The 110470-nt window shown below is 45.5% G+C and carries 124 protein-coding genes, 1 tRNA gene and 1 pseudogene (2 of these 126 running past the window's edge); 91 read left to right on the forward strand and 35 right to left on the reverse strand.

What is annotated here, in order from left to right:
* Together ftsZ and lpxC are read left to right on the forward strand one after the other, a co-directional pair.
* A protein-coding gene (gene ftsZ / locus ACZ5XY_RS08045; protein WP_464740604.1) for a cell division protein FtsZ crosses the window boundary here: on the forward strand, positions 1–118 show its 3' end. It extends 1079 nt beyond the left edge of the window; 118 of the gene's 1197 nt are visible here — the last part of the coding sequence; the start codon falls outside the window, past its left edge; its stop codon occupies positions 116–118.
* A 212-nt stretch (positions 119–330) separates the two neighbouring features.
* Positions 331–1248, forward strand: coding sequence for a UDP-3-O-acyl-N-acetylglucosamine deacetylase (lpxC, locus tag ACZ5XY_RS08050; RefSeq protein WP_464740606.1), 918 nt, complete (start codon positions 331–333; stop codon positions 1246–1248).
* Between the two features lie 276 nt (positions 1249–1524).
* Here the strand turns inward: lpxC and ACZ5XY_RS08055 are convergent, their stop codons facing one another.
* The gene (locus ACZ5XY_RS08055) at positions 1525–2049 is read right to left on the reverse strand and encodes a DciA family protein (RefSeq protein ID WP_464740608.1); all 525 of its coding nucleotides are present in this window, start codon (positions 2047–2049) and stop codon (positions 1525–1527) included.
* A 246-nt stretch (positions 2050–2295) separates the two neighbouring features.
* Here ACZ5XY_RS08055 and ACZ5XY_RS08060 point away from each other — a divergent pair, with 246 nt between their 5' ends.
* Positions 2296–3009 carry a CHAP domain-containing protein gene (locus ACZ5XY_RS08060; RefSeq protein ID WP_464740610.1) on the forward strand — a complete coding sequence of 238 codons (714 nt, stop codon included), beginning with the start codon at positions 2296–2298 and terminating at the stop codon, positions 3007–3009.
* A gap of 124 nt (positions 3010–3133) precedes the next feature.
* Here the strand turns inward: ACZ5XY_RS08060 and ACZ5XY_RS08065 are convergent, their stop codons facing one another.
* Positions 3134–3811 (reverse strand): DOMON domain-containing protein, encoded by a 678-nt coding sequence (locus ACZ5XY_RS08065; protein ID WP_464740612.1) that lies wholly within the window; start codon positions 3809–3811, stop codon positions 3134–3136.
* A 97-nt stretch (positions 3812–3908) separates the two neighbouring features.
* Positions 3909–4217 carry a YhbY family RNA-binding protein gene (locus ACZ5XY_RS08070; RefSeq protein ID WP_464740614.1) on the reverse strand — a complete coding sequence of 103 codons (309 nt, stop codon included), beginning with the start codon at positions 4215–4217 and terminating at the stop codon, positions 3909–3911.
* 172 nt (positions 4218–4389) lie between these two features.
* On the opposite strand from ACZ5XY_RS08070, the gene rlmE reads away from it, so the two are divergent.
* The 7 genes from rlmE (at position 4390) to ACZ5XY_RS08105 (ending at position 11668) form a co-directional block, all read left to right on the forward strand.
* Entirely contained in the window at positions 4390–5022 is a 633-nt protein-coding gene (gene rlmE, locus ACZ5XY_RS08075) for a 23S rRNA (uridine(2552)-2'-O)-methyltransferase RlmE (RefSeq protein ID WP_464740616.1), read from the forward strand.
* 396 nt (positions 5023–5418) lie between these two features.
* Positions 5419–7314: an ATP-dependent zinc metalloprotease FtsH gene (gene ftsH / locus ACZ5XY_RS08080; protein ID WP_464740618.1), complete on the forward strand. Its 1896-nt coding sequence runs from the start codon at positions 5419–5421 to the stop codon at positions 7312–7314.
* Between the two features lie 119 nt (positions 7315–7433).
* Complete coding sequence (gene folP / locus ACZ5XY_RS08085; protein WP_464740620.1) at positions 7434–8333, forward strand: dihydropteroate synthase; 900 nt, start codon at positions 7434–7436, stop codon at positions 8331–8333.
* 45 nt (positions 8334–8378) lie between these two features.
* Positions 8379–8657, forward strand: coding sequence for an FAD assembly factor SdhE (locus ACZ5XY_RS08090; RefSeq protein ID WP_464740622.1), 279 nt, complete (start codon positions 8379–8381; stop codon positions 8655–8657).
* The gene (locus ACZ5XY_RS08095; RefSeq protein WP_464740624.1) at positions 8658–9107 is read left to right on the forward strand and encodes a protein YgfX; all 450 of its coding nucleotides are present in this window, start codon (positions 8658–8660) and stop codon (positions 9105–9107) included.
* 142 nt (positions 9108–9249) lie between these two features.
* Positions 9250–9972 carry a YidB family protein gene (locus ACZ5XY_RS08100; protein ID WP_464740626.1) on the forward strand — a complete coding sequence of 241 codons (723 nt, stop codon included), beginning with the start codon at positions 9250–9252 and terminating at the stop codon, positions 9970–9972.
* A gap of 238 nt (positions 9973–10210) precedes the next feature.
* A complete protein-coding gene (locus ACZ5XY_RS08105; protein ID WP_464740628.1) occupies positions 10211–11668 on the forward strand; it encodes an anion permease in 1458 nt (485 codons plus the stop codon).
* 100 nt (positions 11669–11768) lie between these two features.
* Here ACZ5XY_RS08105 and ACZ5XY_RS08110 read toward each other — a convergent pair whose 3' ends face one another.
* The 3 genes and pseudogenes from ACZ5XY_RS08110 to trmB form a co-directional block, all read right to left on the reverse strand.
* Positions 11769–12839 carry a regulatory protein RecX gene (locus tag ACZ5XY_RS08110; RefSeq protein ID WP_464740630.1) on the reverse strand — a complete coding sequence of 357 codons (1071 nt, stop codon included), beginning with the start codon at positions 12837–12839 and terminating at the stop codon, positions 11769–11771.
* A gap of 21 nt (positions 12840–12860) precedes the next feature.
* Complete coding sequence (gene recA, locus ACZ5XY_RS08115; protein ID WP_464740632.1) at positions 12861–13925, reverse strand: recombinase RecA; 1065 nt, start codon at positions 13923–13925, stop codon at positions 12861–12863.
* A 737-nt stretch (positions 13926–14662) separates the two neighbouring features.
* A pseudogene (gene trmB / locus ACZ5XY_RS08120) lies at positions 14663–15361 on the reverse strand (tRNA (guanosine(46)-N7)-methyltransferase TrmB); the annotation flags it as partial.
* A 226-nt stretch (positions 15362–15587) separates the two neighbouring features.
* On the opposite strand from trmB, the gene ACZ5XY_RS08125 reads away from it, so the two are divergent.
* Positions 15588–16517 carry a DUF2628 domain-containing protein gene (locus ACZ5XY_RS08125; RefSeq protein ID WP_464740634.1) on the forward strand — a complete coding sequence of 310 codons (930 nt, stop codon included), beginning with the start codon at positions 15588–15590 and terminating at the stop codon, positions 16515–16517.
* A gap of 15 nt (positions 16518–16532) precedes the next feature.
* Here the strand turns inward: ACZ5XY_RS08125 and ACZ5XY_RS08130 are convergent, their stop codons facing one another.
* Positions 16533–18374 carry a monovalent cation:proton antiporter-2 (CPA2) family protein gene (locus tag ACZ5XY_RS08130; RefSeq protein ID WP_464740636.1) on the reverse strand — a complete coding sequence of 614 codons (1842 nt, stop codon included), beginning with the start codon at positions 18372–18374 and terminating at the stop codon, positions 16533–16535.
* A 97-nt stretch (positions 18375–18471) separates the two neighbouring features.
* Positions 18472–19176 carry a hypothetical protein gene (locus ACZ5XY_RS08135; RefSeq protein ID WP_464740638.1) on the reverse strand — a complete coding sequence of 235 codons (705 nt, stop codon included), beginning with the start codon at positions 19174–19176 and terminating at the stop codon, positions 18472–18474.
* Between the two features lie 187 nt (positions 19177–19363).
* Between ACZ5XY_RS08135 and ACZ5XY_RS08140 the strand changes: the two genes are divergently transcribed.
* Positions 19364–19645, forward strand: coding sequence for a hypothetical protein (locus ACZ5XY_RS08140; RefSeq protein ID WP_464740640.1), 282 nt, complete (start codon positions 19364–19366; stop codon positions 19643–19645).
* Positions 19646–19670: 25 nt separating this feature from the next.
* Here the strand turns inward: ACZ5XY_RS08140 and ACZ5XY_RS08145 are convergent, their stop codons facing one another.
* The 4 genes from ACZ5XY_RS08145 to ACZ5XY_RS08160 all read right to left on the reverse strand — a co-directional run bounded on the left by ACZ5XY_RS08145 (position 19671) and on the right by ACZ5XY_RS08160 (position 25954).
* Positions 19671–20771: a cation diffusion facilitator family transporter gene (locus tag ACZ5XY_RS08145; protein ID WP_464743827.1), complete on the reverse strand. Its 1101-nt coding sequence runs from the start codon at positions 20769–20771 to the stop codon at positions 19671–19673.
* 69 nt (positions 20772–20840) lie between these two features.
* Positions 20841–23108, reverse strand: coding sequence for a primosomal protein N' (locus ACZ5XY_RS08150; protein WP_464740642.1), 2268 nt, complete (start codon positions 23106–23108; stop codon positions 20841–20843).
* A 176-nt stretch (positions 23109–23284) separates the two neighbouring features.
* Positions 23285–23665: a Rid family detoxifying hydrolase gene (locus tag ACZ5XY_RS08155; RefSeq protein WP_464740644.1), complete on the reverse strand. Its 381-nt coding sequence runs from the start codon at positions 23663–23665 to the stop codon at positions 23285–23287.
* A gap of 60 nt (positions 23666–23725) precedes the next feature.
* Positions 23726–25954 (reverse strand): RelA/SpoT family protein, encoded by a 2229-nt coding sequence (locus ACZ5XY_RS08160; RefSeq protein ID WP_464740646.1) that lies wholly within the window; start codon positions 25952–25954, stop codon positions 23726–23728.
* A gap of 135 nt (positions 25955–26089) precedes the next feature.
* On the opposite strand from ACZ5XY_RS08160, the gene ACZ5XY_RS08165 reads away from it, so the two are divergent.
* Complete coding sequence (locus ACZ5XY_RS08165; protein ID WP_464740648.1) at positions 26090–26296, forward strand: hypothetical protein; 207 nt, start codon at positions 26090–26092, stop codon at positions 26294–26296.
* Here the strand turns inward: ACZ5XY_RS08165 and rpoZ are convergent.
* A complete protein-coding gene (rpoZ, locus tag ACZ5XY_RS08170) occupies positions 26293–26553 on the reverse strand; it encodes a DNA-directed RNA polymerase subunit omega (RefSeq protein ID WP_464740650.1) in 261 nt (86 codons plus the stop codon). The genes ACZ5XY_RS08165 and rpoZ overlap by 4 nt on opposite strands.
* A gap of 98 nt (positions 26554–26651) precedes the next feature.
* A complete protein-coding gene (gmk, locus tag ACZ5XY_RS08175) occupies positions 26652–27302 on the reverse strand; it encodes a guanylate kinase (protein ID WP_464740652.1) in 651 nt (216 codons plus the stop codon).
* Positions 27303–27512: 210 nt separating this feature from the next.
* On the opposite strand from gmk, the gene ispH reads away from it, so the two are divergent.
* The 9 genes from ispH to ACZ5XY_RS08220 all read left to right on the forward strand — a co-directional run bounded on the left by ispH (position 27513) and on the right by ACZ5XY_RS08220 (position 36230).
* A complete protein-coding gene (gene ispH, locus ACZ5XY_RS08180) occupies positions 27513–28475 on the forward strand; it encodes a 4-hydroxy-3-methylbut-2-enyl diphosphate reductase (RefSeq protein ID WP_464740654.1) in 963 nt (320 codons plus the stop codon).
* A 73-nt stretch (positions 28476–28548) separates the two neighbouring features.
* Positions 28549–29361, forward strand: coding sequence for a thioesterase family protein (locus ACZ5XY_RS08185; RefSeq protein WP_464740656.1), 813 nt, complete (start codon positions 28549–28551; stop codon positions 29359–29361).
* Between the two features lie 169 nt (positions 29362–29530).
* Positions 29531–31573, forward strand: coding sequence for a molecular chaperone HtpG (gene htpG / locus ACZ5XY_RS08190; RefSeq protein ID WP_464740658.1), 2043 nt, complete (start codon positions 29531–29533; stop codon positions 31571–31573).
* 228 nt (positions 31574–31801) lie between these two features.
* Positions 31802–33295: a C13 family peptidase gene (locus ACZ5XY_RS08195; protein ID WP_464740660.1), complete on the forward strand. Its 1494-nt coding sequence runs from the start codon at positions 31802–31804 to the stop codon at positions 33293–33295.
* A 93-nt stretch (positions 33296–33388) separates the two neighbouring features.
* On the forward strand, positions 33389–34282 hold the full coding sequence (gene fghA, locus ACZ5XY_RS08200; RefSeq protein WP_464740662.1) for an S-formylglutathione hydrolase: 894 nt from the start codon (positions 33389–33391) through the stop codon (positions 34280–34282).
* A gap of 85 nt (positions 34283–34367) precedes the next feature.
* Positions 34368–35078, forward strand: coding sequence for a ribulose-phosphate 3-epimerase (gene rpe, locus ACZ5XY_RS08205; RefSeq protein WP_464740664.1), 711 nt, complete (start codon positions 34368–34370; stop codon positions 35076–35078).
* Positions 35079–35133: 55 nt separating this feature from the next.
* Entirely contained in the window at positions 35134–35469 is a 336-nt protein-coding gene (locus ACZ5XY_RS08210; RefSeq protein WP_464740666.1) for a hypothetical protein, read from the forward strand.
* A gap of 23 nt (positions 35470–35492) precedes the next feature.
* Positions 35493–35801 (forward strand): hypothetical protein, encoded by a 309-nt coding sequence (locus tag ACZ5XY_RS08215; RefSeq protein ID WP_464740668.1) that lies wholly within the window; start codon positions 35493–35495, stop codon positions 35799–35801.
* A gap of 120 nt (positions 35802–35921) precedes the next feature.
* Positions 35922–36230: a hypothetical protein gene (locus ACZ5XY_RS08220; RefSeq protein ID WP_464740670.1), complete on the forward strand. Its 309-nt coding sequence runs from the start codon at positions 35922–35924 to the stop codon at positions 36228–36230.
* An 88-nt stretch (positions 36231–36318) separates the two neighbouring features.
* Here the strand turns inward: ACZ5XY_RS08220 and rpmG are convergent, their stop codons facing one another.
* Positions 36319–36474 carry a 50S ribosomal protein L33 gene (gene rpmG / locus ACZ5XY_RS08225; RefSeq protein ID WP_068037488.1) on the reverse strand — a complete coding sequence of 52 codons (156 nt, stop codon included), beginning with the start codon at positions 36472–36474 and terminating at the stop codon, positions 36319–36321.
* Between the two features lie 39 nt (positions 36475–36513).
* Positions 36514–36750 carry a 50S ribosomal protein L28 gene (gene rpmB, locus ACZ5XY_RS08230; RefSeq protein ID WP_201533190.1) on the reverse strand — a complete coding sequence of 79 codons (237 nt, stop codon included), beginning with the start codon at positions 36748–36750 and terminating at the stop codon, positions 36514–36516.
* A gap of 453 nt (positions 36751–37203) precedes the next feature.
* Here rpmB and ACZ5XY_RS08235 point away from each other — a divergent pair, with 453 nt between their 5' ends.
* Positions 37204–39402 carry an Ig-like domain-containing protein gene (locus tag ACZ5XY_RS08235; RefSeq protein WP_464740672.1) on the forward strand — a complete coding sequence of 733 codons (2199 nt, stop codon included), beginning with the start codon at positions 37204–37206 and terminating at the stop codon, positions 39400–39402.
* A gap of 82 nt (positions 39403–39484) precedes the next feature.
* Here ACZ5XY_RS08235 and ACZ5XY_RS08240 read toward each other — a convergent pair whose 3' ends face one another.
* Positions 39485–40276 carry a cytochrome C assembly family protein gene (locus tag ACZ5XY_RS08240; RefSeq protein WP_464743829.1) on the reverse strand — a complete coding sequence of 264 codons (792 nt, stop codon included), beginning with the start codon at positions 40274–40276 and terminating at the stop codon, positions 39485–39487.
* A 280-nt stretch (positions 40277–40556) separates the two neighbouring features.
* Between ACZ5XY_RS08240 and ffh the strand changes: the two genes are divergently transcribed.
* The gene (ffh, locus tag ACZ5XY_RS08245; RefSeq protein ID WP_464740674.1) at positions 40557–42119 is read left to right on the forward strand and encodes a signal recognition particle protein; all 1563 of its coding nucleotides are present in this window, start codon (positions 40557–40559) and stop codon (positions 42117–42119) included.
* Between the two features lie 70 nt (positions 42120–42189).
* On the opposite strand, the gene ACZ5XY_RS08250 is transcribed toward ffh, so the two are convergent.
* The gene (locus tag ACZ5XY_RS08250; RefSeq protein WP_464740676.1) at positions 42190–42999 is read right to left on the reverse strand and encodes an oxygen-binding di-iron domain-containing protein; all 810 of its coding nucleotides are present in this window, start codon (positions 42997–42999) and stop codon (positions 42190–42192) included.
* A gap of 265 nt (positions 43000–43264) precedes the next feature.
* Here ACZ5XY_RS08250 and tsaB point away from each other — a divergent pair, with 265 nt between their 5' ends.
* The 7 genes from tsaB (at position 43265) to ACZ5XY_RS08285 (ending at position 48155) form a co-directional block, all read left to right on the forward strand.
* The gene (gene tsaB, locus ACZ5XY_RS08255; protein ID WP_464740678.1) at positions 43265–44005 is read left to right on the forward strand and encodes a tRNA (adenosine(37)-N6)-threonylcarbamoyltransferase complex dimerization subunit type 1 TsaB; all 741 of its coding nucleotides are present in this window, start codon (positions 43265–43267) and stop codon (positions 44003–44005) included.
* 107 nt (positions 44006–44112) lie between these two features.
* Positions 44113–44955, forward strand: coding sequence for an undecaprenyl-diphosphate phosphatase (locus tag ACZ5XY_RS08260; protein ID WP_464740680.1), 843 nt, complete (start codon positions 44113–44115; stop codon positions 44953–44955).
* Positions 44956–44959: 4 nt separating this feature from the next.
* Positions 44960–45835 (forward strand): class I SAM-dependent methyltransferase, encoded by an 876-nt coding sequence (locus ACZ5XY_RS08265; RefSeq protein WP_464740682.1) that lies wholly within the window; start codon positions 44960–44962, stop codon positions 45833–45835.
* 30 nt (positions 45836–45865) lie between these two features.
* The gene (locus ACZ5XY_RS08270; RefSeq protein WP_464740684.1) at positions 45866–46129 is read left to right on the forward strand and encodes a hypothetical protein; all 264 of its coding nucleotides are present in this window, start codon (positions 45866–45868) and stop codon (positions 46127–46129) included.
* Positions 46130–46136: 7 nt separating this feature from the next.
* Entirely contained in the window at positions 46137–47060 is a 924-nt protein-coding gene (gene ubiA / locus ACZ5XY_RS08275) for a 4-hydroxybenzoate octaprenyltransferase (protein WP_464740686.1), read from the forward strand.
* A 96-nt stretch (positions 47061–47156) separates the two neighbouring features.
* On the forward strand, positions 47157–47681 hold the full coding sequence (locus ACZ5XY_RS08280) for a GTP-binding protein (RefSeq protein WP_464740688.1): 525 nt from the start codon (positions 47157–47159) through the stop codon (positions 47679–47681).
* A 36-nt stretch (positions 47682–47717) separates the two neighbouring features.
* The gene (locus tag ACZ5XY_RS08285) at positions 47718–48155 is read left to right on the forward strand and encodes a roadblock/LC7 domain-containing protein (RefSeq protein WP_464740690.1); all 438 of its coding nucleotides are present in this window, start codon (positions 47718–47720) and stop codon (positions 48153–48155) included.
* Positions 48156–48176: 21 nt separating this feature from the next.
* Here ACZ5XY_RS08285 and ACZ5XY_RS08290 read toward each other — a convergent pair whose 3' ends face one another.
* Positions 48177–49790 (reverse strand): cryptochrome/photolyase family protein, encoded by a 1614-nt coding sequence (locus ACZ5XY_RS08290; protein WP_464740692.1) that lies wholly within the window; start codon positions 49788–49790, stop codon positions 48177–48179.
* 217 nt (positions 49791–50007) lie between these two features.
* Between ACZ5XY_RS08290 and ACZ5XY_RS08295 the strand changes: the two genes are divergently transcribed.
* From ACZ5XY_RS08295 to ACZ5XY_RS08320, 6 genes are all read left to right on the forward strand, one after another.
* Positions 50008–50658 (forward strand): phosphoribosylanthranilate isomerase, encoded by a 651-nt coding sequence (locus ACZ5XY_RS08295; protein WP_464740694.1) that lies wholly within the window; start codon positions 50008–50010, stop codon positions 50656–50658.
* 107 nt (positions 50659–50765) lie between these two features.
* Positions 50766–52034, forward strand: a complete 1269-nt coding sequence (gene trpB, locus ACZ5XY_RS08300) for a tryptophan synthase subunit beta (RefSeq protein WP_464740696.1) — start codon at positions 50766–50768, stop codon at positions 52032–52034.
* A gap of 118 nt (positions 52035–52152) precedes the next feature.
* Complete coding sequence (trpA, locus tag ACZ5XY_RS08305; protein WP_464740698.1) at positions 52153–52977, forward strand: tryptophan synthase subunit alpha; 825 nt, start codon at positions 52153–52155, stop codon at positions 52975–52977.
* A 194-nt stretch (positions 52978–53171) separates the two neighbouring features.
* Complete coding sequence (gene accD / locus ACZ5XY_RS08310; RefSeq protein WP_464740700.1) at positions 53172–54080, forward strand: acetyl-CoA carboxylase, carboxyltransferase subunit beta; 909 nt, start codon at positions 53172–53174, stop codon at positions 54078–54080.
* 176 nt (positions 54081–54256) lie between these two features.
* The gene (folC, locus tag ACZ5XY_RS08315) at positions 54257–55603 is read left to right on the forward strand and encodes a bifunctional tetrahydrofolate synthase/dihydrofolate synthase (RefSeq protein WP_464740702.1); all 1347 of its coding nucleotides are present in this window, start codon (positions 54257–54259) and stop codon (positions 55601–55603) included.
* Between the two features lie 160 nt (positions 55604–55763).
* Complete coding sequence (locus ACZ5XY_RS08320) at positions 55764–56810, forward strand: LysM peptidoglycan-binding domain-containing protein (protein WP_464740704.1); 1047 nt, start codon at positions 55764–55766, stop codon at positions 56808–56810.
* Between the two features lie 5 nt (positions 56811–56815).
* Here the strand turns inward: ACZ5XY_RS08320 and ACZ5XY_RS08325 are convergent, their stop codons facing one another.
* From ACZ5XY_RS08325 to gatC, 6 genes are all read right to left on the reverse strand, one after another.
* Positions 56816–57775, reverse strand: a complete 960-nt coding sequence (locus ACZ5XY_RS08325; RefSeq protein WP_464740706.1) for a DUF1853 family protein — start codon at positions 57773–57775, stop codon at positions 56816–56818.
* A gap of 232 nt (positions 57776–58007) precedes the next feature.
* Positions 58008–59066 carry a GTP pyrophosphokinase gene (locus ACZ5XY_RS08330; RefSeq protein ID WP_464740708.1) on the reverse strand — a complete coding sequence of 353 codons (1059 nt, stop codon included), beginning with the start codon at positions 59064–59066 and terminating at the stop codon, positions 58008–58010.
* 267 nt (positions 59067–59333) lie between these two features.
* Positions 59334–59410, reverse strand: a tRNA-Pro gene (locus tag ACZ5XY_RS08335).
* 82 nt (positions 59411–59492) lie between these two features.
* Entirely contained in the window at positions 59493–60989 is a 1497-nt protein-coding gene (gene gatB, locus ACZ5XY_RS08340; protein WP_464740710.1) for an Asp-tRNA(Asn)/Glu-tRNA(Gln) amidotransferase subunit GatB, read from the reverse strand.
* On the reverse strand, positions 60989–62485 hold the full coding sequence (gene gatA / locus ACZ5XY_RS08345) for an Asp-tRNA(Asn)/Glu-tRNA(Gln) amidotransferase subunit GatA (protein ID WP_464740712.1): 1497 nt from the start codon (positions 62483–62485) through the stop codon (positions 60989–60991). Before gatA ends, gatB begins: the two co-directional genes overlap by 1 nt.
* Positions 62486–62548: 63 nt before the next feature.
* Positions 62549–62872: an Asp-tRNA(Asn)/Glu-tRNA(Gln) amidotransferase subunit GatC gene (gene gatC / locus ACZ5XY_RS08350; protein ID WP_464740714.1), complete on the reverse strand. Its 324-nt coding sequence runs from the start codon at positions 62870–62872 to the stop codon at positions 62549–62551.
* A gap of 164 nt (positions 62873–63036) precedes the next feature.
* Between gatC and ACZ5XY_RS08355 the strand changes: the two genes are divergently transcribed.
* The 30 genes from ACZ5XY_RS08355 (at position 63037) to rplQ (ending at position 79806) form a co-directional block, all read left to right on the forward strand.
* On the forward strand, positions 63037–63672 hold the full coding sequence (locus ACZ5XY_RS08355; protein ID WP_464740716.1) for a Maf family protein: 636 nt from the start codon (positions 63037–63039) through the stop codon (positions 63670–63672).
* 122 nt (positions 63673–63794) lie between these two features.
* A complete protein-coding gene (locus ACZ5XY_RS08360) occupies positions 63795–65432 on the forward strand; it encodes an Rne/Rng family ribonuclease (protein ID WP_464740718.1) in 1638 nt (545 codons plus the stop codon).
* Positions 65433–65802: 370 nt separating this feature from the next.
* Positions 65803–66114, forward strand: coding sequence for a 30S ribosomal protein S10 (rpsJ, locus tag ACZ5XY_RS08365; protein WP_169393475.1), 312 nt, complete (start codon positions 65803–65805; stop codon positions 66112–66114).
* A gap of 42 nt (positions 66115–66156) precedes the next feature.
* On the forward strand, positions 66157–66795 hold the full coding sequence (gene rplC / locus ACZ5XY_RS08370) for a 50S ribosomal protein L3 (RefSeq protein WP_464740720.1): 639 nt from the start codon (positions 66157–66159) through the stop codon (positions 66793–66795).
* Between the two features lie 15 nt (positions 66796–66810).
* A complete protein-coding gene (rplD, locus tag ACZ5XY_RS08375; protein ID WP_464740722.1) occupies positions 66811–67413 on the forward strand; it encodes a 50S ribosomal protein L4 in 603 nt (200 codons plus the stop codon).
* Positions 67410–67754 (forward strand): 50S ribosomal protein L23, encoded by a 345-nt coding sequence (gene rplW / locus ACZ5XY_RS08380; protein WP_464740724.1) that lies wholly within the window; start codon positions 67410–67412, stop codon positions 67752–67754. The genes rplD and rplW overlap by 4 nt, the downstream gene beginning before the upstream one ends.
* An 11-nt stretch (positions 67755–67765) precedes the next feature.
* Positions 67766–68593, forward strand: a complete 828-nt coding sequence (gene rplB / locus ACZ5XY_RS08385) for a 50S ribosomal protein L2 (protein ID WP_464740726.1) — start codon at positions 67766–67768, stop codon at positions 68591–68593.
* Between the two features lie 12 nt (positions 68594–68605).
* Complete coding sequence (gene rpsS / locus ACZ5XY_RS08390) at positions 68606–68881, forward strand: 30S ribosomal protein S19 (RefSeq protein ID WP_464740728.1); 276 nt, start codon at positions 68606–68608, stop codon at positions 68879–68881.
* Positions 68882–68891: 10 nt separating this feature from the next.
* Complete coding sequence (gene rplV / locus ACZ5XY_RS08395) at positions 68892–69221, forward strand: 50S ribosomal protein L22 (RefSeq protein WP_201533134.1); 330 nt, start codon at positions 68892–68894, stop codon at positions 69219–69221.
* A 3-nt stretch (positions 69222–69224) separates the two neighbouring features.
* Positions 69225–69950: a 30S ribosomal protein S3 gene (gene rpsC, locus ACZ5XY_RS08400; protein ID WP_201533126.1), complete on the forward strand. Its 726-nt coding sequence runs from the start codon at positions 69225–69227 to the stop codon at positions 69948–69950.
* 3 nt (positions 69951–69953) lie between these two features.
* On the forward strand, positions 69954–70367 hold the full coding sequence (gene rplP, locus ACZ5XY_RS08405) for a 50S ribosomal protein L16 (RefSeq protein ID WP_201533124.1): 414 nt from the start codon (positions 69954–69956) through the stop codon (positions 70365–70367).
* Positions 70367–70564 carry a 50S ribosomal protein L29 gene (gene rpmC, locus ACZ5XY_RS08410; RefSeq protein ID WP_201533121.1) on the forward strand — a complete coding sequence of 66 codons (198 nt, stop codon included), beginning with the start codon at positions 70367–70369 and terminating at the stop codon, positions 70562–70564. The genes rplP and rpmC overlap by 1 nt, the downstream gene beginning before the upstream one ends.
* Entirely contained in the window at positions 70561–70836 is a 276-nt protein-coding gene (gene rpsQ / locus ACZ5XY_RS08415) for a 30S ribosomal protein S17 (protein WP_464740730.1), read from the forward strand. Before rpmC ends, rpsQ begins: the two co-directional genes overlap by 4 nt.
* A 131-nt stretch (positions 70837–70967) precedes the next feature.
* On the forward strand, positions 70968–71336 hold the full coding sequence (gene rplN, locus ACZ5XY_RS08420) for a 50S ribosomal protein L14 (RefSeq protein ID WP_169393464.1): 369 nt from the start codon (positions 70968–70970) through the stop codon (positions 71334–71336).
* 8 nt (positions 71337–71344) lie between these two features.
* Positions 71345–71662, forward strand: a complete 318-nt coding sequence (gene rplX / locus ACZ5XY_RS08425; RefSeq protein ID WP_464740732.1) for a 50S ribosomal protein L24 — start codon at positions 71345–71347, stop codon at positions 71660–71662.
* A 21-nt stretch (positions 71663–71683) separates the two neighbouring features.
* Positions 71684–72220, forward strand: coding sequence for a 50S ribosomal protein L5 (gene rplE, locus ACZ5XY_RS08430; protein ID WP_201533115.1), 537 nt, complete (start codon positions 71684–71686; stop codon positions 72218–72220).
* 12 nt (positions 72221–72232) lie between these two features.
* Entirely contained in the window at positions 72233–72538 is a 306-nt protein-coding gene (rpsN, locus tag ACZ5XY_RS08435; protein ID WP_201533113.1) for a 30S ribosomal protein S14, read from the forward strand.
* A gap of 10 nt (positions 72539–72548) precedes the next feature.
* A complete protein-coding gene (gene rpsH, locus ACZ5XY_RS08440; protein WP_201533104.1) occupies positions 72549–72947 on the forward strand; it encodes a 30S ribosomal protein S8 in 399 nt (132 codons plus the stop codon).
* 219 nt (positions 72948–73166) lie between these two features.
* Positions 73167–73700 (forward strand): 50S ribosomal protein L6, encoded by a 534-nt coding sequence (gene rplF / locus ACZ5XY_RS08445; protein WP_464740735.1) that lies wholly within the window; start codon positions 73167–73169, stop codon positions 73698–73700.
* A gap of 11 nt (positions 73701–73711) precedes the next feature.
* The gene (rplR, locus tag ACZ5XY_RS08450) at positions 73712–74062 is read left to right on the forward strand and encodes a 50S ribosomal protein L18 (protein ID WP_464740737.1); all 351 of its coding nucleotides are present in this window, start codon (positions 73712–73714) and stop codon (positions 74060–74062) included.
* A 2-nt stretch (positions 74063–74064) separates the two neighbouring features.
* Complete coding sequence (rpsE, locus tag ACZ5XY_RS08455; RefSeq protein WP_464740739.1) at positions 74065–74580, forward strand: 30S ribosomal protein S5; 516 nt, start codon at positions 74065–74067, stop codon at positions 74578–74580.
* Positions 74581–74600: 20 nt separating this feature from the next.
* Positions 74601–74780, forward strand: a complete 180-nt coding sequence (gene rpmD / locus ACZ5XY_RS08460) for a 50S ribosomal protein L30 (RefSeq protein ID WP_201533096.1) — start codon at positions 74601–74603, stop codon at positions 74778–74780.
* Positions 74780–75220 carry a 50S ribosomal protein L15 gene (gene rplO, locus ACZ5XY_RS08465; RefSeq protein WP_464740741.1) on the forward strand — a complete coding sequence of 147 codons (441 nt, stop codon included), beginning with the start codon at positions 74780–74782 and terminating at the stop codon, positions 75218–75220. The genes rpmD and rplO overlap by 1 nt, the downstream gene beginning before the upstream one ends.
* 18 nt (positions 75221–75238) lie before the next feature.
* Entirely contained in the window at positions 75239–76570 is a 1332-nt protein-coding gene (secY, locus tag ACZ5XY_RS08470; RefSeq protein ID WP_464743831.1) for a preprotein translocase subunit SecY, read from the forward strand.
* A gap of 34 nt (positions 76571–76604) precedes the next feature.
* Entirely contained in the window at positions 76605–76721 is a 117-nt protein-coding gene (rpmJ, locus tag ACZ5XY_RS08475; RefSeq protein WP_025644371.1) for a 50S ribosomal protein L36, read from the forward strand.
* A gap of 161 nt (positions 76722–76882) precedes the next feature.
* The gene (gene rpsM / locus ACZ5XY_RS08480; RefSeq protein WP_464740743.1) at positions 76883–77239 is read left to right on the forward strand and encodes a 30S ribosomal protein S13; all 357 of its coding nucleotides are present in this window, start codon (positions 76883–76885) and stop codon (positions 77237–77239) included.
* A 20-nt stretch (positions 77240–77259) separates the two neighbouring features.
* Positions 77260–77649, forward strand: coding sequence for a 30S ribosomal protein S11 (gene rpsK, locus ACZ5XY_RS08485; protein ID WP_169393452.1), 390 nt, complete (start codon positions 77260–77262; stop codon positions 77647–77649).
* Positions 77650–77696: 47 nt separating this feature from the next.
* The gene (rpsD, locus tag ACZ5XY_RS08490; protein ID WP_464740746.1) at positions 77697–78338 is read left to right on the forward strand and encodes a 30S ribosomal protein S4; all 642 of its coding nucleotides are present in this window, start codon (positions 77697–77699) and stop codon (positions 78336–78338) included.
* 81 nt (positions 78339–78419) lie between these two features.
* Entirely contained in the window at positions 78420–79427 is a 1008-nt protein-coding gene (locus ACZ5XY_RS08495; protein WP_464740748.1) for a DNA-directed RNA polymerase subunit alpha, read from the forward strand.
* A gap of 19 nt (positions 79428–79446) precedes the next feature.
* Entirely contained in the window at positions 79447–79806 is a 360-nt protein-coding gene (gene rplQ / locus ACZ5XY_RS08500) for a 50S ribosomal protein L17 (protein ID WP_169393449.1), read from the forward strand.
* A gap of 88 nt (positions 79807–79894) precedes the next feature.
* Here the strand turns inward: rplQ and ACZ5XY_RS08505 are convergent, their stop codons facing one another.
* Positions 79895–80515, reverse strand: a complete 621-nt coding sequence (locus tag ACZ5XY_RS08505) for an L-threonylcarbamoyladenylate synthase (RefSeq protein ID WP_464740750.1) — start codon at positions 80513–80515, stop codon at positions 79895–79897.
* A 96-nt stretch (positions 80516–80611) separates the two neighbouring features.
* The gene (locus ACZ5XY_RS08510; protein ID WP_464740752.1) at positions 80612–81265 is read right to left on the reverse strand and encodes an elongation factor P hydroxylase; all 654 of its coding nucleotides are present in this window, start codon (positions 81263–81265) and stop codon (positions 80612–80614) included.
* A gap of 134 nt (positions 81266–81399) precedes the next feature.
* Between ACZ5XY_RS08510 and ACZ5XY_RS08515 the strand changes: the two genes are divergently transcribed.
* The 6 genes from ACZ5XY_RS08515 (at position 81400) to lysM (ending at position 85740) form a co-directional block, all read left to right on the forward strand.
* A complete protein-coding gene (locus ACZ5XY_RS08515; protein WP_464740754.1) occupies positions 81400–82020 on the forward strand; it encodes a YceD family protein in 621 nt (206 codons plus the stop codon).
* Between the two features lie 256 nt (positions 82021–82276).
* Positions 82277–82459, forward strand: coding sequence for a 50S ribosomal protein L32 (rpmF, locus tag ACZ5XY_RS08520; protein WP_201533070.1), 183 nt, complete (start codon positions 82277–82279; stop codon positions 82457–82459).
* 320 nt (positions 82460–82779) lie between these two features.
* Positions 82780–83748: an ACP S-malonyltransferase gene (gene fabD / locus ACZ5XY_RS08525; RefSeq protein ID WP_464740756.1), complete on the forward strand. Its 969-nt coding sequence runs from the start codon at positions 82780–82782 to the stop codon at positions 83746–83748.
* A complete protein-coding gene (gene fabG / locus ACZ5XY_RS08530) occupies positions 83745–84473 on the forward strand; it encodes a 3-oxoacyl-ACP reductase FabG (protein WP_464740758.1) in 729 nt (242 codons plus the stop codon). The genes fabD and fabG overlap by 4 nt, the downstream gene beginning before the upstream one ends.
* 211 nt (positions 84474–84684) lie before the next feature.
* The gene (gene acpP / locus ACZ5XY_RS08535; protein WP_169393443.1) at positions 84685–84921 is read left to right on the forward strand and encodes an acyl carrier protein; all 237 of its coding nucleotides are present in this window, start codon (positions 84685–84687) and stop codon (positions 84919–84921) included.
* 309 nt (positions 84922–85230) lie between these two features.
* Positions 85231–85740 (forward strand): peptidoglycan-binding protein LysM, encoded by a 510-nt coding sequence (gene lysM / locus ACZ5XY_RS08540; protein ID WP_464740760.1) that lies wholly within the window; start codon positions 85231–85233, stop codon positions 85738–85740.
* A 78-nt stretch (positions 85741–85818) separates the two neighbouring features.
* Here the strand turns inward: lysM and queG are convergent, their stop codons facing one another.
* On the reverse strand, positions 85819–86979 hold the full coding sequence (gene queG / locus ACZ5XY_RS08545; protein WP_464740762.1) for a tRNA epoxyqueuosine(34) reductase QueG: 1161 nt from the start codon (positions 86977–86979) through the stop codon (positions 85819–85821).
* A gap of 146 nt (positions 86980–87125) precedes the next feature.
* On the opposite strand from queG, the gene ACZ5XY_RS08550 reads away from it, so the two are divergent.
* On the forward strand, positions 87126–88817 hold the full coding sequence (locus tag ACZ5XY_RS08550; RefSeq protein WP_464740764.1) for an NAD(P)H-hydrate dehydratase: 1692 nt from the start codon (positions 87126–87128) through the stop codon (positions 88815–88817).
* Here the strand turns inward: ACZ5XY_RS08550 and ACZ5XY_RS08555 are convergent.
* The gene (locus ACZ5XY_RS08555; protein ID WP_464740766.1) at positions 88814–89302 is read right to left on the reverse strand and encodes a DUF4124 domain-containing protein; all 489 of its coding nucleotides are present in this window, start codon (positions 89300–89302) and stop codon (positions 88814–88816) included. The genes ACZ5XY_RS08550 and ACZ5XY_RS08555 overlap by 4 nt on opposite strands.
* A gap of 747 nt (positions 89303–90049) precedes the next feature.
* Here ACZ5XY_RS08555 and ACZ5XY_RS08560 point away from each other — a divergent pair.
* The 7 genes from ACZ5XY_RS08560 (at position 90050) to ACZ5XY_RS08590 (ending at position 96677) form a co-directional block, all read left to right on the forward strand.
* Positions 90050–91762 (forward strand): acetolactate synthase 3 large subunit, encoded by a 1713-nt coding sequence (locus ACZ5XY_RS08560; RefSeq protein ID WP_464743833.1) that lies wholly within the window; start codon positions 90050–90052, stop codon positions 91760–91762.
* Positions 91762–92256 carry an acetolactate synthase small subunit gene (ilvN, locus tag ACZ5XY_RS08565; RefSeq protein WP_464740768.1) on the forward strand — a complete coding sequence of 165 codons (495 nt, stop codon included), beginning with the start codon at positions 91762–91764 and terminating at the stop codon, positions 92254–92256. Before ACZ5XY_RS08560 ends, ilvN begins: the two co-directional genes overlap by 1 nt.
* Before the next feature lie 115 nt (positions 92257–92371).
* Positions 92372–93388 carry a ketol-acid reductoisomerase gene (gene ilvC, locus ACZ5XY_RS08570; protein WP_464740770.1) on the forward strand — a complete coding sequence of 339 codons (1017 nt, stop codon included), beginning with the start codon at positions 92372–92374 and terminating at the stop codon, positions 93386–93388.
* A gap of 156 nt (positions 93389–93544) precedes the next feature.
* Entirely contained in the window at positions 93545–93961 is a 417-nt protein-coding gene (locus ACZ5XY_RS08575; protein WP_464740772.1) for a hypothetical protein, read from the forward strand.
* Positions 93962–94264: 303 nt separating this feature from the next.
* Positions 94265–94477 carry a cold-shock protein gene (locus tag ACZ5XY_RS08580; protein ID WP_169393434.1) on the forward strand — a complete coding sequence of 71 codons (213 nt, stop codon included), beginning with the start codon at positions 94265–94267 and terminating at the stop codon, positions 94475–94477.
* Positions 94478–94923: 446 nt separating this feature from the next.
* The gene (locus ACZ5XY_RS08585) at positions 94924–95673 is read left to right on the forward strand and encodes an electron transfer flavoprotein subunit beta/FixA family protein (RefSeq protein WP_464740774.1); all 750 of its coding nucleotides are present in this window, start codon (positions 94924–94926) and stop codon (positions 95671–95673) included.
* A 68-nt stretch (positions 95674–95741) separates the two neighbouring features.
* Positions 95742–96677 carry an electron transfer flavoprotein subunit alpha/FixB family protein gene (locus ACZ5XY_RS08590; RefSeq protein ID WP_464740776.1) on the forward strand — a complete coding sequence of 312 codons (936 nt, stop codon included), beginning with the start codon at positions 95742–95744 and terminating at the stop codon, positions 96675–96677.
* Positions 96678–96747: 70 nt separating this feature from the next.
* Here the strand turns inward: ACZ5XY_RS08590 and ACZ5XY_RS08595 are convergent, their stop codons facing one another.
* Positions 96748–97548: a TrmH family RNA methyltransferase gene (locus ACZ5XY_RS08595; protein WP_464740778.1), complete on the reverse strand. Its 801-nt coding sequence runs from the start codon at positions 97546–97548 to the stop codon at positions 96748–96750.
* Positions 97548–98549 (reverse strand): class 1 fructose-bisphosphatase, encoded by a 1002-nt coding sequence (locus ACZ5XY_RS08600; RefSeq protein WP_464740780.1) that lies wholly within the window; start codon positions 98547–98549, stop codon positions 97548–97550. Before ACZ5XY_RS08600 ends, ACZ5XY_RS08595 begins: the two co-directional genes overlap by 1 nt.
* A gap of 359 nt (positions 98550–98908) precedes the next feature.
* Here ACZ5XY_RS08600 and ACZ5XY_RS08605 point away from each other — a divergent pair, with 359 nt between their 5' ends.
* The 3 genes from ACZ5XY_RS08605 to ACZ5XY_RS08615 are packed head-to-tail and all read left to right on the forward strand — an operon-like array spanning position 98909 to position 101761.
* Positions 98909–99997, forward strand: a complete 1089-nt coding sequence (locus ACZ5XY_RS08605) for an aspartate carbamoyltransferase catalytic subunit (RefSeq protein WP_464740782.1) — start codon at positions 98909–98911, stop codon at positions 99995–99997.
* 50 nt (positions 99998–100047) lie between these two features.
* Positions 100048–101280, forward strand: coding sequence for a dihydroorotase (locus tag ACZ5XY_RS08610; RefSeq protein ID WP_464740784.1), 1233 nt, complete (start codon positions 100048–100050; stop codon positions 101278–101280).
* Positions 101273–101761 carry a DUF2127 domain-containing protein gene (locus ACZ5XY_RS08615; protein ID WP_464740786.1) on the forward strand — a complete coding sequence of 163 codons (489 nt, stop codon included), beginning with the start codon at positions 101273–101275 and terminating at the stop codon, positions 101759–101761. The genes ACZ5XY_RS08610 and ACZ5XY_RS08615 overlap by 8 nt, the downstream gene beginning before the upstream one ends.
* 36 nt (positions 101762–101797) lie before the next feature.
* On the opposite strand, the gene ACZ5XY_RS08620 is transcribed toward ACZ5XY_RS08615, so the two are convergent.
* Entirely contained in the window at positions 101798–103405 is a 1608-nt protein-coding gene (locus ACZ5XY_RS08620) for a YihY family inner membrane protein (RefSeq protein WP_464740788.1), read from the reverse strand.
* 313 nt (positions 103406–103718) lie between these two features.
* On the opposite strand from ACZ5XY_RS08620, the gene wrbA reads away from it, so the two are divergent.
* Together wrbA and ACZ5XY_RS08630 are read left to right on the forward strand one after the other, a co-directional pair.
* Entirely contained in the window at positions 103719–104348 is a 630-nt protein-coding gene (wrbA, locus tag ACZ5XY_RS08625) for an NAD(P)H:quinone oxidoreductase (protein ID WP_464740790.1), read from the forward strand.
* A 37-nt stretch (positions 104349–104385) separates the two neighbouring features.
* The gene (locus tag ACZ5XY_RS08630; protein WP_464740792.1) at positions 104386–104844 is read left to right on the forward strand and encodes a hypothetical protein; all 459 of its coding nucleotides are present in this window, start codon (positions 104386–104388) and stop codon (positions 104842–104844) included.
* 63 nt (positions 104845–104907) lie between these two features.
* On the opposite strand, the gene ACZ5XY_RS08635 is transcribed toward ACZ5XY_RS08630, so the two are convergent.
* The gene (locus tag ACZ5XY_RS08635; RefSeq protein WP_464743835.1) at positions 104908–105552 is read right to left on the reverse strand and encodes a DUF3108 domain-containing protein; all 645 of its coding nucleotides are present in this window, start codon (positions 105550–105552) and stop codon (positions 104908–104910) included.
* 484 nt (positions 105553–106036) lie between these two features.
* Here ACZ5XY_RS08635 and ACZ5XY_RS08640 point away from each other — a divergent pair, with 484 nt between their 5' ends.
* Positions 106037–106327: a co-chaperone GroES gene (locus ACZ5XY_RS08640; RefSeq protein ID WP_464740794.1), complete on the forward strand. Its 291-nt coding sequence runs from the start codon at positions 106037–106039 to the stop codon at positions 106325–106327.
* 134 nt (positions 106328–106461) lie between these two features.
* Positions 106462–108108 carry a chaperonin GroEL gene (groL, locus tag ACZ5XY_RS08645; RefSeq protein ID WP_464740796.1) on the forward strand — a complete coding sequence of 549 codons (1647 nt, stop codon included), beginning with the start codon at positions 106462–106464 and terminating at the stop codon, positions 108106–108108.
* Positions 108109–108199: 91 nt separating this feature from the next.
* Here the strand turns inward: groL and yaaA are convergent, their stop codons facing one another.
* Entirely contained in the window at positions 108200–108988 is a 789-nt protein-coding gene (yaaA, locus tag ACZ5XY_RS08650; protein ID WP_464740798.1) for a peroxide stress protein YaaA, read from the reverse strand.
* Positions 108989–109137: 149 nt separating this feature from the next.
* Here yaaA and ACZ5XY_RS08655 point away from each other — a divergent pair, with 149 nt between their 5' ends.
* The 3 genes from ACZ5XY_RS08655 to ACZ5XY_RS08665 all read left to right on the forward strand — a co-directional run bounded on the left by ACZ5XY_RS08655 (position 109138) and on the right by ACZ5XY_RS08665 (position 110393).
* Positions 109138–109671: an acyl-CoA thioesterase gene (locus ACZ5XY_RS08655; RefSeq protein ID WP_464740800.1), complete on the forward strand. Its 534-nt coding sequence runs from the start codon at positions 109138–109140 to the stop codon at positions 109669–109671.
* Between the two features lie 62 nt (positions 109672–109733).
* Positions 109734–109940, forward strand: a complete 207-nt coding sequence (gene iscX, locus ACZ5XY_RS08660) for a Fe-S cluster assembly protein IscX (RefSeq protein ID WP_464740802.1) — start codon at positions 109734–109736, stop codon at positions 109938–109940.
* Between the two features lie 42 nt (positions 109941–109982).
* On the forward strand, positions 109983–110393 hold the full coding sequence (locus ACZ5XY_RS08665) for a hypothetical protein (RefSeq protein WP_464740804.1): 411 nt from the start codon (positions 109983–109985) through the stop codon (positions 110391–110393).
* 68 nt (positions 110394–110461) lie between these two features.
* Here the strand turns inward: ACZ5XY_RS08665 and dapE are convergent, their stop codons facing one another.
* Positions 110462–110470, reverse strand: the final stretch of a protein-coding gene (gene dapE, locus ACZ5XY_RS08670) for a succinyl-diaminopimelate desuccinylase (protein WP_464740806.1). Its footprint extends 1191 nt past the window's final position; 9 of the gene's 1200 nt are visible here — the last part of the coding sequence; its start codon lies beyond the right edge, outside the window — the gene reads right to left on this strand; it ends in the stop codon at positions 110462–110464.

Genomic DNA, 110470 nt, shown 5'->3' on the forward strand with positions numbered 1-110470 from the left:
ACATGCGCAAACGCGGTTATATCAAGAAAGTCAAGGTCAGGCTGAGCCGCAATCTGAGCAGCCGCAAGCGCGAACGAATAGCATTCAAGATTATTTACGGCGTCAGCAAAACCGCTAGTCGCAACGATTTTTTTTTCTTAAAAACCAATGCTCAGCGTTGGTTTTTTTTATTTTAAAATGAGACCTTTCAAAAAAATTATAGCATCTGCAACGCCTAATTTAATTGGACTTATGAGTATTATCAACAAATTATCAAAACTTGGCTATAGCCGTGATGCCAAAATTAATGGTACACTACGGCAATTGTAACAAGATATGTGAGAAGTAACCATGAATCAACGAACAATACATTCAGTAATTCATATTACTGGAATTGGTCTGCATAGTGGTCACCCCGTCGATTTAGAGTTTCATCCGCAGCCTATCAATACCGGCGTCATCTTTGAGCGCTCAGACATTATTGCTTCAGAGCCCATTCCTGCCAACGCTTTTTTAGTTCAAGATACCATGATGTCCTCAAATTTGGTATTTGGCGGCACACGTGTCGGTACGGTTGAGCATTTATTAAGCGCGGTTGCAGGGCTTGGCATCGATAATTTACTGGTTCGCGTTTCTGCTGCTGAAATTCCAATTATGGACGGCAGTGCGGCACCCTTTGTTGGCTTGCTGTTGCAAGCAGGAATTTGCGAGCAAGAAGCACCGAAGAAATTTTTGCGAATGCGCCGCTCAGTTCGGGTCAAGGTTGATGATAAATGGGCAGAGCTGCGACCGTTTGAGGGCTTTGAATTAAATTTTGAGATTGATTTTGACCACCCAGCGATCGATAAAGATTTTCAGCATGCCCAATTGTGTTTTTCTACCCAAAACTTTATCGAAGAGCTGAGCGCTGCTCGAACGTTTGGCTTCTTAAAAGACATTGAGGCGCTACGGAAAAATAACTTGGCCCTTGGTGGTAGCATGGAAAATGCCATCGTTATTGATGATTCTGAAGTGCTAAATGTTGAAGGTCTTAGATTTGCCGATGAGTTTGTGCGTCATAAAATACTGGATGCGTTAGGTGATTTATATTTGATTGGCTATCCTATTTTAGGTCGTTTTAATGCCTATAAATCTGGTCATGCGTTAAATAATTTGCTCATTCGCGAGGTGTTATCAGACCCTGATAACTTCGAAATTGTAACATTTGATGACAATGTAAGCTGTCCTGTGGAATATTTACCTTTATCAGCAATAACCATTGAGGGCTGATAACAAGCTTATACAGGAATTATCGCAACATTTACGCAATATTACATAGTCACATTTTAAATTAAAAGTCAATCGCCTATAAGATTAAATTATATCATTTTCTTAACTTCCCAAGACTAGATAAACTCTTTGATTGGGGAGGTCAAAAAAGGTTTGAAAATGAAATCTGAAATTAAGATTTCATTTTCAAACCTTTTTTTGTGAGATAAAAAATTGCCTTACCAACATTTTTCTTAAGCTTTTAATACTTATTTTACATAAAATTACATTGTAAATTTAGCTTTTTTCGGTCTCAATCAGCCTAAAAAGTGCGTTTTGTAAATTTTTATCTGTGATGACATGCCTAGCTGCCTGTGCTATAGTCCGCTTTGTGTTTTGGCTAAGGGCATGATTTTCATTGGCTTTAACGGACTTTTTTAAGTCTGCCGGCACTACAGATTGTTCATAAAACGACGGTTTTTTGGAATCAAATTCGACTACCACAACACGCAATGCTTTAAGTTGGCGGAATGTAAGTGATTCGCGATTTAGCAGCTGAAGGTAAGCGTTTTGTAAATATCGGATATGATTCGCCGCCGTCGTTGAGCTCACACTGAGCGTTAGTTGCTCAGCAGTTAGTCCCACGACTTGGCAGGAATTAAGAATCTCATCAGGCAGCGTATCTGCCAATAGCTTTTTTAATTCAGCAGTCGCTTGTGTCAATATTTCGAGCGTATCAGCAAGGTTTTTTGGCAAGATACTGCCAGCAAAGGCTTGATGATCGATCAAATTAGCAAGTTGATTGGGCTGTTTTTTTGACATGAGAATGCTCCAAAGGCAATCAGTGTTAATGAAGCAAGAACAATTCATCCAAAGCTGCACAAGCTGGGTAGCAAGGGATTTTTCAAGTGGTTAGTTGTTAATGGCAGGTCGCCAAAAACCACCGAAACTAAGAACATGCACTGTTGTAATCAGGATTTTATCACGCTAGGTGAACTATCCTCTAAATTAATTGATGCTTTGTTATGGATGACAAGCAATCTTGTATTAACCAAAGGCAGTAAATTTATGAAACACGCTTTATTAATTTTGACCGTATTAGGAATGGGCATTGCACAAACGAGTGGTGCAGCAGTGAGCTCAAGCGGAACAAATTATATTACTAATGCTTCATTAAAAAACTACAGCTCATCTAACAACATCTACAGCACGAGAAGTGGCGCTCACATTTCTGTTTCAAGCAATGATGAAATCAGCCGAACCATCAAGCAGCTTAGCAACCAAGCTCAGCAAAAGCAGCAAGAACTTGCTTCACTGACCTCAAAAATCTACTATGAAAATCAAAAGAAATTTGCAGGATCAGCGCCTGATAGATTTTCAGCGCCTGCCCAAGCTGCGGCTCACGCCTCACGCGTAGCACTATCAAGAAGCTCTGGTCGCTGTGCGCGCTATGTTCGAACGGCACTGCAAGCGGCAGGGTATGATTTCACGCCAAACCCATCAGCGTATCAATACGCGACTCGTGGTACGCTTGCAAACGCCGGCTTTACTAAAATTAGTAACGATATGCCACCACAAGTGGGCGACGTGGTTGTTTACGACCGCAGCTCAAAACACCCTCACGGTCATATCCAGATTTATGATGGTTCAAACTGGATTTCAGATTTCCGTCAAAGCAGCATCAGCCCATACAGCGGCGCTTACTCTTACACCACTTGGCGCGACTCACAATACGTTGACGATGCTTCAAACCGTGGTATCTACCTTGCTATGGCAGAATAAGATTCTTTAACTGATTGACTTAACAAGCTTCATAAATTTAGCGATTAGTTTTTTAATGCCCAAAAAGCTCAGTGATGTGACCGACATTACTGAGCTTTTTATTTGCTTAAATTAAGCAAGAAGTTTAGGGTTTGGGGTTAAAATCTTGCCAAAATTTTGAATCATGAAAGTCAGGTGGTAAGGCATGATGGGGCGCAAAGTAAAGCTGATGCTTGCCAAAGGCTAAAATAACGCAAGGTTGCAGCTTAATCAGTCCAAAATGGGGCAAGGCAACATCAAAATTTGGCGTCTGCGATAAATCTATCGCAAACTTGCGCCGCAATAAGGCTGCTGGCGGGTTTAAGTCATCACTATTTTGCCAAAAGACTGAGGCGCGGTTGTCATTGGTCATTTGGTTGCTTGAAAACTTATCATTTAAAAGCAGGGGTTTTGGTGGCAATTGATTTGGCGTTCGATAATCTAAAAACTGATAAATAGCAAACTCACCGCTGGGCGCAGCATTGATTTCAACATATCCTGACTGCTTTGAAAATTGAAGAAAGCACTCAAGACAGGTTTTTTCCCATAAAAAATCGCTAAAGACCGCGTTTTCTTTTCGCCAATCTTCCCAATCGATGAGCGCTAATAAAGGCTTTGGCAAGCTGATTTGGTAATCAAGCCATAAATAAGGCCTCATCCGCGCTTCAATATGCGCCATAACCTCAATAGCAATGTCAGTTAATAGCGAAGCCTTGACGTTTAAAGCCGCCGCATCGTCAGCAATCGTTTCTTGTAAAAGCGATAATTTAAATCGTTGTTGCATAATTCATCGATCATTAATTGATATGTTGGTTCTAAAGAACGCGGCAGAAAAAAACCGCAGTCAGGTGCTGCGGCTTATGTTCGCGGCTATCTTGCCATTACTGGTAGCGAACGAGGTTGGAGAGCTTCGGATTGGCATTTGGGTTTTGTCGTAGTAATAGTGCCATGCGACCAATAGTATGAATGACATAAGCATTGGCAGCCGCAGCAAGCTCGCTGCTCACCACGTCGCGGTCGTGTTTGCTGCCGGCAGGGAGTTTTACTTTGATCAGCTCATGGTCAGTTAAAGCGCGGTCGACTTCATTGATAATCGCAGGCGTCACGCCATTATTACCAATCATCACGATCGGCTTTAATTGGTGACCGATGCCTTTTAGGTGGCGGATCGTCTCGTTGTCAAGTTGCATAGCAGTCTCTGTCATCATTAAAAAAGTTAAAGACGATTATAAATAATCTGCGATCAACTTGCTTGAAAATCGCATCAATTTACACGATATTATCGTTTGAAAGTGTTAAAGTATAAAGATAAAGACTTTATCAGCGTCAAAGCCGACGTCATAAGCAATTAAGGAAGGTATTTTGGCCACCCGAATTGAAAATAAAAAACTGTCAAAAAGTAGCCGAGCTTGGATGAAAGAGCATTTGGATGATTATTATGTTCAGCAAGCGCAAAAAGAGGGTTATCGGGCGCGAGCGGCTTATAAGCTGCTTGAAATTAATGAAAAAACCAAGCTGATCCAAAAAGGCATGACTGTAGTTGATTTGGGCGCAGCGCCGGGCAGTTGGTCACAGGTGGCAGGACGCTTGGTTGGCGACAAAGGCGTGCTGATTGCCTCGGACATTTTGCCGATGGATGCCCTTGAAAATGTGACTTTTATTCAAGGTGATTTTCGCGAAGCAGAGGTTTTTGAAGCGATCATGAAAGAGGTGGGCGATCACAAGGTGGATGTGGTGCTGTCTGACATGGCACCAAATACTTCAGGAAATAGCGGCGTTGATCAGCCGCGAATGATGTATCTTTGCGAACTTGCCATTGATTTTGCCAACAATACCTTGTCAAAAGGCGGCGCGCTGATTATGAAAGTGTTTCAAGGCGAGGGCGAGCAAGAGCTTCGGGGTATGCTACAACAGCAGTTTAGTAAAGTTCGTACCATTAAACCGGCGGCTTCCAGACCGCGATCAAAAGAAGTATTTTGGGTGGCAATTAAGTAGATTTTAATTAAATTATCTATTATTTCAATAGGTTAAAGATATATTTTGCTTTATAATATTGAGTATCTTATCTTCAAATTGAGTCAGCTCTTAGGCTGATAAATGACAAGATGATGACTACAATTGTTAACCCAATAATTTTAGTAATGTCTTGAATTTTCGTGGTTACTGCCATATATCATGGTATATTAACTTTATATTAGTCTGTTTGTGGTCAGTCTTTTTGATTGAACAAAGTCGTCTATCAATAAAGCAATTATTTTATTTGTGACGTTAAAAAGCGATTAACAATTTGCCGATTGAGAGTTGTTGTTTTTAATTTAGGCGAATCAACGTTGTTAAAAAGGCGTCATGTGTTGAAAGAACACACCAATTAAGTAAGGGATGGGAAAACTTGTGAGCGACATGGTAAAAAATACCTTATTGTGGCTGGTGGTGATCGGCGTTTTGGTGGCGGTATTTAGCAGCTTTGATCAATCCTCTCAGCCAGATACCTTAAACTACTCGGAATTTGTGACCGCCGTGTCTGAAAACCAAGTGGCCAGTGTCAAAATTGACGGCGAACAAATCACCGGCGAGAAGAAAAATGGCTCAACCTTTGAGACCATTAGACCTGCGGTAGCCGATGAGCAATTGATGCCAATCTTGCGCGAAAACAAGGTTGACGTTCAAGGCACTGCGCCTAAGCGTCAAGGCGTGTTAATGCAGCTGTTGATTGCAAGTTTTCCAATCCTGCTTATTATCGGTCTGTTTTTGTTTTTTATGCGCAATATGCAAGGCGGCGCGGGCGGCAAGGGCAGCGGTCCTATGAGCTTTGGCAAATCAAAAGCCAAAATGCTCACCGAAGATCAAATCCGCGTGAACTTTGATGACGTGGCAGGCTGTGAAGAAGCCAAGCAAGAAGTTGTTGAAGTCGTTGACTTTTTAAGAGACCCTGACAAATTCACCAAGCTTGGGGCGATGATTCCACGTGGTATTTTGATGGTAGGACCTCCAGGAACGGGTAAAACGCTACTTGCCAAAGCCATTGCCGGTGAAGCTAAAGTGCCATTTTTCTCAATCTCTGGTTCTGACTTTGTCGAGATGTTCGTTGGGGTTGGCGCATCAAGGGTTCGTGATATGTTTGAACAAGCCAAGAAAAATGCGCCTTGTATCATCTTTATTGATGAGATTGACGCGGTCGGTCGTCATCGCGGTTCAGGAATGGGCGGCGGTAACGATGAACGTGAGCAAACCTTAAACCAATTATTGGTTGAAATGGACGGTTTTGAAGGTAATGAAGGCGTGATTGTCATTGCCGCAACCAACCGCGCTGATGTTTTGGATAAAGCGCTACTGCGTCCCGGTCGCTTTGACCGTCAAGTTCAAGTGGGCTTACCTGACATCAAAGGTCGTGAGCAAATCTTAAAAGTGCATTTGAAAAAATTGCCGAATACCATTGCGGTTGACGCCAATGCGCTCGCTCGCGGAACACCGGGGTTTAGTGGGGCTCAGCTTGCCAACCTTGTGAATGAAGCGGCGCTATTTGCCGCGCGCCGCAACAAGCGCAGTGTGGATATGCACGACTTTGAAGATGCTAAAGACAAGCTTTATATGGGTCCTGAGCGCAAATCAATGGTACTTCGTGAAGAAGAACGCCGAGCAACGGCTTATCATGAATCCGGTCACGCACTGGTTGCTGAATTGCTTCCGGGAACAGATCCGGTTCATAAAGTGACCATTATGCCGCGCGGCTTTGCCCTTGGCGTCACTTGGCAGCTTCCTGAGCATGACCAAACCAGCATGTATAAGTCAAAAATGCTTAACGACATTGCGATTTTGTTTGGTGGTCGGATTGCCGAAGAGGTCTTTATCAATCAGCAATCAACCGGCGCGTCTAACGACTTTGAACGGGCAACCAAAATGGCGCGAGCCATGGTCACCAAATACGGCATGTCCGATGCGCTTGGGGTGATGGTTTATGAAGATGATGACAGCTCGCAAGGCTACTTTGGTGGCGGCAGCCGCGTGATCTCAGAAGCGACTCAGCAAAAAGTCGATGATGAAGTCCGCCGGATGTTAGAGGAGCAGTACGATATTGCTCGCGAGCTTATCGAAGCAAATAAAGATAAAATTCATGCGATGGTTGATGCTTTAATGAAATGGGAAACCATTGACCGCGACCAATTGCAAGATATTTTAGCGGGTGAAGAGCCAAGACCACCAAAAGTCTATCAAGGTCCTGAGGTGAACTTGGCAAAAGATGACGTGAAGCCATCAAATTCAACTCCGCCACCGCTTCCTGCGATGTGATTAGCAGTTAAATGATATAAAAAGCCCTTTTTTAATAAAGGGCTTTTTTATTGTCTAGCAATAACTGCTATGATGAGCAAAGTTAAATTGGCGCTTTTATGCTAAGTCTAAGGGGGCTTATGTCACTGTTTCAACCGTTGCCAAGTTTTAAGTTGACTGTTAGTAATAAAGTACTTGATTTGTCGCGACCGCGAATTATGGGAATATTAAACGTGACGCCGGATTCATTTTCCGATGGCGGCAAATTTAATCAGATTGATAGTGCCCTTAGGCACTGCGAGCAGATGCTGGCTGATGGCGCATCGATTATTGATATTGGCGGTGAATCTACCAGACCCAATGCCAAAGCGGTTGCCACAAAAGAAGAGCTGGCGCGGGTTGTTCCGGTGGTTCAAGCGATTCGTCGGCAGTTTGGTAATGATATTTGGCTGTCGATTGATACCAGTAATCCGGAAGTTATAGAGGCAGCGTCAGCGGCGGGCGCGGATATTTGGAATGATGTTCGCGCGCTTACCCGCAAGGGCGCTCGCGAAATGGCAGCCAAGCTTGACATTCCGGTGATGCTCATGCACATGCGCGGCGAGCCGACCACGATGAATGATTTTGCGGATTACGATGACGTGGTCAGTGACGTTGTCCATGAGTTATCTATTCAGGTTACAGCAGCGCTGCAAGCTGGTATCCGCGCGGAAAATATCATTATTGACCCAGGATTTGGTTTTGCCAAGGATTATCAGCATCACTGCGAGCTGCTGACTCATTTAGAGCAGTTTAAAATATTTCAAAGACCGCTGATGTTTGGGATTTCTCGAAAGCGCTTTTTAGCAGAAGTTTTAACCAACAGTGGCGTGCCGGCTTGGCAAGGCTTGGCGGCTTTTGAGCGCGATTGGGTCGGGTCAGCGGCAGGGCTGATTGCCATTCAACAAGGCGCAAGCATCATTCGAACGCACAATGTGGCGATGATGGCGCAAGCGGCTACTCTTTGGCAGCAGTTAAGTGATAGCCGGCGCAGCGATTAGTATTATTATTGCCATTGCCATTAACCGAGTAAAAAAGGATAAGACATGACTACAAATCAAACAATCGAGCCGACCCTTGAGCAGCGCCGAATCATTTATCAAGCTCGGCGCGGTCTCAAAGAGCTTGATTTTTACCTTGACCCTTATGTCAAAGAGCTGTATTTAGCAGCAGATACCGAGGAGCAAGCAACATTTGCCAAACTTTTAAGCCATGAAGACCCTGATTTGCTTGATTATTTTACCAATCAAGCACGCCCCGATGACGATGCGGTTTGGCAGTTGGTTGAGCAAATCAAGTCATGGCGCCATGCTAAAGCGTTATAAATGACAGCTTTAATAAATCCCATGCGCCTTGATGCGCCAATAATACCAAGTAGCCGACTGCGACTGCTTTTTTATAGCGGTTTGCTTGGCCTATTTTTACTACTAGCGTGGTCGGTAAATCTTGCCATTTGGCAGTTGGGATTGGTTTTATTATCTCTGATTTTAATTGGCGGCTTTATTTTTTTATCAAAACCTACGCTGTTGCATTTAAGTCAGCCGCCACTGCATTTAAATCTGCATTATGATTGGCAGTTTTTAATGGCGACCGCTCGTGGTAATCAGCTTTGGCAAGGTAATTTGCTTCGGGCTCAATCGTACTCTTGGGCAGTCATTGTCGAGGTTCAAGTGATGGAGCCGTATCAAAAGTCGCTGACCGTTACCATTTTTCGTGACCAAGTGTCAGCAGAGGACTGGCGCAAATTAAGTATTTTAGGTCAGATTGCCGCGTAAGCTATACAGGACATAACAAAATAGCGCTCCCGATGGGCAATTTAACTTGCTATATTATTGTGAATGACGTTTGAACAAGCGTCAAATTCTAAATTAAATAGTTGAATAATTAAAAACGATAATATTAAAAAAGGGAGCCGTTATGAGTTTGTTAGGGAATCTTGTCACCCAAATCGCGCGCAGTGCCATCGACCCCGACGATGCCCACCGAAATCCCATCAATCAAAAAATTACGCCGCGCCGAACCGGTGGTCTTGGCGATATTTTGGGCAGTGTGTTGACCGGTCGCAATCAGCCGCGCGACTATAACCCGCAGCGCTATGAGCGCCACGCTGACAACCATTTTGGGCTTGATGATATTTTAGGTGGGATGATTAACCCAAGCAACCAATCGCGACATGGCATCAACCAAGGCGCAGGCGGCTTGGGCGATATTTTGGGCAGTATTTTGGGGTCGCAAAGACAACAAAGCGGCTTTGGCGGTAAAGGGATGCTGATTGCGGCGCTGCTTCCGGTGGTGCTGCATTGGATTCAACGAAATGGCGGTCTTGGCGGCGCGCTCAATAAAATCAGCCAACTTGGCTACGACCACCAAGCGCGATCGTGGCTGAGCAATCATGAACTTAACGACAACCTTGACCCAAGCGAGGTCAGTCGCTTGTTTGATGAGCAAGATATTCAAAATGTCGCCGCAAAAACTGGCGCCAACGATTTGGAAGTCCGTCAAGGTTTGGCAGAATTGCTCCCTGAGGTGATGAACCAATTAACGCCGCATGGCAATTTGGACAATGAAACTGATGCCAATCAAGAAATTGACCAAATCATTCAGCAGTTATCAAACCGCTTAGGAACGCTCAAATCTTAATCAATAACTTTAATTAAAGACTGTTTCAAATAAAAAGGGCTTTTTTAAGCTCTTTTTTTTGGTCTTTTATTTTATGCCAAAATAAAGTTGACTTTTATTAATTTTATATTGATTAATTTGTTAAAAAAAGTGAAAGCTAAGCAATTAAAGATGAGAATCATTATATGATAGCGGCATCAAGTAAAATTTTTAACAATGATAATAAAATAACAATAATAATGACTTAAGGAGTTGCGCCATGCCGTTTAAGCCCATTCCTGCCTTGATTAGCATTGCTGTCGGTTTGATAATTTGGTTTGTCATTCCGGTTCCCGATGGGGTCAGCGCCGATGCTTGGCACATGCTGGCACTATTTATCGCGACCATTGTGGCAATCATCGGTAAAGTGTTGCCGATTGGGGCGATTGCTATTATCGCGGTCACTGCCGTTGCCCTCACCGGCGTCACCAATGACACACCAGGCGGCGCGATTCAAGATGCGTTATCAAGCTTTTCAAGCCCGCTAATTTGGCTCATTGGTATTGCGGTAATGATTTCGCGCGGCTTGATTAAGACCGGTCTTGGTCGGCGAATTGCCTATTATTTCATTTCGATTTTTGGTAAAAAAACGATTGGCGTGGCGTACTCTCTAACCGCCGCAGAACTCATGATTGCGCCCATTACGCCATCGAACACCGCTCGCGGCGGCGGCATCATTCACCCAATTATGCTGTCAATTGCGCAAAGTTTTCACTCAACCCCCGAGGAGGGCACGGAAGATAAAATCGGTCGCTATTTGGCGATGGTCAATTATCACGCCAACCCGATTACTTCCGGAATGTTTATCACTGCCACCGCGCCAAACCCCTTAGTGGTTGATTTGGTCAATAAAGCTACCGGAAGCCAAATTCACTTGTCATGGACGACTTGGGCGGTCGCGATGTTCATTCCGGGATTGCTTTGTTTAATCTTAATGCCATTGGTTATTTATTTGGTTTATCCGCCAGAAGTAAAAGCCACGCCGGACGCCAAAACCTTTGCCAAAGACAACCTTGAGCAAATGGGTCACGTCACCCGCCAAGAAAAAATCATGCTTGGGGTATTTGCGTTAATGCTGATCCTTTGGGCAAACATTCCGGCGTTATTGATTAGCGACAGCCTCAGCGTTGATGCGACAACTACCGCTTTTATTGGGTTAACGGCGCTAATTTTAACTGGCGTATTAACTTGGGAAGATGTCCTTAAAGAAAAATCGGCTTGGGATACCATCGTTTGGTTCGGCGCGCTGATTATGATGGCGTCGTATTTGAACAAACTTGGCTTGGTTGGTTGGTTTTCGGACAATATCGAGCACATGATCGAATTTACCAGCGTCGGTTGGGTCGGGGCGGTGGCGATTTTAACGCTGGTTTATTTATACATCCATTACTTTTTTGCCAGTACCACCGCGCATATCACCGCGTTATTTGCGGCGTTTTATGCTGTTGGCTTAGCACTTGGGGCGCCGCCGATGCTTTATGCGCTGATTTTGGCAGCAGCAGGAAACATCATGATGACCCTGACCCACTATGCCACCGGAACAGCGCCGGTGATTTTTAACTCCGGCTATATTACGCTTGGCGAGTGGTGGAGTATCGGCGCAATTATGAGCGTGGTCAACTTGGTCGTTTGGATTGGCGCGGGATTGGTTTGGTGGAAGCTGCTTGGTTATTATTAATGGAATATTAATGAAGCATGAATAAAGCTTTAAACCAACAAAACCTTTGCCAGTCAAACAAGCAATTAATAAAAAAGCGCTATTACTAAACAGTTAATAGCTAATAGCGCTCATCTAAGGTTTCTAGCGTATAGTCAAGAGCAGCAAAACAAATGTCAGTTTGAAAGCCGCGATATTGTAAAAATCGCAGCTGCTTGGCTTTGTCTTTAGGCGTCGTTGGAATACTGTCACCATACTTTTTGGTTCGCGCGGTGACCGCAAGCTTGAGCCAATCCACGCCCTCAACCAACTCGTCATCATCCGCCATAAACTCGCTAAACGCTTGGCTTTCAGCTTGAGCTAATTCAATCAGCTCGTCGATATTGCTTGGCAGGGTCAGCGTTTTTTGCTGTAGTTCTTGTTTAATTCGGTTGCGACCGCGACCTTTACGGATATTTTCGCGGATGAGCATTAAGGTGGCGCGCTCGTCACTTTGATAGCCTTTTTCGCTAAACTCCGCCAACAGCGCATCGATTTTGTCAGGGTCTTGCTCTTTTTCGATCAGCTTTTGCTTAAGTTCAGCTTGCCCAAACTCGCGCCGCGATAAATAGTAAAACGCCAGCCAGCGCAATCGGCTTTCAGCTTTAATCGCGTCTGTTTTGGCTTGGCGCTGCTCAGGGGAGCGCAAATAGGCTTTAAGGGCGGCAGGAATATTGTCTGCGTCTTGATTATTTTCTTCTGTTTCACCGTTTTCTAAGTTGTTTTTTTCTAAATCGTTTTTGACCTCGGCAAGTAAGGCTTTGATGCTATTAGGATTTGGCGGCTCGTAGTCTGGCGTTTCTGATTTTTCAGGAATAAAAGTAGCGGCAGGATGAAAGCGCTTTTGCTTTTTTTTGCCTTGTGTTCTGATAGGTTTTGGCGAATCAATTTCTAAGCCAATTTCTGAATTGTCATGAAAGTCTTGCTCAGAATCATCATCTACGGAGTTAGACCTTTTCTTCTTTTTAAACTCTTGTTTTGAGCGAAAGATTTTAGTAGGCGATTTTGTTTTGTTATTATCCTCAAGCACAAAAGCGCCCTGAGCAATAGTCTCAGAGCGCTTTTTGGTGGTTGGTGTCGCCGAGCCCGATTTTGCATCAGGCGCTTTATCGACTTGCGCTAAGATTTCGGCGAGCGTTTTAACTTGGCTCATACTTTTGGTTCAGCAAGCCGATTATGGCAGCTCAACCGAATCAGCGTTGAAATCCGGCTCTTCTTCCTCAGCATCAGTAACGGCGGTTGGGTCAATGGCGCCAAGTTTTTCTGCGCGGATTTTTGCTTCAATGGCTTGCGCAATCTCAGGGTTTTCTTTTAAAAACTGAACGGAATTGGCTTTACCTTGACCGATTTTTTCATCGCCGTAGCTATACCAAGCGCCCGCTTTGCCAACCGCGCCAACTTCCACGCCCAAATCAATCACTTCAGCTAAATGGTTGGTGCCTTCGCCGTAAGTGATTTCAAATTCGGCTTGGCGGAACGGCGGCGCCATTTTGTTTTTGATGACTTTGACTCGGGTTTGGTTACCGATGATTTCATCGCCATTTTTGACCGCACCGATACGGCGAATGTCCATTCGAACTGACGCGTAGAACTTAAGCGCATTACCGCCGGTGGTGGTTTCAGGGCTACCAAACATCACGCCGATTTTCATGCGGATTTGGTTAATGAACACCACCATACAGTTAGAGCGTTTGGCGTTTCCGGTGATTTTCCGCAGCGCTTGGCTCATAAGCCGAGCTTGTAAGCCCATGTGCGAGTCGCCCATTTCGCCCTCGATTTCCGCGCGCGGCGTCAAGGCAGCAACCGAGTCCACCACAATCATATCGACCGCGCCTGAGCGCACCAACATGTCGGTAATCTCAAGGGCTTGCTCGCCATTGTCCGGTTGTGAGACCAATAAATCATCGGTATTAACGCCAAGTTTGCGCGCGTAAATCGGGTCAAGCGCGTGTTCCGCGTCAATAAACGCACAAGTTCCGCCTTGCTTTTGGCACTCTGCAATCGCTTGCAGGGTCATTGTGGTTTTGCCCGAGCTTTCAGGACCATAAATCTCAATGATGCGCCCCTTTGGCAAGCCGCCAATCCCAAGCGCAATATCAAGACCAAGCGAGCCGGTGGACACCACATCAACGTCAAGCGCGACCGAATCGTCACCTAAGTGCATGATGGTATTTTTACCAAATTGCTTTTCAATTTGACCCAATGCCGCTTTTAACGCTTTGGCTTTATTGTCATCCATTCTGGAATCCTTATCTTTGTAGGCATGAATAGCCAACTTCGCCATCACACCTTGAGTATCATGATAAAACTACTTTGATAAATAAATGTTGGTAATTTTGGCAACACCTCTGCCGTTTCGATGAGGCTATTATAGCAGACTAACTGCTTAAGTTAACCCAACTGCCAGTTGCTTGCGACAATAGATGACGCCCAAAAATTCAAGGTAAATTTAGATTTTTTCAGTATTCTAAGCAATTTTTATAAAAATTACGCTCAAGCTGATGCGGGCAACTCTGCTAGAATAAAAGCTGCTTTGTGAAACGTGGTAGTAATATACGACAGTTTTTTGAAAAGTTAAAAATAAATATGGACTAAAAAATCACGCTGCAAAGCATTGATTTTAATACAGAAAATAATTGTATAAAAAACGAACAATTTTAATAGGAGCGTTATGGGGTAAGCGTTGTTAGCGGCAAATAGGGCAGTTATCCACAGAGTTATCCACAGCTTTTGGGGAAAACTCACGTAACCCTTATGTAATCTAAGCTTGCAGAAATTAAGATAAGAAATTTAGACAGAAAGTCTTTACTAGCATAAGCGTAAATTTTAAGTGACGCAACCAAAAATTAATCATTTTGGCGAGGTTTCACAAAATTTAACGTAAAATTTAATCATAAAAAAACGGCGAGAGTCCGTCGCCGCTTTATAGTAATTAAAAATTAAGAATGATAAAAAATAAGCGAACAGGAAAGCTTATTAATCCTTAACATAAATCAAATCCCAAACCCCATGACCGCGCTCAATACCGCGGCGCTCAAATTTGGTCATTGGTCGAAATTCAGGTCTTGGGGTGAAGTTGCCAAGGTCAGCTTGGTTGGTTAAGTTTGGCATCTCATCCAATACCTCAACCATCCAAAACGCATAGTGCTCCCAGTCGGTTGCGGTATGAAACCAGCCGCCAGATTTAAGCACTCGGGTAACCAGTGCCATGCGCTCAGGACTGACAAAGCGGCGTTTGTGGTGGCGCTTTTTTTGCCATGGGTCAGGAAAATAAAGCTGAATTCGGTCAATGTGATTGTCGGGCAATTGCGAAAGCAGGGTAATAGCGTCGCCGTTGATGATTTTGATATTGGTTAGGTTTTTTTCATGAGCGGTAAATGCCGCTTTGCCAATCCCCGGCTCGTGAACTTCAATACCAATAAAGTTACGCGCTTTGTCGTTTTCTGCCATTTCAATCAAGGAGTCGCCCAAACCAAAGCCAATCTCAAGGGTTAACGGCGCATCCATTCCGTTTGGCGTGTCTTGGAACAATGCTCGCAAGTCATTGATGCCCTCAAGGTTGCCCATTCCCGTACCATTATTCACCAAATACGGCGCAAAAATAGGGTCGCTTAGCGCAAGCTCGGCGTTTTTATTCATGTGGGTTTTGCGTTTCATAAAGGTATTAATCACGCGCGGCTGCAAGGTGTCAGGTTTCATAATCAACAGTCAATTAAAAAAAGTTGTCTTATTATAGGATAAACGGGTTAGAAGTTAAATCAGTCCATCTTGAAACGGCATTCTTGAAACGGGATGCTTGTAAGCATTGCTACCAAATGCCATAAAAAGCAATCTCGAATGATAATCGGTGATGCTTTATAATGGCTTGTCAGTTAACCTTTTTGTAAAGTGAGCCGCGATTATGCTATTTATCGAGACGGATTCGCCACCGCCGTTTTATCAAGAGCAGTTGAGTGCCAAAAGACGGCGGCAGCTTGACCAGTGGTTTATCGGTCATCGCAGTCAGGATTATTATTTAAAGCGCTTTGAGGACTTTGATAGGCAAGGCTATTTGTCGCCTAAATGGCACTGGGCGGCGTTTTTTATGACCTTTCCGTGGCTACTTTACCGCAAGCGTTATATGGATGCGATTGTTTATAGCGTGGCAGGCTGGTCGTTTATTCATTTAAACATCACCATTATTTTGGTGTTTTTTGAGTTTGCCTTTATGGCGTTTGTTCCAGACGCTTATCATATGGCAACAAGGATTGGCATTGGATTTTTGATTTGGCTGTTTTGGTCGGTGATGGTGGCGCGCTGGACGGATGCGTATTATTACCGGATGGCGCGGCGCGAGATTGCTGATGCCCTTGAGCAAAACCCGCGCGATGAAGCGGCACAGGAGGCGCATCTTCGCCGTGAGGGCGGGGTGAGCATGGTTGGTTTTGGGCTTGCCTTTGGCTTTTTTGCCTTTGCGCTGCTTGTCATTGACGTTCAGTTTTTGCCACTGATTGCCAAACAAAAAGAGCAAGAGATTGTCTTTGATGCTTATAACGTCTCCAAAAATGCGCAAACCAGAGTCGCACAGATTTATGAGCAATCGCAATCTTGTCCGGTTAATTTGCCGCTGAGCGCCAATGAGCAAAAGGTGGTGATGACGGTGACCAATGAAGTTGCCGGAATCAAAAACAGCGATTGCGCGGTGGTGGCAACGATTTCAGGGGCGCAGTTTCCGACGCGCTATTTAAATGGCAAAACGCTGGTGTTTTATCACAATCTTGATAACAACAACTGGCAATGCGTCAGCTCTTTAAACAAAAAGCTTGCACCAAGAAGCTGCTTGACGGAATAACGAGGTGATGGATAACTAAAGCGATTGCTCTTTACTCATCTGATACAGCTTTAAATCCAAGCGGCGCGCCTCGTCAAGGTCCTCATCAAACAAGCTTTCAAGCTCCGCCATTGCCGACTGCGCCGACTCAATCATTCGCGCTTCATCATCATAAATGGCTTGTTGGCGCTCGATTAAATCATCGTCATAATCGCGAAAGGTTTGGATGGTTTCGCGCGCTTTTTCAGGAGAGATGCCTAAAAGCTGCAACGATTCGCGCGACATATCAAGAGACGTTAAATAAGTTTCGCGCCAAATATGACGAACGCCAACCTCGCGCAAGCGGTAATAATGCTGACGGTCGCGGGCGCGGGCAAGAACGGTTAAGTCTGGATAATGATTGCGTAAATACTGAGCGGTGGTGATGGAGCGCTCCAAATCATCAACGGCAATGATAAAAAGTTTGGCTTTACTGATGCCGGCTGCGCGTAAAATCTCAGGATTTTTTGGGTCGCCATAATAGACTTGGTTACCAAATTTGCGAACAAAATCCACGCGGTTTGCCGAGCGCTCAATGGCAGTAAATTCGATATTGTGCATCCGTAAAACGCGACCAATAATTTGCCCAACCCGACCAAACCCTGCGATAATCACCGGATGCTCTTGGTCGGGAATGGTGTCGTATTCGCGGCTGGGTTTCTTTTTGGCAAAAATAGGCTCGCCGATTTTTTCAAGCAGCAAAAAGGCAAGCGGCGTCATTGCCATCGAAATGGTCACGATTAAATTGAGCATTCCGGCAAGGTCGCTATTAAGCACGTTTTGATTGGTGGCTACGCTAAATAATACAAAGGCAAACTCGCCGCCTTGGGCAAGCGTTACCCCAAGCCGGATGCTCGTTGGCAAGCGATTGCCCGTGGCTTTAGCAATCAATGTGACCACCAAAAATTTAATAACCATCAGCATGGCAGCGGCGCTGATAATAAATACCGGCTTTGCCATAATCAGCCCAACATCGGTCAGCATCCCCACCGACATAAAAAACAGCCCCAACAGCAGCCCTTTAAACGGCTCGATACTCGCCTCAAGCTCGTGGCGGTATTCCGAATCGGCAAGCAACACGCCGGTCAAAAATGCCCCAAGTGCCATTGACAGCCCAATTTGCTCCATCAATATCGACACGCCCATGACGATAAATAGCGCAACCGCTGTAAGTAGTTCGGTGGCGCCGCTGAGTGCCACAAACTTAAAAAATGGTCTGACGATATAGCGACTTGAAAAAATCAATCCGGCAAATACGGCAATGACTTTGGCAAAATAAATCACATCATAACTTTGCTCGCGGACGCCGGATAAAAACGGAATCACCGCAAGTAGCGGGATGACCGCAATGTCTTGAAACAGCAAAATAGTAAAAGCTTCGCGACCATGAGTGCTTGATAACTGCTGCTTTTCGGTAAGCAGCTGCAAAACAAACGCCGTTGACGATAAGGCAAGCCCAAAACCCACAATAAACGCGGTATCTAAATGCAGGGAAAATAAATAATAGCTCAGCCCCATCAAGGTGACGCCGGTCAATCCGACCTGCAAGCCGCCAAGTACAAAAATCGAATGCCGCAGCGCCCAAAGCCGTGATGGCTGAAGCTCAAGACCGATGATAAATAGCAGCATCACCACGCCAAACTCGGCAAAGTGCAGCAAGCTTTCGGCATCGCCCACCACATCAAGACCGCTTGGTCCCAAAATCAGCCCCGTTAACAAATACCCCAACACCGTTGCCAGTCCCAAGCGCTTGCCCAAAGGTACAAGTAGAAGCGCCGCCCCCAAAAATATAATGGCTTGAAGCATCAAATTGGGTGCGCCGGTCGCGGCAGCAAGCATACACTCTCCTTAATGGGTTGGGGTTTACAGGGGTTTGGGTTGGTGGGTAAAAGTCAATCGGCTTAAGTTTTTAGTTCAGCGCTCATTTTATTTAACTTTATTTTTTTTGAAAAATTCGCCAAACGCCGTTGTCCGCTAACGGGTTGGTATAGGCATCATTGCGTTTTTTTCGCGGGGTTTGCCGACTGTCAACGATTTTAAAATCGGGAAGCGCTTGGACGATAAGCCCCGTTCGATAAAAACGGATGCGCTCAGGGTCGAGCATCTCGCCTTTGTCATCGCGGCAAAACACGTAAGCGCGAAGGTCAATGAACTCACGATGCGCGACCAATCTTGCCTCCTCGTTTTTTGCTAAAACCACTTCCATTCGCGCAATCTCGGTGGCGGTAAACTCACCGCATTTATCAATAAGCGCGCCAACCGAACCAAAGCTTTTGGACTCTTTGGCGCGCGTTTTGGTCAAATGCAGCTTTTGAACGTGATAAATAAACTGCGGAATCTCAAGGCTTGCGGGCAGCGGCAAAAAGTCGGGCGGCAAATAGGCACTGGGATAAAATCCCATCGCGCGGTCAATCAATGGTCGCCAGCGCTCTTGATACGCCTGAACTTCGGCTAAATTGCCCTCAAAAATGGGCAAATCGCGAATCTGGCGCAAAATATCGGGCGGAAACTGCTCATCGCGAAAGCGCGCAATGTCCTCTTGCAAAGTAGACAGCAAGGCTTTGGCTTGTTTTTTGCCGTCTTTTGATAAAGCGTCGTCAATAAAGTCTGGAGCAACAAAAGGCGCTGAGCGTCGGGTCATAATAAGTCATCAATAGTAAGCGGCTGATAATTGGGCGTTTTTACATCCTACCATAAAGCGGCAATTTGGCGCGCGCTTAATTTGCCGCTTTTTTTACAAATTGACCCTGATTCACAAAATAATACGGATAAGTAAGTCAGGATTAATTTATTATCAATGAAAAATAAATAAAAATTTGGTTGCAGCGATGAAAAAATCAAATATAGCACCGCCATTACCAAGGCACACCGTATTACGAGCGCTCATGGGATTTTTATTTCGGCTAGTGATGACTGTGCTCATATTTGCTTGTTGTTTTTATTTACTGATGGTATCGAACATGGGCGGGGCTTATTTTCAAGATATTAATAACGGCGCGCTTGATTTGCCGATAAGGATTGCGCTTATCGGAATTAGCGCTTGGATTGCGTTTAGTGCGCTAACGTGGTTGGTTTGGCGAACCTTTCAAGATATTAGAAAAATTTATTAGACAGTTAAAGCCAAGCGTAATTAAATTAATGCGAATGCCCAACATGTGAGCTATCCTTAGTTTGGCGACTGGCAATATCACAAACCAAGCTATCCGAGCAGGCAGCCGTCTGTGAGTGCTGAGCGTTTTCAACTTGAATGGTGGCATGACCAATATTAAGGGCGAAAAGGCGCACCTCAAGCTCACGGATAATGGCGCTTGCCTCGTGAATTCGCAAATCACCATCGACGACGACGTGGCAAGATAGCGCGTTAAGACCACTAGTAATCGCCCAAATGTGCAAGTCGTGAACGGCGTTAACGCTTGGGTGGGATAAAAGCGTGGTTTCAACGTCTTGAATGTTAATGCCTTTTGGCGTGCCTTCCATCAAAATGTGCGAGGCATCACGAACCACGCGGTAGCCGCCGATTAAAATCAATACGGCAACGATAACCGAGGCTGCTGCATCCGCCCAAACCCAACCAAATGCCATCATCAAAAGCGCGGCAATAATTGCGGCAACTGAGCCAAGCAAGTCGCTTAACACGTGCAGATAAGCGCTTTGCATGTTGAGATTGACAGGTTTTTTACTAACTTTTTTGTCTAGGTTTTGGTCGTGGTGATGGTCGTCATGCTGGTGATGGCTGTGGTCGTGATTGTGTCCATGGCTATGACCGTGACCGTCATTGCCGCTTCGGTGCATGAGCCAAGCCACCAAAATATTCACAAGCGCGCCAATAACCGCAATAATCAGCATACCTTGAGTGGCGATTTCCGGCGGCGCATTAAAGCGTTTAATCGCTTCAATCACAATCATTAAGGCAATGACAATCAAAGTTGCGCCATTGACCGCAGCAACTAAGATTTCAAAGCGTTTATAGCCGTAAGTTTTTTGCCGAGTGGCGGCTTTTTCACCGATTTTAAACGCCAACAGCGTTGCCCCAAGCGCCACCGCGTCGCTTAGCATGTGACCGGCATCCGACAACAGCGCCAAGCTTCCGGTCAGCCAGCCGCCAACGGCTTCAACAAGCATATAGCCTGCGATAATGATAAAGCTAATCAGCAGCGTTTTTTGGTAGCCTTTGGTATTTGCAGGCGTGTTTTCGAGCGTTTCGGGTAAGTTTTTTGAGGGATTTTGGGTCATCATCAGCTCGGCAAAATAAAATAGCGCAAGCTTTAGCATAACAAACTTAAAAAATTAATCCGTGGCAATGTGTTACCAAGAAATCGGGTCAATGTCTAATGTCAGCTTTAAATACTTTGCGGAGGGCAATTGCAAAACTTGCGACCACCAATGATTAAGCACGTGATGCAATTGCCGACGCTCTTTTGCCAGCAGTAATAACTGAACGTGGTAGCGGCTGTTTTTTTTGGTCATTGGCGCATCAATAGGTCCAAGCACCGCCAAATGATGCGGTTTTGGTAAAATGGCAATGGCGTCTTTAAGCGCTTGGTTGGCGGCGGCAAGGGTTTTGGCTTCACAGCGAACAAGCGCGGCAAAGCGGTACGGCGGCAGTCCCATCACTTTGCGCTCGGCAAGTAGGGCTTGGGCAAATGGCAAATAGCCGTCGCGGATTAGCTTTAAAAGCAGCGGATTTTCCGGTTGTAGCGTTTGGATAAGCACCTGACCGGCTTTATCACCGCGACCGGCGCGACCTGCCACCTGAATCATCAATTGCGCGGTGTGCTCAGGCGAGCGAAAATCAGCCGATAAAAATCCGCGATCGGCGTTTGGCAGGCAAACCAAAGTTACGTTTGGAAAATGATGACCTTTGGCAACCATTTGCGTTCCCACCAAAATAGCAGGTTTACCTTCATTAATTTGCTGATAAATTTTTTCCCAACTGTCTTTTTGCCGAGTGGTGTCGCGGTCGATTTGAATGATGGGGTAAACGGTTTTGCTCGTTTGCGGATTGCCAAAAATGGCGTGCAAATTCTCGCTCAGCCTTGTTGTTCCCATGCCGCGAGCGTCCAAGTTTTGGCTTTGGCAGTCAGGGCAAACGGCCGGAATATAGGATTGCCAGTCACAGTGGTGGCATTTTAAATACGACTGCGACAGGTTGCCTTGATTGATAAGCTGATTGCTAAAATGAACGGTCAAATGAGCATCACAGCGCGGACAGTCGGCTTGCCAGCCGCAAGCATCACAAAGCAAAATGGGCGCATAACCGCGGCGATTTAAAAAAATAAGCACCTGCTCACCGGCATCAAGGGTTCGGCGAATGGCATCAATCAGCGCGTCGGTCAGCCCCGTGTTATAACGCTCGCCGTCCGGCGTTGTTTGCTGATAAGTGGTTTTTAACCGAGCGTCAATCAGCTTCATTTGCGCCTTACTTGCGCCGCCTGCGCGCTTTGACAGCTGATATTCGGTCAACTTGCCATCGTTAACCAATTTTAAATGCTCAAGGCTTGGGGTAGCGCTGCCTAAAATCACCGGAATTTTCAGCCCCGCGCCGCGATAAAGCGCCACGTCAGCAGCATGATAGCGCAAGGTGTCTTGCTGCTTGTACGAGCTGTCATGCGCCTCATCAACGACGATTAATCCCAAATTATCAAAAGGATAAAGAACGGTTGAGCGCGTGCCAATGATGATTTGTGCGTGACCGGATTTGCAATCTTGCCAACCTTGCAGCCGATGCGAAGCGTTCATTGCAGAATGCAGCAGCACGATATTGGCGGCAAAGCGGCTGGCAAATCGCGACCTTGTTTGTGGTGTTAAACCAATCTCCGGCACCAAAATCAGCACTTGCTGACCGGCTTCCAAAATGTGCTGCATCGCTTGCAAATACACTTCGGTTTTGCCGCTGCCGGTGATGCCATTAAGCAAAATCCCTAAGTAACTTTGCGATTCATGAGCGCGGACTACAGCATCAACAACGGCTTGCTGCTCGTCGGTCAAAGTAAGCGGCAACTTGGCAAGGCTGACCGGCTTTGGTGGCGCTTTTGGCTTTTCAAAGCGCTCAATCATGCCTTTTTTTGCAAGGGTCGTTAAAAAGCTGCGCGTCATGCCTTCCATTAAGAGCACATCTTCGCTTGCGCCGTGCTCGCCGTGAAGTTTTAGCATGGCAAATTGCGCTTGCTGCTTATGCGCTCGGGCAGGCAAGTCGGCTTCGCTGACGTTTGGCAAAATCCGCCAATGGGTGGTCAATAAGTCAAGCGGCTTTCCTTGACGTAAAAGCTTTGGCAGCATGACTGAGAGCACATCGCCTAGTGGATAGTGATAATAGTTGGAGAGCCAGTTGGCAAGTGACAGTAGCGCTGCATCAAAAATCGGCGCGTCATCAAGTATTTTTAAAATGGCTTTAAGCTTATCGGCAGGGACGTCGCTATCTGCGTTATCAATATGACCAATCACAATGCCGACAAGCTTTTGCGACCCAAACGGCACCAAAACGCGAGCGCCAATAACCGGCAATTCAGAATCAATCGGCAAATAATCAAAATGCCGAAATAAGGGAACCGCAAGTGCCACTTGAATCAACATATTGTCCCCTTATTATTTACTGAAATGAAAAAACAAAAACCCAAACGTGGTCATTTGGGCTCAGTTATCGCTAAGTATTATCGCTCAATGTTTAACAGCAAAGTTTTAAACGCGCTCTTTTAAAAGTTAGCTTTAAAACGGCTTGCTAAATAAGTGCTGATTTTTAATAAAGCAAATTATTCAATAAACATAATTGTTTCAATTTCGACCACGCCGCCCTTTGGTAGGGCTGCTACTTGAACTGCCGCTCGGGCAGGGTAAGGCGCGCTCAAATTGGCTTCAAAAACGGTATTTAACGCGGCAAAGTCATTTAAATCCGTTAATGACACGTTGAATTTGACCACATCATTTAAGCTACCACCGGCGGCTTCACAAATGGCTTTGATGTTGGCAAAAGCTTGTTTTGCTTGGGCGTCAAAACCGTCTTTAAGTTCCATTGTTTTTGGGTCAAGACCAAGCTGACCTGAAATATAAACGGTATTGCCAACCTTGACCGCTTGCGAGTAGGTGCCAACGGCCGCAGGGGCAAGGTCGGTGTGAATGGTTTGACGGCTCATAACTTATCCTTTGTGGTAGTGATAAAACAGTATTATAAAAATTTTTTAATCAAAAGAAAACTACAGCTGATACAGCCGCATAATGTTGGGAAAACCAAGTAACGAGCGCAGTTCGCGAATGCCTTGAGCAAGGTGGACTCGGCTTCGGACAATCACGTGCAAGATGGTGTCGGTGGCGCGAACCTCGATGCTTTCAACGCCAATGTAGGACTGGCGCAACTGATAAATCACTTGGCTGATCTGCTCATCGCTCAACGCAATTGACAGCTTTAAAAATGCCGGAAAGCGGATTTTTTCGTAATATTCTTCTGGAATATTGGGCGCGTTTGGATTGGGGTTTGGTTTTGGTACGGCTTGAGCGCCTGCCTTGTCCTCACGCCAAGCAAGCTGAATGATTTGGTACGGATTGTCTTTTCTAATGTCATCAAGTGAAAAGCATTTATGACGGTGAACGACCAAGCCGTGGCGCGATAAGTGACCGACAATCGGGTCGCCATAAATCGGGTGACAGCATTTGGCAAAGTCAATCTCAACCCCTGCGGCATTGGCAACCAATTGCTGCGGCTGCGGGGTGGCGTCTTCGTCTAATGCCGTGATGGCTTGCGCGCAAGCAACTTCGTCACTAAACAATCGCGACACCACAAGCTGCGGCAACAGCGTTCCTGAGCTGATTTGCTCAAACAGCGCGTTTTTATCGTCAATGCCGCGCCACTCAAGCAGGTTTTCCCAATCGTTTTGGGTTAAATCGTTCAAGCTTTTTTGATAGGTTTTTAAGGCGCGATCTAAAGCTTCTTGACCGTGGCGCTGCTTTTCTTCTGCTGATAAATGCTTAAACCAGCGCAAAATTTCTTCACGGGCTTTGTTGGTCACCACAAAACCGAGCCATTCGGCTTTGGGTTCGGAGGTTTCATCAACTTCGATTTCGACCAGTTGCCCGTTTTTAAGCGCGGTGCCAAGCTTGGCTTTTTTGTCATCAATATTTGCGCCAACCGCCACATTTCCTACCATCGGACCTACCGCGTAAGCAAAATCAAGCGCCGTTGCCCCTTGCGGCAGCTCATAAGCGCGACCTTGCGGGCTGTAGCAGATGATTTTACTGGAATGCAAATAATCCATCAGCTCGTTAATGGTTGCCACCGCCGCTGCAAAATCGGGGCTGCTTTCATCTAATTGGTCATCGTTGACCAACTCTTTCATATTGCGAAGCGAGGCTTGAATCACCGATTGGCTGACATCGGAGGCGTGCTCTGCCCCAATCACCCCTAAGCGTGCGGCATGCTGCATTTTTTTAGTTAAAATGGTTGCCTTAATAAAGTCGTTGTCACGCTCATAAATCAAGGTCAACGACTGATTGCCCCCAGGAAGTGGGCGTCTGATATTGTCCTCAATATGGGCATCATCGATTTGATATTTTTTTATTAAATAATAGGCAAGCTTGTCGCAAGCCTCAACGTTATCAAGGACGATTTCAAAGGCGTATTGGCGTAACAAGGAGGTGATTTCGCCGCGATTGCGAAAAAACTGCCGGAACATCGTCACCTGATTGTCCAAGACTTTCACGTGACCGCTAAGCCCTAAGTTATTCAACACAATGGTTAAATAGCGATGAATGGCTTCTTTTTGAAAATTGCGACCCAAACCGTGTTGCAGCAACTTGTCGGACAATTTGTTATACATGGTCGAATCAAGGTTGCGGTAGCAAAGCACCTCGATATAGTCGGCAATGTCGTTAAGTCCCATAAGGCGGGCAAAGGGGACATAAAAATCCAACGTTTCTTGAGCGGTGGCGCGCTGCTTTTCAGGGCGAACGGCATCCAGCGTTGACATATTATGCAGCCTATCAGCAAGCTTAATAATCAAGACTCGCGGGTCATCAAGCGTTGCCGTCAGGATTTTATGAAAGGTTGCCGCTTTATTTTGCTGCTTATTATGGCTTGAGGATTTCAGCTTGGTCACCCCATCGACGAGGCGCGCGACCACCTCACCATAGCGCTGCTCAATTTCATCGTCGCTGACCTCAGTGTCCTCAACCGTATCGTGCAAAATCGCTGCGATAATGGTGTCACGGTCTAAGCGAAACCCTGCCAAAATTTCCGCCACCGCAATCGGGTGGGTGATGTAAGGCTCGCCGGATTTGCGCCGGTCATTGATGTGCGCTTGGTCGCCAAACTCACAAGCATCAATAATATCACGGCGTTCTGCCGCGCTTAAATACCCAACGGAGCGCAGCAAGGAATATTGCGCCTCATCGACCATTTGATGACTTAGCTTGGGAAGCGATAAATCCATAAATTGGCTATCCTAGAGAAATAAAGCGCCATCGCGCTGTTATAGCAAGGGTTTGGCAAAAAAATTGGCGTCAAACATCTTTTAGGGCAGTTAAAATTGCTGACCCCGCTTATAATTAATATGAAAAGGTCAATAATGTCAACCTTATTAGCAGCTTGTCAGCAAAATTCACTTAAAAGCTTGCGATTGACAATATCAATCAAGCAAAAATTTAAAGATAGGCTGATAAAATGTATTTTCTTAAAACTTAAAAAGAGTAGCGCAATTTCATCCCAAAAAAAACCACAGATTAACTGTGGTTTAGACGCTTTTAAAAAGCCAGCGTTAAAAAAGCAAACTTAAAAGCCGTGATTGTTTGACAATGCCAAGTCAAGCGAGCTTGCTGAAAAGCTGTGCTCCGGCTGATTTAAAATATCGCGGGTAATTTTACCGGCAGCAATTTCGCGAAGGGCAAGTACGGTGGGCTTGTCGTTGTCCACCTCAACCATGGGTTCGGCAACGCCTTTTGCCAATTGCCGAGCGCGTTTGCTTGCAACCAACACCAGCTCAAAACGGTTATCTACATTATCCAAGCAATCTTCAATCGTTACGCGAGCCATAAGTCACCTCTGTGTTTGTCAAAATAAATGGTCAGCAAAATGACTGCCATTATAGCAGTTTTATCCATCTCATAGCGGATTTTTAACGACAATTCGCCTTAGCGCTTGGCAAGCTCTGCCAAATCAGCGCTGACGTCGTGATTTAACAGCGCATTGATGGTAACTGCATAGCGCTCTTGCTGACGGGCAAGGGTTTGTCTGTCGGCAATGATGATAGATTTAAGCTCAGCAAGCGCCACCTCAAAATTGTCATTAATGACCACATAATCGGCGTTAACGTATTGCGACATTTCAGCAACGGCGCCGGCTAAGCGCTCTTCAATCACCTTTTTGCTGTCGGTGGCGCGTGTGGAAAGCCGCTGCCGCAGCGTTGCCACACTTGGCGGTAAAATAAAAATCATCGTGGCGTTTGGGAAAATGGTTTTAACTTGTTTCGCGCCTTGCCAGTCAATTTCTAAAATCACGTCAATGCCGGCATTTAGTTGGTCGCGAACGCTGGCTTCTGAGGTGCCATAATAATTGCCAAAAACAAAGGCATGTTCTAAAAACTGATTGTCATTTACCGCTTGGGTGAAGCTGTCAATGTCGGTAAAGTGATAATGATGACCGTCAATTTCGCCGGCTCGCGGCGCGCGCGTGGTGTGTGAAATACTCACGCTCAAATCATTGGTGGTGGCGACCAGTTGTTTGACGAGGGAAGTTTTTCCCGTTCCTGAGGCGGCCGTGATGATAAACAGTGATCCGGTCATGCAATTATCCTAGCGTCAATAGGCGGAAAAGAAAAATAGTTACCGCCGCAAATCGCTATTATATCGCCATTTGTGGCTAAAGTCGCGCCTGTGACGCAAAAGGTGGTGTTTTTAACGTGGCGGTAAACCACTCACTAGCGAAGTTATGCTAAAGTAAGGCAACTGATTTTCGCCTTTTATTCTGTTACTTTTCCAAAAGTTAGGTCAATTATGCAAATTTATCTTGCCAATCCGCGTGGGTTTTGTGCCGGTGTCGATCGCGCGATTGCGATTGTTAATGAAGCGCTGCTGCGATTTGCCCCGCCCATTTATGTTCGCCATGAGGTCGTTCACAATAAATTTGTGGTGTCCGACCTTGCCAATCGCGGCGCGGTGTTTGTTGAAGAATTGGATGAAGTTCCGGACGGCGCGGTGGTGATTTTTTCTGCTCATGGGGTGTCAAAAGCGGTCGAAGATGAAGCCCGCCGCCGTGACCTAACGGTATTTGATGCCACCTGCCCACTGGTGACCAAAGTCCATATGGAAGTTGCCAAATTTGCCTTAGATGGCATGGATGCGGTGCTGATTGGGCATGCCGGTCACCCTGAAGTCGAGGGCACGATGGGGCGCTTTAGCAGCAGCCACGGTGGTCAAATCCATTTGGTTGAAGATGAAGACGATGTTGCCAAGCTTCGGGTGAATGACGAAAACAAACTGGCTTTTGTTACCCAAACCACCTTATCCATGGACGATACGGCGCGCGTGATTGATGCGCTTCGGCAAAAATTCCCTGCCATTCAAGGTCCAAGAAAAGACGACATCTGCTACGCCACCCAAAACCGTCAAGACGCGGTGAAAGACTTAGCTACGCGCTGTGAGGTGGTGCTTGTGGTCGGCTCGCCAAACTCGTCCAACTCCAACCGTTTGCGCGAGCTTGCTGAGCGCATGAACTGCAAAGCGTATTTGATTGATAACGCCAGTGAGATGCAGCCCACTTGGTTTGAAGGCATCAGTAGCGTTGGGGTAACGGCGGGCGCGTCCGCTCCTGAAGTGCTGATTCAAGAAGTGCTGAAAACGCTGCAAGATTGGGGCGGCGAAGTCCCTGACGAGCTTGCGGGCATTGAAGAGAACATCACTTTTAGCTTACCAAAAGCGCTACGAATTCCGGTGACCGACTTGACCCACCAAATTTAAAAAAGTCAGTTTTCTTAAAAGCCATGTTAAAAAGCAAAAGCGAAACAATCATACGTTAAAAAACGGAAAATTTATGAGCGCTTATTACCACTGCCTTGGTCGTCATCAAGCAGATGGCACTTGTATTGCCCACTACCAGCCGACTTTGAACGCGCAAGGGACTTGGAATTTGGACGACCAACACATGGCGTCAGCGGCGGGGCTAATCACTCGCGAGCTTGAGCATTTTGCCCCTAGTGAGCATATGCGAATCGCGCGGATTAGCTTTGATATTTTAGGACGAATTCCGCTTAATGACACCACCATTACCACGCGCTTTGTGCGCTCAGGGCGAACCATTGCACTACTTGAGGCGGTGTTAAGCGTTCACGGTCGCGATTGTATTGTCGCTCGGGCTTGGCGGCTGCTCACCCAAGATACCAGTGCCATTTTTGGGATTGAGGATAGCAAATCCGAGTTTGCGCCAAGCGATTTGCCCGAGTGGGGCGAGATGCACCGCTGGCCGGGTGGCTTTATTAAAACGCTAAAGCTGTATTCGGTGCCAAAGCGCCGAGCCGGTCGCGGCATGGTTTGGGTGACCACTGACGTTGACATGGTGGCAGGCGAGCCGACCTCGGATTTGACCGCGCTAATGGGAATGGTGGATACGGCAAATGGCGTTGTTCCGCGATTGGGGCTTGGTCTTGATGACGCCGATTGGATGTTTCCCAATACTGATTTGCAAGTTCATTTATTTCGCGCGCCCATCGGTCGCAACCTTGGCATTGAAGCGGTTCAGCAATTTGGCGACGATGGTATTGGTCTCACCAGCGCCATTTTGCATGACATTCATGGTCCTTTTGGTCGCAGCGAGCAGATTTTAACCGTTCGACCGATGCCAAAGTAGCATTCTATTCAGCGCCTTTTAAACATCTAAAAGTTTTTAAAATTACAAAAATCGCCTTTTGGCTTGAAATATTTTTAGCTGACCTTATTTGTAATCTCAGCGCCGCCGTTATGGGAATAATGGCGCAATTGCGGTAATTTTTAGTTAAAAATTTTAAAAAGGAGCAATCATGAGCGATACGACTCAAGCCGAAAACGCTAACAATCAAGCAGAAAATCAAACCGAAAACGACGTTAAAGAAAACCAAGCCCAACAGCAAAACCAAAGTAGCACATCAGGCAACGCCACTCAGCACAGCTTTGAAGCTGAAGTTGCGCAATTATTGCATTTGGTGACCCACTCCCTGTATTCCAACGCCGATATTTTCGTTCGTGAATTGGTATCAAATGCCTCCGACGCTTGCGACAAGTTACGCTTTGAAGCCAACACCGATGACAGTCTTTATGAAGACGACGGCGAGCTTAAAATTCGCATTGCGGTTGATAAAGATGCCAAAACCATCAGCTTTATTGATAACGGCATTGGCATGACCGAAAGCGAAGCCATCGAAAACTTAGGAACGATTGCCAAGTCAGGAACCAAAGCCTTTTTAGACAAATTATCCGACGCGCAAAAACAAGATGGTCAATTGATTGGTCAATTTGGCGTGGGCTTTTATTCAGGGTTTATCGTGGCTGATACCATCACCGTGGAGTCAAGAAAAGCGGGCGTCCCAAGTGACCAAGGCGTCCGTTGGGTTTCCGATGGCACCGGCGTTTTCACCGTTGAAACCATTGATAAGCCAACTCGCGGAACGACCATCATTTTGCACCTCAAAGACGAGTACAGCGACGAGAGTAACTTTGAAAGCAATTATTTAGACCGCAATAAAATCAAGCAACTGGTTAATAAATACTCTGACCACATCAGCTTGCCGATTCAAATGCGTAAAGAAGTTTGGCAAGAAGATGTTAAAGAGGACGAGGACGACAGCACGCCAAGCGGTCAAATGGTGCTGACCGATGAGTGGGAAACCATCAACAAAGCCAGCGCGCTTTGGACGCGAAGCCCGTCGGACATTAGCGATGACGAGTACATCGACTTTTATAAAAACATCACCTATGACTTTGATGCGCCGCTAACTTGGACGCATAACCGCGTTGAAGGTCGCGTTCAGTACACCCAGTTGCTTTATATCCCGAAAAAAGCACCGATGGACTTGTATGCCCGCGAGCAGCAGCATGGCTTAAAGCTTTACGTCAAGCGCGTATTTATCATGGACGACGCCGACCAGCTGTTGCCGATGTATTTGCGCTTTGTGAAAGGGGTGATTGATTCAGCCGACTTGCCATTGAACGTCAGCCGCGAGTTGCTACAAGAATCACGCGATGTCAAATCTATCCGCGATGGTAACGCCCGCCGCGTGCTAACCTTGCTTGCAAGCCTTGCTAACAGCGAAGATGAAACCAAACAAGAAAAATACCGCGAGTTTTACCGCGAGTTTGGCGACGTCATCAAAGAAGGTCTTGGCGAGGACATGGGTAACCAAGAGCGCATTGCCAAGCTGCTTCGCTACGCCACCAGCACCCATAATGAGGTAACGACCAGCTTTGAAGACTACAAAGGTCGCATGATTGACGGTCAAAAAGCGATTTATTATTTAACTGCGGACAACTTAGCGGCGGCTAAAAATAGCCCGCAGTTGGAACTATTTAAGAAAAAAGGCATCGAAGTCATTTTAATGACCAGCCGCGTTGATGACTGGGCAATGAATTTCTTGACCGAATTTGACGGCACGCCGCTTCAAAATATCGCCAAAGGCGCGGTAGATTTGGGCGACTTGCAAGATGACGCCGAAAAAGCTGAAGCTGAAAAAGCCGAAGAAAATTTAAAGCCAGTCGTTGATAAGCTTAAATCAACCTTAAGCGGTCGCGCCAAAGACGTTCGCGTGTCCACCCGATTGGTCGATAGTCCAGCATGCCTTGTGATCGGTGAGGGTGAATTGTCGCCGCAAATGATTCAAATGCTCAAACAAATGGGTCAAGACGTTCCTGAAGTAAAACCGACGCTTGAGGTGAACCCTGAGCATCCATTGATTAAAAAGCTTGAGTCAAGCGAGCAGTTTGACGACTTAGCGCAAGTCATTTTTGACCAAGCGCTGCTTGCCGATGGTGGTCAACTTGAAGACCCTGCTGCTTATTTAAAACGCGTTAATGAGCTACTCATGAAATGACTTAATAACGCTTAAGCAAAATTATCAATGAATGATAAAAAGGTCTGAATTTCAGACCTTTTTTTGTTGCCGCAGGAACTATTAGGTGTTTTCGTCACAATCCGTTACAATTGCGAAAGATAAGCCATATAAACTAAAAGCTGTCCGTCAACTTAGCAATAACTGCTAATCTTAATAACGGTTGCTTATTAAAATTAGCAGTTATTGCCCAATTAGGGGTCTTAAGTCTTGCCACTATCGTCGCCTAAAACTGTCTCTTTGCACCGCTTTTCATTCAATGTGATTGCCAATATTATTGCGTCGTTATGGATGCTCGTTGGCTCAACGCGCGCCTTTGCTTGGGTGAAGCCGACGCTTTGGCAATTTATTTTATTTGCGCTACTCGCCCTTGCCAGCAACGTGTTGTTTTCTTGGCTGGCGGCGGACGTTGGCAGTATTTTTAACGAGCAAGGCTTGGTCAGCTATTTGATTTGGCCATCGATTATTGTGCTTGGCGGGATTATTTTAGCCGGTCGCGTTGGCAATCAATCAATGGTCTTTGTTCCGGCAATTTTGTGGTTGGTTGCCGATACGTTGTCAGCGCTGTTGCAAAGCGCCGTTCAATTTTTGGGGTCGCATGGTTGGCTGTTTGATTGGAGCTACGCATTTTTACCGATTTTATTTTTGCTGCTGTTTTTATGGCAAACTTTAGCACTTTTATGGATTTTTGCGCGCCGCTTTCGGACGCCGTGGTGGGAGCGTTTAATCGTGCTGATTGGTGCGGTGGCGCTGTTGACCATTTGGCAAAAAAACGTCGCTGACCAGCCGATTTTTAAGCCGGTGGTGGTCACGCCAGTATTAGAAGAGCGCGCTTTTTATGAGCAGCCGTTTTTGTTGCGGCAAGCGTTAAGCCGCGTTGAGGCAAGCACCAATGGCAAGACCGATTGGTACTTTATGGGCGTGGCAGGATTTGCCGAGCAAAACGTTTTTCGCTCCGAAATTGATAAAGTCCGGCAGCTGTTTGATGTCAGATTTGGCACAAAAAATCATTCGCTTGCCTTGATTAACAACACTTACAGTTGGCTTGAAGAGCCGGTTGCCACCAAAACCAGTATTTTAGAGGGCTTAAAAACCATCGGTCAACAGATGAATCCTGACGAAGATGTGCTGTTTTTAACGCTGTCGTCGCATGGCAACGAGGACATCTTTCAGCTTGCCAATCCGCCACTTGATTTGGAAAACCTCGACCCAAAATGGCTCAAAGGCGCGCTTGATGCCGCCGGAATCCGCTGGCGGGTGATTGTGATTTCAGCGTGTTATTCAGGGTCGTTTATTGACGAGCTCATGACCCCAACAACGGTGGTTATTACCGCGTCTGCTACCGATAAAATGTCGTTTGGCTGTACCAACTCGGCGGAAATGACCTATTTTGGGCAAGCCTTTTTTGCCGAAAGTTTGCGCGAAAGTGACAGCTTTGCCCATGCCTTTGAAAATGCCAAACTTCGCGTTCAAGCTCGCGAAAGCGTGATGGGATTTGAGCCGTCTGAGCCGCAAATGGCGGTCGGAAGCCTCATGAAATCCGCGCTTCCTGCCTTTGAAAAGGTCTTGTTTGATAACCGCTATGGCACTGCAAGCGACAATGCCGGCGCTGATTCGCTGACTGCTGATTCGATTGATGACCCTGCCGCCATTAGCAATGAGCCTGCGCTGACCATGAGCAGTGCCGATGAACAAGCCCACTAAATAGTAAAGGAAAAGGGCAGCGGTTGCCGATAGCGTCAATTTACGCTAAGGTCTTAACCGCAATCCATAATAACAACATATCAGGAGCTGATTATGACTTTTTCTTATCCCCATCGCTTATCCGTATCCTCAAAGCTGACCCAAACATCAAGCAACCGCTGCTTTAATGGCGAGCAGCATTATTACCGCCACAACTCAGCCGCCACCAAAACGCCAATGAACTTTAGTATTTATCTGCCGGATGATGCGCTTTCAGGTCAGCGCTGCCCTGCGATTTTGTATTTATCCGGTTTGACTTGCAATGCCGATAACGTCACTCACAAAGCCCATTTTCAAGCGCTTTGTAGCGAGCTTGGGATGATTTTTATTGCCCCTGACACCTCGCCAAGAAGTGATGAAAACAGCGGCATTGACGTTGCCAATGATGAGCGCTATTTTGTTGGTCAAGGGGCAGGATATTACGTTGATGCCACGCAAAAGCCTTGGTCAGCGCATTTTAATATGCAAAGCTATATCGCCGATGAGCTTTATGGTCTGCTTCGTGACGAGTTTCCTATCAGCAGCATTGGCATCATGGGGCACTCGATGGGCGGTCACGGCGCGTTATTATTAGGCTTTAAATTTCCAAGTAAATTTGTCAGCGTTTCGGCGTTGTCACCGGTTTGCGCTGCCAGTGAGTCCGCTTGGGGTCAAGCGGCATTTTTGGAATATTTTGGCGACGATAAAGCACTTTGGGAAACTGCGGATGCCGCCAAAGTTATAGCAGCGTCAGGACAGCAATACGCAAGCATTTTGGTCGACCAAGGCGCGGATGATGAATTTTTTCACGACGGTCAGTTGCTGCCGCAAAAGCTGCAAGAGGCGTGCTTTAAAGCCGGTCAGCCTTTAACACTACGCTACCAAGCCGGATTTGACCACAGCTATTATTTTATTCAAAGTTTTATCAATGACCACATCCAGCATCATTATCAAATGGCTCAGCTTTAAGCCATGTTTACGATTGCAATTTTTTGCTATCATACCCATAACGTAAGTGCTATTCATCTTGCTCATTAAACTTTATGGAAATGTTATGACTGCCAACCGCTCTGTCGCTTCTGATTATCTAATTGCGCCCTCCATTTTATCTGCCGATTTTGCAAGGCTTGGTGAGGAGGTGGCAAACGTCTTGGCGGCAGGGGCGGACGTGGTTCATTTTGATGTCATGGACAACCATTACGTGCCAAATTTGACCTTTGGCAGCATGATTTGCCAAGCGCTTCGTGACTTTGGCATTGACGCGCCGATTGATGTTCATTTGATGGTATCGCCTGTTGATGGCATGATTGAGCAGTTTTTAAAGGCAGGGGCAAGCATCATCACCTTTCACCCTGAGGCAAGTTTGCATATCGACCGCTCTTTGCAGCTGATTAAAGATGGCGGCGCAAAATGTGGTTTGGTGCTTAATCCTGCAACTCCGCTGCATTGCCTTGACCATGTGATGGATAAAGTTGACCAAATCCTACTCATGAGCGTCAACCCCGGTTTTGGTGGTCAGTCGTTTATCCCAAGTACGCTGGATAAGGTTCGCGCGGTTCGCAAACTCATTGACCAAAGCGGTCGTAACATTCGCCTTGAAGTGGATGGCGGCGTAAATGCCAAAAATATCCGCGACATTGCCGAAGCCGGTGCGGATATGTTTGTGGCAGGGTCAGCAATTTTTAATCAAGCCGATTATAAAACCGCTATTGATGCCCTGCGCGCGGAGTTGGCAAAGGTAACTAAATCAGCCACTCAGGCGTAATCAAGGCTGTCGCCTAATTGCGATAGTGTCAACGCATTTTTTAATGAGGTGACTTATGACTGCTCATTTTTCAATCTTAAATAAAGCTGAAAAACCAACGCAAAGCCTTGTTCCTAAAGGCATTACCATTGGGCTTGCGATTTTTGCTTTAATTTTAAGTCTGGCAGGCTATGTTTTTCGCTTGATTGTCGGTGACGATGTGATGGAGGTGTTAACTCATGCTGCCGTTATCGTTCCGGCGTTTGTGATTGGCATTCCGCTGTTTTTTTGGGTCGGCTCGCGAATTGTAAATAAGATTAAAGGGGTAAACATTGCGTCGCGCAATGCCCTAACGCTCGGTTGGCTTACCGCTTGTATTTCCATGCTTTGGCTGATGGGATCGTACAGCTGATTGTGATTGACTGAGGCAAGCTTATGCAAAACTCCTTTAACGTGGCAGCGCTGATTTTCCCAAAAGAGCTGCCAAAGGTCTTATTTATTGCCCTTATTATTGGCTGCCTGCTGCTTGGGCTTGGCGCCTTACGTCACGGCACAGGGTTGCAAGGTTGGCTGAACGTCATTGAAAACTGGCTGCTGATGCTGCTGATTATCCCAACCGCAACAGCAACGGCAGCACTGCCGCTTAAATATCGCGACCCAAGCTTTGATTTGAAGCTGACCTACTATTTGGGCATGTTTGTGGCGTTTTTATTTACCCTTGCCAAGCTGCGCTATTGGCGTTAATGCCAAGCCATAGGTCTTGATGGCTTGCATAATTGTCCTTGAATTTTGAATAAAAAGCATCCATTGTAAGGGTATGACACGATTACCCGTAAAAAAATCGGGACAATAAGGATGACGACAATGCCCTATGACATTGATAAAGAAATTGATTTTGACCTTGAGACTGAACGATTTGCAAAAATGGCGAAAGAAACCACCCTTGAGCTGATAGAAAATGACCAAGGTCAGCTGCTACTTCGGGAAACGGGCAGTAGTGATGACGCTTTAATGACCATTGATTTTTCGGACAAACTAAAAGAGCTGCTTGGTACGGATACCCATGCCATTGGTCAGCATATGATTCAAGCGGCGATTCAAGTGATTATGCAAAAGCAAATCAGCCGCTGGCATGCTCAGGTTTACGACCAAGAGCCAACGCGTTACAGTTAGCTCAATCGTGAAAGCTTTAAAAGTTGACCATAAAAAAGGCTTATCCATCGATAAGCCCTTTTTTTACCCTAAAAAAGCAGTGTTAAACTTACTTGATTTTCGCTTCTTTGAAAATCACGTGCTGGCGAATTTTTGGATCAAATTTTTTGATTTCCATTTTTCCCGGCATGGTACGCTTGTTTTTGGTGGTGGTGTAGTAATAGCCAGTACCAGCAGTTGATACCAATTTAATTTTATCTCTCATGACAATTTCCTTTAAATAATGGCAATCAAGCGCTTGGGCTTAGATTTTTTGACCTTTGGCGCGCAAATCTGCAAGCACTTTATCAATACCTAATTTGTCGATAACGCGCATACCTTTGGTGGACACACGAAGGCGAACAAAGCGGTTTTCAGACTCAACCCAAAAACGGTGGTTTTGAAGGTTTGGCAAAAAGCGACGACGGGTCTTGTTGTTTGCATGCGAAACATTGTTACCCACCATAGGGCGCTTTCCAGTCACTTGACAAACTTTAGACATGGCGAACTCCTAATCTATAAGACGTAAAGCGTTACGTCGGTCTGGGCAAAGCGCGCAATTTTGCGGCATGGACGCAGCACACGATACATTGCACCAAGACGAGCTGAATGAAGGTTGATTTGACCTAAAAGCTGTCACTAAAGGCAGATGACAATCCAAAGGCAATTCAGAAATTTTTAAAGCCGACATTTATACCATAAAAACGCTGATTATTCAAATGTTTTTATTAATCACGCCATAATCCTTGATCGGCTCAAGTCGTCATTATAAAAGCTATGTAATTGATTATTTGACCCAAAAAACAAAGTTTTGGTTGTAACTTAAGACAAAAGTCAGTAAAGTTACTGTTAGAATTTAACTACACTTTGTTATAAAACTATAGTTGCGCGCTGCAATGTCAATTCTACGCCTTACGATAAGGGCGATGCAGTTATTGCTTTTGGAGTCTTAATCATGCCGTTGTTATTACCAACTTCCTCAAAAGTTCTCTTTAAGTTGGGTGCGCTAAGCTTAGCTTTAGTGCTTGCTGGATGCGGAGGTGGCGATGGTACAGACGTCTTAGCGCCAACTCCTGATTTAGGCGTTCAGCCAACCCCAGGCGGAGATGGCACAGGAGCTCCTGTTGAAAAGGTCAACATTTCAAGCATCGCTTTGACCGATACCAATGGCGATGTGACCCGAGTTATTACCTCAGCTGGTGCTAAAGCGACCGTTAGTGTTATTGATGAAAAAGGCAATCCTATCAGTAATGCTATTGTAACCTTTGCTGGTGAAGGGGTAACCTTTGGCTCTACGAATGGTGCGGTGCTGACTAACGAAGCCGGTGAAGCAAGCATTTCTGTTAAACCTATCAACAATTCAGATACAGGTAGCTATCAGCTCACTGCTACAGCAAGTTATAATGACGCCACAGCAGTAACGCCAGCTTATTACTTTACGCTTCAGTCAGTAAATGTGATTCTTGATAATATCCTTATTGCTAGCAGCACTTTGCAATCTGGAAGTAATACTAATATTACTCTCAAGACCAAAGATGCGTTAACCAATAGCTATCAAAATGATGTGACCGTCAACTTTAGCGCTAGCTGTGGATCATTTGATAAAAATAGCGTGGTTTCGAGTAACCAAGGTGACATCATCACCACTTATCAAGCCATTGACCAAGCCGGCAATCTTTGCGAGGGTACACAAACAATAACAATTACTCCTGAAAACGCCCCAAGTGCAAGAAAAACGGTAACGGTTAATATTGCAAGTATTGCTGCAAGCTCAATCGTTTATACCACAGCCAATGAAGTTAAACTAGGCGCGAGCAATAGTGGCTCATCAAGTTCAGGGCAACTAGAGTTTACCGTTTATGCCAACGGTCGCCCTGCGGCAAATAAAGAAGTCATTATCAGTCAGCAGTATGCGCCAACTGACTTTAGCTTTGTTAGCCTAAATAACAAAGCTCCACAAACTGTGAAGAGTGATTCACAAGGTAAGGTGGTGGTTAATCTTTATCCTGGCGTACTGCCAGGACCGGTAGAAATTAAAGCCACCTTAGCGAATGATCCAAACATTTCCGCCTTATCAAAAAATGTCTCTGTCGCAACCGGTCGTGCCACACAAGATGGCGTCAGTATTTCAATGAGTAAAAACGTACTGGCTTATGGCGTTGATGGTGATACCGCTACCATCACCGCGCGTCTGATTGACCGTGTGGGAAATCCTGTTCCAGATGGAACCGTAGTCAGCTTTGTCAGTGAAGGTGGTCGAGTTCAGCCTAACTGTATGACGAAAGGCGGCGTTTGTAGTGTTGAGTTCAGCACTCAAAACCCAAGACCTGTAGACTACCGCGCCTCAGTGATTGCCTATGTGGAAGGCGACAAAAGCTATACTGACGTCAATGGCGACAATAAATATACAGCGGGCGTAGATATCTTAACACGTAATATCGGAGATTTTTTCCGTGATGATAACGAGAATAATCGATATGACAGTGGGTTAGGTGAGTTTGTTTATAAACGTGGTGCTTCAGGAGCAGTTTGTGCTGCTTCATCTTTTAGCCAACCTAATATTGCTGGAACTTGTGACAACCAGTTAGCAGCAACGTTACGCTTTCAATTTGTGATGGGCCTTGCTGAAAATACACCAACCTTTGAGGGTTTGCCAAGTCCTTTTCCTTCAGGAACTGGATTTGTAGCATTTAGAATGTTTGGTAATTCTGAGCGAACGGTTTCGATGGCATCCGGAACGACTATTGCAGTCAGCGCTGTGGACAAAACTGATTATTCGCCTCAAGCGACGTTAAAAAGTAATGTTATATATGTGACAGGTGGTGAGCCTAACAGCTCTGTGGCGGTCAAATCAGGATCTACTTCAGTTTCTGTATCTATTGGGGCAGATGGAACAGGTATGGCTTCAACAGGGTTAACCGATGGGGCGTCATTAACGGTGGAGTATAAAAACGTGACTTGTAAAGCTGAAATAACCAGCGGTTTTGAGACTGTTCCCAATATAGTCAACCTAGGAATAGGTAAAATTCCTAGTGCTCAAGTCAGCTACGGTATTAGTTACGAAGATTGCCGCCGCGGTGACCAAATAAAAATTGTGGTTCAATCACCTGCACCAGACGCGACCAAAACTACGCGAACAATAACCGTATATTAATTTGTCAATTTATTAAAATTATACTAAAAAGCCCTAATCTCAATTAGGGCTTTTTTATTATTTATATCTTATTTTTACTCGATCAAAGCATCATCTCAAGCACAAACTTACTGCCCACAAAGCCCATCGCCAATAAAATAAATGCGTAAATGGTGATATTTGCTGCCCGTTTGCCGCGCCAACCTAAGCGCCAATGACCAAGTAGCAGTACGCCAAACAGCAGCCAAGACAGCACACTAAAGACCGTTTTGTGAGCGATGTGCTGCGCCATCAAATCTTGAACATAAACAAAGCCAAGTCCAAGCGCGATACTGAGCAGCACAAATCCCATCAAAATCATGTCAAACAGCAGGCTTTCCATGCTTTGTAAAGACGGCAGTTTGTTGACCCAAAAGCGGTGAATACTTTGGTGTTTTAATTCGCGGATTTGCAGCCGTAAAAACAGCGCTTGAACCGCTGCCATAAGCAGCACGCAATAAGCGGCAAACGACAGCAAGATATGCGCTTCAAGACCAAGACTGACCTCAGCCATCGGTCGATAGGGCGCACGACCAACAAAGCCAAGCGTTACGCCAATAAGCCCAGTTGGCGCGGCCAGAATCCCTAAGCTTAAAATAGGTCGATATAAGCTGAACAGCACATAAAAAAACACAAACAACAGGCTGATTAAACTTAACACATTAAATAAGTTAAAATTTAGCCCATAAAGCGTAAAAATATGCGGATAAAGGGCAACGGCGTGACCAATCAAAGCGATGGTCAATAATGCCACACTGATGATTTTATTGATGGTCGCGTCCGTCAAAAGCGCCCACAACAGATAGCCACTGACCGCGGCATAAGCCATAACTGCGATTACAAATGCCATAAGCACAGGCAAATCCTCAACCATGAACCGCACCATTGAAAATCAGCTAAAAACTACGGTCTTAGCCGCCTAAATGGTATGATTAGAATAATGCTTCAATTTAGCATAAAATAGCCATTAATTGAGAGTTATTGTTATTCGTCCTTTAAAAAGTAGGCGATAGTTTGATTTTTTAATAAAAATGATTGCTAATTGTCAACGTTACTTCCCTGATTTTAATCAATTTTAAGGCGGGACGCCCCCAATTATCGTATAATAGCGTTATTAAAATTAAAGAGAGCTTGTTATGTTTGATACCTTAACCGAACGTCTATCCTCAAGCCTACGCAATATCGTCGGCACCAGCCAGTTGACCGAGGACAACATCAAAGACACCCTGCGCGAGGTGCGAATGGCGCTGCTTGAGGCGGACGTCGCGCTTCCGGTTACCCGCGACTTTGTGAAGCGCGTCAAAGAACAAGCCCTTGGCGAAGAAGTGCTCAAAGAGCTTGCCCCCGGTCAAGCATTTGTCAAAATCGTTCACGATGAGCTGACCGAAATGATGGGCAGCGCCAACCAAGCGCTTGAAATGACCGGAAAGCCGCCGGTCGTTTATTTGCTGGCAGGGCTGCAAGGGGCAGGTAAAACCACCACGGCAGGGAAGCTTGCTAAATATTTACAAGAGCGGCAAAAGAAAAAAGTCATGCTCGTTTCTGCCGACGTTTATCGCCCTGCGGCAATTCAGCAGCTTGAGCAAGTGGCAAGTCAAGTTAATGCCAAGTTTGTGCCCTCAAGCGTTGATGAAAGCCCGATTGACATTGCCCGCCGCGCCATTGAAGAAGCCAAAATTCAATACCAAGACATTTTGATTATTGATACTGCCGGTCGCTTGCACATCGATGATGTGATGATGGACGAAATCAAAGCGCTGACGGCTGCGGTTAACCCGTCTGAAACCTTATTTGTCGTTGACTCAATGACCGGTCAAGATGCGGCAAATACCGCCAAAGCCTTTAACGATGCGCTGCCATTAACTGGCGTGATTTTAACCAAAACTGACGGTGATGCTCGCGGCGGCGCGGCGTTGTCTGTTCGTGCAATTACTGGCAAGCCCATTAAATTTTTGGGTCGCGGCGAAAAACTAGACGCGCTTGATGTGTTCCACCCTGAGCGTATTGCCCAGCGAATCCTTGGCATGGGCGACGTGTTAAGCTTGGTTGAGGAAGTTGAGCAAAAAATTGACCGCGAAAAAGCCGAAAAAATGGCGAAGAAAATCCAAAAAGGCGGCGAGTTTGACCTAGAGGATTTACTGACCCAATTTCAGCAAATGAAAAATATGGGCGGCATGGCAGGATTTTTGGATAAAATGCCCGGCATGGGCGGCTCAGACATCCAAAGAGCCGTTGAGGAAGCCAAACCTGAAGAAAAAGTCCGCGAGATGGAAGCTTTAATTAACTCAATGACCCCCTTTGAGCGCCGCAATCCTGATAAAATCAACCCAAGCCGCAAGCGCCGAATTGCCGCAGGGTCGGGTCGTGAAATCCAAGACGTCAACCGCTTGCTCAAACAACACAAGCAAATGGCAAAAATGATGAAAATGATTTCTAAACCTGAAGGCATCAGCAAAATGATGAAAGCCATGCAAGGCTTAGCTGGTGGGGCAACGGGCGGCGGCGGTCCGTTATTTGGTGGCAACAATGCTTCTGCTTCTGCTTCAGCGGCAGGCGCTGGCATGAAAGATGTCAATCAAGCTCAGCTTGCCAAACAAATGGGACTTGACCCAAACAACTTGCCAAGTGCGGAGGAGATGCAAAAGCAAATGCAAGCTTTGCAAAACCAAGCACCCAAAAAGTTTAAAACCCGCTTTTAATGGCTGATTTTGAACCACTAAAAAAGCCCCAAGCTAATTTTGGGGCTTTTTTATGGCGCAAAAGTCCGTGTTAACCGTCTTCGTAAACAGGCAAATGCTGCTTAAATTGATAATTTTGCGCCGTGAACAAATCAATGCCGCAATCAAGCTGACTTATCCAGTCTAAAAACAACTGATACATCTCATCGCCTTCAAACCTACAGCCGTGCTGCGGTACCATCATTGATACGTCCAAATCGCGAACCGCATCCGCCCACAGTTTGGTGGCTTTTTTACTTGGCATATAACGGCGGTGAAAGCCTTCCATCTTGCTAATATGCTGCTGAAAATCGCTCACCGCAACGCCTGAATCACCAACAAGGGACGCGCCCATATCACCTGAAAACAAAATCTTACTGATGGGGTCGTAAAATTGAAAATTGCCCACCGAGTGCAAAAAATGCGCCGGAATCGCCACAATACCGCTTTTACCAAGGGGATAAAAGCCGCCGCTATCGGGCATGGTAATCAAGCGCGCTGCCAAGCTTTCTTTGAGCCGACCTTTGGTAAAGGCTGAATTGTAATGCGGCAAAAACCGCTCCCAAATTTTAGGAATCAGCAATTTTGCTTGCTCAACATGAATCAGCCAGCGCGGCATTGAGGCGATAATATCAGGGTCTTGGTGCGAGCCGATGACGTAGCGGATGTTGTTGAGCCGCGTGTGTTTGATGATATTAATCGTTAACGGAGAAAAGGTCAAATCGCCACCAGGGTCAATCACGGCAGCATCATTGCCATCGATGATTAAAAACTGGTTTGATGGGACGCTTTCCTCGTCATGAGGCATAGAAAAAGCCACGCATTTGTGGTGACCATCGTCATATAAAACGTGATGATGCATGAGGCGCTCCGGCAAGTTAAGCGGTTATCCGTAAAAGGGCGGTAAAACCGCTTAGCCTTGCTTATAAATTTTAGTCAACAATAGCAAAACATTATAAAGCATGGGGGATTAAAGTTAAATACCTTTGAAGCTGCTTAAGCCAGAGTCAAATTTCGTGAAATTCTTGGTGATGAAGAAACTGTGAAATCAAGATAATTTTGCCACCAAAAATCAATCAAAATGCTATGATAAGCGCTCTTTTTTAGTTGAAGCTTGGGCGCAAGATATGACCTTTTTAGCCATGGAAACCGTGCTTGATAAATGCTCGGTCGCCATTATTGATGATAAGCAAAACGTATTGGCGGCAGCAACTGAGCTTGGAAAACGCCAACAATCTCAGCAAATCCTACCGATGATTGAGCACTGTTTAACCCAAGCAAACCTCAGCCTAGCCGAAATTTCAGCGCTGATTTTTAATCAAGGTCCTGGCGCCTTTAGCGGTATTCGCATCAATACCGCCGTCACCCAAGCGCTAGCGGTTGCCCATGATTTGCCTTGTGTTGGTGTGTCAAGCTTGCAAGCCATTGCCCAAAGCGCTTTTGAGCAGTTTGGTGTCACCCACGGTTACAGCGCCCTTGATGCGCGGATGCAGCAAGTTTATTTTGGCGAATATCAGCTAGATGCGGCAAGCCAAATTATGGCGCCAGTTATTGAAGAAAACTTAAATCACAATCAACGCGCTGACCAAAAAAATAACCCAGAATTATTTAACGTTGATGGTGAAAAATTACTTGATTACCAATCACCGACCCCGCTTAAGCTACCGACTTTTGGTAATGGCGCGCCGTTTTTAACGTTGCAGCCCGAGCAAGCCATTTTTGAGCAAATCAGCCCTGACGCTATCATTATTGCCAAATTGGGCGCGGCAAAATTTGCGGCAACTGGCGGCGTTAACGCCGAACTTGCCTTACCAAACTACCTTCGCAACCAAGCTTGGAAAACCTTAAAAGAGCAGGGCAAAGCTTAACGATAAAATTTGCAAAAGCTATAAAAATAAAGCCTGATTTTTACCATTCATTTTTTATTCGCCAACTATTATCATCACAGCAAAAGCGCTGTTTTAGGACACTTATTGTGGATATTTTGCTATTAATTAAAGCCGTCATCATGGGAATTGTTGAGGGCATCACTGAGTTTTTGCCCATTTCAAGCACCGGCTATCTGATTTTATCCGCCGATTTGATGCGCTTTTGGACGAAAGAAAAGGTCGATTTGTTCGTGGTGGTGGTGCAATTGGGCGCAATTTTGGCGGTCATTTACGATTATTGGGGCAGGCTTTGGCATGCGCTGACAGGACTGCTCACTGGCAAAGCTGAAGGCATGAGCAATCCGCGCCAATTGGGATTGAGCTTGATTATTGCCACCATTCCGGTGATGCTGGTCGGCTTTACCTTTGCTGATGAAATTAAGCTGTATTTGTTCCATCCGGTGATTGTTGCCATTATGCTAATTGTTGGCGGCTTGTTAATTTTTTACGTGGAAAATCGCCCTAAAAAAATCATCGCCGAAGAAGCTGAGGACGTTAATTTTAAAACGGCGTTACTGGTTGGCTTGATTCAATGTTTGGCACTGATTCCGGGGACGTCGCGGTCAGGGGCGACGATTATTGGCGCACTTTGGCTTGGGGTATCGCGAAAGGCGTCGGCGGAGTTTTCTTTTTTCTTAGGGATTCCGGTGATTGTTGGTGCTGCGCTGCTCGATTTGTTAAAGCACGGTGATGTCATGCAAACTTCTGAAGATTGGGCAGTTCTTGGCGTTGGCACGGTGGTGTCATTTGTGGTGGCGCTGCTTTGTATCCGCTTGCTGGTGGCTTGGGTCAGTCGCCGCGACTTTAAGATTTTTGCTTGGCTGCGAATCATCACCGGAATTGCCGTTTTGATTGCAGCTTGGGGTTTTGGCTATCAAATGGCAGGGTAAGACAATGACAGGGCAAAACAATCATCAGCTCAACTATCGCTTAACTTATCAATTAAATTACGCTGATGACCGCCAAAAGCCGTACATTGATGAGTTAATTGCCCTGATTGTCAAGCGGCAACTGCCAATAAACTTTGTGATAAGCAAGCTTGATAAAAAGCCCTCGCAAAAGCAGCAAGTAATATTAGCGGCTGATAACACGCCAAATTTATGGCTGGATAAGCATAATAAACTGACTTGGTTAAGCGCCCAAGGTGAGGTCACGCCAAGTTGGGATAAATTGCAAAAGCGGATAGTGACGGCAGGTCGCAAATCTGAATTACTGTTGCAAGCGGCAAAAATTACCAGTAGCAGCAAGGTATTGGACGCCACCGCCGGATTTGGTCATGATGCGCTGATTTTAGCCAGTAGCGGCGCGAACGTCACCTTGCTTGAAAAATTGCCGATGATGGCGCTGTTACTGACCGCTGAACAGTTTCGCATGAGCCATGAGAAAAACTGGCAAAAGCTGATGGCACGATTGCAAATTTACGCTATGGATTTGCAAGCGTTTTATCAAAGTCAGAATAAAGCTCAAGCTGACTTTGACGTGGTTTATTTAGACCCGATGTTTCCCGAGGACAGTTATTTAGATGCAAAATCCGGTCGCGGGGCGCAAGTGAATAAACGAATGCAAGCGCTGCATCATATCGCGCCACCACCCACGCTTAGCGAGGAAAGCGAATTATTAGCAAATGCCAAAGCTTTGTTAATTAACCCAAATAAAACCTGCCGCGTTATTGTCAAACGCCCCAAGCAAGCGCCGTTTTTAGCAAAAACGACCCCTGATGACTCATGGCAAAATGATGCCGTGCGCTTTGATGCTTATTTTGTATGCTAAGATAAGCATTGCTTAAGTTGGGGGAAAGTGATGGGAACACTGATAATTTGGGTGTTTGTCGCGGCGCTGTTGCTGATGAACATTGGGCTGCGAATGGAAAATAAAAAGCTCAAAGCGCAATTGCTGCTAAAGCGTGACCCAAGCGAGCAGCAAGCGTTTTTACAAGACCAAATGGCGCAAAATAAAAGCCAAATCGAAGCCATTAAAGCACTCAGGCAGCACTATCCTGAATTAAGCTTGGTGGAAGCGGCGCAATTATGGCAGTCGCTTGATGGCGCTAACAATCAAAAATAGCAGTGTGATGATGACTTTAACCGTAAAAGATAAGCTGTTTGCTTATGTCCAATTAACCCGCTTTGATAAGCCTGTTGGCATTGAGCTTTTGCTTTGGCCAACGCTTTGGGGGGTGATGTTGGCAGCAATGAGCGCGGCGCAAAGTTCAGGAAAAATAGCCGCATTACCAAGTGCCAAAGTGTTTATTTTGTTTGCGATTGGGGCAATCTTGATGCGGGCAGCAGGTTGCGCGATTAACGATTTTGCTGACCGGCGCGTTGATGGTCATGTTTCCCGAACTAAAGGGCGACCGCTTGCCGATGGCAGGCTTTCAGGTCGTGAAGCTATTGCCGCGTTTTTAGTTTTGGTGGTGTTAAGCGCAAGTTTGCTATTATTTTTGCCAGTTTCAGTGTTTTATTGGTCGCTTGCTGCGGTGGCTTTGGCGTTTATTTATCCGTTTATGAAGCGCTTTACCCATTTGCCGCAGGTATTTTTGGCAGCTGCTTTTGGTTGGGCAATTCCGATGGCGTTTGTGGCAATTTTGGGTACGACCGATAGTTGGTGTTGGTTGCTGTTTTTGGCGTATATGTGCTGGACGGTGGCTTATGACACCCAGTACGCGATGGCAGACCGTGAGGACGATTTAAAAATTGGGGTCAAATCAACGGCGATACTCTTTGGTCGCCATGAGGTTTTGATAATTGCCCTGCTGCAATCGTTATTTTTGCTGATGATGGGCATTGTATTTTGGCATTATTTTGCGCCAACCTCGCTTGGTATCCTACCGATTTTTGGGCTAGCGCTTGTGGCAATGATGTTTGCTAAGCAAAATAAGGCGTGTTTATCACGGCAACCGAAAGCTTGTTTTCAAGCATTTTTAGCCAATATTTGGGTGGGGCGCTTTGTGTTTTTACTCACGCTAATCAGCTGCTTGGCAGCAAGTTTGATTTAAACAATCACCATGATTTAAAATTTTCAGTTAAAAATAGACATTTTTTTAGTTATAATATGAAATTTTAACCAGTCAAGCCGCAATAAAGGGTAGCATATGCAGCGTCTTAAAATCGTCTTTAGTGGCCCAATGGGCGCCGGAAAAACCCAAGCGATTGCCAGTTTATCGGACATCTCGGTGGTATCAACGGAAGTTCAAAATACCGATTTGGACGCGCATACCAAAGCGCTGACCACCGTTGGCATGGATTATGGCGAGCTGATTTTAGATGAAGGCACCAGCATTGGACTTTATGGTACGCCCGGTCAAGAGCGCTTTAACTTTATTTGGCCGATATTATCGCAAGGCGCGCTTGGGGTGATTATTTTGATTGACCATTCTGCGGCAAATCCGGTTCAAGATTTGGCGCATTATTTGGCAACTTTTGATAAGATTTATCAGGGCCGGATTATTGTTGGCGTCAGCCAAGTGGATAAAATGCCGGAGCGCTCGTTTGAAATTTACCGCAATTGGCTTGAGGAAAACAATCGCAATCTGCCCATTTATCCGGTCGATATGCGCAAAAAAGACGACGTACTGCTGCTCGTTGAGACCATCATCACCGCGCTTGAGCAAGGCTAGTTGTCCAATCACTCCTAAAAATATGGGTAATGTACTATGAATGCGTTGTTTCAATCAGAATCAAATCGGGTCAAGCCGGCTGAAGCCTATTTAACCGCCGCAAAAGAGATACTTCATGAGCTGATTCACGCCACAAGCGGCATCGATGGGGTGCTGTTAGCGTCCACCGATGGCTTTGAGGTCAGCTCAATTTTTCAAAAAAACTATGATGGCGGCAAGCTGTCCGCCGTTGGCAGCTCTATTTTAGCGCTGGTTCAAGCACTGACCAATGAAGCGCAATTGACCGGCTGCCGCTCGGTGATTTTAGACGCCCAAGATGGCAAGATTATGATAAGCTCAGTTCCCAATAAACATCAGCCGATGATTGCCATTGTGGTCACCAAACAGCAAGTGCTGCTTGGGCAAATTATGCACGGCATGAATAAGGCGATTAATCATTTGGTGGAATTAGACCAACAGCACCACGGCAAATAAGCATTAACTACAAAGTTACTGCTAAGAGGGTTGTTTAAACTGGCTAATGGCAAAATCGCGGGCAAGTTTATGCTCAACCATGGGAATAGGATAATCAACTTGAGCAAATTTTCCGCCCTTGCCAAGCGCTTTGTTCAATTTGCTTTCGGTGTGCAAAATACTTGCCGGAATGTCTTTGAGTTCAGGAAGCCACCTTTTAATAAAAATTGCCTCAGGGTCGTGGCTTTTACCCTGACTAAACGGGTTCATAATCCGAAAATAAGGCGCGGAATCGTTGCCCGTTGAGGCGCTCCACTGCCAGCCGCCGTTGTTTGACGCAAAGTCGCCATCAATCAATTGCTGCATAAAATAGCGCTCGCCTAAGCGCCAATCGATGAGCAAGTCTTTGGTTAAAAACATCGCGGTGACCATCCGTAAGCGGTTGTGCATAAATCCGCTGGCGTTTAAGCTTTTCATGGCGGCATCAACGAGTGGAACGCCGGTTTTGCCTTGACACCACTTGTCAAAATCGTCTTTATCATACGACCAGTGGATTTTGGCATCGACGTCTTTTTTATAAGCATGATGGTAAATGAGGTCGGGACGGGCAACTAAGACATGACGATAAAAGTCGCGCCAAGCAAGCTCGCTCAACCAGCGGCGAATGTCGGGGTTATCGCTGTCGCTGTTGTCATTTTGCAATTGCGCCTGAGCCGTTAAATAACATTTCCGAGCGCTAATGACCCCAAGCGTCAAATACGCCGACAGCCGACTGGTGGCATCAAGGCTTGGAACATCGCGACCGGAATCATAGCGCTTGATATCATCTTTAATAAAAGTGACAAGGCGCGCTTTGGCCGCGCTTTCGCCTGCCGGATAGTCAAGGCGGCTTTGGTTAAGTTGGGCGGCAGCGTTAATATGTTGCGCCTTTTTTTGCCAAGTTTTTTGATAGTCGTGTAAAACTTCTTTAGCAAGCGCCGTTATTTTATCGATGTCATGGACAAAATTTTCAGGAAACGGCAACTTTTCAGCGCTATTTTGGTGAATGCGCTTTGGCTGATGCAACGTGATGGGGCTAATATCAAGGGTCGCTTGCCATTTTTTATAAAATGGGGTAAAAACTTGATACATATTGCCATCACCATTACAAACACTGGCAGGCGGTAGGATGCACTGGTCATGATGACGCTCAAAGTCGATGGCCATCTCGGTAAGCTGTTTGCCAAGGGCATTATCACGGGTGATTTCATTGCCTTCATACTCATGATTTGCCATCACAAGGCTGATATTTTGCGCGCGGCAAAGGTTGGTTAAGCTGTCGATACTGTCATTAAACGTGGGACAACTACTGACCCAAAGCGTAATATTAAGCTTATCTTGTAAGTCGTTTGCTAAAATTGGCAGCGTTCGTAAAATAAGGTCAGTTTGGCAAAGCGATTGGTCGTGAGTTTGCCACTGCTCGGGGGTAATAAAAAAAACCGCGCTGAGCTTTGCACCGTCTTTATGGGCTTTTTCGCAAATTGCGCTAAGCGCCGTATTGTCCTCAAGGCGCAAATCACGGCGAAACCACATTAAATAATGCAGCGGTTTACTTTTGGGTTGGTTAATACTGGGTTGAGCGTCATTTTTAACTGAATCTGCCACCGATTTAGCCATTTATAAATCCTTTTTTTCTTTGAAAGCAAAACTATCAATAAAAGTATGCTAGGATAAGTTTTTGGTTGCCATGCAGTTTAAAGCGCAGTAACAAATTATCACTAAGCCATGGTAAAAGTCGCGCTAATATTTGTTAAATTTAGCTTAAAAATGCGCCTTATTTTTAATTTATTTTTTTAATTGTCCTCCCTTTGACAACGCGATATCAGGTCACAAGATGCAAGTAAAGTTTTGTGGAATTACCCAAATTGACGACGCTAAAGCCGCTGCTGCTTTGGGCGCGGATGCGGTCGGCTTGGTATTTTACCCGCCAAGCCCGCGAGCGGTTAGTCTTGAGATGGCAACATCGCTTAGCTCGATAATTCCGCCGTTTACCACGATTGTTGCACTGGTAGTCAATGCGTCAAAAGATGATATTCGTCAGATTTGTCAAAATGTCGCCATTGATGTGATTCAGTTTCATGGCGATGAAAGCGCAAGCGATTGCCAAACTTTGGCAGGCATGGTCAATAAACGCTGGATTAAAGCGCTTCGGGTCAACTCGCAATCGGACTTGAAAGCTTCAGTTGCCCAAAAAATTAACGACTTTGCTGCTGCGGGCGCAAGCGGGGTGATTTTAGATGCCTATCATGAGGCGCAATACGGCGGCACCGGTCAGCGCTTTGATTGGGAATTAATTCCTGAGGACAGCGCTTTGCCGATTATTTTAGCGGGCGGCTTAACTCCTGAAAACGTCGCACAAACGCTTCACTTACCTATCAAAGGCGTTGATGTCAGCGGCGGTATTGAAGCCCAAAAAGGCAAAAAAGATGCCGCTAAAATGCGCGCCTTTATGAAAGCGGTCAAACGCGACCGATGGCAACTTTGATTTTTAGTCAGCGATAGCATGATGTTGTCTTAACGCTGACCCTTCCTCGTGTTCAACTTTCTTATGTTATTTATCCCCTTATTTCCCTGATGAGTTTAGGAATTGTTATGAGTGATGTTGCCCAAACGAAGCCCAACCCAAAAGCTGTAAATTCAGTCCGTAATCCAGAATCGGTCAGCGATTTTAACCAGTTTCCCGATGCTCGCGGTCATTTTGGCATTCATGGCGGTCGATTTGTGTCTGAAACCTTGATGGCAGCGCTTGAAGAGCTTGAGGCGCTGTATTTTAAAGTCAAAGCCGACCCCAAATTTTGGGAAGAGTATCACAATGACTTAATCAATTATGTTGGCAGACCAACGCCGTTATATCATGCTAAGCGTTTAAGTGATGAAATCGGCGGCGCGCAGATTTATTTTAAACGCGAAGACTTAAACCACACCGGCGCTCATAAGGTCAATAACACCATTGGTCAGGCGCTGCTTGCTAAAATGTGCGGTAAAAAACGCATCATTGCCGAAACAGGCGCAGGTCAGCACGGCGTTGCCACGGCGACGATTGCGGCACGATTGGGGCTTGAATGCGTCGTTTACATGGGTGCGGACGATGTTGAACGCCAAAAGATGAACGTTTACCGCATGCGCTTACTTGGCACTAAAGTCGTTCCGGTAACCTCAGGGTCAAGAACGCTCAAAGATGCGATGAACGAGGCGATGCGCGATTGGGTGACCAACGTGGATACTACCTATTACATCATTGGCACGGTGGCAGGACCGCATCCGTATCCGCTACTGGTTCGTGATTTTCAAGCCATTATTGGTCGTGAAGCTCGGCTTCAGCATTTAGAAAAAACGGGTAAATTGCCAGACGCGCTTGTGGCTTGCGTGGGTGGCGGCTCAAATGCCATTGGCTTATTTTTTGACTTTTTAAATGATAAAGACGTCAAAATGTACGGTGTTGAAGCCACCGGCGACGGCATTGAAACCGGTCGTCATTCCGCGCCGCTAGCAGCCGGTCGGGTAGGCGTACTTCATGGTAACCGCACCTATTTGATGGCAGATGATGACGGTCAGATTCAAGAAACGCACTCGATTTCAGCGGGACTTGATTACCCTGGCGTGGGACCTGAGCACAGCTTTTTAAAGGACATGAACCGCGTGGAATACGTCGGCTGTACCGACAAAGAGGCGCTTGAGGGTTTCCATGAAGTCACCAAAAAAGAGGGCATTATCCCTGCGCTTGAGTCCTCGCACGCGCTGGCTTACGCCTTAAAGCTTGCCAAAACCATGACCCCTGAGCAATCCATTATCGTCAACCTATCCGGTCGCGGTGATAAAGATTTGCACTCGGTAATGAAAGCCGAAGGCATTGAGCTTTAATATAATGCCTTAAGTCTGGAATAAATATAAGGCGGTTAATCTAAGTATTGCCGCTTTATACGTATCTTTATCGGCTATTTATGAACAAATAAATTGAAAATTAACATTGAGATTAGCAATGACTCGCATTGAAACTACTTTTGACAAATTAAAATCGCAACATAAAAAAGCCTTAATCCCTTATATCATGGCAGGCGACCCTAATCCTGAAACGACGGTTGGCTTACTTCATGATTTGGTGAAGCACGGCGCCGATATGATTGAGATGGGCTTGCCATTTTCTGACCCGATGGCGGATGGTCCTACCGTTGCCTTAGCCGCTGAGCGCGCATTGGCCGCAGGAACAAGCACCCGCGATGCGTTAGAGATGGTCGCTGAATTTCGTAAAACTGACACGACAACGCCAATTATTTTAATGGGCTATTTAAATCCGGTTGAAATTATTGGCTATGACAATTTTGTTGCCAAATGCGAAGCGGTCGGCGTCGATGGGATTTTGATGGTTGATTTGCCGCCAAGTGAAGCCGGAAGCTTTACCGAGCATTTAAAAGATGGCGCGATGAATGAGATTTTTTTATTGTCGCCCACCACCTTGCCTGAGCGTCGCCGCCAAGTGTTAACCCATTGCGGTGGCTACATTTATTATGTGTCGCTTAAAGGCGTGACCGGCTCGGCGGCACTGGATACGCAAGATGTGGCAACTCAAGTAAAAGCCATTAAAGCGGAAACCGATTTGCCCGTTTGCGTGGGCTTTGGTATTCGTGATGGCGCATCGGCAAAAGCCATTGGCGCTCATGCCGATGGCGTGATTGTGGGAAGTGCTTTGGTGCAAAACTTTGCCGATATTGATGCCCATGATAAGAATGCAGTTAAAGCGGCTCAAGACAGCATCATGGCAAAAATGACCGAGCTTCGCGCCGCGCTTGATGAATTACCGGCATAAAATAAAGCAAAGATTTGTAGCAAATCCCTTTGAATGCGTGAATAAATCACTTTGCTAAATCTAGTTTACGTGTGTAAACTAAGTGAATTGATTTTTTGTTACCCCCTTTATTTGCTTCTACTAAACGCCAAACCGCGTCATCTGAGCCGTTTTGGTCTCAATTCATGGCGATAGTGATTTATGGATAACGATTTATGACTGATTCTCAAACGCTTGCAAGCCCTGCTGATAATTCAGAGACCTTGTGGTTTGACCGTCCTGTTCCAGGTGTCAAGCAAAACTTAACGGCGCCGTTAACGGCGGTCAATACTGAGCCATCAACGGAGTGCCCAAGCTGTCATACCTTGACCACCAATACTGCACTGATTTTTAACAGTTACGTTTGTCCAGATTGCGACCAGCATTTGGCAATGACCGCCCGCGAGCGTCTGAACTGGTTTTTGGACGACGTTGAAGGCGAGCTTGGTCAAGAATTTGTAGCAAAAGACCCGCTTAAATTTGTGGACAGCAAACCGTACCCAAAACGCATGAGCGAAGCGCAAGCCAAAACCGGCGAGACTGAAGCGCTTATCGTGATGTACGGCAAATTGCGCAATTTGGACATCGTTGCTTGTGCCTTTGATTTTCGCTTTATGGGCGGCTCGATGGGGTCGGTCGTGGGTGACCGCTTCGTTCAAGCTGCTGAAAAAGCGCTCAATGAAAACAAGCCACTCGTTTGCTTTGCCGCCTCTGGTGGCGCTCGAATGCAAGAAGGCTTATTGTCCTTGATGCAGATGGCAAGAACCAGTGCGGCGGTTGAGCGCTTGCGCTTGGCAGGCGTGCCGTATTTGGTGGTGTTGACCAACCCCGTTTACGGCGGCGTGACCGCATCACTGGCGATGCTTGGCGACATTCATTTGGCAGAACCAAAAGCGATGATTGGCTTTGCCGGCAAGCGCGTGATTGAGCAAACCGTTCGCGAAACGTTAGAGGAGCCATTCCAGCGCGCCGAGTTTTTACTTGAGCATGGCGTGGTTGATGAAGTGGTTCATCGTCATCAATTGATTGACACCAGTTATCGCCTACTTGCCAAACTGACCAAGACACCAAATATCAGTGCTTAAGTTATTTCGTTTTTAAATTGTAGTATTAACAATAGCGGTTATCGATTGACGGTAAGCGCTATTTTTTGGTCTTGAATTTTTGGTTGTTAATTTTGGGTTTTGGTTTTTGGCAGCTTTGGGCTAAACTTGCTCAAAGTTTTTTTGCTTTTTAGCATATTTTTTAATTAGGATTTTTAATGGCTATCCCGTCATCAGTTCAAGCACTGCCAACTCAAGCGCCCAATTTACAATCAAGTCTGACCGAGTGGCTTGATTATATGCAAAGCATTCACGTTTCGGCGATTGATTTGGGGTTGTCGCGAGTGCTTCCGGTTGCCGAAAAACTTGGCGTGCTCAAATCAGCAAAAAACGATGCGTTTGTGTTTACTGTTGCCGGAACTAATGGCAAAGGCTCAACCACGGCGGTCATTGCTGAGATTTGTCAACAAGCCGGCTACAAAACGGCGCTGTATCAATCGCCGCATTTGCTTGACTTTAACGAGCGCGTTCGCATCAATGGCGAGATGGCAAGTGATGAGACGCTCATCAACGCCTTTCATCAAGTCGAAATGGCGCGGCTTGATTGCGGCTTAACCTTGTCATTTTTTGAAATGACCACGCTTGCGGCGCTGCTGATTTTTGCAGAAAATGACTGCGATGTTTGGGTGCTTGAAGTTGGTCTTGGCGGTCGCTTAGATGTGGTGAATATCATTGACCCTGATTTGGCGGTCATTACCAACATTGGTATCGACCATGTCGACTGGCTTGGCGACAACGTTGAAGCGATTGGCGCTGAAAAAGCAGGGATTCTGCGTGATGATATTGCGCTGATTTTTGGCGATACCACAATGCCAAATAGCGTTGCTGATAAAATCCTTGAGCATCACGTCACTTGCTATCAAGCGCAAACCGATTTTAGCTACCAAAGTGTCGATGAGGCTACTTGGCAATTTAGCAATGCTGCAGTTACCTTGCAGTTGCCAAAACCAAAGCTGTCATTGATTAACGCCGCCAACGCGCTTGCTGCCGTGCTTGCTAGCCCATTAAACGTTACTATTGAAGCGATTGAATCGGCTTTAAAATCCGTCAAACTTTCAGGGCGCTTTGATGCGCGCCATCTTGCAAACCGGCATTGGCTATTTGATGTGGCGCATAATGAGCAAGGGGTGGCGTTTTTATTAACTCAGCTGATGCCGCTTTGGCAATCCCATCAAAAAATTTATCCAAATGCGCGTATTAAATTGTTATTTTCGATGCTTGCTGACAAAGATATGACAAAAGTCATTCATGAATTGCGAGCATCAAACTTGCCCATTTCGGCGTGGTTTATTGCCCCAATTGACCATCCACGAGCAGCAACGCTTGAGCAGTTGCAAACCGTTTTGACTGAGCAGCAAGTAAGTCGTGTTCAAGGTTTTACCAATTTACAACTTGCGACCCAAGCCGTTATTGCACAAAGTCATGAAGATGATTTAATCGTGGTTTGCGGCTCATTTCACACCATTGGCGAGGCATTATTAACGCTAAATTTAACCTATTCATAAATCGTGTTGGCAGCGTCAAAGCAGACAATATCAGGGATATGTTTTATAATCAGAACCTGCTAAAAAAGTGCCAAATGAAATTATTAATAGCAAACCTCCGGTTTTAAATTGAAGAGATAAACGCATGATCTGGTCAAGACAAACTTTTTTAGGAATTGGCATGATAGTTGGTGGCAGTATTATGCTGCTTGCCATGGCGCAGCAAATTGATACGGCAGACAAGCCGGCGCCTGTTGTGGCAGCCAAACCTATAGCCACCAGTCAACCATCGGCGCCGCTGACTACCGATCTTGCCACTGAAAAACGCCTGCTGGCACAAAAACAACAAGCGCGGGCGGCACGAATTGCAGAACAAGAAAAACGCGCCAAAGAACTGCTGGCTGAACAAGAAAATGCAGAAGCAGAAGCATTGGCTAAATCAAAATCTGAAAATCAGCGCTACGTTGATAAAGTTAAGGCGGCTAAGGCGCAAGCAGAAAACGAGTTGCAAGAGGCGACTCAAAAGTCGACGCCCGAGCCAAAAGATGGTCAGGCGCAAAAAACAGCAACCACGGCCAGCAAACAGGATGCGGACAAAAAAGCTGAGCAAATAACGGCTGCCGATAACATGAATAAAAAAGATAAGAAGGCGTCTGAAAAAAAGGAAGCTGAAGCGGCAAAAGCCGCGCCGAAATCGGCAAGCACCTATAGTATTCAAAGCGGCGACAACTTAGGAAAGCTTGCTGAAAAATACCACGTTCCGCTCTCCGCGCTCACACAAGCCAATGGCATCTCAAAAGAGTCGACACTCAAAGTCGGTCAAAAACTCACCATCCCATCAAAAAGCCAAATTACCAAGCTTCAACAAGATGCCAAAGCTGCCAAAAAAGCCGAAGACGACAAGCGCCGCGCCGAGGAAGCTCAAGCAAAAAAAAGCGCCGATATTGAAAAGCGACTTACCGATGCTCGAAAAACGGTGAAAGAAACCGATGCTAAAGGCACCTTTGGCGTCCAAGTAGCGCTTGCCACCAGTCAAGCCAACGCCGATGAAGTCGTTAAAAAACTCAAAGCGGCAGGCTATGAGGTTAAAACGAGCAAAACCGACCGCGGCGTTCGCGTCATGGTAGGGCCTGAGCGCGGAAAAATTGCTGCTTTGGCATTAAAAGATAAAATCAACCATGACCCTAATGTCAAAACGGACAGCGCTTGGGTGCTTTATTGGCGCTGATTTTATTAATTTGAATCGTCTTTTAATAACCACGTCGCCTGACAAATCACCATTGGCGTATTTTCCAAAAAATAAAGCCCCGTTGCCGGACTTGCCAAAACATCAAGCTTATTTTTTTGCGGATAAAATCGGCGCTTGGTGAACCATTCAATATAGTGCGCGCGTTGAAGCGGGGCGTGTTGTAGCAGCGCCAATTGCGGCATATCCAAACTATCAATCCAATGGTGCATGGGAAAATTTGGCGTCAGCCATTCCGGATAGTCAAAATCCATTGTCGATACCGGTAAAAAAAACCGACCTTTGATGACGGCAAAGCGCTGATCGATTTTCACTTCACCATGATTTGACGTATTAACCCAAACGCTGCGAAACTGCTTGCACTGCATATGGTTCATTTTGCGCTGTAGGTTGTCGTTTGAATTGATCCCCACCCAGTTTTCTGGCAAAAATGGCGCTGATCCCATAAAAAATTTAATCGCCAATTCCCAATGCTCAATGGCATTGCTGTCATGATTTTTGATAATTAAATCAAGCTCGCCTGACGTTTGCTTGCCGCGGTATAGCTGAACGTTGTTGGCGATAACTTCAAATGGATGGGAGGCGTTTTCAAAGCCATCTTGCAGCCAAAAATGGATTAACCCTTCAAAATGAAACCCTAAGCGATTTGGGCTTGGTCGCTTGAGCAAAAATCGCGTTAAGTCTTGATACGCTGTGGTTGAATCAAGCTCAATCAGGCGCTGCTGATAAGCGTTAAACTGCGCCTGCCAAAACGCTTCGGGATGCACGAAAACGGGCGGCGTATTTTGATTGGGCGCGGTATCAAGCCAATGCATTAAGACGTTGGGGCAGGCAAGCGCAAACGCCAAATCGCGGACGAACGGTCGGCGGAATTGCTCCCAAGGGGCGTGATTGCTTATATTAAAATGGCTGATTGTCGGTAAGTAATGAGCGGTTGGCTCGTTCATAAAGTAAATCATCGTAGGCTATAAAAGCTTTACCCTAACGCTTCATTTAAGCAATGTCTAGCGATTATGCGTATAGGTTAGGGGAAATGGAACAGAGTTTTAAGATAGGATGGTGATATAAATATCTAAATGAATAATGGTTGCTTAGTAGCATGGGAATGATGACAGTTTGAAAGTACCTGTCCCTCTGTTCGGTAGCTACTCCTAGCCTTGCAAAGTCGTTGTTAATTCATCATTTTTTTATCTTTTGGCAGATGCTTTTTAGGTTTTTGATAAAGTCTTGCGTGTCCAAAAAGTAGTTGGGATAAGCCTTTTTGATGTCCTTTAAGTTCCCTGCGGCAATCAAAACCACTTCAATATTTGGGCTATGCTGGGTTTCAAGCTCGCGCATTTTATAAAAGCTTTCGGCAAGCTCAAGCTGTGACTTGGTAAAGGGAATTAGGCTAACGGCGGCGCTTTCTTTACTGGTGTCCAATTCCATCAGGTGATATTCATCACTTTTATTGCTCGTGGTTTCAATGTGCTTGGCAGTAACGATAAGCCCTTTAAGCTTGCTATAGATGCGCAATTCTTGTTCAAGGCTGAGTAATTCATCTGCCAGTTTAGTAATCGGCTGACCTGACAGCTCGTCAATGATGGGTTGCTTTTCGTGATAAGCAAACAAAGCGCTGGCAAGCTTAAAAAAGCGTTTAAAGTCGTCCGCACCCTCGCCAGTCTTAAATGATGACTTTTCAATCAGACCTAAAGTTTCAACCGCCGTTGCCCATGAGTGCTGTAGCTTCGTTCTAATCTGTAGCTCAATGAATAAGCCGTCAAGTTCAGGGGCATTGCTGTTTTTATACTTAAAGACTTGATGCAAGCTTCTATAGCCATCAGTTTTCGGCTTCTTGATATAGTCGTGAGGCGGCAATAATGCTTCATGCTCAAAGCGCCCTTTGCTTTTGACAATATCATGATGCAAGCGGTAAACGTCATTGATGCTAGATAAAACAATGCGAATGCCGCCCATATCCTGCATTCTTGATAGGCTCATGCTAGGGAAGCGGTCAAGCTTGCGAACGATTGAGGGGGCGCGTTTGAGGCGCTGGGCAATGATGGGGGATTTAAAGCCCAGTCGCTTTACTTTGCCGCGTAGCATGGCTTGAAAGGTATTGATAGGGTAGCTGTGCAATGAGCGCCACTGCGACATAATTGCCATTGCTTCGACAAATTCCTCATGAGTCGCATCAGCTTTTATCAGCGTCTTTCCTGCTTTTTTGACGCGCTCACGGCTTGGCACATCGTGAATCATGGGCAGTTCTCTTAAGTTGTATTTTTACCCTTATAGCCCATGCGCTATAGGGCAGTAATAAAAGCTTTTTCACTGTAGAGCTTACGAGTTGCAGTATTAAATAAAATATATTTGTCCGATGTTTGTATCATTGTTGGTACTGCTCAATACCAACAATAATACCAACATTCTATATAGAACGCCATGCTACTTTAAAGGATGAAAAACCGTGAAAAGCCCATAGAAAAAGGGCAGACGGTCTATGACGGTCTGCCCTAAATTAGTGTTTGGTCGGAACGGCAGGATTTGAACCTGCGACCACCACACCCCCAGTGTGGTGCGCTACCAGACTGCGCTACGCCCCGAATGACTGACTATTTTACCCAAAATTAATGAGATTGCAAGGGTTAATTTTGCAGGCAAATTATCAGCCAAAGCTTTTATAGCTTAGTCCAAAAGCGATTTTAAAATTTCATTGACCTGCTGCGGGTTGGCGCTACCGCGACTGGCTTTCATCACTTGACCAACAAGACCGTTAAAGGCTTTTTGCTTGCCGCCGCGGTACTCATCAACCATGGTTTGGTTGTTGGCGATGACCTCCTCAACGATGGCTTTAATCGCGCCGGTGTCGGTTTCTTGCTTTAAGCCTTGGGTTTTGATGATGTTGTCGGCCGCGTCCGCGCTATCGCCGCCTTCACCTTCGTACAACGCGCTAAAGACTTTTTTGGCAAGTTTGCCCGATAACGTATTGTCATTGATGCGCTCAAGCAGTTTGGCAAGTTGCGCGGCGCTAATGGGAGAGGCGTCAATGGTTTTGTCATCTTTATTCAGCGCGCCAAGCAAGTCGCCCATGACCCAGTTGGCGGCGATTTTGGTGGAGGTCGCACCAACTTCCGCAACGACCGCTTCAAAATAATCGGCAAGCTGACGGCTTCCGGTCAAGATGCGAGCGTCATATTCGGATAAGCCAAGCTCGGTTTCAAAGCGGCTGCGTCGCGCCACAGGAAGCTCTGGCATTGCCGCCAGAATCTCATCAACCGTATGCTGCTCAATCCGAACCGGAAGCAAATCGGGGTCGGGGAAGTAGCGATAGTCGTTGGCTTCTTCTTTGGTTCGCATCGAGCGCGTTTCGTCTTTATCAGGGTCATAAAGTCGCGTGGCTTGAATGACTTTGCCGCCGTCTTCAATGATGTCGATTTGACGCTCAATTTCGCGGTTGATGGCGCGCTCAATAAAGCGAAAGGAGTTGAGGTTTTTAAGCTCCGTTCGCGTTCCAAGCTCCGCACCCGGTTTGCGAACTGAAACGTTACAGTCACAGCGAAACGAGCCTTCCGCCATAATGGCGTCAGAAATACCAAGCCAAGTGACGAGCTGATGAATGGCTTTGATATAAGCTAGCGCTTCGTGAACCGAGCGCATATCCGGTTCTGAAACGATTTCAATTAACGGCGTTCCGGCGCGGTTGAGGTCAATTCCGGTCATGCCATCAACGGCGTTATGAACCGATTTTCCGGCATCTTCTTCTAAATGAGCACGGGTAATACCAATGCGTTTTGGGTATTCGTTTTTCTCACCCTCATTGACCATCACGTCGATATAGCCGCGACCGACGATCGGATTTGCCATTTGGGTGATTTGATAGCCTTTAGGCAAATCAGGGTAAAAATAATTTTTACGGTCAAAGGTATTGTATAAACCAAGCTCTGCGTTCACGCCGATGCCAAATTTAAGCGCGCGCTCAACGACGCCGTGATTGAGTACCGGTAAAACGCCGGGAAGCCCCAAATCAACGATATTTGCCTGAGTGTTTGGCTCATGACCAAAGGCGGTCGGCGCACTAGAAAAGATTTTGCTGTCGGTGTTGAGCTGACAGTGGATTTCAATGCCAATCACCACTTCATAGCCATCGACCAACAGTTTTGGGTCAAAGTTTGCCTTGGTCATTATACGGTCTCCTTAGCAATGGCGGATTGCTGCAAATGATAGTCGGTGCTTTGTTGGAACAGGTGCGCGGTGGTGAGCAGCTGGCTTTCGCGCCAATGCTGACCGATCAGCTGAATGCCAATGGGCATACCGTCTTTTGAAAATCCAACCGGATGGCTGAGCGCCGGAAGTCCTGCTAGGTTCACCCCCGTGGTATAAACGTCGCCCAAATACTTGGTCGCGGGGTCTAAATTGTCGCTTAATTTATAAGCCGTCGTTGGGACGGTGGGGCTTACGATAATATCGCAGTGATGAAAGGCGGTTTTAAAATCTTCCACAATCAAGCGGCGGATTCGTTGCGCCTTGGTGTAATAGGCATCAAAATAGCCTGCCGATAGCGCATAAGTTCCCATCAAAATCCGGCGCTGAACTTCCGCGCCAAAGCCTTCTGAGCGCGATCGGGTATATAAGTCAATTAAGTCTTTTGGGTCGTCGCAGCGGTAGCCAAAGCGAACACCATCAAAGCGCGAAAGGTTAGACGACGCTTCAGCAGGGGCGAGCATATAATAGGTGGCAAGAGTGATTTCAGGGTTAGTGATGTTCACCTCAACGATGGTTGCGCCCAAATCCTCATAGGTTTTTAGCGCCTGCTTGACCGCAGCCTCAACTTCGCTATTTAATCCTGCACCAAAGTATTCTTTTGCCACACCGATTTTTAAATGGGCAAGCGGTTTGTCGCCGCCCGTTTTTTCAGCGTTATTCATGTCTTGAACGTAATCGGGAATGTCATGCTTGATTGAGGTGGCGTCCCTTGCATCATGACCGACCATCGGCTGTAATAAATAAGCACAATCTTTGGCGCTCTTGCCAATCGTTCCAGCTTGATCAAGGCTTGAGGCGTAAGCAATCATTCCAAAGCGTGACACGCGACCGTAAGTGGGTTTGATTCCGGTCAATCCGCAAAACGATGCAGGCTGACGGATGGAGCCGCCGGTATCGCTTGCCGTTGCTAGCGGCGTCAATCCTGCGGCTACCGCTGCCGCGCTACCCCCTGATGAGCCGCCTGGAACACGCTCTAAGTTCCACGGGTTATGAACCGCCCCAAAATACGAGCTGGCATTATCCGACCCCATGGCAAACTCATCCATATTGAGCTTGCCCAAGCTAATCATTCCCGCGTCATCAATATGGCTCACAATGGTCGCGTCATAAGGCGACACAAAGTTATAAAGCATCTTTGAGCCGCAAGTGGTCAATACCCCTTGAGTACAAAAAATATCTTTATGCGCCATCGGAACGCCAAGCAAGGCGCGATTATCACCTTGAGCGCGCATCTCATCGCAGGCTTTTGCTTTGGCAAGGGCGGTATCACCGGTTAAGGTAATGAAGCTGTTGATTTTGCCGTCAAGTTTCTCAATGCGATTTAAAAAATGCGTGGTCAAATCAACGCTACTAAACTGCTTATTTTGCAGCCCTTGAATGAGCTGCTCGGTACTTAACTCATGAATTTCAGACATAACAAGTCGTCCGTTTATTTAAAGGTAATTAACATAAAAAATCAAAAAACGATGCAATCACGACTATTCAATCACTTGCGGCACAAGGTACAAGCCGCCCTCAACTTTTGGCGCCATTGATTGGTTCAGCGCACGGTCAATGTCATAATTTGCCACATCGGCTCGCAAGTCTTGGCACGCCTCATGAATGTTGGCAAGCGGCGCGACATTTTCAGTATCCACGCCGGCAAGCGTTTGCATTAAGCTTAAAATTTTGCTGATATCATCCGCGTAATCTTCGGCGGTTGCTTCATCAACTCCTAATCTTGCTAAGGTTGCCACCTCCAAAATCTCTTGGCGGCTGACTGAGTTGTCCGTTAACGCGGCTTGTTGATTGTCCTGTGACATAATTGCTCCGATGCCCAATCGATGATAAGTTATAAAAATAATTTACGAAATGTAAAAAGCGGATTAAAATCATCAACCGCCCATTATAAAGCATAACCGCCAAATTGACAGAATTCTATGATTGAGCTGCCAAAGCGGTAGATTTGCCCCCAAAAGAGCCTGTCATGACCTTAATTTTAGCCTCAAGCTCACCGCGTCGCCGTGAACTGCTTGCCAAAGCTCAGCTTGACTTTGTCACCTTAAGCGTTGATATTGACGAAACCGTTTTAGCCAATGAAGTTCCGACGGACTATATTCAGCGAATGGTTGACCAAAAAGCGCAAGCGGCAGTTCAGGCATTAAATACGCGCCGCGATTTGCCCAAATCAGGAATTGTCACCATCATCACCGCCGATACCATTGGCGTATTAAATGATGGCAGTACCATTTTGGTCAAGCCTGCCGATTTTAAAGAAGCTTGCGCCATGTGGCAAAGCATGTCAGGAACGTCGCATCAAGTTTGGACAGCGGTTACCGTCACCAAAGCTTTTTATGACTTAAAAAATAACGCCAATACTTGGCAAATCCAAGCTCAAAATAGCCTTGTTGAGCGCACCGACGTTACCTTTGTGCCCTTAACCGATACCATGATGCAGCGCTATTGGGACAGCGGTGAGCCAAAGGATAAAGCGGGCGGCTATGGGATTCAAGGCTTAGCTGCCGCTTGGGTTGAAAAAATCAATGGCAGCTATACCAACGTGGTTGGCTTACCCTTAGCCCAAACGCTAGCTTTGCTTAAGTTACCGGAAACTGCGTATTAGTTTTAACGTCAAAACATAGGCGGATTTTCTGCTACACTAGCCAGCGCTTGCTAACATGGCTATGATAAGCGTGGATGAAACCTTTACCCCAATGACGACAACGTATAACAACAAGAGGCGTTATGTCTGAAGAGCTTTTGATTAACGTCAGCCCAATGGAATCGCGAGTTGCCGTTATGGATAACGGCGTGTTGAGCGAAATTTATATCGAGCGCCACCACAAATTGGGCTTGGTGGGCAATATTTATTTGGGAACAGTCGTTCGCGTTCTGCCTGGAATGCAAGCGGCGTTTGTCGATATTGGGCAATCAAGAACCGCATTTTTGCACGTAAATGACATGCAGCGCCCCAAGCCCGTTCAACCTGAGCCGCCAACTCCTGAGCCAGATAGCAAGATTGAAACGGTCACCTCAAGCGCTGCCAATGACACCTCAACTAATGACACCGCAATTAAGGATACCGCCCCAAGCACCGCACCGGCAAAAAATACCTTAATTGTTGCCACTGCGACCAAAGAACCCCCTGTGGTTATGAGTCAAAACCTCATTCAAAATCGCCTTCATGACGGTCAGCGCATTTTGGTTCAAGTGACCAAAGACCAACTTGGCAGTAAGGGCGCGCGCCTTACCACCAACATCTCCTTGCCATCGCGCTATTTGGTCTATTTGCCGTCGAGTGAGCATATTGGTATTTCGCAGCGCATTGACAATGAAGAGGAGCGCTTACGGCTTAAAACTGAGCTTGGCAATCTCATGCAAACGGTTAATTTGCAAGGCGGCTTGATTGCTAGAACCGCCGCTGAACGCGTTCCTGTCGCTAAGCTTGAAGAGGATATTTATTATTTAGTTCAGCTTTGGCGAACCATTTGCGCTCGCAGGCTTGAGGTCAAATCCAATCAAAGCTCCGCGCTCATTTATCAAGAACTGTCCTTACCGATGCGCTCCATTCGCGACCTTGTCCATAGCGATACCGAAAAAGTCTTGGTGGATAATGCGCCGTTATTTGAGCAGTTGCGCCAATTTGCCAAAGAGTTTGTGCCCTTTGTTTTTGAGCGCATCGCTCATTATACCGCCGAGCCGCCGTTATTTGACGTTCACCGAGTGGAGGAGGACTTGCGCGATGCCTTAAAGCGCCGCGTTGATTTAAAATCCGGCGGCTATTTGATTATCGACCAAACTGAAGCGATGACCACCATTGATGTGAATACTGGCTCGTTTGTTGGCGGCAGGTCACTTGAGGACACCGTTTATAAAACCAATTTAGAAGCCACCCACGCCATTGCCCGCCAGCTGCGGCTACGAAATTTAGGCGGCATCATCATTCTTGATTTTATCGACATGCTTGAGCAAGAGCATAAAGACGATGTCTTAACAAGCCTACAAGAGCAGCTTGCCAAAGACTACGCCAAAACCAACATTACCCAAGTCAGCGAATTGGGACTGGTTGAAATGACCCGAAAGCGCACCCGCGAATCACTTGGTCAGCAGCTTTGTGAGCCGTGCTCCACCTGTCAAGGTCGCGGTTTTGTTAAAACGGCCGAAACCGTTTGTTTTGAAATTTTCCGCGAAATTATGCGCTGCGCCCGAACCTATAATGCCCCCAAAAAATTCACCGTCGTGGCTCACGCGGCGGTGATTGATTTACTGCTGACGAGCGAAGCCGACACCGTTGCCGATTTGGAATATCTGCTTGGTCGCGTCATCACTTTTGAAGTTGAGAACTTATACACCCAAGAGCAATACGATATTGTTTTGGATTAAGCGTTTTGCCGCTTTTTACGTAAAAATAGGCAAAAAAAGTACGAATTTACCTTTAAAAACATCAGTTAGCGGCAATATTGCCTTGCAAAGACCGCAATTGTCTGTATAATACACCCACTGAATTATATGCGGGCAGCCCAAGATTTCTGCCAACGCTATGACAGCTAGAGCATCGATTCTAGCACTATTTCACTATGCCTTTGCTGCCATCCAACCACCGGAGGGTAAGCGGGGCTTTAGACTATTTTGCTTTTAGCACGCTACTGGTTCTTTAAAGAACTTAAAGCCGCCTGAAGTGAATTTTTAATCAATCGGCTTTTGCAATTCGTCCTTTACACGGCGCAAAAGCACATATTAGGAGCTTGCTGGCATGGCTAACCAGAGAATCCGTATCCGTCTTAAGTCTTTTGATCATCGCCTTATTGATCAGTCAGCACAAGAGATTGTTGATACTGCTAAGCGCACAGGCGCACAAATTTGTGGTCCTGTACCGTTGCCGACTCGCATTGAGCGTTTCAACGTTCTAACCTCACCGCACGTCAACAAAGACGCTCGTGACCAGTACGAAATCCGTACTCACAAACGTATGGTTGATATCGTTCAGCCAACTGACAAAACTGTTGATGCGCTCATGAAGCTTGACCTCGCGGCAGGTGTTGACGTTCAAATTGCTTTGGGTTAATTAACCTACCCAATCCATTAACAAGATATAAAGAGGTTTAAAATGGCGATCGGTTTAGTCGGTAAAAAATGCGGCATGACCCGTATCTTCACTGAAGCAGGAGCTGCTATTCCTGTGACCGTGATCGAGGTCGATGCAAACCGCATTACTCAAGTAAAAACTCAAGATACAGATGGTTATCAAGCCATTCAAATCACCACCGGAACTCGTCGTGACAGCCGCGTAACTGCCGCTCAAAAAGGTCACTTTGCCAAAGCTGGCGTAAAAGCGGGTCGTGGGGTTTGGGAATTTCGTGTCAATGATAGCGAACTTGAAGGTCGCGAAATTGGTGGCGAAATTCTAGCTGACCTATTTGAAGCAGGTCAGATGGTTGATGTGACCGGACAAAGTAAAGGTAAAGGCTTCCAAGGCGGCGTAAAGCGTCACAACTTTAGCATGCAAGATGCCACTCACGGTAACTCAGTATCGCACCGTGTTCTTGGTTCAACGGGTCAAAACCAAACGCCAGGCCGCGTGTTCAAAGGCAAAAAAATGCCAGGACAAATGGGTAACAAACGAGTTACCGTTCAAGGTCTTGAAGTGATCTCGGTTGATGCCGAAAAAGGGTTATTGGTCATCAAGGGTGCCATCCCTGGTGCCAACGGTGGCGATGTCATCGTTCGTCCGTCAATCAAAGCCTAAGCTAAGGGGATTAACGTGGATTTAAAAACAGTTACAGGTGCGGCGGTTGAGCTTTCTGACACAGCATTTGGTCGTGAATTCAACGAAGCATTGGTGCATCAGGTCGTGACTGCATATCTTGCAGGCGCTCGCCAAGGTACTCGTGCTCAAAAGACCCGTGCCGAAGTTTCTGGCGGTGGCATCAAGCCATGGCGTCAAAAAGGAACTGGTCGCGCTCGTGCAGGCTCTATTCGTAGCCCAATCTGGCGTTCAGGTGGTCGTGCATTTGCAGCCAAGCCACAAGACTGGTCACAAAAAGTAAACCGTAAGATGTATCGCGGTGCGATGCAGTGCATTTTAGCCGAACTCGTTCGCCAAGAGCGCTTGATTTTGGTTGAAGACATCAGTGTTTCTGCACCTAAAACCAAAGAACTGATTGCAAAGTTAAGTGAATTGAATGCGCCGCGCGCCCTCATCGTCACCAAAGAAGTTGACGAAAACTTATACCTTGCCGCCCGCAACATTCCATACGTCAACGTGCTTGGCACGTCTGAAGTGGATCCAGTGAGCTTGATTGCTTTTGATAAAGTAATCATGTCAGTTGACGCTGCGAAACAATTTGAGGAAGCACTAGCATGAACAACGCAAGACTTTATCAGGTCTTAAGAGGGCCTGTATTCTCAGAAAAATCTCAAATGCTTGGTGACTCACTTGGCGTGCAAGTATTCAAAGTTGATACCACTGCCACAAAACGTGAAATCAAAAAAGCAGTTGAGTTGATGTTTGAAGGCGTTGAGGTGACTCGCGTAAACACTTTGAATGTTAAAGGTAAGACAAAGCGTTTTGGTAAAAGCATCGGCCGTCGTAACGACTATAAAAAAGCCTATGTCACCTTAAAGGCTGGTCAAGATGTACAAATGGCTGATGCTGGTGAAGACGTTACTACGGCTTCTACTAGTGAAACAGCGAACAACGAATAAGGATAACAATCATGCCTATCGTAAAAGCAAAGCCAACATCACCAGGCCGTCGTTTTGTCGAAAAAGTGGTGCACCCACACCTTTATAAAGGTCGTCCTTTTGCAGCACTTGTTGAATCAAAAGGCAAGTCAGGTGGTCGTAACAACAATGGTCGTATCACCACTCGCCACATTGGCGGCGGTCACAAGCACCATTACCGTATTATCGATTTTAAACGCACCAAAGATGGCATTCCTGCCACGGTTGAGCGTATCGAATACGATCCAAACCGTACTGCCCATATCGCACTTTTAAAGTATGCCGATGGTGAGCGTCGTTATATCATCGCCCCAAGAAAATTGGCGGCAGGCGATACCGTTCAGTCAGGTGAGGGCGCTCCAATTCGTCCAGGTAACTGCTTGCCCCTTAAAAACATCCCACTTGGTACCGTAATCCACAATATCGAGCTTAAAATCGGTAAAGGTGCTCAAATGGCGCGTTCAGCTGGTGCTGGCGTTCAGCTATTAGGTCGTGACGGTGTTTATGCGATTTTACGTCTTCGCTCAGGTGAAACTCGCCGCGTTCACGTCAACTGCCGTGCGGTTATCGGTGAAGTTTCAAACAATGAGAACAACCTAAAATCACTTGGTAAAGCTGGTGCAGCGCGGTGGCGTGGCGTTCGTCCTTCCGTTCGCGGTGTGGCTATGAACCCTGTTGATCACCCGCATGGTGGTGGTGAAGGTCGTAACAAAGGTCGTCATCCAACCAGCCCTTGGGGTCAGAAGTCTAAAGGACTTAAAACACGCCATAACAAGCGTACTGACAGTATGATCATCCGTCGCCGTCGCGCCAAGAAATAAAGGAAAAGTTTCATGCCTCGTTCATTGAAAAAAGGTCCATTCATAGACGCGCACTTGTTTGCCAAAGTTGAGAATGCAGTAGAAACCAACTCTCGCAAGCCTATCAAAACTTGGTCGCGCCGCTCCATGATTTTGCCACAAATGGTTGGCCTAACTTTATCTGTTCATAACGGCCGCACTCACGTGCCAGTTATCGTAAGTGAGCAGATGGTAGGTCATAAACTCGGTGAATTCGCCCCAACCCGCACTTACCGCGGTCACGGCGTTGACAAAAAAGCTAAGAGATAAGGTGCTAACCATGGAAGTAACTGCAAAATTACGCGGTGCCGCCATCTCGGCACAAAAAGTTAGACTCGTTGCTGATGAAGTTCGTGGCAAATCAATCGAGCGTGCTTTGGATATTTTAACGTATAGCAATAAAAAAGGCGCCATCTTTGTTAAGAAATGCCTTAACTCAGCCATCGCCAATGCCGAACACAACCACGGCTTAGATATTGATGACTTAAAAGTCTCAACCATCTATGTCGATGAAGGCATCACGCTAAAGCGTATCCTACCACGTGCTAAAGGTCGCGCTGACCGTATCAGCAAGCGTACCTGTCACATCACTATCAAGGTAGGAGAATAAGCTATGGGTCAAAAAGTTAACCCAATCGGAATTCGTCTTGGCGTTGTTAAAAAGCACAATGCAAACTGGTATGCTGATCCAAAACAGTATTCAGAATACCTCATCAACGACATCCAAGTTCGCGAATACCTCCGCAAAAAATTAGACGCCGCGATGATCAGCAGTATCGTCATTGAGCGTCCAACCGGTGCCGCTAAAATTACCATCGCCACTGCGCGTCCTGGTATCGTTATCGGTAAAAAAGGCGAAGACATCGAGAAGCTTCAAAAAGAATTGACCAAAATGATGGGCGTTCCCGCTCAAGTCAACATTGAAGAAATTACCTCTCCTGATCTTGACGCACGTCTTGTTGCTGACGGTATTGCAAGTCAGCTTGAGCGCCGCGTGATGTTCCGCCGTGCCATGAAACGCGCTGTTCAAAACAGCATGCGTTCAGGCGCCCAAGGTATCAAAGTTGAGTTGTCTGGTCGTTTGGGCGGTGCTGAGATTGCCCGTACTGAATGGTATCGTGAAGGTCGTGTGCCGTTACATACCCTTCGTGCTGACATTGACTATGCATCAGTTCGTGCAGAAACAACTTATGGCACCATCGGCGTTAAAGTTTGGATTTTCCGTGGCGAAATCCTTGACGGAATGAACAGTGTTTATAATCCCGTCACTGAAGAGAAGCCTCGTGCGCCAAAACAACGCCGTGGTCGTGGAAACCGTCGAAACTCAGACAGAGGTTAAACTATGTTACAGCCAAAACGTACCAAGTTTCGTAAAATGCACAAAGGTCGTAACACAGGACTTGCCCATCGTGGAAGCACCGTTGCATTTGGACAAATTGGTCTAAAATCAGTGTCACGCGGTCGTATGACAGCGCGTCAAATCGAAGCTGCTCGTCGTACCATCACTCGCCGAATTAAGCGTGGTGGTAAAATCTGGATTCGTGTATTCCCAGACAAGCCGATCAGTAATAAGCCTTTAGAAGTACGTATGGGTAAAGGTAAAGGCCCAGTTGAATATTGGGTTTGCGAAATCAAGCCTGGTAAAGTACTTTATGAAATTGAAGGGGTTTCAGAAGAGCTTGCTCGTGAAGCACTTACGCTTGCAGCGGCAAAACTTCCCTTTAAAACTACCATTGTTAAGCGGACGATAATGTAATGAAGATCAGTGAATTACGTGATAAATCATTAGAAGAGCTGACCCAGTTACTTGATGAAAAGCAACTTGATGCTTTCCGTATTCGTATGGCTAAAGCAACTGGTCAGTTAGGAAGTACCCATGAAGTCAAAAGCAATCGTCGCTCGATTGCTCAGATTCAGACTTTGATTAACGAAAAACAAAGAGGCGACTCATGAGCGATAACAATCAAACCGGCGGTGATGTTGGCGTAGTGACCGGCCGTGTTGTCAGCGACAAGATGGACAAGTCTATCACGGTATTAATTGAGCGTTTGGTTCGTCATCCTTTATATGGTAAGCAGCTTCGCCGTTCTACCAAAATCAAAGCTCACGATGAGAACAACATTTGCCAACAAGGCGATCTTGTACGAATCAAAGAAACGCGTCCAATCTCAAAAACCAAATCTTGGACTTTGGTTGATGTGGTTGAAAAAGCAGAAAAAATCTAAGTAAATTGCTTTAAAAGTCAGAAGCTGTTAAACTAACCGCCTTTTTAAGGATGCTGATTGCACCAAGCAAAACCTGCAACGGTTTTAGGGCAGCGGCTGACTTTTATCGCTCATACGTGTGGAGTAACGCTATGATTCAGACTGAGTCAATGCTGGAAGTTGCAGACAATAGCGGTGCAAGACGAGTTCAGTGCATTAAGGTACTGGGTGGATCTCATCGTCGTTATGCATCAGTTGGCGACATCATTAAAGTAACGGTCAAAGAAGCCATTCCTCGTGGTCGTGTTAAAAAAGGCGACGTGATGAATGCTGTGGTTGTTCGCACCAAAAAAGGCGTTCGTCGTCCTGATGGTTCGGTCATCCGTTTTGATGACAATGCAGCCGTATTGTTAAACCAAAACAAAGCCCCTATCGCAACTCGTATTTTTGGACCGGTAACTCGTGAACTACGTGGTGATCAGTTTATGAAAATTGTATCCTTAGCACCAGAAGTATTGTGAGGTAAACCATGGCTAAATTACGCAAAGGCGATTCGGTAATTGTGATTGCTGGCAAAGATAAAGGCAAGCAAGGCACAATTTTAGCGGTAAAAAATGACCGCGTAAAAGTTGAAGGCATTAACATTATCACTAAGCACCAAAAGCCTAATCAAGCAACCGGTTCTGAAGGTGGTATTGTCAAGCAAGAAGCTTTTTTACATATTTCAAATGTCGCAATCTATAATGCGCAAACCCAAAAAGCAGATCGTATTGCTTACCAAATCAACGACGACGGCAAAAAACAACGCGTTTATCGTTCATCTGGTGAAGCTGTGGCGACTGCGTAAAACACTAAGGGTGTAATGGTAATGGCAAGATTAAAATCTTTATATAACGATGAGTTAAAGCAGCAAATCAAACAAGAGCTTGGCCTTGAAAATGTAATGCAAGTGCCAAAAATCACCAAAATTACTCTTAATATGGGTGTTGGTGGTGCCGCTCAAGACAAAAAATTGCTTGAAGGTGCGTTAGCAGACATGACCGCAATTGCCGGTCAAAAGCCTGTGGTCACCAAAGCGCGCAAATCCGTTGCTGGTTTTAAAATTCGTGAAGAGTGGCCAATTGGCTGTAAAGTAACCCTGCGCGGTGAGCAAATGTACGAATTTTTAGATCGTCTCATTGCCATTGCAATTCCTCGTATTCGTGATTTCCGCGGTTTTTCTTCAAAAGCATTTGATGGTCGTGGCAACTACTCTTTAGGGATTAAAGAACAGATCGTATTCCCAGAAGTAGATTTTGATAAAATTGATCGCATCCGTGGTATGGACGTGACAATCACCACATCCGCTCAAAATGATGATGAAGGTCGTGCGTTACTTAAAGCTTTCGGCTTCCCATTTAAATAAGGTAAAGACGTTATGGCAAAAAAGAGCATGATTAATCGCGAACTTAAACGCGAAAAAATGGTTGCTAAATACGCAGAAAAGCGTATCAAGCTAAAAGACATCATCGGCGATATGAACGCAAGTGATGAAGAGCGTATGGACGCGATGTTAGAGCTGCAAGCTCTACCACGTAACTCATCACCTGTTCGTCTTCGCAATCGCTGTGGTCTCACAGGTCGCCCTCATGGTTACTTCCGCAAGTTTGGCTTGTCGCGCAACATGCTGCGTGAACGAGTCATGCAAGGCGATGTTCCTGGCGTTCGTAAAGCAAGCTGGTAAGGAGTAACTCATGAGTATGCAAGATACTGTTGCTGATATGCTAACCCGTATCCGTAACGCCCAAATGGCAAATAAAGTTTCTGTAGCAATGCCAAGTTCAAAACTACGCAAATCAATTGCTGATTTGCTAGTAAGCGAAGGTTACCTTCAAAGCGCTGAAGTTCAAGCTGAAGACAATGGCAAAGCAACGTTAACTATTGAACTGAAGTACTACCAAGGTCGTCCGGTAATCGAAACCATTCAGCGCTATAGCCGTCCTGGTCTTCGTCAATTCCGTGGCAAAGATGCCATTCCAAGCGTTAAGCAAGGAATGGGCGTGGCTATCGTATCCACCAGCCAAGGCATCATGAGCGATCGCGCTGCTCGTAAAGCTGGAATCGGTGGCGAAATCGTGGCCTTCGTTGCTTAAATTATTTTAACTTATCCCATTTTTTATTAAAAGATGGGATAAGTGCTAAATAACTGCAAAAAAATTATCAAGATATAAATAATTCGTTTATAATACTTGAGCTCAAAAAACTGCTTTTAGTATCGGCAGTCTAATGAAAAGCTATGCTAAACTAGCAGGTTTTTAACTTGTTAGTTTTTTCGCTAATATAAGCAAGTCAAATTTTTAAGGAATATTCCTATGTCTCGTGTGGCTAAAGCCCCAGTGACGCTGCCAAATGGCGTAAGCGTTACTTTGAACGATCGGCAGGTCGAAGTTAAAGGCAAAAATGGTAATATGTCTTTACGCCTGCATGATTTGGTCGAGCTGAAACAGGAAGATGATGCTATTATCCTCACCCCTTCAGACGATTCACAAGATGCCATGATGTACACCGGTACCATGCGCTCATTGATTAACAACTTGGTTGTTGGCGTAAGCGAAGGCTTTGAAAAGCGTCTTCAGCTTATCGGTGTTGGTTACCGTGCTCAAGCAGCGGGTAATAAAGTAACTTTAAACGTAGGTTACTCACATCCTGTTGAATACACGCTTCCTGAAGGCGTTTCTGCTGAAACCCCATCACAAACTGAAATTGTCCTAAAATCAAACGACAAACAACAGCTTGGTCAGGCAGCAGCGAACATCCGCGCGTTCCGTCCACCTGAGCCTTATAAAGGTAAAGGTATTCGTTACAGTGATGAGCATGTGGTTCGCAAAGAAGCTAAGAAAAAATAAGGTGAGTTGATATGTTTGATAAAAAAGCAGCTCGTCTGCGTCGAGCTAAAAAAACCCGTGCCCATATCCGTCATTTAGGCGTTTATCGTTTGACGGTTAATCGTACCTCAAAACACATTTATGCCCAAGTTATCTCTCCAACAGGTGGCGAAGTGATCGCTCAGGCTTCTACTTTAGACGGCAGCCTACGTTCAGGCGCAACCGGTAACGCTGATGCAGCAACTTCAGTAGGTCAATTGATCGCTGAGCGCGCAAAAGCTGCCGGCATCACTAAAGTTGCCTTTGATCGTAGTGGCTTTAAATATCATGGCCGAGTAAAAGCACTTGCAGAAGCTGCTCGCGAAAATGGATTGGAGTTTTAATCATGGCTAGAAATGATAAAAATGATAGAACTGAGCAAACTGACGGCTTAGTTGAGCGCTTAGTGACCGTTGATCGTGTTGCAAAAGTAGTAAAAGGTGGTCGTATTTTCTCATTCACCGCACTCACTGTTGTTGGTGATGGTAATGGTCGCGTTGGCTTTGGTCGTGGTAAAGCTCGTGAAGTTCCAGCCGCCATTCAAAAAGCGCTTGAAGCAGCTAAACGTAACATGATCACTGTTGAACTAAATGACGCCACTTTATATCACCCAATTAAAGCGCGTCACGGTGCCAGTAAAGTATTCATGCAGCCAGCATCAGAAGGTACCGGCGTTATCGCTGGTGGCGCCATGCGTGCTGTATTAGAAGTTGCTGGGGTTAAAGACGTTTTAACCAAATGCTATGGCTCTACCAATACCGCAAACGTCGTTCGCGCAACCTTTAACGGTCTTCGCGACATGTCAACTCCTGAGAAGATGGCAGCCAAACGTGGTAAAACTGTAGAAGAAATTTTGGGCTAACTTTAAGTAGGTGAGTTACGATGAAAACAATGAAAGTCACTCAATTTAAATCGGGAGCCCATCGCCTCAAAAGCCACAAAGCGTGCTTGAAAGGATTGGGACTGCGCCGTATCGGTCATACTGTTGAAGTAGAAGACACACCATCAACTCGTGGCATGGTCAATCGCATCAACTACATGGTAAAAGTGGAGGAAGCGTAATGGGACTTCGATTAAATGAATTGTCACCCGGTGTTGGCGCGAAAAAAACTGCCCATCGCCGTGGTCGCGGTATTGGTTCAGGGCTTGGTAAAACTGGCGGCCGCGGGGTCAAAGGTCAAAAATCACGTTCAGGATCAAGCATTAGTGCCGGATTTGAAGGTGGTCAAATGCCACTTTATCGCCGCGTTCCTAAGTTTGGTTTTACCAGTAAAATGGCAATGACCACAGCTGAAGTACGTTTGTCTGAACTGAACAAAATTGATGGCGACGTAGTAAGCCTTGAAAGCTTAAAAGCGGCAAATATCATTCGTCATGATATGAAGCGCGCTCGTATTATCTTGTCAGGCGATGTTGCAAAAGCATTCACCTTTAAAGGCGTAAAAGTCACTAAAGGCGCTCAACAAGCCATCGAAGCTGCTGGCGGTAGCATCGAGGAGTAACCCGTGTCAAAACAATCAATGTCATCATCTGGTGTTCCGCTCAACCCCTTTGCTTTCATCCGAAAATATGATGAGCTTTGGTCGCGGCTGCTGTTTTTAATAGGCGCATTGATTGTTTATCGCTTAGGGTCGCATATTCCGGTTCCTGGAATTAATCCAGTTAATCTTGCAGATTTATTTTCGCGAAATGAAAATACCATCTTGAGTATGTTTAATATGTTCTCAGGAGGGGCACTTGAGCGAATGTCGATCATGGCGCTTGGTATTATGCCTTATATTTCAGCATCGATTATCGTTCAGATGATGTCAGCGGTGCTCCCTTCTTTAGAAGCCTTGAAAAAAGAAGGTGAGGCAGGTCGGCGCAAGATTAATAAATATACGCGTCAAGGAACGCTAGCATTAGCATTAGTGCAGTCCTTTGGGATGTGTGCAGGGCTGATTAGCCAAAACTTAACCTTGTCGTCAGGATTAACTTTTTATATTCCAGCGGTGACCTCGTTGGTTGCTGGAGCTATGTTTTTGATGTGGCTTGGTGAGCAGATCACTGAGCGCGGCGTCGGTAACGGCATCTCAATGCTGATTTTTGCCAGTATTGTTGCCGGAATGCCAGGGGTAATTTCGCAATCGATTGAGCAGGTCAATCAAGGTCAAATGAACTTGATTGCATTATTTATTTTTGTAGTGCTTGGCGTTGCTGTCACTGCAGGGATTGTTTATATCGAGCGCGCTCAGCGTCAGGTACCGGTTAATTACGCTCAGAAACAGCAGCAAGGTCGCAAGATTTATGCTCAGCAGCAATCGCATTTACCCTTAAAGATCAATATGGCAGGGGTTATTCCTGCTATTTTTGCAAGCTCCTTACTGCTGTTTCCAGCAAGTCTTGGACAGTGGGTGGGTCAATCCAATGACCCCACCCTGATGCAGAAAATACTTCAAAATATGGCATTGGTGTTATCGCCAGGTCAGCCATTGTATTTGATCTTATTTGGTGCAATGATTATTTTCTTTTGCTATTTTTATACCGCATTAGTCTTTAGTCCGCGAGAGGTTGCTGAAAACCTAAAACGCAGTGGCGCCTATATTCCAGGAATTCGCCCCGGTCAACAAACTCAGCGTTATCTTGATCATGTATTAAACCGCTTAACCTTTATTGGTGCCATTTACATGACGGTAATTTGCCTAATGCCAATGATTATCCAATCTTCATTTGGTGTGCCGTTTCATTTAGGTGGTACGTCGCTACTGATTATGGTTGTAGTAGTGATGGACTTTATTTCCCAAATTCAAGCGCATTTGATGACCCATCAATATCATGATCAAACGTTAATTCAGTCTCCGTCGCAGTCTTAATTTACGCGCGGGGAAATCTTTTAAGGAGCATGCGATGAAAGTTCAAGCATCAGTTAAAAAAATCTGTGGTAGCTGCAAAATCGTTCGCCGTAAAGGTCGCGTTCATGTGATTTGTACTGCAGAGCCACGTCACAAGCAGCGTCAAGGTTAATTAGTTTAATTAATACTTGAAAAATAACGGCGGATGCGATATCATCCGCCACTTGCCGTAGTTGATACGAAATTATATTTAATTCATAAATTGAGTATTGACCGCAATAAAACTGAAAAACAATTCTTAACTCATTGTTTTTCTATAATGGAGAATAAGCAATGGCTCGTATTGCCGGTGTTAACATTCCGGACAACAAGCATGCTGTGATCTCATTGACTTACATCTTTGGTATTGGCCGTACCACTGCTCAAAAAATTCTTGAAGCAGTAAACATTGCGCCAACCACTAAGATAAGTCAACTTGACGATACTCAGTTAGATGCTGTCCGTGCAGAAGTTGCCAACTATACAACTGAAGGTGATCTTCGTCGTGAAGTGTCAATGAACATCAAGCGTTTGGTCGATTTAGGCTGCTACCGTGGCATTCGCCATCGTCGCAACTTGCCTGTCAATGGTCAGCGTACGAAAACTAATGCGCGAACTCGTAAGGGTCCTCGCCGCGCAATTAAAAAATAATTAACTTAGGAAGCTAAAAGATGGCTAAAGACACTCGCAGTCGCAAAAAAGTGACTCGTCGTTCAGTATCGGAGGGCGTAGCCCATATCCATGCGTCTTTTAATAACACCATTGTCACAATTACCGATCGTCAAGGTAATGCATTGGCTTGGGCCACTTCAGGTGGACAAGGCTTCCGTGGTTCACGCAAATCTACCCCATTTGCCGCTCAGGTGGCAGCTGAAGTTGCTGGTAAAGCCGCTCAAGAATATGGTGTGAAAAACGTTGATGTTTTGGTCAAAGGACCAGGACCAGGTCGTGAGTCTGCGGTAAGAGCTCTTGGAGCGTTGGGATATAAAATCAACAGTATCTCTGATGTAACCCCAATCCCACACAATGGTTGCCGCCCGCCTAAAAAGCGCCGCGTCTAAGATTAAAGACGAAGCTTTTTATCCCAAAAGCTTAAGGAGACATATCAATGGCCCGTTATATTGGACCAAAACTCAAGTTATCACGCCGCGAAGGTACTGATTTAGGCCTTAAATCAGGCGTCAAACCTTATGACGTGAAAACTAAAAAAGCTGGCCGAGCGCCAGGACAACATGGCACCAGCCGCAATAAAACGTCAGAATACGCCTTGCAGCTTCGCGAAAAACAAAAAGTGAAGCGTATGTACGGTGTTCTTGAGCGTCAGTTTGCTAACTACTATAAAGAAGCGGCCCGTAAACGCGGCGCTACTGGTGAAAACCTTCTTGCTATGCTAGAAAGCCGCCTTGATAACGTCGTTTATCGTATGGGCTTTGGCTCAACTCGTGCAGAAGCGCGTCAGCTTGTCAGCCACCGTGCAATTATGCTAAAAAAAGCTGGTCGTGATGAGTTTGTTCGTGTGAACATTCCATCAATTCAGCTTCAAGATGGTGATGTGATCGCCGTTCAAGAAAAATCTCGCGAACAGCTTCGTATCAAAAATGCGATTGAACTTGCTTCTCAGCGTGGAATCCCTGAATGGTTAGACGTTGATCATAACAAGCTTCAAGGTACGTTCAAACAAGCACCTGATCGCGTTGATTTGCCAGCAGAAATCAATGAAAGCTTGATTGTTGAGCTTTACTCTAAGTAATAGTTAATTGCTGTTACACTGAGGTTAAGATAAAAACGCCATTGCGTTTATTAAACCAGTTAAATAATTCGAGGTGACACCATGATGCTAAATGCAACTGAGTTTCTAACGCCAAATGCCATTAACGTGGATACGGTTAACGAAACGATTGCGAAAGTCACACTCGAACCGTTAGAGCGCGGCTTTGGGCATACCCTTGGGAACGCCCTTCGCCGCATCTTATTATCTTCATTACCAGGCGCCGCTGTTATTGAGGCTGAGATTGATGGGGTTAACCATGAATACTCAACGCTTGAGGGATTGCAAGAAGACGTTCTTGACCTGCTTTTAAATCTAAAAGGCTTGGCAATTACCTTGCATGATCAAAATGAAGTATTTTTGACCTTAGATAAACAAGGTCCAGGCACGATTACTGCTGCAGATATCGCGCTTCCGCATAATGTTGACATTGCCAATCCTGATTTGGTTCTTGGTACATTAAGCGATCGCGGTCATTTAAAAATGCGTCTGCGTGTGGTGATGGGTCGTGGATATGAGCCAGCAAATCAGCGCCGTGAAGATGGCGACACCAAAGCAATTGGTCGCTTAAAGCTTGATGCAAGCTTTAGCCCTGTGCTCCGTGTTGCTTATCAGGTTGAGAACGCTCGTGTTGAACAGCGTACCGATCTTGATCGTCTTATCATTGAGCTTGAAACCAATGGCACAATTGATCCAGAAGAAGCAATTCGAAAAGCGGCAACTATTTTACAGCAACAGATTTCTATCTTTGTTGATTTAGAAGCCGAAGAAGCGCCTGAGCCTGTGAAAGAAAAAGAAGAGGTTGATCCGGTGCTTCTGCGCCCTGTGGACGATCTTGAACTAACGGTTCGCTCAGCCAACTGCTTGAAAGCTGAAAACATTTACTATATCGGTGATTTGGTTCAACGTTCTGAAACAGAACTCTTAAAAACACCAAATCTAGGTAAGAAATCATTGACAGAAATCAAAGACGTGCTAGCTTCTAAAGATTTAGAGCTTGGCATGCGTCTTGACAATTGGCCTCCTGCCGATTTGCGTGTCGATGACCGTTTTTCTTATCGTAGCCGTTAAACTTTAAGGATATTTGACCATGCGCCATCGTAAGAGTGGAGTCAAGCTGGGTCGTACCAGCAGTCATCGTAAGGCAATGTTCCAGAACATGACCAACTCACTGTTTGAGCATGAACTGATCAAAACAACACTGCCAAAAGCTAAAGAATTGCGCCGCGTTGCTGAGCCATTAATTACTTTAGCAAAAGAAGATAGCGTTGCTAACCGTCGTTTGGCATTCAGCCGGATGCGTAGCAAAGCTATGGTTGGTAAACTATTCGGTACTTTAGGACCTCGCTATCAGACGCGTCCAGGCGGCTATCTTCGCATTGTAAAATGCGGCTACCGTGATGGGGATAACGCACCGATGGCTTACGTAGAATTGGTTGATCGCGACTAATTTTATTAAAGTGCCATAAAAAAAGCTCCAAGAATTTGGAGCTTTTTTTGTGCTAAATGATAACTAACAGGTTAGGTTAATCGAAGAGTCAAATCATTAATGAATCTACGTTTGCTGCGCCTTGGCGGATAATTTTTGGCAAGCTTTCAGTCATATCCACAATGGTAGTAAGTTTGGTCGTTTGAATTCCGGCATTGATTAAACCATCAATTTGGCTGCTTAATGCCTCTTCAATATCAAACGGATCATCTAATACCTCAGAATGATTTGGCAAAATTAAAGAACTGGTTAAGATAGGCTCATCCATAGCCTCAAGTAATGCTTGGGCAATTGGATTGCTTGGCACACGAATCCCGATGGTTTTCTTCTTAGGGTGAGCAAGTTTTTTTGGAACATCACGCGTTGCTGTTAAAATAAACGTGATGGGGGCTGGGGTATGGGCTTTTAGCTGTTTGAACTGTTGATTGTCCACAACCGCATAAGTGGCAATTTCACTTAAATCACGACAAAGCAAAGTAAACTGATGCTTGTCATCAAGCTCACGAATATGTTTTAGCTTATCAAGGGCGTCTTTTGCCCCAAGACGGCAACCAAAGGCATAACTGGTGTCAGTTGGATAAATAAGAAGTTTGTCATCGCGAAGCAGTTGTGCGGCTTGTTCAATAAGCCTTGGCTGTGGATTATCAGGGTGAATGTAGAACGTCTGCATAACGAGATCCTTATAAAATAATGATGAGCGTCAAAATTAAATTTTTACGACTTGCCAGTATAAGGAAAAATGGAACGTCATCATATAATCTTGACGTTAAAGCGCGTAGTGAATCGTTAAAAAGGCGCGAAGTAGCGTTTGGGCATCTTTAGGGATTAAGTTTGGCTGGCAAAGATAAGTTTGTGCTTGCTGAAAAACGTCAGCGGCAAAGGTGCTGTTACTGGTATCAAAATCGGCAAATAAGTTATCTTGGGATACTTGAAAGTATCTGCTGCAACTTAAAGTCAATAAACATTCAATCGCTTGTGGCTTAATTTCTACTTTTTCAAATGCAGCTTGCTGAGCTTCGGTTCTGCCATCGGGGGCGTACCAATAACCAAAATCGTTGAGTTTGCGCCGCTGTTTACCGGCGATACACCAATGGCTAATTTCATGAAGGGCGCTTGCAAAAAAGCCATGAGCAAAGACAATTTGCGCAGGTTGATCTTGAGTAGCTGCAAAATATTCAGGCTCATGATCACCGCGAACTAAAATGGTATTTTGCGATAAAAACAGCGAATTAAATAAGCGAGTTAAGTCACGAGTTGCCGCAGTATCATCTGTTTTATGAAACGGCTTGATATCAATAGGATAGTTTTTTTGCGGTGACAGGTTAATGGGGTGACAAGCTTGTAAATCAAGTTTTGTTAAGAGCTCAAGAGCCGCTTTGGGGCTAAGTAGGGCAGCAAAATCAGGGTTGAATGAGGTCATGACTTCTCAGGTAAGTTAGCAGTGATTACGGGGCTTTTAGGAAAACTTGTAACATTAGGGCGCTAGAGAACTGAGATAAAGTACGTTACTATAGCCCCAATAATTATATACGATTTTTGATAGCGAGGCCGTAAATGGTAAGCAATTCAACGGAGTTAAGTGACCTTGTGTTAAATCAAGGCAGTATGAGTTCCCAAGCTATGAGTAAAACCGCTGGTGATATAACAACAAGTGATTTGCCAAAGCAGTTGTCCTTAGATAAGTGGGCAGATTCTGAATTTGAATGGTCAGGAAAGGTGTTCGCCAGCAGTTTTGAGCGTCTTCAAGCGGTGATAGATGACAGCGGTGAACCTTCAATATTAGATCTGCAAGCGCATTTTTATCGCCATAATAACGTGCTGCATTTAGCATTTGAGATTCAAGGTGAGGTTTGGCTGACTTGTCAGCGTTGTTTGCAGCCGGTTGCGATGGATTTAAGCGATGATTATGATTTAGCACTGTTAGATGATGACAGTCAAATTCAATTGCTTGAAGAAGCGCAAGATTATTTATTGCTTGATGAAATTGTTCAGCAAGTCTCAGGCGAGAATGTGCTACCGTTTAAAGCTCTCATTGAAGATGAGATTTTATTAAAATTGCCACTGGCGCCTAAGCATGAAGATTGTGAAATGGCGGTCGAGCAAGTGGGCGATATTCCAGAGGTGGAGCAGGAAAACCCGTTTGCAGCGCTTGCGGCATTAAAAGGTAAGCTTTAATTTTCAAAGCTTAGGGCTTTATTAATCATAAAAACATGCGTATAATGACCGGTTTATTGCATTCTGGCAAAAAACAACTGGTTTATCATTTAAAAGGTCAGTGATTTTATAAATTTGCTTGCCGTTAACTAAAGCCAGTTTATTACTTTTTTGATTTAATGATGCAGCGACTTTAGGTGTTGAGATGATTGCGCCTGTGTCAGTATCGATTAAAGCTGAATTTTAAGCTTACCCTTTTTAGTATAGGAGCTATATCATGGCTGTTCAACAAAACCGTAAAAGCCGTTCGCGTCGTGACATGCGCCGCTCACACCACCACATGAGCGTGGCTGAGCTTAGCATTGATGCCACTACGGGTGAAAAACATCGTCGTCACCACATGACCAAAGACGGTTTTTACCGTGGTCGTCAGTTATTTAAAGTCAGCCAAGACGCTTAAATAACTGCAGGTCTCACCTGATGATGATCAGTAATGTGACCTGTGAGGTGATTGAGATAACAAAAGCCAAGTTAGTTTGCTGTTATTACAATAGCAAGGTAGCTTGGTTTTTTGTTGGCTATTGTTTTAGCAAAACGCTGCCTTTAAATGGTCAATTTGGTTTAAAGGACTAGGCGTAAGGCAAGTTGCAGTGTATAGTTTGAGCTTGCCATTAGGCGATCATTCAAAACAGCCGTTTACTTTTTAATAAAAAAGTAATGAAGCGTTGGTGATTGTAGAGTTATTAGGAATCTTGATAATTATTTTAAGGAATATTGGCTATGGCGTCTGCAACTGAGACCACGACCACTTTGCCGTCCCGCGTTGCTGTAATTTTTCCAGGACAAGGCTCGCAAGCGGTTGCCATGTTGAGTGAGCTTTCAGAAGATTATCCACAAATTAAAGCCACCTTTGATGAAGCAAGTCAAGCTCTTGGTGAGGATTTGTGGGAGATTTGCCAAGATGAAGCCCGCTTAAACCAAACTGAATATACCCAGCCAGCATTGCTTGCAGCAAGCATTGCGCTTTGGCGGATTTTGGAAAGCAAGCTTGAAAAAGCACCTTGCTATTTGGCGGGTCATTCGCTAGGTGAATATAGTGCGCTTTGTGCCGCAGGGGTGATTTCTTTTCCCGATGCCATTCGCTTGGTTCATAAGCGCGGTCAATTGATGCAAGAAGCGGTTGCCGGCGTTGATACGGCGATGGCAGCAGTGTTAGGGCTTGAAGACAGCCGCGTTGAAACGCTTTGCGAACAGGCAACTGAGCATGTTGATGGGGCAATTGTCAATGCCGCCAACTTTAATAGCCCAGGTCAGGTGGTCGTTTCAGGAAATGAAGCAGGCGTTAATGCCGTTATTGATAAAGTCCAAAATACCGGCAAAAAAGCCATTCCGTTAAAGGTAAGCGTGCCATCACACTGTGCGCTTATGCAGCCGGCAACCGCGGCGCTTGCAGAATTGCTCGCTACTATCAAATTTGAGCCACCCGCCATTCCGGTCATTCAAAACCGTCATGCGCGCGCTGAAAGCAATATTCAAGCAATCAAGCAAGCATTAACGGAGCAATTAAGCGAGCCGGTACTTTGGTCAAAAACCATGCAATCACTTGCAGATAAGCAAATTGATGTGTTAATCGAATGCGGTAGCGGAAATGTGTTAAGCAATCTTGCCAAACGCCAAGCTGACCCTATTGCAAGCTACCCTGTGGACAAACCCGCTCGACTTGATAAATTACTGGAGGTGCTATTATGAGCCGAACAATTACCCTAGTAACCGGTGCTAGCCGCGGTATCGGCAAAGCCGTTGCCAAGCGTTTTGCCAAAGAAGGTCATTTTGTGATTGGTACTGCCACCACTGAAAAAGGGGCGGCGCTGATTGATGATTATCTGCACGACATTGGCGGTATTGGTCGCGTTCTTGATGTTCGTGACATGACCCAAATTGAAAAGCTGTTTGAAGAAATTGAAAGCGTTTACGGTGCGGTACAAGTTTTGGTAAATAACGCCGGAATTACTCAAGATGGCTTGCTGATGCGCATGAAGGATGAAGATTGGGACAATGTTATTGATACTAATTTAACTTCAGTATATCGTTTAAGCAAGCGCGCAGTTCGCGGTATGATGAAAGCCCGCCGTGGTCGCATCATTAACATCAGCTCAGTGGTCGCGCAAATGGGCAATGCCGGTCAGTCGAATTATGCGGCGACCAAAGCCGGAGTTGAAGGCTTTAGCCGGACGCTTGCTCGCGAGATTGGTTCACGGCAAATCACGGTCAACTGCGTCGCTCCGGGTCTTATTGAAACGGACATGACCGATGAGCTTGATGAGCGCCTGCTTAATTCTATGCTGGATGCTGTTCCCATTGGGCGATTAGGTCAGCCAGAAGATATTGCCGCTGCCGTCTCATTTTTAGCCAGTGATGAAGCAAGCTATATCACCGGTGCAGTTCTTGCAGTCAATGGCGGCATGTATATGTAACCCTGCTGAGGTAAGCTTGAGCAAAAGTGATGTCAGCGCTGCTAAAAGTGCCAACTTAAGATCAACAAAAAAAATCGTGAACGAGTGTAAACTCGAACGAATGATGTTATAATCAAGCAGCTTTTTTGCTCAAGTCTTAAATTTGATGGCAAAATAAATGTTAGTGGTTATCCTCAATTAAAATTTATTCTTAATAAGAAAGGAGTATTATATGAGTAATGATACAGAAGCACGCGTAAAGTCAGCCGTTGCCGAACAGCTGGGCATGAACGTTGAAGACATCAAAAATGATGCCTCTTTTATGGAAGACTTAGGCGCTGACTCACTAGACTTAGTTGAGTTGGTTATGTCATTTGAAAGTGATTTTGGTATCACCATTCCTGATGAAGATTCAGCTGAATTGACCACAGTTCAAAAAGCGATTGATTACGTTCAAGCTCAGCTTTAAGTTAAAGGCAACTTGCCTTTTTTCTGAGCCTTGGCAGTGATAATTCATCACTAATTGCTAAAAACCGCCTAATTTATTGGGCGGTTTTTTATTAACTTTACAATGACTTTTAAAAATAATTGGTTAAAGAAAAGAACGTTTTTCTAACACGAATCAACAAACGCTTACTTTGAGCCGACGGATAATTTGCTATACTAATTTTCGTTCAAGAAGCTGTCTAAAAACCAACTGTTAAAAACTTGATCAGAATCGAGTTTAGAATTAAGTTTTTATAACAACAATAAATAATAATCAAATCAAGGAGTTATCATGGGTGTTTTTAGTTTTGCCAAAAGCGTTGGTGATAAAATTTTTCATCGTGATGATGACAAACATCAAGCCAATACAGAAACTCATGCCGATGCCAGCAAACCGGCTCAATCTACTGAACCTTCAGCACAATCTGTAGCTAATATTTTATTGCAGCGCATTCAGCAACAACATCTAAATATCAGTAACCTTAAAGTTAAATATACCGGCTCAACCGACACGGCGGAAATCAGCGGGACGGCAAAAACTCAAGCGGATCGCGAAAAAGCTATTATTGCGGTCGGTAATGTTCAGCACGTAGCTAAAGTTATTGACCATATTACCGTTGAGCAGCAAGCGCCAGAATCAACAATGTATACGGTTCAATCAGGCGACACGCTATCAAAAATTGCAAAATCTGTTTATGGCTCAGCGGATGATTATATGAAAATCTTTGAAGCCAATAAGCCGCTCTTGTCCGACCCAAATAAAATCTATCCGGGTCAAGTGCTTCGAATTCCAAAAGCTTAATTTTAATAAATTTTATAATAAAAAAGCCTTTTAACAGTTAAAAGGCTTTTTTATTACTATCACCAAAGGTTATAGTAATTAAGATGGTAAGTTCGTTACGCAAATTGCCTTTAGTTTTTGCTGTTGCTCCATCACTGCCCAATCGATATGCTCATCAAGCATTGAGCCATGAGTATTTATTTGGCTTAAAAGGGCAGTAATAATTTCTTGACTTGCTGGCGCGTTGCCTAAAGCAATGGCAATATTGCGTAGAAAGTTGACAAATCCGGTTCGGCGCAGGGGGCTGCCTTGAGTGTTTTTTAAAAAAGTCTCCTCCGACCACTGCCAAAGCTCAAGAAGGCTGCTGTTGTCAAGCTTGTTTCTTGGCAAAAAATCCTCAACGGCGGTGAGGGTGGCATAGCGATTCCACGGGCAAATCAGTTGGCAATCATCACAGCCAAAAATGCGGTTGCCGATAGCGCGGCGATATTTAATATCGATACTGCCTTGATGTTCAATGGTCAAGTAAGAAATGCAAGCACTGGCGTTGACTTCATAAGGGGCAACAATAGCTTGAGTGGGGCAAACGTCTAGGCAAGCTTGGCAGCTGCCACAATGCGGCGTTATCGGAGCATCGTCCGGCAATTCAAGACTGGTAAATAGCTCGCCTAAGACAAAAAAAGAACCAGAAGTATTGTTCAATAAAAGCGTGTGCTTTCCTGTCCAACCAAGTCCTGCGGCATCAGCAATGGCGCGCTCAAAAATAGGCGCAGAATCGCTAAAAGGTCGAAACACAAAAGGATCGTGGCAGCCGATAGTTAAGTGCTGCCAATCGGCAAGCTTGGCTTCAATTTGGATTGCCAATTGTTTAAGGCGCCCACGCATGGTTTTATGATAGTCACGACCGCGAGCATAGCGGGCAATGATGGCATGATTGGGGCGTAGATTGTCCTCAACCGTTCGCGGCTTGATGGGGTCGGTGAGGTAATCCATGCGAACGCTAATGATCGTTTTTGCACCTGTTACCAACCTGTCTGGATGTTCGCGAAGTTCATGGTTGTTATGCAAAAATTGCAGCTGACCTTCATAGCCCTTATCAAGCCAAGACTTAAGATGCGCCATTTGCTTGGCAAATAGCGGATGATGAACAGAAATAAAACCACAATCTGTAAATCCAAGCGCTAACGCTTGCTCATGAATCCACTGCTTGACATCATTTACAGAATCAAAGACAGTTTTAGAATAGGCAGGATCAGTCATAAACCATCGCTTGGGTAAAACGCTTCTAGCGCATTGCAGAAGGCAAAGGGTTAAAAGCGGCAAAATTAACTTATTATAACCTGTTGATGGCAGCAATGATAAAACAAATTCTTATAAAACCATCGATGATCACTCAAGGATAAAAAATGGCTTCTGACAAGTTGAAGAATATTGACATCACTCATCGCGTTTCTGTCCCGCTTTATAGTTGCAAGCAAATTAAAGCGATGGAGCAATCTTGGTTTGAGCAAGGAAATAGCAGCTTTGGGCTGATGCAGCAAGCAGCTTGGCAAATCACGAAATATATGATTAACCATTATCAAAATAGCACTCTAAAGCCGCTAAGCGCTTTAATTTGGGTCGGTGGTGGTAATAATGGTGGCGATGGTTGGCTGACGGCTTATTATTTGCAACAAGCGGGTTGGCGCGTCCATGTGATTGAGGTAGTTGCCAACACAAAAACGACCACTGAGGATGAGTCAGGAAGTGATGCCAATCGCGCTCAAAAAATGGCGATTTCAAACGGTGTTCCTGTTACTTGCTTTTCCGATCTTATGACAAATTCCCAAGACATCTTGCAAGCGTTGCCAAGCTTATTTTTAGCCGATATTTATATTGACGCGATTTTTGGCATAGGTTTAAATCGCGCGCCAACCGGTACATTAAAGCAAGCGCTTGAGACATTCAATAAAGCAGCGGCTCAGGTAGGGGCTTTGGTGGTGTCGGTCGATGTTCCAAGTGGTCTTGCGGCATCAACAGGGCAAGTATTTGATGATATTGCCGTTCGGGCGGATTTGACCCTTTGCTTAGTTGGTCGAAAATTGGGATTGCAAACTAAAGATGGCTTGGATTTTTGTGGCAACGTGATTGATTTACCCCTTATCCCTTTGGTCGCAGCGCCAATGGCAACCTTATTATCACAACCAGATCATATGCCCAAGCGCCGTCAAAACAGCCATAAAGGCAGTTTTGGTCACGTTTTAATTATCGGCGGCAATCAAATTGATGGCTCCCAAGGTATGGGCGGGGCGGCAATTTTAGCATCAGCAAGCGCGCTGGCAATGGGCGCAGGAAAATTAACCACAGCTTGTCATAAAGCATTTCATGGCGCGTTATTAACAGGGCTTCCTGATGCGATGACCATTGATTTACATGATAAGAAGAGCGTTTGTGAGTTAATTCAAAGCGCCGATGTGATTGCCATAGGCATGGGGCTTGGTCGTGATGACACGGCAAAAACGCTGTTTTTAAGCTTCGTTGAGACGGCAATCAATCACAACAAACCACTGATTATTGATGCCGATGGCTTATACCATTTGGCAAGCTTTGATCAAGACAATCATAAGCTTCTTAAAAATTTGCAGGATTTTAGTAACTTGCAATCAGTAATGTTGACGCCGCATAGTGGGGAGGCAGCAAGGCTTTTAGGTTTGAGTAGTGATGAGGTTGAAGCCGATCGAGTCGCAGCCATTTATCGCTGTGCTGAGCGCTTTGGCGGGGCTTGGGTGCTTAAAGGCGCAGGGTCGCTGATACTTGAGGACAAGCTTTTTGTTTGCGGTACCGGAAATTCAGGATTGGCAAGCGCTGGCATGGGTGATGTGTTATCAGGGGTTGTTGCAGGGCTGTTAGCCCAAAAAGATCTGGCAACTTGTCCCAATCCGTTAACCCAAGCGGTTTTAATTCATGGTCTTGCAGGTGACGTTTTAGTCAACCCTCAATCAAGACCGCTTTTTGCTTACCATCAAAGCGGTCTTAGTATCGGTCAACGTGGACTTCAAGCTCAAGATATGCCTGCCGCTATCCGTCATGTGGTTGAGGGGCTAACAGCGGTGGACTAGCTTGCGCAGTATTGATTAATGGCTTGTTGAACGCGTTCGCGTTTAAGTTCAATCTCGCGGCTGTCAAGATATTTGCGATTGCCACTGGCGTCCATTTCATAAATACGACCGCCAACGTTTAGGTTGGTCAAATTGTTACGAAGCGATTGGCAGCGCTGAGCGTTGGCATTGGCTTCTTGTTCCTGAATTCGTGCCTCAAGCTGAGCCACGCGCTGGTCTTCAGCACTTGGGGCAGCCGGTTGTTGATTAGGGTCAGTTTTTCCGGCATATTGTCCAGCATCGTTTTGTCTGCCGTCACTACGAAATTCTAAGACCTCAACTTTTTTCGCGTTTTGAGGAGGATATTGGCTGTATTTGACTTCCCCAAAGCTGCCTGTGGATTTATAAACTTGGATAGCATGACTTTGAGCCATTCCCGTCATCAAAAAAATGGCGGTAAACGCTGAAGCAAGCCAAACTTTAGCTAGCATGATTGATCTAAGCATTATGTGATCCTTATAGTTTTAACACTATAAAAAAATGTCTGCCTGTAAAAAGGCGGAGGGGTGAATGTGCAACGCTTGGCACAACACAAAATAAGTGAACTTATTTTAACAAAACTTACTTATCAATTCATCAACTTTAATAACCATTAGTTAAGATAGACTATCATAAGTTTTTCTTGACAAGATTACTTAAATTAACGAAGATAATAGCTGTTGATTGGTCAGTGAGCGGCCCTACTTATTCGCCGTTACACTTGAAAATGATATTTACCATTTTGCTTATCGGTAGATTGGGTAAATTGTTTTCTTTGTGACATCAGCAGTTAAAGAATTATCATTAAGTTTTTTACTGCTTGTTTTTGGACTTATCGGTCTACAATGACTAAAACGATCTTATTGTGCTCCATCAATGCTGATGCAGGTTGTTACTGCTCTTAGCATAAATAATAAGCTGCTTTTATGGGTACTAAGCTACCTCGTCACTGATTGCCGATGATGTCATCAATCATCAACTTCGATTCTTGCCTTTATAAAACATGAGTAGTTATAAGCGCTAAGAATTATCATCTTGATAAAACTCAATAAGCCGACTCAAGATAGCTTTATTGACGCTGAACACAAAAGGTGACGACAGTGACGCAAACCACACAAAGTCCAAATATGACCGGCATTAATCAAACTGCCAATGCCGCCAAAAACTTCAAAGAAAAGCAGCAACAGCTTAAAGAAGTCAATCACGAGCCGGTAATGATGTCGGGCGCTGAGATGCTAGTACAGGCCTTGACCGACGAGGGTGTCGAGTATATCTTTGGCTATCCAGGCGGCGCGGTTTTACACATTTATGATGCGCTATTTCAGCAAGACAGCATTGAGCATATCCTAGTTCGCCACGAGCAAGCCGCAGGTCACATGGCAGATGCCTATTCGCGCGTGACTGGAAAAACAGGCGTGGTTCTTGCCACCTCAGGACCTGGTGCAACCAATACCGTAACCGCAATTGCCACGGCATTTATGGATTCAGTACCCATGGTGGTGATCGCAGGTCAGGTTCCAAGTAGCCTCATCGGTGAAGATGCGTTTCAAGAAACGGATATGATTGGCGTATCGCGCCCTATTGTCAAACACAGCTTTCAAGTTCGTCACGCCAGTGAAATCCCAACCGTCGTTAAAAAAGCATTTTATATTGCCCAATCAGGTCGACCCGGTCCGGTAGTGATTGACATTCCAAAAGACATGACCACACCTTCTGAAAAATATGAGTATGAATATCCAAAAGAGGTATTTGTTCGCTCATATCAGCCATCGGTTAAAGGTCATTCCGGGCAAATTAAAAAGGCAGTTGAAACTTTGCTTGCCGCAAAACGTCCGGTCGTTTATTCAGGTGGCGGCGTCATTTGGGGTAACGCTCATAAAGAATTGACCGAGCTTGCGCATCGTTTAAATTTGCCCGTAACTAACACCCTTATGGGACTTGGCGCGTTTCCAGGCGCTGACCGCCAGTTCATAGGAATGCTTGGCATGCACGGCACCTATGAAGCCAACACCGCCATGCACCATGCCGATGTAATTTTGGCAGTTGGCGCTCGTTTTGATGACCGCGTAACCAACAACATCAAAAAGTTCTGCCCAAATGCGACCATTATTCACATTGATATTGATCCGGCGTCTATTTCAAAAACCATTATGGCGCATATTCCTATCGTTGGCGATGTCAAATCAGTATTAACCGATATGCTTGAGATGATCGGCGAGGATAAAGCCCTTGATCAGCATGCGCTGCTTGATTGGTGGTCACAAATCAATGAATGGCGTAAGCGTCATGGTCTGCGATATGACACCAGTACCGAGCATGGCATTAAGCCGCAAAGCGTGGTTGAAGCACTTGACCGTGTGACCAACAGCAACGCGATTATTACCAGCGATGTTGGTCAGCATCAGATGTTTGCTGCCCTTTATTACACCTATAACGAGCCGCGGCAATGGCTCAACTCAGGCGGTCTTGGTACAATGGGCGTGGGATTACCTTATGCCATGGCAGCTAAACTTGCTTATCCTGAGCGCGATGTGGTTTGTATCACCGGTGAAGGCTCGATTCAGATGAATATTCAAGAGCTGTCAACGTGCCTACAGTATAATTTGCCGGTTAAAATTTTAAATTTAAATAACGCTCAGCTTGGTATGGTCAAGCAGTGGCAAGACATGATCTATGAAGGTCGCCATGCCCAGTCTTATATGGACTCATTGCCTGATTTTGTTAAGTTGGCGGAAAGCTATGGTCACGTTGGTATTAAAATCACTGACCCTGAAACAATGGAAGAACAGCTTGCCGAAGCCATGGCAATGAAAGATAAATTGGTCTTTATTGACGTTTATGTCGATCGTAATGAACACGTATATCCAATGCAGGTTGCAGGGCAAACCATGCGTGATATGTGGCTATCAAAAGGAGAGCGAACCTAATGCAACAGCATTTGATTTCAGTATTAATTGAAAACGAAGCCGGATCGTTGTCGCGATTGGTGGGCTTATTCTCTCAGCGTGGCTATAATATCGAAACCCTAAACGTTGCCCCAACCGAAGACCCATCGATTTCGCGCTTGACATTGACCACCATCACGTCTCCTGAAAAAATTGAGCAAATTACTAAGCAGCTGCATAAGCTTATTGAAGTGGTCAAAGTGCTTAATTTATCAAACACTGTTCACGTTGAGCGCGAATTAATGCTCATTAAGGTTCGCGCCACGGGCAGCAGCCGCGAAGAAATCAAACGCAGTGCGGATATCTTCCGAGCGCAAATTGTTGATGTGAATAACAGTTTGTACACCATTCAAATTGTTGGCGATACCGCCAAGCTTGATGGTTTCATTGATGTGATTGGTCGCGAGCGTATCTTAGAAGTGGTTCGCTCAGGCGTTATCGGTATTGCTCGCGGTGAAAAAACGCTTAGCGTTTAAGCAAAGTTATCATTTTTAATCTATTTTAATCCGGAATAAAGCGGTTGCCTAATGAGAATTCCGCTTTATACCAACGACCCATGGCTTGCCATGATTGAGGAAAAGGACGCTATCTATGAACGTTTATTATGACAAAGACTGTGATTTATCGATCATCCAAGGTAAAAAAGTTGCCATTATTGGCTACGGCTCACAAGGCCACGCCCACGCGCTGAACTTGCAAGACTCTGGAGTTGACGTCACCGTTGGTCTACGTGCAGGATCTGGCTCATGGAAAAAAGCCGAAAATTCAAACTTAAAAGTTGCTGAAGTTGAAGACGCGGTAGCAAACGCTGATGTGGTCATGATTTTGACCCCAGATGAATTTCAAAAAGAACTTTACAGCGACGTGATTGAGCCAAACATCAAAGAAGGTGCTACTCTTGCTTTTGCTCACGGTTTTGCCATTCACTACAACCAAGTCGTTCCCCGTAAAGATCTTGATGTGATCATGGTTGCCCCAAAAGCGCCCGGTCACACCGTTCGCTCAGAGTTTGTAAAAGGCGGCGGTATCCCTGATTTGATCGCCGTTTATCAAGACGCCTCAGGTCAAGCCAAGCAATTGGCATTGTCTTACGCCTCGGGCGTTGGCGGTGGTCGCTCAGGAATCATCGAAACAACCTTCAAAGATGAAACAGAAACTGACCTTTTTGGTGAGCAAGCCGTTCTTTGTGGTGGCGCGGTTGAGCTGGTTAAAATGGGCTTTGAGACCTTAACTGAAGCCGGTTACGCCCCTGAGATGGCATACTTTGAGTGTTTACATGAATTGAAATTGATTGTTGACTTGATGTATGAAGGCGGCATTGCTGATATGAACTATTCAATCAGTAACAACGCTGAATACGGTGAATACGTCACAGGCGTTGAGGTCATCAACGAGCAATCACGTGAAGCCATGCGTAACGCGCTAAAACGCATCCAATCGGGTGAATATGCAAAAATGTTCATCAATGAAGGGGCAACCAACTATCCATCAATGACCGCGCGCCGCCGTAACAACGCCGCTCACGATATCGAAGTGACCGGAGCTAAGCTTCGTGCCATGATGCCTTGGATTGGTGGTAACAAAATCATCGATAAAGACAAAAACTAAGCCAAGCCTTAAGCTGTTTTAGTTTATTATAAAAAACCCGTGACCATTTTTGGCATGGGTTTTTTTATATCGATCTTGAAAGCGGCGGCTTTTGACCACAGTTAGCATTTTGGTCTAGCATTAGCGCTGTAATTTAAATTTTTGTGAGTGTCTGAAATGTCCTATCCTAATTGGTTAACGCCGCAACTGACGTATGTGGTATTTAGTGCTGTGGTGGCTGTTTTGATTTGGATTGAGGCAATCATGCTCAAAAAAAATGGCGGCAAATTGCCCAAATCCGCCTTATTTCAAATCAGCTCAATGCTGGATACGGCTTGGTTTTTTGTTTCTATTGCCGTGCTGTACTTGGTTGATTTGACCCCAGTAGTGTTGAGCATTCCGGCGGCTTATGGCGTTTATACCCTGTTTGGTTGGATTTATGGCTCAAAGCTGTTACGTAAAAAAGGTATTCCAGATTCGCCCAAAAATTTGGTGGTTCCTGCAAAATATATCGCCTATAGCCAATCGTTTGCTATGGTCTTTTTATTATTGTGCATTTTGATAGCCGGTATACTTCTTAAGCCGTTTCTATAAAAACAGCCTGCTTAATGTTCAACTTATTTATTAATAAGACGATTTGTTTTATTTATGCGGATAAACTTAAGTCCGTTATTAAAAAATAAATTATTTTACAAAACTCTTTAATTTAATCTTTCAATCATATTAAAAGCTGTTATACTAGCCATGTACTCAGGGGATTTTAATTAAAAATGCTGAAATATCCTTAAGGTATGGCAGATATTGGTATTAGTCTTCTTATCTAAATAGATTTGAGTATTTATCAATCAATCGGTGGGCTCAAAGGCTTCACCAATCGTTAAAAAGTTAGGAACATTTATGTCTGAGAAAGTTGAAGGCACTGTAAAGTGGTTTAATGAAGCTAAAGGCTTTGGTTTTATTGCTCAAGATAACGGCGGACAAGACGTTTTCGCTCACTACAGCGCAATCCAAGGTAATGGTTTCAAAACCCTAGCCGAAGGTCAAAAAGTGTCTTTCATTTTAGGTGAAGGCAAAAAAGGCCCACAAGCTGAGCAAATCGAAGCGATCTAATTTTAAAGCTTGTGAAGTCTTTCTGAACTCAGTCAGCCTTTATGCTTAAAATGACATCAACGCCAGATTAATGTGTTTGTTCAAAACAAACCCTATTGTTTAGACTGTATCGTAAAAGCAACCTCTGATCGGGTTGCTTTTTTTTTGAAAAAATAAAAATGACTTAGGTAAAGTCAGTCACAAACTCAATCGGTTAGCTGAGTCATAATTAATTACTGTTAAGAATGGTGACAAATTTATGACGCAATATTCACGGCGTTATCTTGATTTAACCGCCATGCTCTTGCAAGATAGTTGAGTCTAAAAATAAAGTTCATACAAATAATGATAAAGTTGAGAACGTTTTATATAATTATTTGAGTGGTTAGTTTCATGAAGATGACCGAAATTTAAGCCAGAAAGTTTGTAGCTTTGGTCATAATTTACTATTAAAAAAAGAGGATCGTATGAAAGCACTAGTCGCGGTTAAGCGAGTTGTTGATTATAACGTGAAAGTTCGGGTGAAAGCTGACCATTCGGCAGTGGATTTAACCAATACCAAAATGTCAATCAACCCTTTTGATGAAATTGCCGTTGAAGAGGCAGTTCGCCTAAAAGAAGCAGGCGTGATTGATGAAATTATCGTGGCATCTATTGGTCCAAAAGAAGCCCAAGAGCAAATCCGCTCGGCTTTGGCGCTTGGCGCTGATCGCGGCGTGTTGGTGCAAACCGATGATAAAGCTTATCCGCTGCAAGTGGCTAAAATTTTAAAAGGCATTGCCCAAAGCGAAGGCGCAGATATCATTTTGCTTGGCAAGCAAGCGATTGATGATGATAATAATCAAACCGGTCAGATGCTTGCCGCCTTAATGGGCGCGCCGCAAGGAACGTTTGCGTCCAAGGTCGTGGTTGAAGGCAACGGGGTTAAAGTGACTCGTGAAGTTGACGGCGGTCATCAAACTGTAGCGCTTGATTTGCCGGCGATTATCACCACCGATTTGCGCTTGAATGAGCCGCGTTACGCCAAATTGCCGAACATTATGAAAGCCAAGAAAAAGCCACTTGATGAAAAAACGCCTGCCGATTTTGATGTTGATATGGCATCAAAGCAGCAAATCATTCAAGTTGAGCCGCCAGCCGAGCGTAAAGCTGGTATTAAAGTAGGCTCGGTGGATGAGTTGGTTGATAAGCTTAAAAATGAAGCGAAAGTGATTTAATCGCGCTTTAAAACATATCGTTTTGACATCAGTGAAAAGTTATAAATTTAAAATAAAGGATAAAAATAATGGCAATTTTGGTATATGCTGAGCATGATAATGTCAGCTTAAAAAAAGCAACGCTAAACACCATTGCCGCAGCCAAGCAAATGGGTGGCGACGTTCATGTCTTGGTTGCCGGAAGTAACGTTGGTTCGGTTGCCGAAGAGGTCGCAAAGGCTGAAGGTGTTAGTAAAGTTTTGGTGGCGGATAACGCGGTTTATGAGCACCAAATGGCAGAAAATATCGCGCTATTGGTTAACGACGTGGCAGGCGGCGATTATAGTCATGTGGTAGCAGCCGCAACAACCACAGGCAAAAACTTTATGCCGCGCGTAGCTGCGCTGTTAGATGTGAGCATGATTTCTGACATTACCGCGGTGGTTGATGCCACTACCTTTAAACGTCCAATTTATGCCGGCAATGCAACGGCAACGGTAAAAACGTCGGAAAGCAAAATCGTGGTAACCGTTCGAACCACCACGTTTGATGCCGTAGCAGGCGCGGGTGGCTCGGCAAGTATTGAAAATCTTGATGACGTTCAAGATTCCGGCAACTCACAATTTGTTAGTGAAGAGATGGCAGAATCTGACCGCCCTGAACTCACTTCAGCAAGCATTGTGGTGTCCGGTGGTCGCGCTCTTGGTAGCGCGGAAAACTTTGAAAAATATATCGACCCGCTTGCCGACAAGCTTGGCGCGGCAGTTGGTGCATCTCGCGCCGCCGTTGACGCAGGTTACGTGCCAAACGATATGCAAGTTGGGCAAACAGGTAAAATTGTTGCGCCAGACTTATACATTGCTGTAGGAATTTCAGGGGCGATTCAGCATTTAGCGGGAATGAAAGACTCAAAAGTGATTGTTGCCATTAACAATGACCCTGAGTCACCGATTGCAAGCGTGGCTGATTATTATTTAGAAGGTGATTTGTTTAACGTGCTTCCGGAATTGACCAGCAAAATCTAAGCTTGTTTGATAAAATGGCTTAATAAAAAACCCGCGAATCATTGGCGGGTTTTTTATGGTAGCTGCACTATTATCTATTGCTATATCGGCGCTGACGTAGCGTTTCATAAAGGCAAAGGGAGCCGGCAATAGCAACGTTTAAGCTTTCTTGACCGTTAGGCTGCGGTAGGGCAATGGCAGTGGCTGATTGTAAAAATACCTCATCAACGCCTTGACCTTCATGACCCATCACCCAAGCAACCGGCTTCGTTAACTCATAATCATAAATGAGGGTTTCGGTGTGGGAACTGGTTGCGAGCATCGGCACTTTGACATGAGTTAACACATCGTCAATGCTAATACTTTCAAAAATGGTCAATGAAAACTGAGCTCCCATGCCGGCGCGAAGGGTTTTTGGTGACCACGCTTGCGCGGTTTGGGTGGTGCAAATCACCGTTTTTACGCCAACTGCGGCGGCGGTTCTAAGGAGCGCGCCGACATTACCGCTGTCTTGAACGTCGTTTAAAATCAGGCAGTCGTCATGAATATCGCCAAGCGTTGGCGTTGGAATATCAATCACCGCTAAAATATCAATTCCCGTTCCAAGGGTTTTTACCGTGTTATAAAGCGCGTCGGTCAAGGTCAGTACTTGGGCTGTGTTAGCTAGTCGGCTTAATAGCGCTTGCACTTCGCTATGATGGTGCATTGACTCGCTAAGCATAACAAGCTCAATTGGCGTATTGCTAGTGATTGCCGCCTCAATCAAATGCGCGCCTTCAAGAACGGTTTGACCCAATTTTTTGCGCTGCCTTGATTGGGTCAGAAGCGCTTTGACGCGCTTGACTGCCGGATTTTTATCCGAAGATATCTGTTCAAAGGCAAAGGAAGTCATTATTTAGTTTCGCCTTGCTGCTCATTTTGCGCATTAAGATGAAGATTTTTTACATAGTCCACTTCATTTTTACTGCCCAAAACGACGGGAACGCGCTGATGAATGTCGGTAGGCTCAATGTCCAAAATGCGCTTGATGGCATCAGTTGCGCCGCCGGCTGCACGCTCAATGAGTAGGCTCATGGGGTTGGCTTCATACATCAAGCGCAGTTTCCCTGCTTTGTTGGGGTCTTTGGTATCAAAGGGGTAAGTAAAAATACCGCCACGGCACAAAATGCGGTGAACGTCGCCGACCATTGCTGCCACCCAGCGCGTATTAAAGTCGCGACCGCGAGCGCCGGTTTTGCCAGCAACCAATTCGTCAATATACTGCTGCATGGGCGCTTGCCAGTAGCGGTAGTTGGAGCTGTTAATGGCGTATTCTTTGGTATCTGCGGCAATCTGAACGCGCTCGTTAATTAAAATAAACTCATTGCGGTCAGGGTCAAGGCTAAACATGGCAACGTCATCATTGACAGTTACAGCAAGCATGGTTGAGGTGCCATAAAGCAAATATCCTGCTGCTAATTGCTGGTTGCCGGCTTGTAAAAAAGCGCTGTTTTGGCTTTGTTGACCTTGATTTGGGTACGGTAAAATCGAAAAAATCGTCCCAACTGCCATATTAATATCGATGTTGGATGAGCCGTCGAGCGGGTCAAATAGCACCAGTAAGCTGCCGTCATTATTGGCAGGGGTCGCATCGTCAAGCTCTTCTGAGGCCACACCGGCGCAGTGCTTATTTTGAGTAAGCGCATCTAACAATAAATCGTTAGCAAGAACATCAAGTTTTTTTTGCTCTTCGCCTTGAACGTTTTGGTTGCCAGCTTCGCCTAAAATATCGGCAAGCGCGCCTTTTTTAAGTAAGTTTGAGATATTTTTACCAACTTCGGTGATGGTGGTAATCACATCGTTAACCGCTTGGTTGGTCGAGTTTTGTTGTAAATATTGGCTGAGGGTAGTCATAAATTTTCCTAAAAGTTATCGTTTTAAAAATATGTGCTTAAAAAGGTTTAGACTAAAAAATTACCGTTCTAAAATCATCGTATGGCTTAGCAAAGTTGCTAATTTTCAGTAAAAGTAAAATTAGCTATGGTCGCGGCTTTGTCCTTAAGTCAAAATCAGCTAAACTATAGCTAAAATGATAAGCTGTGTGACAAATTGGCTTAGAATTTACTAAGTGCTGTCTAAAAATTAATTGGGCTAAATTGTAGCAAATTTGGGGCAAAAAGTCGCTGCTTGCCGCGCGCCTTATTGCTCATGGCTACGGCTTAGCATCACTGCTAATTTCAATCCTCTTTTGCCAACCAAAAAGGCGAACTTCCATGCCAACAGACCAAAACCTTGATTCTGCAACTTCAAAAACCGCGACTGCTCGGACTTTGGCAACGGATTTTGCCAAAATTGACCCAAGCACCATTCACGAGCGCTTAAATGCGTCGCTAAGCCGACCGCAGCTGAATGAAGATGGCAGCATTCGCCACTTTTTGGGGGTGGAGGGGCTTAACAAAGCCCAGCTTAAAGCCATTATTGCCAAAGCCGAGACGTTTTTTGATGATAAAGGTCAATTGGTTGACCGCCCCGAGCTTGAAGGCTGCACGGTGATGAACCTGTTTTTTGAACCCTCAACGCGGACGCGGACGACCTTTGAGGTTGCCGAAAAGCGCTTGGGTGCAAACGTGATTAACATTGATATTGCCCGCTCCAGCACTCAAAAGGGTGAAAGCCTTCGCGATACCCTTTGGAATTTGCAGGCAATGACCGCCGATATTTTTGTGGTTCGCCATTCCGCCTCAGGGGCAGCACATTTTATGGCAACGGAGGTCACCCCCGACATTGCCATCATTAACGGCGGCGATGGCTGGCATGCGCATCCAACCCAAGGCATGCTTGATATGCTGACCATTCATCGCTCGATGCCAAGACCGTTTGAAGACTTGTCGGTGGCAATTATCGGTGATATTAAGCACTCTCGGGTGGCGCGCTCGGACATTAGTGCGCTACAAACGCTTGGGGTTAAAGATATTCGCGTGATTGCGCCAAAAACACTGTTGCCAAAAGGCATTGAGCGCTTTGGCGTTCAAGTGTTTGAAACGATGGAATCAGGGCTTGTTGATTGCGACGTAGTGATGGGGCTGCGGATTCAAAATGAGCGCATTGGCTCGCCGCTGTTGTCCTCATCGAGTGAATACTATAAGCAATACGGAATTACTCCTGAGCGCTTGGCATTGGCAAAACCTGATGCGCTGGTCATGCACCCAGGTCCTATGAACCGCGGCGTTGAGATTGCCTCAAGCGTAGCGGATGGCGCGCAATCGGTGATTCTACAGCAGGTCAATAACGGCATTGCCATTCGCATGGCGGTGTTGTCACTTGCCATGAAAGGTCAGCGCGACCACCAAGCAGCGCGCTGATTTAACTGCGACTTTATTTTATTTGCTCCCAATTTTTATGGTAACCGCTCATGACTGCCCAAACTTATATTGATTTACTGCCAAAGGCTTTTGAAAACTCACTCACTAAAGCTGCTCAAGAAAAACTGGCAACTTTAAATCAACTCACTTTAAACCAAGTAAATAACGACGAAAACGCTAAAGATGCGCTTTGGTTATTGCCGCCGCTGGTTGATTTATGCGCGCGCCTTCGTGAACCCGGTCAGCAGCAGCATGGAACGCTGATTTCTGAAGGTCATGCCGCCCGCGATAATGGCTTTTTGCACGTGGTCATTCCACCAGATACCAATCCTGTTTTAGAAAATGGCTCGCTATTAAAAGGGCTTCGTGAGCGCGCGCTTGAAGATGGCGGCATTTATTTGCATATTTTAGGGGCATTAAGCGCCGGTCTTGAGGGCAAGCAGCCAGCAAACATTGCAGGGCTAAAAAAAGGTGGCTGCATTGCGGTATCAAACGCCCGCCAACCTTTTGCTAATGACTTGGTGCTGCTGCGGACTTTAGAGTACGCCGCCACCTTTGGCATGAAAGTGTTTTTTTACCCCGATGAGCCAAGTTTATCCAATAATGGCGTGGCTCACGAAGGCTATATCGCCTCATATCATGGCTTGCAAGGTATCCCTTGGATTGCCGAAACGGTGGCGCTATCCACGCAATTGCTAATGGTTGAGGAAACCGGAATTGCCGCGCATTTTAGTCAATTGACTTGTAAATCCTCGGTTGAATTGATGCGCTGGGCAAAAAACAAAGGACTGCCGGTCACTTGTGATGTGGCGATGCATCAGCTGTTTTTAACCGATGACAATTTAGAAGGCTTTAACGCGCTTGCTTATGTGTTGCCGCCGCTGCGCAGTAATACCGACCAGCAGGCGCTATTAAAAGGGCTAAAAGACGGCACGATTGATGCCATTTGTAGCCACCATGAGCCGCTAAACAGCACCGCCAAAAAAGCACCGTTTGCCGAATGTAGCGCCGGAATTTCAAACTTTGATACCTTTATGGCGCTTGCCTGCCAACTGGTTCGCGATGAGGTGCTAACTTTAGAAGAATTGGTTGCCAAAATCTGCCTAAACCCTGCCAAAATTGCCGGAATTGAAGCTCAGTATGCAAAAGTTGGCGGCGCAGTCTTGGTTGACCCCAATCTTTCTTGGCAAGTGAACGAAGACAGCATGGCATCCAATGGCAAAAATACGCCATTTTTTGGTCAAGAGTTAACTGGCCGCGTGGTGGAGACCTTCTTTGGCTAAGCTGTCGCAAAACCAAAGCGCTCATCACTCAAGCGAGGCGATTAAAGCCGTTGCCATTTATGAGATTGTAAAAGGCGTTGGCGCACTTTTAGGCGCGGCGCTGCTTTGGTATTGGCATGAGCATTTACAGCTTTGGCTGAATCATGCCGCAGGCAGTTGGCAAAAATACTTTGGGGATTTTTTAGCGCCGCAAGTGGACAGCATTATTGCCATCGCCCAAAAAGCCAATCAAAACTGGTCGCTGTTTTTGCTGTTTATCTTTTTTTATGCCAGTCTGCGCTTTTTGGAAGCTTATGGACTTTGGCAAGATAAAACGTGGGCATATTGGTTTAGCGTGTTAGGCTACGGGATTTTTATTCCGGTTGAGCTTTATTATTTAATCACCAGTCCGTTTGATTGGTTTAAGCTTGCCATATTTTTATTAAACGTGGTGATTGTGGTTGTCGTTTATCGCAACATGAAACAAAAAGGCTTGCTATGATTGCAAGCCTTTTTATTAAAATAGCATGAGATAAGCTTAATCCTTTTGATTTGGATTGTCCGCTTCAGTGATGATGTTGCCTTTTTTAGACGCCTCATCTTGGCTAAAGACATCATCAGGGATCAAGATTTCATTGTTGTTGGGGTCGTATTCTTTATCCGTATCTTTATCAAAAGGGGCAGGCTCAAACTTTTCTGTTGACGTATCCTTTTTGTCCTCATTTTCGTGAGCCGAATGTTGGTGCAAAATATCCCCAAATTTATAGGATTTTGCAGTTGGCTGAGCCGCTGTACTCTCACTTTGGTTGTTTTGCTTATCCTCTTCTTTATCAAACAGTTTATCGCTGTGCGGCTTTTTGGCAGAATCGCTATAGCCGGTAGCTTTTTTGCGCGGCTGGCTGTGAGCGAAGATGGAAGCTAGCGGCACATCTAATTGATTGCGAGCGCATTTTTCAGTATTTTCAAATCGCTGAACCAAAAGGCTTAACCAAGGCTCTTTATGTTGACTGCTCATTTCATCCAATTCATCTTTAATTGGCAGCGGATACGGCAAGGTTTTATAAAATTCCCAAAGGGTCATGTTGCTTAAGTTGCGCTTTAAAACATAATTGTCATCTTCGGTCGCCGTGATAAGCTTGCTGTCTTTTAGGTAGTTGATATAGGTGTACCATTTGGGCAACTCTTTACGACCAAGGACGTTACGCAGCTCTTGCTCGGTCACCGATTGACCGCGAACATGATAGCTGTAAACGAGGTTGAGCATATCAAGCAGGCTTAAGAGCGGATGGCGCGGATAAACTTCTTTGGTCTCAAAAATCGTCAAGGTATAGCTGATTTCAACACCAAGCAAAATCAAATTCCAAGACAAATAAATCCAAAGTAAAAAAATTGGCAGCGCGGCAAACGCCCCATAAATGGCTTCATAACTGGTAAAGTTGGTCATAATCGTGCCAAACAAATGACGCATCAACTCAAAAATTACTGCGACCACCACGCCGGCAATGGCAGCATTTTTTACCGGAACGCGGGCTTTTGGGATAAACCAATACATGCCAATAAAGCCGGCAACGGTCACCGCAATGGAGATAATCTGAACCCAAAATGCCCAATCAATGCCATATCCGGCGATTTCTTTATTTAAAAAGCTTAAGCTTTGAACCGTACTTGAGACGATAAACGCCGTTCCCAACACCAAAGGTCCAAGGGTCACAATCGCCCAATAGCGCAAAATGCTTTTCATGCCGCCGGATTTGTCCTCAACGCGCCAGATTTGGTTAAAGGCGCGCTCAATGGTGGTCAGCGTCATGATGGTGGTCACAAACAGCGCCCCAACCCCAACGATGGTCAAATTCGATGATTTTTCGGCAAAGCTATTGATATATTGGCTGACTTGTAAGCTTGATGAGGGCAACAGATTGCTATAAATGACGTCATAAATCTGCGCCCGAACTTGCGCAAGCGCCGGAACGGACGACAAAATCATCAACAGCACCGTTAAAATCGGTACAATCGACAGCATGGTGGTGTAGGTGAGCGACGCCGCTTTTTGTTGGCAGTCGTCCTCGACAAAATGGCGAGTCAAAAAGCGCAAAAACTGAAACCAGCGCTGATTGGCAAAGGGCAGTTTTTTCAATAATTTTTCCATAGCAAGCAATCTTTATCCTAAAAGTTATTATTCTTGGCGGTTACGCCTTTGTTTTGATTTTAAGTTTACAAAATCATCGTGTGGCTATCAGCACTATATTTGTGTCAAAATGCAGTGAATCTGCGCTATAGGCTTGTCAAGCGGCTGAAAGGCTGCTAACGCAAAGCTGACGGGCAAGGGCGTTCAAGAGTTTTGTATGGTTTAGGCGCGCTTTTGCATCAACTATTAAAAACTGGCTTATAATAAGGCGCTAAAATGCGGCGGCTTTTCTGCCAAGCCGTGCTATTTAACTAAAACAACTTGAGGAGTCATCATGAGCAGTCAAGCGCCTTATGTGTTGGTACTTTATTATTCAGGTCACGGCACGACCAAAACGCTTGCTTATAGCATTGCCCAAGGCATTGAGGATGCCGGACTTCGCGCCAAAATCCGTACCGTACCGACTGTTGCGGCTGAAACGCAAGTGCAAAAGCCGCTGATTCCTGATGAGGGCGATTTGTACTGCACGATGGATGATTTAAAGGACTGCTTGGGACTTGCGCTTGGTAGCCCAACCCATTTTGGCAATATGGCCGCGCCGATGAAATATTTTTGGGACAATACTGTGACCCTTTGGCTGGCAGGAGATTTGCAAAATAAACCGGCGTCCGTATTTACCGCCACAGGGTCGATGCACGGCGGTCAAGAAACCACGCTTTTGACCATGATGCTGCCACTGATTCATCATGGCATGATGATTGTTGGTATTCCTTATGCTGAACCGGCGCTTAACCGAACCCATCGCGGCGGAACCCCTTATGGTGCAAGTCATATCAGTGGGGCGGGGCGCGAACATGCGGTATCGGATGACGAGCGCGAATTGGCAGTGGCGCAAGGTTACCGCCTAGCCATTAGCGCCAAAGCATTGGCACAAGCTGATTTTAGCCGAAAAGTTGGCGTTTAGACGTCTTTTAAATTGCTGCTAAGGATATTTTGCCGCCATGACCACTGCCAATAGCCATCAAGCTTCACCAACCCCACCGCTAAAACCAGTCACGCCCATGCGCCGCCGCTTAATGATAACGTGGCTGATTTGGCTTGGATTTCGCCTTTTTGTATTACCGGTGTTGATTAGCCTCTTAAATGTCAACCATCCTGACATGATAGGCGGCATGGCTTGGCAAGCGCTTTGGCTGATTCCGGCGTTTATATTGACGCCGTGGATGGTGAAAGGTCGCTCGCCTTATGCGCTGATTGTGGCAAGTATGTTTACTTTGGTTTATTTGGGCGCAAGTGGGGTGGTGCTATTCACCCGAAGTTATGGCGCAAGTATTGGCGAGATTTTGGTTTATCTGGCGGATTTTTTGCTGCTTTTATTCATCAATACGTGGCTGTTTTTACTCTTAAAACGCTTGCCGTCAATGAATAATGTGGTCAAAAAACCGCGCGAAAAGCTTTAGCTAAAATATACCATAAAAAAGGCTTTCGTTATGAAAGCCTTTTTTGGTTTTAGAGTTAAGCGATTAATTCACCTTGGTTAATTCTAAATCCATTTTTTTACCATCATTGACTTGAACGACTTTGACCGGCAAGTAGTCAAGACTTGGCGCGAGCCAAAAGCTCGTTGAGCGGCTGTTGTCATCGTGAACGCGGTCAACGCGGACGGTGTCAAACGTGCCGGCAGGAACGGTGATTTTGGTATTCCCTGATTTTCTAAATGGCGTTTTTTCGATTTTGTCATGCTTTGCCATGTAATAGTTGCCCGTGAATTTGCCATTGATTAAATCTTGGCGAATTTGCATCTCAAGGCTTAAATCATCAAAGGTCGGTTGCGCCACTTTTAAATTGACCGTTTTGCCTTTATAACTGCTTGCCACTTGTTTTTTGGCAGGGTTAAAGTTCAAGTTATGAGTTCGCCCAACCCCCAATATTTTATAAGTCGTGCTTGCTGATAACGGCGTCACCGAATTGCCATTTAGGGTAAAGGTGCTGTGTTGCGCGGCGGTAGCGACCCCTGCCACGCGGGCTTTAACATTATATTTCCAAGTGTTTCCTGATTTGCTCAAGTTGCGGTTTGCCACCCCTTTATATTTGTCCTCAACGGTAAAGCTATAATCGGCGTTTGAGGGGGCAATTACCTTGGCGCTGGCGACATTTGCTGCGCCCATACTCAAAACGCCGACGCTGATAATTGCGCTGCTTGCTGCAAAAGCCGGAATGAATGATTTAAATTTAGATAAAAACATCAGATAAAATCCTTAACTGAACTAAAAAAACTGAGCTAAAAAGCTCAATTTATGAACGTCAAAATAAGCTTGGGCTTGAAATTAAAAACTTCTCTTATAATGGTCATATCTTGTTACAATTTCAAGCCATCCTAAAGGTCTTGGCGTTGATGTTTTGTTGTCAAGGTTACTAAAGGCTACAGCTTTGTTGCCTAAGGTTTTCTTAGTCCCTAACTGCTCATAACTATCGAATTTTACTTTAACAACGCTGCTTCTGACACAAATTTGCATAATTTTTTTATTAAGACACTTGAATGAAAATTGCTTTGACCCCACTTTGTCAATCAAGCGTCACGCTTAACTTTAAGCAATATTGAGAGTAACCATCTCAATTTTTTTTGATTCAACCTTTATTTTGGAGTCATCGATGAACATTCGTCCTTTACATGACCGTATCGTGGTTCGCCGTTTAGAAGAAGAGCAAAAAACGGCAGGCGGCATTTTGTTGCCAGGCTCAGCACAAGAAAAACCCTCGCAAGGTGAAGTCATCGCAGTGGGTAACGGTCAAATCCGCGACAATGGCGATATTCGCGCCTTGGACGTAAAAGCTGGCGATAAGGTTTTGTTTGGTCAATACGCCGGTCAAACGGTCAAAGTTGACGGTGAAGAATTATTGATTATGAAAGAAGCTGATGTTCTTGGGATTTTAGAAGGCTAGTTTTTTCAATAAAAACTTTGGCTATAAAAAGCGCTTAATAACGACGTCTATAACGAAAAAACCAGATGGAAACTGACAGAGCGCTTTTATCCTCATTGACCATAAATCATTAAATAAAATCGGAGTAATTACTCATGGCAAAAGATGTAAAATTTGGTGGCGATGCCCGTAAACAAATGATGGACGGCGTCAACGTTCTAGCAAACGCGGTAAAAGTAACGTTGGGTCCTAAAGGTCGCAACGTGGTGATTGACAAGTCCTTTGGCGCGCCAACCATCACCAAAGATGGCGTTTCGGTTGCCAAAGAAATCGAGCTTGACAACAAATTTGAAAACATGGGCGCACAACTCGTCCGTGAAGTGGCGAGCAAAACCAACGATGTTGCCGGTGATGGCACCACAACTGCAACCGTACTTGCGCAAGCCATTTTGGTTGAAGGCATGAAGTCGGTTGCTGCGGGCATGAATCCAATGGATTTAAAACGCGGCATTGACAAAGGCGTTCGCGAAGCGGTGAACCAAATTCATAGCCTATCAACTCCTGCTGACGACCACAAAGCCATTGCCCAAGTCGGTTCAATCTCTGCCAACTCAGACACCAAAATTGGTGAGCTGATTTCGCAAGCGATGGAAAAAGTGGGCAAGCAAGGCGTTATCACCGTTGAAGAAGGTTCAGGCTTTGAAGACAGCCTAGAAGTCGTTGAAGGCATGCAGTTTGACCGCGGTTACATCAGCCCCTACTTTGCCAACAAGCAAGACAGCTTGACCGCTGAATTTGAAAACCCATTTATCCTATTGGTTGACAAAAAAATCAGCAACATTCGCGAAATCGTGCCTTTACTTGAGCAAGTGATGCAGCAAAGCAAGCCGCTACTGATCATTGCTGAAGATGTTGAAAACGAAGCATTAGCTACTTTGGTGGTGAACAACATGCGCGGTGGTCTTAAAACTTGCGCCGTTAAAGCCCCAGGATTTGGCGACCGCCGTAAAGCCATGCTTCAAGATATCGCAACGCTCACTGGCGGAACGGTCATTTCTGAAGAAATTGGCTTAAGCCTTGAGAATGCCACCATCGAGCAGCTTGGCACCGCGAAAAAAGTTACCGTTGGTAAAGAAAACACGGTCATCGTTGATGGCGCAGGCAACAAAGCTGAGATTGAAGACCGCGTTGAGTCTATCCGTCGTCAAGTTGAAGAGTCAACCTCAGATTACGACAAAGAAAAATTGCAAGAGCGCATTGCCAAACTTGCCGGCGGCGTTGCCGTTATTAAAGTCGGCGCGGCTACCGAAACCGAAATGAAAGAGAAAAAAGACCGCGTTGATGATGCGCTTCATGCCACTCGCGCAGCCGTTGAAGAAGGCGTGGTTCCTGGTGGTGGCGTGGCGTTGGTTCGCGCGTTAAATGCGCTAGGCGAGCTGAAAGGCGACAACGACGACCAAGACGCCGGCATCAACATTTTACGCCGTGCCATGGAAGCGCCCCTTCGCCAAATCGTTACCAACGCTGGCGAAGAAGCTTCCGTTGTGGTGAATGCGGTGAAAAATGGCGAAGGCAACTATGGCTATAACGCTGCTACTGGCGAATATGGCGATATGCTTGAAATGGGAATCCTTGACCCTGCCAAAGTTGCGCGCTCAGCACTTGAGAACGCGGCTTCTGTAGCTGGTCTTATGCTCACCACGGAAGCGATGATTACCGACCTACCGCAAAAAGAAGACCCAATGGCGGGCATGGGCGCTGGTGGAATGGGCGGTATGGGAGGAATGGGCGGCATGATGTAAGCTGCCGTTTATCCTGCTTAACTGCTAAAAAAAGCCTCAACGATATGTTGGGGCTTTTTTTATCTCTTGTCAGTTGTTATGAGCCAACAATTTAAGCCAGTTCATCGCGGCGAAATGTCCACGTTTTATCATTTGAAGCGTCTTGGCAATAATAATAACCGTCCAAATTAAAGCTTTTTAATTCCTCAGCAGATTGTAATTGGTTGAGCGCGGCAAACCTTGCCATCATGCCGCGCGCTTTTTTGGCATAAAAGCTGATGACTTTATATTTGCCATTTTTATAATCTTCAAATCGCGGGGTGATAATATTGGCATCGATACGCTTGGTATTTACCGCCTTAAAATATTCGTTGGAAGCTAAATTGACAAGTACATTTTCTCCTAAGCTGTCCGCTAAGCGCTGATGGATAACCTTGCTAATCGAATCGCCCCAAAACTCATATAAGTCGTCCGCACCATCGCTGGCAAGCGTCGTTCCCATCTCAAGTCGATATGCCGCCATCAAATCAAGCGGTTTTAATAGCCCATAAAGCCCCGATAAAATCCCTAAATTTGAATTTAGATAATCAATCGCCGCCAAATCAAGCGAGGTGCTATCAAGACCGCGGTAAGCATCGCCATCAAACATGTAGATGGCAGGTTTGGCGTTATCCAAATCAAACGGCAATTGCCAATCTTGGTTGCGCTTGGCGTTTAACTCCGCAATTTTGGCAGATACCCCCATCAGTTCCTGCAAATCAATAGGGTCTTTTTGTTTGAGGATTTGCATCAGGTCGGCAGCTTGGCTTGCCAATTGGGGCTGCGTTAATTGGGGATTTAACGTATCTGACCAGATTTTTTGTTCATTTAAGGCTTTGGCAGGGGAGAGTAAAAAATACATGGCTAATCCTTAACATAGCTTTTGAAAAATTATAGCAACCATTATAAGTAATATTGCTGATTTAAAAAGCTTGGCTAAATTTCGTTGCGATTAAAAACACCCTGTGACCATGCTAAGATAACTTTAAAAAATCAATCACGGATATTGCCATGAACATGCTGCTGCGTTTTTTTATCATGATAAGCTTGCTCAAAAGAGAGCCAAAACTGACCCCAAAACATTCGACGCTGAGCCAAAGCGAGTTGCAAGCGCCCATTACTCAAAACTATCGCATCCTGCCGCAAGATATGGGTTGGCGCAATCATTTGCCAAATTATCGCTATTTGTCCTTTATAGAATTGAACATTACCAACTGGCTCATATCGAGCTGCCATAAAAAAGGCATTAAGATGCTGCGCTGGGTCATGGCAATGCAAGAAGTGGTGTATCTAAAGCAAGTGTCATTTTTGGATAAATTGGAGGTGACCAGCCGCCTTTTAGGTTGGGATGAAAAATATCTGTATTTTGAGCACCAGTTTTTTGTGAAGCATCAACTGCGAGCGGTGGGACTGACCAAAATTATTTTGGTTGACGCTCGCAGCAAACGCGCCCCAAGTGAGCTTGATTTGGTCGGGGTCAACTTGAACGATATCATTCAAACTTGGAATGCCAATCAAGACGCCATCAAAGCAAAGCTTGCTTAGCGCTATAAAATCCGTGCAACTTCTGCTAGCATAGTCAGTAACTTTACCATTAAGGAGCCCTCATGACCCAAAAGCTAACATGGTCGGACAGCCTAGATATTGCCATCGAACTTGCCGAAAAATTTCCCGATACCGACCCGCGTTATATTCGCTTTACTGACTTGCATCGCTGGGTAACCGAGCTTGAGGGCTTCGATGATGAGCCGAATAACTCAAACGAGGGCATTTTAGAAGCCATTCAAATGAACTGGATTGATGAGGCGGATTAAATCTGTTTAATCACTAAATTTACTGTGTGATTAAGGAGTTTTATGAGTATTATTTATCACATTAACAATCCCATCAGCCCTGATGATTATCTTAAATTGTCCGCCACGAGCCAAAAAACGGTGCAATCGCGCTCGCATTCCCTGATTCAGGCGATGCTTGATAACACCAACTTGCTCGTTTCAGCGTGGTCGCAAGAGGGCAATGATGCTCATGAATTGGTTGGACTTGCCCGCGGCGTCAGCGACTTTCGCTCAAGCTGTCATGTGGTTGAGCTTTTGGTTCGCCCTGATTTTGAATCAACGGAAGTGGCGAAAATGCTGCTTAAATATATTGAGCCGCAGCTGACTTCAGGCTGTTTGTTGACCGTTTTAGAAAAATCGCCGCTGAATGTGTCCTTTAAAGACTTAGGATTTGAGCATCATAACGACTCTTGGGTCAAGCTTGCCGATTGACCAAAAAAGCGCCGTTAAATAAGTTGCGGCGCTTTTTTTAGCTTGTTAAATTGCAGTTCACTCAGCAGCTATTTATC

Source organism: Psychrobacter sp. GTC18467 (assembly GCF_055397455.1).

What these genes read in the sequence shown, in the direction of transcription:
- ACZ5XY_RS08550 (WP_464740764.1), top strand. Translation starts at nt 87,126, where the DNA reads ATGGCTTCTGACAAGTTGAAGAATATTGACATCACTCATCGCGTTTCT.
- ACZ5XY_RS08595 (WP_464740778.1), bottom strand. Translation starts at nt 97,548, where the DNA reads ATGACTTCCTTTGCCTTTGAACAGATATCTTCGGATAAAAATCCGGCA.
- ACZ5XY_RS08555 (WP_464740766.1), bottom strand. Translation starts at nt 89,302, where the DNA reads ATGCTTAGATCAATCATGCTAGCTAAAGTTTGGCTTGCTTCAGCGTTT.
- rplB (WP_464740726.1), top strand. Translation starts at nt 67,766, where the DNA reads ATGCCTATCGTAAAAGCAAAGCCAACATCACCAGGCCGTCGTTTTGTC.
- ACZ5XY_RS08330 (WP_464740708.1), bottom strand. Translation starts at nt 59,066, where the DNA reads ATGATTCACGATGTGCCAAGCCGTGAGCGCGTCAAAAAAGCAGGAAAG.
- secY (WP_464743831.1), top strand. Translation starts at nt 75,239, where the DNA reads ATGTCATCATCTGGTGTTCCGCTCAACCCCTTTGCTTTCATCCGAAAA.
- ACZ5XY_RS08265 (WP_464740682.1), top strand. Translation starts at nt 44,960, where the DNA reads ATGACAGGGCAAAACAATCATCAGCTCAACTATCGCTTAACTTATCAA.
- trpB (WP_464740696.1), top strand. Translation starts at nt 50,766, where the DNA reads ATGAGTGATGTTGCCCAAACGAAGCCCAACCCAAAAGCTGTAAATTCA.
- rplW (WP_464740724.1), top strand. Translation starts at nt 67,410, where the DNA reads ATGAACAACGCAAGACTTTATCAGGTCTTAAGAGGGCCTGTATTCTCA.
- rplX (WP_464740732.1), top strand. Translation starts at nt 71,345, where the DNA reads ATGGCTAAATTACGCAAAGGCGATTCGGTAATTGTGATTGCTGGCAAA.
- ACZ5XY_RS08130 (WP_464740636.1), bottom strand. Translation starts at nt 18,374, where the DNA reads ATGCTTGCTGCCGCGACCGGCGCACCCAATTTGATGCTTCAAGCCATT.
- ACZ5XY_RS08640 (WP_464740794.1), top strand. Translation starts at nt 106,037, where the DNA reads ATGAACATTCGTCCTTTACATGACCGTATCGTGGTTCGCCGTTTAGAA.
- accD (WP_464740700.1), top strand. Translation starts at nt 53,172, where the DNA reads ATGACTGATTCTCAAACGCTTGCAAGCCCTGCTGATAATTCAGAGACC.
- rpmD (WP_201533096.1), top strand. Translation starts at nt 74,601, where the DNA reads ATGAAAACAATGAAAGTCACTCAATTTAAATCGGGAGCCCATCGCCTC.
- rplF (WP_464740735.1), top strand. Translation starts at nt 73,167, where the DNA reads ATGTCTCGTGTGGCTAAAGCCCCAGTGACGCTGCCAAATGGCGTAAGC.
- ACZ5XY_RS08250 (WP_464740676.1), bottom strand. Translation starts at nt 42,999, where the DNA reads ATGCATCATCACGTTTTATATGACGATGGTCACCACAAATGCGTGGCT.
- rpsK (WP_169393452.1), top strand. Translation starts at nt 77,260, where the DNA reads ATGGCTAAAGACACTCGCAGTCGCAAAAAAGTGACTCGTCGTTCAGTA.
- rpe (WP_464740664.1), top strand. Translation starts at nt 34,368, where the DNA reads ATGACTGCCAACCGCTCTGTCGCTTCTGATTATCTAATTGCGCCCTCC.
- ACZ5XY_RS08165 (WP_464740648.1), top strand. Translation starts at nt 26,090, where the DNA reads ATGTCAACCTTATTAGCAGCTTGTCAGCAAAATTCACTTAAAAGCTTG.
- rpsJ (WP_169393475.1), top strand. Translation starts at nt 65,803, where the DNA reads ATGGCTAACCAGAGAATCCGTATCCGTCTTAAGTCTTTTGATCATCGC.
- ACZ5XY_RS08090 (WP_464740622.1), top strand. Translation starts at nt 8,379, where the DNA reads ATGACTACAAATCAAACAATCGAGCCGACCCTTGAGCAGCGCCGAATC.
- ACZ5XY_RS08110 (WP_464740630.1), bottom strand. Translation starts at nt 12,839, where the DNA reads ATGAGCCAAGTTAAAACGCTCGCCGAAATCTTAGCGCAAGTCGATAAA.
- ACZ5XY_RS08325 (WP_464740706.1), bottom strand. Translation starts at nt 57,775, where the DNA reads ATGAACGAGCCAACCGCTCATTACTTACCGACAATCAGCCATTTTAAT.
- ACZ5XY_RS08505 (WP_464740750.1), bottom strand. Translation starts at nt 80,515, where the DNA reads ATGCAGACGTTCTACATTCACCCTGATAATCCACAGCCAAGGCTTATT.
- wrbA (WP_464740790.1), top strand. Translation starts at nt 103,719, where the DNA reads ATGAGCAGTCAAGCGCCTTATGTGTTGGTACTTTATTATTCAGGTCAC.
- rpsH (WP_201533104.1), top strand. Translation starts at nt 72,549, where the DNA reads ATGAGTATGCAAGATACTGTTGCTGATATGCTAACCCGTATCCGTAAC.
- folP (WP_464740620.1), top strand. Translation starts at nt 7,434, where the DNA reads ATGTCACTGTTTCAACCGTTGCCAAGTTTTAAGTTGACTGTTAGTAAT.
- ACZ5XY_RS08235 (WP_464740672.1), top strand. Translation starts at nt 37,204, where the DNA reads ATGCCGTTGTTATTACCAACTTCCTCAAAAGTTCTCTTTAAGTTGGGT.
- queG (WP_464740762.1), bottom strand. Translation starts at nt 86,979, where the DNA reads ATGACTGATCCTGCCTATTCTAAAACTGTCTTTGATTCTGTAAATGAT.
- fabD (WP_464740756.1), top strand. Translation starts at nt 82,780, where the DNA reads ATGGCGTCTGCAACTGAGACCACGACCACTTTGCCGTCCCGCGTTGCT.
- ACZ5XY_RS08605 (WP_464740782.1), top strand. Translation starts at nt 98,909, where the DNA reads ATGCCAACAGACCAAAACCTTGATTCTGCAACTTCAAAAACCGCGACT.
- ACZ5XY_RS08290 (WP_464740692.1), bottom strand. Translation starts at nt 49,790, where the DNA reads ATGGCTAAATCGGTGGCAGATTCAGTTAAAAATGACGCTCAACCCAGT.
- rpmF (WP_201533070.1), top strand. Translation starts at nt 82,277, where the DNA reads ATGGCTGTTCAACAAAACCGTAAAAGCCGTTCGCGTCGTGACATGCGC.
- ACZ5XY_RS08320 (WP_464740704.1), top strand. Translation starts at nt 55,764, where the DNA reads ATGATAGTTGGTGGCAGTATTATGCTGCTTGCCATGGCGCAGCAAATT.
- rpsN (WP_201533113.1), top strand. Translation starts at nt 72,233, where the DNA reads ATGGCAAAAAAGAGCATGATTAATCGCGAACTTAAACGCGAAAAAATG.
- gatA (WP_464740712.1), bottom strand. Translation starts at nt 62,485, where the DNA reads ATGTCTGAAATTCATGAGTTAAGTACCGAGCAGCTCATTCAAGGGCTG.
- ACZ5XY_RS08100 (WP_464740626.1), top strand. Translation starts at nt 9,250, where the DNA reads ATGAGTTTGTTAGGGAATCTTGTCACCCAAATCGCGCGCAGTGCCATC.
- ACZ5XY_RS08355 (WP_464740716.1), top strand. Translation starts at nt 63,037, where the DNA reads ATGACCTTAATTTTAGCCTCAAGCTCACCGCGTCGCCGTGAACTGCTT.
- ACZ5XY_RS08140 (WP_464740640.1), top strand. Translation starts at nt 19,364, where the DNA reads ATGAAAAAATCAAATATAGCACCGCCATTACCAAGGCACACCGTATTA.
- rpmG (WP_068037488.1), bottom strand. Translation starts at nt 36,474, where the DNA reads ATGAGAGATAAAATTAAATTGGTATCAACTGCTGGTACTGGCTATTAC.
- rpsQ (WP_464740730.1), top strand. Translation starts at nt 70,561, where the DNA reads ATGAGCGATAACAATCAAACCGGCGGTGATGTTGGCGTAGTGACCGGC.
- ilvN (WP_464740768.1), top strand. Translation starts at nt 91,762, where the DNA reads ATGCAACAGCATTTGATTTCAGTATTAATTGAAAACGAAGCCGGATCG.
- rpsE (WP_464740739.1), top strand. Translation starts at nt 74,065, where the DNA reads ATGGCTAGAAATGATAAAAATGATAGAACTGAGCAAACTGACGGCTTA.
- ACZ5XY_RS08585 (WP_464740774.1), top strand. Translation starts at nt 94,924, where the DNA reads ATGAAAGCACTAGTCGCGGTTAAGCGAGTTGTTGATTATAACGTGAAA.
- gatB (WP_464740710.1), bottom strand. Translation starts at nt 60,989, where the DNA reads ATGACCAAGGCAAACTTTGACCCAAAACTGTTGGTCGATGGCTATGAA.
- rplE (WP_201533115.1), top strand. Translation starts at nt 71,684, where the DNA reads ATGGCAAGATTAAAATCTTTATATAACGATGAGTTAAAGCAGCAAATC.
- rpmB (WP_201533190.1), bottom strand. Translation starts at nt 36,750, where the DNA reads ATGTCTAAAGTTTGTCAAGTGACTGGAAAGCGCCCTATGGTGGGTAAC.
- ACZ5XY_RS08145 (WP_464743827.1), bottom strand. Translation starts at nt 20,771, where the DNA reads ATGATGACCCAAAATCCCTCAAAAAACTTACCCGAAACGCTCGAAAAC.
- folC (WP_464740702.1), top strand. Translation starts at nt 54,257, where the DNA reads ATGGCTATCCCGTCATCAGTTCAAGCACTGCCAACTCAAGCGCCCAAT.
- rplV (WP_201533134.1), top strand. Translation starts at nt 68,892, where the DNA reads ATGGAAGTAACTGCAAAATTACGCGGTGCCGCCATCTCGGCACAAAAA.
- rpoZ (WP_464740650.1), bottom strand. Translation starts at nt 26,553, where the DNA reads ATGGCTCGCGTAACGATTGAAGATTGCTTGGATAATGTAGATAACCGT.
- ubiA (WP_464740686.1), top strand. Translation starts at nt 46,137, where the DNA reads ATGATGACTTTAACCGTAAAAGATAAGCTGTTTGCTTATGTCCAATTA.
- tsaB (WP_464740678.1), top strand. Translation starts at nt 43,265, where the DNA reads ATGACCTTTTTAGCCATGGAAACCGTGCTTGATAAATGCTCGGTCGCC.
- ACZ5XY_RS08055 (WP_464740608.1), bottom strand. Translation starts at nt 2,049, where the DNA reads ATGTCAAAAAAACAGCCCAATCAACTTGCTAATTTGATCGATCATCAA.
- ACZ5XY_RS08560 (WP_464743833.1), top strand. Translation starts at nt 90,050, where the DNA reads ATGATGTCGGGCGCTGAGATGCTAGTACAGGCCTTGACCGACGAGGGT.
- ACZ5XY_RS08210 (WP_464740666.1), top strand. Translation starts at nt 35,134, where the DNA reads ATGACTGCTCATTTTTCAATCTTAAATAAAGCTGAAAAACCAACGCAA.
- ACZ5XY_RS08495 (WP_464740748.1), top strand. Translation starts at nt 78,420, where the DNA reads ATGATGCTAAATGCAACTGAGTTTCTAACGCCAAATGCCATTAACGTG.
- ACZ5XY_RS08185 (WP_464740656.1), top strand. Translation starts at nt 28,549, where the DNA reads ATGAGCGCTTATTACCACTGCCTTGGTCGTCATCAAGCAGATGGCACT.
- iscX (WP_464740802.1), top strand. Translation starts at nt 109,734, where the DNA reads ATGACCCAAAAGCTAACATGGTCGGACAGCCTAGATATTGCCATCGAA.
- yaaA (WP_464740798.1), bottom strand. Translation starts at nt 108,988, where the DNA reads ATGTATTTTTTACTCTCCCCTGCCAAAGCCTTAAATGAACAAAAAATC.
- ACZ5XY_RS08070 (WP_464740614.1), bottom strand. Translation starts at nt 4,217, where the DNA reads ATGCAACTTGACAACGAGACGATCCGCCACCTAAAAGGCATCGGTCAC.
- lysM (WP_464740760.1), top strand. Translation starts at nt 85,231, where the DNA reads ATGGGTGTTTTTAGTTTTGCCAAAAGCGTTGGTGATAAAATTTTTCAT.
- rpsC (WP_201533126.1), top strand. Translation starts at nt 69,225, where the DNA reads ATGGGTCAAAAAGTTAACCCAATCGGAATTCGTCTTGGCGTTGTTAAA.
- fabG (WP_464740758.1), top strand. Translation starts at nt 83,745, where the DNA reads ATGAGCCGAACAATTACCCTAGTAACCGGTGCTAGCCGCGGTATCGGC.
- recA (WP_464740632.1), bottom strand. Translation starts at nt 13,925, where the DNA reads ATGGATGACAATAAAGCCAAAGCGTTAAAAGCGGCATTGGGTCAAATT.
- ACZ5XY_RS08060 (WP_464740610.1), top strand. Translation starts at nt 2,296, where the DNA reads ATGAAACACGCTTTATTAATTTTGACCGTATTAGGAATGGGCATTGCA.
- ffh (WP_464740674.1), top strand. Translation starts at nt 40,557, where the DNA reads ATGTTTGATACCTTAACCGAACGTCTATCCTCAAGCCTACGCAATATC.
- ACZ5XY_RS08510 (WP_464740752.1), bottom strand. Translation starts at nt 81,265, where the DNA reads ATGACCTCATTCAACCCTGATTTTGCTGCCCTACTTAGCCCCAAAGCG.
- ACZ5XY_RS08295 (WP_464740694.1), top strand. Translation starts at nt 50,008, where the DNA reads ATGCAAGTAAAGTTTTGTGGAATTACCCAAATTGACGACGCTAAAGCC.
- ACZ5XY_RS08575 (WP_464740772.1), top strand. Translation starts at nt 93,545, where the DNA reads ATGTCCTATCCTAATTGGTTAACGCCGCAACTGACGTATGTGGTATTT.
- ACZ5XY_RS08135 (WP_464740638.1), bottom strand. Translation starts at nt 19,176, where the DNA reads ATGACCCGACGCTCAGCGCCTTTTGTTGCTCCAGACTTTATTGACGAC.
- trpA (WP_464740698.1), top strand. Translation starts at nt 52,153, where the DNA reads ATGACTCGCATTGAAACTACTTTTGACAAATTAAAATCGCAACATAAA.
- ACZ5XY_RS08580 (WP_169393434.1), top strand. Translation starts at nt 94,265, where the DNA reads ATGTCTGAGAAAGTTGAAGGCACTGTAAAGTGGTTTAATGAAGCTAAA.
- ACZ5XY_RS08515 (WP_464740754.1), top strand. Translation starts at nt 81,400, where the DNA reads ATGGTAAGCAATTCAACGGAGTTAAGTGACCTTGTGTTAAATCAAGGC.
- ACZ5XY_RS08610 (WP_464740784.1), top strand. Translation starts at nt 100,048, where the DNA reads ATGACTGCCCAAACTTATATTGATTTACTGCCAAAGGCTTTTGAAAAC.
- ACZ5XY_RS08280 (WP_464740688.1), top strand. Translation starts at nt 47,157, where the DNA reads ATGCAGCGTCTTAAAATCGTCTTTAGTGGCCCAATGGGCGCCGGAAAA.
- ACZ5XY_RS08125 (WP_464740634.1), top strand. Translation starts at nt 15,588, where the DNA reads ATGCTATTTATCGAGACGGATTCGCCACCGCCGTTTTATCAAGAGCAG.
- htpG (WP_464740658.1), top strand. Translation starts at nt 29,531, where the DNA reads ATGAGCGATACGACTCAAGCCGAAAACGCTAACAATCAAGCAGAAAAT.
- fghA (WP_464740662.1), top strand. Translation starts at nt 33,389, where the DNA reads ATGACTTTTTCTTATCCCCATCGCTTATCCGTATCCTCAAAGCTGACC.
- ACZ5XY_RS08590 (WP_464740776.1), top strand. Translation starts at nt 95,742, where the DNA reads ATGGCAATTTTGGTATATGCTGAGCATGATAATGTCAGCTTAAAAAAA.
- ACZ5XY_RS08665 (WP_464740804.1), top strand. Translation starts at nt 109,983, where the DNA reads ATGAGTATTATTTATCACATTAACAATCCCATCAGCCCTGATGATTAT.
- ACZ5XY_RS08105 (WP_464740628.1), top strand. Translation starts at nt 10,211, where the DNA reads ATGCCGTTTAAGCCCATTCCTGCCTTGATTAGCATTGCTGTCGGTTTG.
- ACZ5XY_RS08215 (WP_464740668.1), top strand. Translation starts at nt 35,493, where the DNA reads ATGCAAAACTCCTTTAACGTGGCAGCGCTGATTTTCCCAAAAGAGCTG.
- ACZ5XY_RS08160 (WP_464740646.1), bottom strand. Translation starts at nt 25,954, where the DNA reads ATGGATTTATCGCTTCCCAAGCTAAGTCATCAAATGGTCGATGAGGCG.
- ACZ5XY_RS08635 (WP_464743835.1), bottom strand. Translation starts at nt 105,552, where the DNA reads ATGGGCGCAGCAAATGTCGCCAGCGCCAAGGTAATTGCCCCCTCAAAC.
- ACZ5XY_RS08150 (WP_464740642.1), bottom strand. Translation starts at nt 23,108, where the DNA reads ATGTTGATTCAAGTGGCACTTGCGGTTCCCTTATTTCGGCATTTTGAT.
- groL (WP_464740796.1), top strand. Translation starts at nt 106,462, where the DNA reads ATGGCAAAAGATGTAAAATTTGGTGGCGATGCCCGTAAACAAATGATG.
- rplN (WP_169393464.1), top strand. Translation starts at nt 70,968, where the DNA reads ATGATTCAGACTGAGTCAATGCTGGAAGTTGCAGACAATAGCGGTGCA.
- ACZ5XY_RS08155 (WP_464740644.1), bottom strand. Translation starts at nt 23,665, where the DNA reads ATGAGCCGTCAAACCATTCACACCGACCTTGCCCCTGCGGCCGTTGGC.
- rplP (WP_201533124.1), top strand. Translation starts at nt 69,954, where the DNA reads ATGTTACAGCCAAAACGTACCAAGTTTCGTAAAATGCACAAAGGTCGT.
- ACZ5XY_RS08360 (WP_464740718.1), top strand. Translation starts at nt 63,795, where the DNA reads ATGTCTGAAGAGCTTTTGATTAACGTCAGCCCAATGGAATCGCGAGTT.
- rpsD (WP_464740746.1), top strand. Translation starts at nt 77,697, where the DNA reads ATGGCCCGTTATATTGGACCAAAACTCAAGTTATCACGCCGCGAAGGT.
- rplR (WP_464740737.1), top strand. Translation starts at nt 73,712, where the DNA reads ATGTTTGATAAAAAAGCAGCTCGTCTGCGTCGAGCTAAAAAAACCCGT.
- ACZ5XY_RS08600 (WP_464740780.1), bottom strand. Translation starts at nt 98,549, where the DNA reads ATGACTACCCTCAGCCAATATTTACAACAAAACTCGACCAACCAAGCG.
- ACZ5XY_RS08095 (WP_464740624.1), top strand. Translation starts at nt 8,658, where the DNA reads ATGACAGCTTTAATAAATCCCATGCGCCTTGATGCGCCAATAATACCA.
- ACZ5XY_RS08285 (WP_464740690.1), top strand. Translation starts at nt 47,718, where the DNA reads ATGAATGCGTTGTTTCAATCAGAATCAAATCGGGTCAAGCCGGCTGAA.
- gatC (WP_464740714.1), bottom strand. Translation starts at nt 62,872, where the DNA reads ATGTCACAGGACAATCAACAAGCCGCGTTAACGGACAACTCAGTCAGC.
- ACZ5XY_RS08655 (WP_464740800.1), top strand. Translation starts at nt 109,138, where the DNA reads ATGAACATGCTGCTGCGTTTTTTTATCATGATAAGCTTGCTCAAAAGA.
- ispH (WP_464740654.1), top strand. Translation starts at nt 27,513, where the DNA reads ATGCAAATTTATCTTGCCAATCCGCGTGGGTTTTGTGCCGGTGTCGAT.
- rplQ (WP_169393449.1), top strand. Translation starts at nt 79,447, where the DNA reads ATGCGCCATCGTAAGAGTGGAGTCAAGCTGGGTCGTACCAGCAGTCAT.
- rpmC (WP_201533121.1), top strand. Translation starts at nt 70,367, where the DNA reads ATGAAGATCAGTGAATTACGTGATAAATCATTAGAAGAGCTGACCCAG.
- ACZ5XY_RS08270 (WP_464740684.1), top strand. Translation starts at nt 45,866, where the DNA reads ATGGGAACACTGATAATTTGGGTGTTTGTCGCGGCGCTGTTGCTGATG.
- ACZ5XY_RS08065 (WP_464740612.1), bottom strand. Translation starts at nt 3,811, where the DNA reads ATGCAACAACGATTTAAATTATCGCTTTTACAAGAAACGATTGCTGAC.
- rplO (WP_464740741.1), top strand. Translation starts at nt 74,780, where the DNA reads ATGGGACTTCGATTAAATGAATTGTCACCCGGTGTTGGCGCGAAAAAA.
- rpsS (WP_464740728.1), top strand. Translation starts at nt 68,606, where the DNA reads ATGCCTCGTTCATTGAAAAAAGGTCCATTCATAGACGCGCACTTGTTT.
- ACZ5XY_RS08630 (WP_464740792.1), top strand. Translation starts at nt 104,386, where the DNA reads ATGACCACTGCCAATAGCCATCAAGCTTCACCAACCCCACCGCTAAAA.
- ACZ5XY_RS08620 (WP_464740788.1), bottom strand. Translation starts at nt 103,405, where the DNA reads ATGGAAAAATTATTGAAAAAACTGCCCTTTGCCAATCAGCGCTGGTTT.
- gmk (WP_464740652.1), bottom strand. Translation starts at nt 27,302, where the DNA reads ATGACCGGATCACTGTTTATCATCACGGCCGCCTCAGGAACGGGAAAA.
- rplC (WP_464740720.1), top strand. Translation starts at nt 66,157, where the DNA reads ATGGCGATCGGTTTAGTCGGTAAAAAATGCGGCATGACCCGTATCTTC.
- rpmJ (WP_025644371.1), top strand. Translation starts at nt 76,605, where the DNA reads ATGAAAGTTCAAGCATCAGTTAAAAAAATCTGTGGTAGCTGCAAAATC.
- ACZ5XY_RS08220 (WP_464740670.1), top strand. Translation starts at nt 35,922, where the DNA reads ATGCCCTATGACATTGATAAAGAAATTGATTTTGACCTTGAGACTGAA.
- ilvC (WP_464740770.1), top strand. Translation starts at nt 92,372, where the DNA reads ATGAACGTTTATTATGACAAAGACTGTGATTTATCGATCATCCAAGGT.
- lpxC (WP_464740606.1), top strand. Translation starts at nt 331, where the DNA reads ATGAATCAACGAACAATACATTCAGTAATTCATATTACTGGAATTGGT.
- rpsM (WP_464740743.1), top strand. Translation starts at nt 76,883, where the DNA reads ATGGCTCGTATTGCCGGTGTTAACATTCCGGACAACAAGCATGCTGTG.
- acpP (WP_169393443.1), top strand. Translation starts at nt 84,685, where the DNA reads ATGAGTAATGATACAGAAGCACGCGTAAAGTCAGCCGTTGCCGAACAG.